Source organism: Pseudomonas marvdashtae (genome assembly GCF_014268655.2).
Classification (GTDB): domain Bacteria; phylum Pseudomonadota; class Gammaproteobacteria; order Pseudomonadales; family Pseudomonadaceae; genus Aquipseudomonas; species Aquipseudomonas marvdashtae.
On the sequence record NZ_JABWQX020000001.1, the window covers coordinates 4188955 to 4302675 of the forward strand.

The 113721-nt window shown below is 61.1% G+C and carries 108 protein-coding genes, 4 tRNA genes, 1 pseudogene and 1 riboswitch (2 of these 114 cut by a window edge); of the genes and pseudogenes, 58 read left to right on the forward strand and 55 right to left on the reverse strand.

Features of this window, described 5'->3' with window-relative positions; all coding sequences use genetic code 11:
- The 4 genes from HU742_RS18940 to HU742_RS18955 form a co-directional block, all read left to right on the forward strand.
- On the forward strand, positions 1 to 300 hold the 3' portion of the coding sequence (locus HU742_RS18940) for a hypothetical protein (RefSeq protein ID WP_186610364.1). The gene continues 21 nt to the left of window position 1, outside the view; only the last 300 of its 321 coding nucleotides appear in the window; its start codon lies off the left edge, out of view; its stop codon occupies positions 298 to 300.
- A gap of 74 nt (positions 301 to 374) precedes the next feature.
- The gene (locus HU742_RS18945) at positions 375 to 932 is read left to right on the forward strand and encodes a Smr/MutS family protein (RefSeq protein WP_122839286.1); all 558 of its coding nucleotides are present in this window, start codon (positions 375 to 377) and stop codon (positions 930 to 932) included.
- 78 nt (positions 933 to 1010) lie between these two features.
- Complete coding sequence (gene folE / locus HU742_RS18950; RefSeq protein ID WP_030142335.1) at positions 1011 to 1556, forward strand: GTP cyclohydrolase I FolE; 546 nt, start codon at positions 1011 to 1013, stop codon at positions 1554 to 1556.
- 98 nt (positions 1557 to 1654) lie between these two features.
- Positions 1655 to 2026: a glutathione S-transferase N-terminal domain-containing protein gene (locus tag HU742_RS18955; RefSeq protein ID WP_186637306.1), complete on the forward strand. Its 372-nt coding sequence runs from the start codon at positions 1655 to 1657 to the stop codon at positions 2024 to 2026.
- A gap of 63 nt (positions 2027 to 2089) precedes the next feature.
- Here HU742_RS18955 and HU742_RS18960 read toward each other — a convergent pair whose 3' ends face one another.
- Positions 2090 to 3256, reverse strand: a complete 1167-nt coding sequence (locus HU742_RS18960; RefSeq protein WP_186642981.1) for an aminotransferase-like domain-containing protein — start codon at positions 3254 to 3256, stop codon at positions 2090 to 2092.
- Between the two features lie 81 nt (positions 3257 to 3337).
- Here HU742_RS18960 and HU742_RS18965 point away from each other — a divergent pair, with 81 nt between their 5' ends.
- The 3 genes from HU742_RS18965 (at position 3338) to HU742_RS18975 (ending at position 6058) form a co-directional block, all read left to right on the forward strand.
- Complete coding sequence (locus tag HU742_RS18965) at positions 3338 to 3775, forward strand: MarR family winged helix-turn-helix transcriptional regulator (RefSeq protein WP_186637318.1); 438 nt, start codon at positions 3338 to 3340, stop codon at positions 3773 to 3775.
- Positions 3776 to 4018: 243 nt separating this feature from the next.
- A complete protein-coding gene (locus HU742_RS18970) occupies positions 4019 to 5368 on the forward strand; it encodes a solute carrier family 23 protein (protein WP_186637321.1) in 1350 nt (449 codons plus the stop codon).
- 63 nt (positions 5369 to 5431) lie between these two features.
- Positions 5432 to 6058 carry a LysE family translocator gene (locus tag HU742_RS18975; RefSeq protein WP_186642980.1) on the forward strand — a complete coding sequence of 209 codons (627 nt, stop codon included), beginning with the start codon at positions 5432 to 5434 and terminating at the stop codon, positions 6056 to 6058.
- Positions 6059 to 6205: 147 nt separating this feature from the next.
- On the opposite strand, the gene uraH is transcribed toward HU742_RS18975, so the two are convergent.
- On the reverse strand, positions 6206 to 6559 hold the full coding sequence (gene uraH, locus HU742_RS18980) for a hydroxyisourate hydrolase (RefSeq protein ID WP_186637332.1): 354 nt from the start codon (positions 6557 to 6559) through the stop codon (positions 6206 to 6208).
- A gap of 412 nt (positions 6560 to 6971) precedes the next feature.
- On the opposite strand from uraH, the gene puuE reads away from it, so the two are divergent.
- From puuE to HU742_RS19010, 6 genes are all read left to right on the forward strand, one after another.
- The gene (gene puuE, locus HU742_RS18985; protein ID WP_186642979.1) at positions 6972 to 7898 is read left to right on the forward strand and encodes an allantoinase PuuE; all 927 of its coding nucleotides are present in this window, start codon (positions 6972 to 6974) and stop codon (positions 7896 to 7898) included.
- Positions 7895 to 8410, forward strand: a complete 516-nt coding sequence (gene uraD, locus HU742_RS18990; protein WP_186637338.1) for a 2-oxo-4-hydroxy-4-carboxy-5-ureidoimidazoline decarboxylase — start codon at positions 7895 to 7897, stop codon at positions 8408 to 8410. The genes puuE and uraD overlap by 4 nt, the downstream gene beginning before the upstream one ends.
- 67 nt (positions 8411 to 8477) lie before the next feature.
- Entirely contained in the window at positions 8478 to 9473 is a 996-nt protein-coding gene (alc, locus tag HU742_RS18995; protein ID WP_186637341.1) for an allantoicase, read from the forward strand.
- A 139-nt stretch (positions 9474 to 9612) separates the two neighbouring features.
- Positions 9613 to 10116: an ureidoglycolate lyase gene (locus HU742_RS19000; RefSeq protein WP_186637417.1), complete on the forward strand. Its 504-nt coding sequence runs from the start codon at positions 9613 to 9615 to the stop codon at positions 10114 to 10116.
- 50 nt (positions 10117 to 10166) lie between these two features.
- Positions 10167 to 11468 carry a urate hydroxylase PuuD gene (locus tag HU742_RS19005; protein ID WP_186637344.1) on the forward strand — a complete coding sequence of 434 codons (1302 nt, stop codon included), beginning with the start codon at positions 10167 to 10169 and terminating at the stop codon, positions 11466 to 11468.
- 370 nt (positions 11469 to 11838) lie between these two features.
- Positions 11839 to 12624 (forward strand): outer membrane protein OmpK, encoded by a 786-nt coding sequence (locus HU742_RS19010; RefSeq protein ID WP_186610352.1) that lies wholly within the window; start codon positions 11839 to 11841, stop codon positions 12622 to 12624.
- A gap of 51 nt (positions 12625 to 12675) precedes the next feature.
- On the opposite strand, the gene HU742_RS19015 is transcribed toward HU742_RS19010, so the two are convergent.
- Together HU742_RS19015 and HU742_RS19020 are read right to left on the reverse strand one after the other, a co-directional pair.
- Positions 12676 to 13842, reverse strand: coding sequence for a patatin-like phospholipase family protein (locus HU742_RS19015; RefSeq protein WP_186642978.1), 1167 nt, complete (start codon positions 13840 to 13842; stop codon positions 12676 to 12678).
- 37 nt (positions 13843 to 13879) lie between these two features.
- The gene (locus HU742_RS19020; protein ID WP_186637348.1) at positions 13880 to 14812 is read right to left on the reverse strand and encodes a lipid A biosynthesis lauroyl acyltransferase; all 933 of its coding nucleotides are present in this window, start codon (positions 14810 to 14812) and stop codon (positions 13880 to 13882) included.
- Positions 14813 to 14930: 118 nt separating this feature from the next.
- Between HU742_RS19020 and minC the strand changes: the two genes are divergently transcribed.
- The 7 genes from minC (at position 14931) to HU742_RS19055 (ending at position 20406) form a co-directional block, all read left to right on the forward strand.
- Positions 14931 to 15665 carry a septum site-determining protein MinC gene (gene minC / locus HU742_RS19025; RefSeq protein ID WP_186642977.1) on the forward strand — a complete coding sequence of 245 codons (735 nt, stop codon included), beginning with the start codon at positions 14931 to 14933 and terminating at the stop codon, positions 15663 to 15665.
- Between the two features lie 200 nt (positions 15666 to 15865).
- Positions 15866 to 16678 carry a septum site-determining protein MinD gene (minD, locus tag HU742_RS19030; RefSeq protein WP_003179114.1) on the forward strand — a complete coding sequence of 271 codons (813 nt, stop codon included), beginning with the start codon at positions 15866 to 15868 and terminating at the stop codon, positions 16676 to 16678.
- On the forward strand, positions 16678 to 16932 hold the full coding sequence (gene minE, locus HU742_RS19035; RefSeq protein ID WP_039594520.1) for a cell division topological specificity factor MinE: 255 nt from the start codon (positions 16678 to 16680) through the stop codon (positions 16930 to 16932). Before minD ends, minE begins: the two co-directional genes overlap by 1 nt.
- Before the next feature lie 100 nt (positions 16933 to 17032).
- Positions 17033 to 17668, forward strand: a complete 636-nt coding sequence (locus HU742_RS19040) for an RluA family pseudouridine synthase (RefSeq protein WP_186610348.1) — start codon at positions 17033 to 17035, stop codon at positions 17666 to 17668.
- A gap of 134 nt (positions 17669 to 17802) precedes the next feature.
- Positions 17803 to 18645, forward strand: a complete 843-nt coding sequence (locus HU742_RS19045) for a hypothetical protein (protein ID WP_186637354.1) — start codon at positions 17803 to 17805, stop codon at positions 18643 to 18645.
- An 81-nt stretch (positions 18646 to 18726) separates the two neighbouring features.
- On the forward strand, positions 18727 to 20016 hold the full coding sequence (locus HU742_RS19050; protein WP_186642976.1) for a M18 family aminopeptidase: 1290 nt from the start codon (positions 18727 to 18729) through the stop codon (positions 20014 to 20016).
- A 207-nt stretch (positions 20017 to 20223) separates the two neighbouring features.
- Positions 20224 to 20406, forward strand: coding sequence for a hypothetical protein (locus HU742_RS19055; RefSeq protein ID WP_186610346.1), 183 nt, complete (start codon positions 20224 to 20226; stop codon positions 20404 to 20406).
- Positions 20407 to 20413: 7 nt separating this feature from the next.
- Here HU742_RS19055 and HU742_RS19060 read toward each other — a convergent pair whose 3' ends face one another.
- Positions 20414 to 21139 (reverse strand): UTRA domain-containing protein, encoded by a 726-nt coding sequence (locus HU742_RS19060; RefSeq protein ID WP_186610345.1) that lies wholly within the window; start codon positions 21137 to 21139, stop codon positions 20414 to 20416.
- Between the two features lie 349 nt (positions 21140 to 21488).
- On the opposite strand from HU742_RS19060, the gene HU742_RS19065 reads away from it, so the two are divergent.
- From HU742_RS19065 to HU742_RS19090, 6 genes are all read left to right on the forward strand, one after another.
- Positions 21489 to 22556 (forward strand): ABC transporter substrate-binding protein, encoded by a 1068-nt coding sequence (locus tag HU742_RS19065; protein ID WP_186637366.1) that lies wholly within the window; start codon positions 21489 to 21491, stop codon positions 22554 to 22556.
- A gap of 117 nt (positions 22557 to 22673) precedes the next feature.
- The gene (locus tag HU742_RS19070; RefSeq protein ID WP_186642975.1) at positions 22674 to 23480 is read left to right on the forward strand and encodes an alkaline phosphatase family protein; all 807 of its coding nucleotides are present in this window, start codon (positions 22674 to 22676) and stop codon (positions 23478 to 23480) included.
- Between the two features lie 5 nt (positions 23481 to 23485).
- A complete protein-coding gene (locus tag HU742_RS19075) occupies positions 23486 to 24322 on the forward strand; it encodes an ABC transporter permease (RefSeq protein WP_186637420.1) in 837 nt (278 codons plus the stop codon).
- Complete coding sequence (locus HU742_RS19080) at positions 24309 to 25109, forward strand: ABC transporter permease (RefSeq protein ID WP_186642974.1); 801 nt, start codon at positions 24309 to 24311, stop codon at positions 25107 to 25109. The genes HU742_RS19075 and HU742_RS19080 overlap by 14 nt, the downstream gene beginning before the upstream one ends.
- Positions 25106 to 26095: an ABC transporter ATP-binding protein gene (locus tag HU742_RS19085; protein WP_186642973.1), complete on the forward strand. Its 990-nt coding sequence runs from the start codon at positions 25106 to 25108 to the stop codon at positions 26093 to 26095. Before HU742_RS19080 ends, HU742_RS19085 begins: the two co-directional genes overlap by 4 nt.
- A gap of 46 nt (positions 26096 to 26141) precedes the next feature.
- Positions 26142 to 26795: an HAD family hydrolase gene (locus HU742_RS19090; protein ID WP_186642972.1), complete on the forward strand. Its 654-nt coding sequence runs from the start codon at positions 26142 to 26144 to the stop codon at positions 26793 to 26795.
- Positions 26796 to 26866: 71 nt separating this feature from the next.
- Here HU742_RS19090 and HU742_RS19095 read toward each other — a convergent pair whose 3' ends face one another.
- The gene (locus HU742_RS19095; RefSeq protein WP_186642971.1) at positions 26867 to 27829 is read right to left on the reverse strand and encodes a zinc-binding dehydrogenase; all 963 of its coding nucleotides are present in this window, start codon (positions 27827 to 27829) and stop codon (positions 26867 to 26869) included.
- Positions 27830 to 27971: 142 nt separating this feature from the next.
- Between HU742_RS19095 and HU742_RS19100 the strand changes: the two genes are divergently transcribed.
- Positions 27972 to 30050: a carboxy terminal-processing peptidase gene (locus HU742_RS19100; RefSeq protein ID WP_186637422.1), complete on the forward strand. Its 2079-nt coding sequence runs from the start codon at positions 27972 to 27974 to the stop codon at positions 30048 to 30050.
- 130 nt (positions 30051 to 30180) lie between these two features.
- Positions 30181 to 31968, forward strand: a complete 1788-nt coding sequence (locus HU742_RS19105; RefSeq protein ID WP_186642970.1) for a bifunctional diguanylate cyclase/phosphodiesterase — start codon at positions 30181 to 30183, stop codon at positions 31966 to 31968.
- Between the two features lie 143 nt (positions 31969 to 32111).
- Here HU742_RS19105 and HU742_RS19110 read toward each other — a convergent pair whose 3' ends face one another.
- From HU742_RS19110 to bamJ, 7 genes are all read right to left on the reverse strand, one after another.
- Positions 32112 to 32462, reverse strand: a complete 351-nt coding sequence (locus HU742_RS19110) for a hypothetical protein (RefSeq protein ID WP_186637387.1) — start codon at positions 32460 to 32462, stop codon at positions 32112 to 32114.
- Positions 32459 to 37252: an RHS repeat-associated core domain-containing protein gene (locus tag HU742_RS19115; protein WP_217828369.1), complete on the reverse strand. Its 4794-nt coding sequence runs from the start codon at positions 37250 to 37252 to the stop codon at positions 32459 to 32461. Before HU742_RS19115 ends, HU742_RS19110 begins: the two co-directional genes overlap by 4 nt.
- A gap of 208 nt (positions 37253 to 37460) precedes the next feature.
- Entirely contained in the window at positions 37461 to 37862 is a 402-nt protein-coding gene (locus HU742_RS19120) for an SEL1-like repeat protein (protein ID WP_186644753.1), read from the reverse strand.
- Complete coding sequence (locus tag HU742_RS19125) at positions 37863 to 38234, reverse strand: hypothetical protein (protein ID WP_003179080.1); 372 nt, start codon at positions 38232 to 38234, stop codon at positions 37863 to 37865. It abuts the gene before it with no gap.
- A complete protein-coding gene (locus HU742_RS19130; RefSeq protein WP_186644752.1) occupies positions 38231 to 38572 on the reverse strand; it encodes a helix-turn-helix domain-containing protein in 342 nt (113 codons plus the stop codon). The genes HU742_RS19125 and HU742_RS19130 overlap by 4 nt, the downstream gene beginning before the upstream one ends.
- A gap of 113 nt (positions 38573 to 38685) precedes the next feature.
- Positions 38686 to 39141 (reverse strand): YkvA family protein, encoded by a 456-nt coding sequence (locus HU742_RS19135; protein WP_186640662.1) that lies wholly within the window; start codon positions 39139 to 39141, stop codon positions 38686 to 38688.
- A gap of 293 nt (positions 39142 to 39434) precedes the next feature.
- A complete protein-coding gene (bamJ, locus tag HU742_RS19140) occupies positions 39435 to 40148 on the reverse strand; it encodes a BamJ family beta-barrel-assembly machinery protein (protein ID WP_186640660.1) in 714 nt (237 codons plus the stop codon).
- Between the two features lie 267 nt (positions 40149 to 40415).
- Between bamJ and HU742_RS19145 the strand changes: the two genes are divergently transcribed.
- Both HU742_RS19145 and HU742_RS19150 read left to right on the forward strand, forming a co-directional pair.
- Complete coding sequence (locus HU742_RS19145) at positions 40416 to 42221, forward strand: di-heme-cytochrome C peroxidase (RefSeq protein ID WP_186644750.1); 1806 nt, start codon at positions 40416 to 40418, stop codon at positions 42219 to 42221.
- Between the two features lie 31 nt (positions 42222 to 42252).
- Complete coding sequence (locus HU742_RS19150) at positions 42253 to 43389, forward strand: catalase family protein (protein ID WP_186644748.1); 1137 nt, start codon at positions 42253 to 42255, stop codon at positions 43387 to 43389.
- 91 nt (positions 43390 to 43480) lie between these two features.
- Here the strand turns inward: HU742_RS19150 and HU742_RS19155 are convergent.
- From HU742_RS19155 to HU742_RS19170, 4 genes are all read right to left on the reverse strand, one after another.
- A tRNA-Asp gene (locus HU742_RS19155) sits at positions 43481 to 43557 on the reverse strand.
- A gap of 17 nt (positions 43558 to 43574) precedes the next feature.
- Positions 43575 to 43650, reverse strand: a tRNA-Val gene (locus HU742_RS19160).
- A 176-nt stretch (positions 43651 to 43826) separates the two neighbouring features.
- A tRNA-Asp gene (locus HU742_RS19165) sits at positions 43827 to 43903 on the reverse strand.
- 19 nt (positions 43904 to 43922) lie between these two features.
- Positions 43923 to 43998: transfer RNA gene (locus HU742_RS19170), tRNA-Val, on the reverse strand.
- Positions 43999 to 44158: 160 nt separating this feature from the next.
- Between HU742_RS19170 and rdgC the strand changes: the two genes are divergently transcribed.
- From rdgC to sugE, 3 genes are all read left to right on the forward strand, one after another.
- Positions 44159 to 45079 (forward strand): recombination-associated protein RdgC, encoded by a 921-nt coding sequence (gene rdgC / locus HU742_RS19175; RefSeq protein ID WP_186640654.1) that lies wholly within the window; start codon positions 44159 to 44161, stop codon positions 45077 to 45079.
- A gap of 140 nt (positions 45080 to 45219) precedes the next feature.
- Positions 45220 to 46185: a bile acid:sodium symporter family protein gene (locus HU742_RS19180; RefSeq protein WP_186640652.1), complete on the forward strand. Its 966-nt coding sequence runs from the start codon at positions 45220 to 45222 to the stop codon at positions 46183 to 46185.
- A 115-nt stretch (positions 46186 to 46300) separates the two neighbouring features.
- Entirely contained in the window at positions 46301 to 46615 is a 315-nt protein-coding gene (gene sugE, locus HU742_RS19185) for a quaternary ammonium compound efflux SMR transporter SugE (protein ID WP_186614497.1), read from the forward strand.
- 45 nt (positions 46616 to 46660) lie between these two features.
- Here sugE and HU742_RS19190 read toward each other — a convergent pair whose 3' ends face one another.
- From HU742_RS19190 to HU742_RS26985, 3 genes and pseudogenes are all read right to left on the reverse strand, one after another.
- Entirely contained in the window at positions 46661 to 48535 is a 1875-nt protein-coding gene (locus HU742_RS19190) for an MFS transporter (RefSeq protein ID WP_186644745.1), read from the reverse strand.
- A gap of 81 nt (positions 48536 to 48616) precedes the next feature.
- Positions 48617 to 49765 (reverse strand): TDT family transporter, encoded by a 1149-nt coding sequence (locus tag HU742_RS19195; protein WP_186644744.1) that lies wholly within the window; start codon positions 49763 to 49765, stop codon positions 48617 to 48619.
- 104 nt (positions 49766 to 49869) lie between these two features.
- Positions 49870 to 49958, reverse strand: a pseudogene (locus tag HU742_RS26985) (cupin); the annotation flags it as partial.
- 159 nt (positions 49959 to 50117) lie between these two features.
- On the opposite strand from HU742_RS26985, the gene HU742_RS19200 reads away from it, so the two are divergent.
- Positions 50118 to 53588 carry a hybrid sensor histidine kinase/response regulator gene (locus HU742_RS19200; RefSeq protein ID WP_186644743.1) on the forward strand — a complete coding sequence of 1157 codons (3471 nt, stop codon included), beginning with the start codon at positions 50118 to 50120 and terminating at the stop codon, positions 53586 to 53588.
- A gap of 32 nt (positions 53589 to 53620) precedes the next feature.
- Here HU742_RS19200 and HU742_RS19205 read toward each other — a convergent pair whose 3' ends face one another.
- Together HU742_RS19205 and HU742_RS19210 are read right to left on the reverse strand one after the other, a co-directional pair.
- Positions 53621 to 55006 (reverse strand): DNA recombination protein RmuC, encoded by a 1386-nt coding sequence (locus HU742_RS19205; protein WP_186614509.1) that lies wholly within the window; start codon positions 55004 to 55006, stop codon positions 53621 to 53623.
- 175 nt (positions 55007 to 55181) lie between these two features.
- Positions 55182 to 55505: an SEL1-like repeat protein gene (locus HU742_RS19210; RefSeq protein WP_186640647.1), complete on the reverse strand. Its 324-nt coding sequence runs from the start codon at positions 55503 to 55505 to the stop codon at positions 55182 to 55184.
- Positions 55506 to 56408: 903 nt separating this feature from the next.
- Here HU742_RS19210 and HU742_RS19215 point away from each other — a divergent pair.
- From HU742_RS19215 to HU742_RS19225, 3 genes are all read left to right on the forward strand, one after another.
- Positions 56409 to 56633, forward strand: coding sequence for a hypothetical protein (locus tag HU742_RS19215; RefSeq protein ID WP_007898912.1), 225 nt, complete (start codon positions 56409 to 56411; stop codon positions 56631 to 56633).
- 275 nt (positions 56634 to 56908) lie between these two features.
- Positions 56909 to 57391: a hypothetical protein gene (locus HU742_RS19220; protein ID WP_186640646.1), complete on the forward strand. Its 483-nt coding sequence runs from the start codon at positions 56909 to 56911 to the stop codon at positions 57389 to 57391.
- Positions 57392 to 57535: 144 nt separating this feature from the next.
- Positions 57536 to 58810, forward strand: coding sequence for an OmpP1/FadL family transporter (locus HU742_RS19225; protein WP_186644740.1), 1275 nt, complete (start codon positions 57536 to 57538; stop codon positions 58808 to 58810).
- 103 nt (positions 58811 to 58913) lie between these two features.
- Here the strand turns inward: HU742_RS19225 and HU742_RS19230 are convergent, their stop codons facing one another.
- The 13 genes from HU742_RS19230 to cobO form a co-directional block, all read right to left on the reverse strand.
- Positions 58914 to 59465 carry a glutathione peroxidase gene (locus HU742_RS19230; RefSeq protein WP_186644739.1) on the reverse strand — a complete coding sequence of 184 codons (552 nt, stop codon included), beginning with the start codon at positions 59463 to 59465 and terminating at the stop codon, positions 58914 to 58916.
- Positions 59466 to 59648: 183 nt separating this feature from the next.
- A complete protein-coding gene (locus tag HU742_RS19235) occupies positions 59649 to 60857 on the reverse strand; it encodes an MFS transporter (RefSeq protein WP_186640643.1) in 1209 nt (402 codons plus the stop codon).
- A gap of 52 nt (positions 60858 to 60909) precedes the next feature.
- The gene (locus HU742_RS19240) at positions 60910 to 61314 is read right to left on the reverse strand and encodes a MarR family winged helix-turn-helix transcriptional regulator (protein WP_186614483.1); all 405 of its coding nucleotides are present in this window, start codon (positions 61312 to 61314) and stop codon (positions 60910 to 60912) included.
- Positions 61315 to 61386: 72 nt separating this feature from the next.
- A complete protein-coding gene (locus HU742_RS19245; RefSeq protein WP_186644738.1) occupies positions 61387 to 62118 on the reverse strand; it encodes an adenosylcobinamide-GDP ribazoletransferase in 732 nt (243 codons plus the stop codon).
- Between the two features lie 2 nt (positions 62119 to 62120).
- Positions 62121 to 62696 carry an alpha-ribazole phosphatase family protein gene (gene cobC, locus HU742_RS19250; RefSeq protein WP_186644737.1) on the reverse strand — a complete coding sequence of 192 codons (576 nt, stop codon included), beginning with the start codon at positions 62694 to 62696 and terminating at the stop codon, positions 62121 to 62123.
- Positions 62693 to 63748 carry a nicotinate-nucleotide--dimethylbenzimidazole phosphoribosyltransferase gene (cobT, locus tag HU742_RS19255; RefSeq protein WP_186644736.1) on the reverse strand — a complete coding sequence of 352 codons (1056 nt, stop codon included), beginning with the start codon at positions 63746 to 63748 and terminating at the stop codon, positions 62693 to 62695. The genes cobC and cobT overlap by 4 nt, the downstream gene beginning before the upstream one ends.
- Complete coding sequence (gene cobU / locus HU742_RS19260) at positions 63745 to 64266, reverse strand: bifunctional adenosylcobinamide kinase/adenosylcobinamide-phosphate guanylyltransferase (RefSeq protein ID WP_186644735.1); 522 nt, start codon at positions 64264 to 64266, stop codon at positions 63745 to 63747. Before cobU ends, cobT begins: the two co-directional genes overlap by 4 nt.
- Before the next feature lie 5 nt (positions 64267 to 64271).
- Positions 64272 to 65759: a cobyric acid synthase gene (locus HU742_RS19265; RefSeq protein ID WP_186644734.1), complete on the reverse strand. Its 1488-nt coding sequence runs from the start codon at positions 65757 to 65759 to the stop codon at positions 64272 to 64274.
- The gene (gene cobD, locus HU742_RS19270; protein WP_186644732.1) at positions 65756 to 66748 is read right to left on the reverse strand and encodes a threonine-phosphate decarboxylase CobD; all 993 of its coding nucleotides are present in this window, start codon (positions 66746 to 66748) and stop codon (positions 65756 to 65758) included. The genes HU742_RS19265 and cobD overlap by 4 nt, the downstream gene beginning before the upstream one ends.
- Positions 66741 to 67649, reverse strand: coding sequence for an adenosylcobinamide-phosphate synthase CbiB (gene cbiB, locus HU742_RS19275; protein ID WP_186644730.1), 909 nt, complete (start codon positions 67647 to 67649; stop codon positions 66741 to 66743). The genes cobD and cbiB overlap by 8 nt, the downstream gene beginning before the upstream one ends.
- The gene (gene bluB / locus HU742_RS19280) at positions 67646 to 68296 is read right to left on the reverse strand and encodes a 5,6-dimethylbenzimidazole synthase (protein WP_186644728.1); all 651 of its coding nucleotides are present in this window, start codon (positions 68294 to 68296) and stop codon (positions 67646 to 67648) included. The genes cbiB and bluB overlap by 4 nt, the downstream gene beginning before the upstream one ends.
- Positions 68293 to 69615 carry a cobyrinic acid a,c-diamide synthase CobB gene (locus HU742_RS19285; protein WP_186644720.1) on the reverse strand — a complete coding sequence of 441 codons (1323 nt, stop codon included), beginning with the start codon at positions 69613 to 69615 and terminating at the stop codon, positions 68293 to 68295. The genes bluB and HU742_RS19285 overlap by 4 nt, the downstream gene beginning before the upstream one ends.
- Before the next feature lie 11 nt (positions 69616 to 69626).
- Entirely contained in the window at positions 69627 to 70238 is a 612-nt protein-coding gene (cobO, locus tag HU742_RS19290; RefSeq protein WP_186640622.1) for a cob(I)yrinic acid a,c-diamide adenosyltransferase, read from the reverse strand.
- A gap of 79 nt (positions 70239 to 70317) precedes the next feature.
- Positions 70318 to 70528: riboswitch (cobalamin riboswitch) on the reverse strand.
- A gap of 159 nt (positions 70529 to 70687) precedes the next feature.
- Here cobO and HU742_RS19295 point away from each other — a divergent pair.
- Both HU742_RS19295 and HU742_RS19300 read left to right on the forward strand, forming a co-directional pair.
- Positions 70688 to 71272 carry a hypothetical protein gene (locus HU742_RS19295; protein WP_186640620.1) on the forward strand — a complete coding sequence of 195 codons (585 nt, stop codon included), beginning with the start codon at positions 70688 to 70690 and terminating at the stop codon, positions 71270 to 71272.
- 65 nt (positions 71273 to 71337) lie between these two features.
- Positions 71338 to 72648 (forward strand): PQQ-dependent sugar dehydrogenase, encoded by a 1311-nt coding sequence (locus HU742_RS19300; RefSeq protein WP_186644718.1) that lies wholly within the window; start codon positions 71338 to 71340, stop codon positions 72646 to 72648.
- A 142-nt stretch (positions 72649 to 72790) separates the two neighbouring features.
- Here HU742_RS19300 and HU742_RS19305 read toward each other — a convergent pair whose 3' ends face one another.
- From HU742_RS19305 to HU742_RS19325, 5 genes are all read right to left on the reverse strand, one after another.
- The gene (locus HU742_RS19305; RefSeq protein ID WP_186644716.1) at positions 72791 to 73324 is read right to left on the reverse strand and encodes a C40 family peptidase; all 534 of its coding nucleotides are present in this window, start codon (positions 73322 to 73324) and stop codon (positions 72791 to 72793) included.
- Between the two features lie 165 nt (positions 73325 to 73489).
- Positions 73490 to 74116, reverse strand: a complete 627-nt coding sequence (locus tag HU742_RS19310; RefSeq protein WP_186614459.1) for a C40 family peptidase — start codon at positions 74114 to 74116, stop codon at positions 73490 to 73492.
- A gap of 214 nt (positions 74117 to 74330) precedes the next feature.
- Positions 74331 to 75035: a DnaA regulatory inactivator Hda gene (gene hda, locus HU742_RS19315; protein WP_186640614.1), complete on the reverse strand. Its 705-nt coding sequence runs from the start codon at positions 75033 to 75035 to the stop codon at positions 74331 to 74333.
- A 169-nt stretch (positions 75036 to 75204) separates the two neighbouring features.
- The gene (locus HU742_RS19320; protein WP_186640612.1) at positions 75205 to 76278 is read right to left on the reverse strand and encodes an AI-2E family transporter; all 1074 of its coding nucleotides are present in this window, start codon (positions 76276 to 76278) and stop codon (positions 75205 to 75207) included.
- A gap of 33 nt (positions 76279 to 76311) precedes the next feature.
- Complete coding sequence (locus HU742_RS19325; protein ID WP_186644715.1) at positions 76312 to 77370, reverse strand: DUF2066 domain-containing protein; 1059 nt, start codon at positions 77368 to 77370, stop codon at positions 76312 to 76314.
- 366 nt (positions 77371 to 77736) lie between these two features.
- Here HU742_RS19325 and purM point away from each other — a divergent pair, with 366 nt between their 5' ends.
- From purM to HU742_RS19345, 4 genes are all read left to right on the forward strand, one after another.
- On the forward strand, positions 77737 to 78795 hold the full coding sequence (purM, locus tag HU742_RS19330; RefSeq protein ID WP_186614453.1) for a phosphoribosylformylglycinamidine cyclo-ligase: 1059 nt from the start codon (positions 77737 to 77739) through the stop codon (positions 78793 to 78795).
- On the forward strand, positions 78795 to 79457 hold the full coding sequence (gene purN, locus HU742_RS19335; RefSeq protein ID WP_186640608.1) for a phosphoribosylglycinamide formyltransferase: 663 nt from the start codon (positions 78795 to 78797) through the stop codon (positions 79455 to 79457). Before purM ends, purN begins: the two co-directional genes overlap by 1 nt.
- Positions 79458 to 79465: 8 nt before the next feature.
- Positions 79466 to 80179, forward strand: coding sequence for a DUF3108 domain-containing protein (locus HU742_RS19340; protein ID WP_186614449.1), 714 nt, complete (start codon positions 79466 to 79468; stop codon positions 80177 to 80179).
- 287 nt (positions 80180 to 80466) lie between these two features.
- Positions 80467 to 80661, forward strand: coding sequence for a hypothetical protein (locus HU742_RS19345; RefSeq protein WP_186640606.1), 195 nt, complete (start codon positions 80467 to 80469; stop codon positions 80659 to 80661).
- A 70-nt stretch (positions 80662 to 80731) separates the two neighbouring features.
- Here the strand turns inward: HU742_RS19345 and HU742_RS19350 are convergent, their stop codons facing one another.
- The 5 genes from HU742_RS19350 to cysM form a co-directional block, all read right to left on the reverse strand.
- Positions 80732 to 81271 carry a DUF2058 domain-containing protein gene (locus HU742_RS19350; protein ID WP_186640604.1) on the reverse strand — a complete coding sequence of 180 codons (540 nt, stop codon included), beginning with the start codon at positions 81269 to 81271 and terminating at the stop codon, positions 80732 to 80734.
- Positions 81272 to 81297: 26 nt separating this feature from the next.
- Positions 81298 to 82131, reverse strand: coding sequence for a nucleoside triphosphate pyrophosphohydrolase (gene mazG / locus HU742_RS19355; protein WP_186640602.1), 834 nt, complete (start codon positions 82129 to 82131; stop codon positions 81298 to 81300).
- Between the two features lie 66 nt (positions 82132 to 82197).
- Positions 82198 to 84444: a GTP diphosphokinase gene (gene relA, locus HU742_RS19360; protein WP_186644714.1), complete on the reverse strand. Its 2247-nt coding sequence runs from the start codon at positions 84442 to 84444 to the stop codon at positions 82198 to 82200.
- Between the two features lie 101 nt (positions 84445 to 84545).
- A complete protein-coding gene (rlmD, locus tag HU742_RS19365; RefSeq protein WP_186644713.1) occupies positions 84546 to 85916 on the reverse strand; it encodes a 23S rRNA (uracil(1939)-C(5))-methyltransferase RlmD in 1371 nt (456 codons plus the stop codon).
- Positions 85916 to 86818 (reverse strand): cysteine synthase CysM, encoded by a 903-nt coding sequence (gene cysM / locus HU742_RS19370; protein ID WP_186644708.1) that lies wholly within the window; start codon positions 86816 to 86818, stop codon positions 85916 to 85918. Before cysM ends, rlmD begins: the two co-directional genes overlap by 1 nt.
- 256 nt (positions 86819 to 87074) lie before the next feature.
- On the opposite strand from cysM, the gene HU742_RS19375 reads away from it, so the two are divergent.
- From HU742_RS19375 to HU742_RS19400, 6 genes are all read left to right on the forward strand, one after another.
- Positions 87075 to 87557 (forward strand): helix-turn-helix domain-containing protein, encoded by a 483-nt coding sequence (locus HU742_RS19375; RefSeq protein WP_186644706.1) that lies wholly within the window; start codon positions 87075 to 87077, stop codon positions 87555 to 87557.
- Positions 87558 to 87699: 142 nt separating this feature from the next.
- Positions 87700 to 88908 (forward strand): MFS transporter, encoded by a 1209-nt coding sequence (locus HU742_RS19380; protein ID WP_186644704.1) that lies wholly within the window; start codon positions 87700 to 87702, stop codon positions 88906 to 88908.
- 388 nt (positions 88909 to 89296) lie between these two features.
- Positions 89297 to 92047 carry a response regulator gene (locus HU742_RS19385; RefSeq protein WP_186640585.1) on the forward strand — a complete coding sequence of 917 codons (2751 nt, stop codon included), beginning with the start codon at positions 89297 to 89299 and terminating at the stop codon, positions 92045 to 92047.
- 66 nt (positions 92048 to 92113) lie between these two features.
- Positions 92114 to 93103, forward strand: coding sequence for a 2-hydroxyacid dehydrogenase (locus tag HU742_RS19390; RefSeq protein WP_186644702.1), 990 nt, complete (start codon positions 92114 to 92116; stop codon positions 93101 to 93103).
- A gap of 95 nt (positions 93104 to 93198) precedes the next feature.
- On the forward strand, positions 93199 to 93633 hold the full coding sequence (locus HU742_RS19395) for a hypothetical protein (protein WP_186614412.1): 435 nt from the start codon (positions 93199 to 93201) through the stop codon (positions 93631 to 93633).
- Complete coding sequence (locus HU742_RS19400; protein WP_186640581.1) at positions 93633 to 94037, forward strand: META domain-containing protein; 405 nt, start codon at positions 93633 to 93635, stop codon at positions 94035 to 94037. The genes HU742_RS19395 and HU742_RS19400 overlap by 1 nt, the downstream gene beginning before the upstream one ends.
- 124 nt (positions 94038 to 94161) lie before the next feature.
- Here HU742_RS19400 and HU742_RS19405 read toward each other — a convergent pair whose 3' ends face one another.
- Entirely contained in the window at positions 94162 to 94629 is a 468-nt protein-coding gene (locus tag HU742_RS19405; protein WP_186644700.1) for a TlpA disulfide reductase family protein, read from the reverse strand.
- A gap of 80 nt (positions 94630 to 94709) precedes the next feature.
- Between HU742_RS19405 and arsC the strand changes: the two genes are divergently transcribed.
- The 3 genes from arsC to HU742_RS19420 are packed head-to-tail and all read left to right on the forward strand — an operon-like array spanning position 94710 to position 96083.
- A complete protein-coding gene (arsC, locus tag HU742_RS19410; protein WP_186640577.1) occupies positions 94710 to 95063 on the forward strand; it encodes an arsenate reductase (glutaredoxin) in 354 nt (117 codons plus the stop codon).
- On the forward strand, positions 95060 to 95665 hold the full coding sequence (wrbA, locus tag HU742_RS19415) for an NAD(P)H:quinone oxidoreductase (protein WP_186614404.1): 606 nt from the start codon (positions 95060 to 95062) through the stop codon (positions 95663 to 95665). The genes arsC and wrbA overlap by 4 nt, the downstream gene beginning before the upstream one ends.
- Positions 95658 to 96083: a DUF2069 domain-containing protein gene (locus HU742_RS19420; protein ID WP_186644698.1), complete on the forward strand. Its 426-nt coding sequence runs from the start codon at positions 95658 to 95660 to the stop codon at positions 96081 to 96083. Before wrbA ends, HU742_RS19420 begins: the two co-directional genes overlap by 8 nt.
- Positions 96084 to 96105: 22 nt before the next feature.
- Here the strand turns inward: HU742_RS19420 and HU742_RS19425 are convergent, their stop codons facing one another.
- Together HU742_RS19425 and ttcA are read right to left on the reverse strand one after the other, a co-directional pair.
- Positions 96106 to 96780 carry a DNA-3-methyladenine glycosylase I gene (locus HU742_RS19425; protein ID WP_186644696.1) on the reverse strand — a complete coding sequence of 225 codons (675 nt, stop codon included), beginning with the start codon at positions 96778 to 96780 and terminating at the stop codon, positions 96106 to 96108.
- Between the two features lie 66 nt (positions 96781 to 96846).
- Complete coding sequence (gene ttcA / locus HU742_RS19430) at positions 96847 to 97671, reverse strand: tRNA 2-thiocytidine(32) synthetase TtcA (protein ID WP_186644695.1); 825 nt, start codon at positions 97669 to 97671, stop codon at positions 96847 to 96849.
- A 299-nt stretch (positions 97672 to 97970) separates the two neighbouring features.
- Between ttcA and HU742_RS19435 the strand changes: the two genes are divergently transcribed.
- Both HU742_RS19435 and HU742_RS19440 read left to right on the forward strand, forming a co-directional pair.
- Positions 97971 to 98573 (forward strand): Yip1 family protein, encoded by a 603-nt coding sequence (locus HU742_RS19435; protein ID WP_186614396.1) that lies wholly within the window; start codon positions 97971 to 97973, stop codon positions 98571 to 98573.
- A 157-nt stretch (positions 98574 to 98730) separates the two neighbouring features.
- The gene (locus tag HU742_RS19440) at positions 98731 to 99225 is read left to right on the forward strand and encodes a SprT family zinc-dependent metalloprotease (RefSeq protein ID WP_186644694.1); all 495 of its coding nucleotides are present in this window, start codon (positions 98731 to 98733) and stop codon (positions 99223 to 99225) included.
- Between the two features lie 32 nt (positions 99226 to 99257).
- Here HU742_RS19440 and HU742_RS19445 read toward each other — a convergent pair whose 3' ends face one another.
- The gene (locus HU742_RS19445; RefSeq protein ID WP_186644693.1) at positions 99258 to 100439 is read right to left on the reverse strand and encodes a CaiB/BaiF CoA transferase family protein; all 1182 of its coding nucleotides are present in this window, start codon (positions 100437 to 100439) and stop codon (positions 99258 to 99260) included.
- 208 nt (positions 100440 to 100647) lie between these two features.
- A complete protein-coding gene (locus HU742_RS19450) occupies positions 100648 to 102000 on the reverse strand; it encodes a dicarboxylate/amino acid:cation symporter (RefSeq protein WP_186640567.1) in 1353 nt (450 codons plus the stop codon).
- 335 nt (positions 102001 to 102335) lie between these two features.
- Here HU742_RS19450 and HU742_RS19455 point away from each other — a divergent pair, with 335 nt between their 5' ends.
- On the forward strand, positions 102336 to 103334 hold the full coding sequence (locus HU742_RS19455) for an AraC family transcriptional regulator (protein WP_186644692.1): 999 nt from the start codon (positions 102336 to 102338) through the stop codon (positions 103332 to 103334).
- A gap of 10 nt (positions 103335 to 103344) precedes the next feature.
- On the opposite strand, the gene HU742_RS19460 is transcribed toward HU742_RS19455, so the two are convergent.
- The 3 genes from HU742_RS19460 to HU742_RS19470 all read right to left on the reverse strand — a co-directional run bounded on the left by HU742_RS19460 (position 103345) and on the right by HU742_RS19470 (position 106061).
- A complete protein-coding gene (locus HU742_RS19460; protein WP_186640564.1) occupies positions 103345 to 104691 on the reverse strand; it encodes an ATP-binding protein in 1347 nt (448 codons plus the stop codon).
- A complete protein-coding gene (locus tag HU742_RS19465) occupies positions 104688 to 105365 on the reverse strand; it encodes a response regulator (RefSeq protein ID WP_025215075.1) in 678 nt (225 codons plus the stop codon). Before HU742_RS19465 ends, HU742_RS19460 begins: the two co-directional genes overlap by 4 nt.
- Before the next feature lie 96 nt (positions 105366 to 105461).
- Complete coding sequence (locus HU742_RS19470) at positions 105462 to 106061, reverse strand: hypothetical protein (protein WP_186640562.1); 600 nt, start codon at positions 106059 to 106061, stop codon at positions 105462 to 105464.
- Positions 106062 to 106203: 142 nt separating this feature from the next.
- Here HU742_RS19470 and HU742_RS19475 point away from each other — a divergent pair, with 142 nt between their 5' ends.
- Both HU742_RS19475 and HU742_RS19480 read left to right on the forward strand, forming a co-directional pair.
- Entirely contained in the window at positions 106204 to 106992 is a 789-nt protein-coding gene (locus HU742_RS19475) for a dienelactone hydrolase family protein (RefSeq protein WP_186644691.1), read from the forward strand.
- A 112-nt stretch (positions 106993 to 107104) separates the two neighbouring features.
- Positions 107105 to 107830 (forward strand): 4'-phosphopantetheinyl transferase family protein, encoded by a 726-nt coding sequence (locus tag HU742_RS19480; RefSeq protein ID WP_202883649.1) that lies wholly within the window; start codon positions 107105 to 107107, stop codon positions 107828 to 107830.
- 16 nt (positions 107831 to 107846) lie between these two features.
- Here HU742_RS19480 and HU742_RS19485 read toward each other — a convergent pair whose 3' ends face one another.
- Both HU742_RS19485 and HU742_RS19490 read right to left on the reverse strand, forming a co-directional pair.
- On the reverse strand, positions 107847 to 109457 hold the full coding sequence (locus HU742_RS19485) for an ATP-binding protein (protein ID WP_186640557.1): 1611 nt from the start codon (positions 109455 to 109457) through the stop codon (positions 107847 to 107849).
- Positions 109454 to 110176 carry a response regulator gene (locus HU742_RS19490; RefSeq protein WP_186640555.1) on the reverse strand — a complete coding sequence of 241 codons (723 nt, stop codon included), beginning with the start codon at positions 110174 to 110176 and terminating at the stop codon, positions 109454 to 109456. The genes HU742_RS19485 and HU742_RS19490 overlap by 4 nt, the downstream gene beginning before the upstream one ends.
- Before the next feature lie 861 nt (positions 110177 to 111037).
- Between HU742_RS19490 and HU742_RS19495 the strand changes: the two genes are divergently transcribed.
- Positions 111038 to 113721 carry the 5' portion of a ribonucleoside-diphosphate reductase subunit alpha gene (locus HU742_RS19495; RefSeq protein ID WP_186644690.1) on the forward strand. The gene runs 208 nt beyond the window's last position, so the window shows 2684 of its 2892 coding nt (coding positions 1-2684); it begins with the start codon at positions 111038 to 111040; its stop codon lies off the right edge, out of view.

The window sequence follows — 113721 nt, forward strand, 5'->3', positions numbered from 1 at the left end:
GACGCACGTCGCTTGCGGCCCAAGGGCCCGAGCAACTGGCGATTTCGTTTCGGCGCGGCGATTGCCGCACTGCTGGCAACGCTCGGTGTCCTGCTGGCCATGGCCGGTGCCGCCAGCCTGCTCGGCCGCCCACCCGCACTGGGTGAATTGAATGCCACCCCGCTCGGCTCGGCGATGATCCTGGCGATCGGCTTGCTGGTATTGCTGTTGGGCGTCTGGCTTTGGCGCCGTTGCCGCCGTCGCGCCCGCCAATCCCTGGAGCTGGCCATGTCTCCGCACCTGATGAAAAAGCACGACTGACCCGCCATCCGACGTTTTCTTGCGCCTGATCCCGTAGGAGTTCGGTAAACTGGCCGGCCTTCGCGGAGGCTGACATGCAAGACGACGACTTTTCCCTGTTCAAAAGTGCCATCCAAGGCGTAAAACCGATCAAGCACGATCGCGCTGAAACCGGCAAACCCAAAGCCGATCGCGCGCAGATCGCCAAGTTGCGCCAAGCCGCCACCGTGCGTACCGATGCCACCACCGTGGACGGTTTGTCCGATCAGTTTGTGATCGATGTCGGCCCTGAAGATGAGCTGATGTGGGCTCGCGACGGCGTGCAGGAAAGCCAGATGCGCAAGCTCAAGGTCGGCCAGATCCCCTTCGAAGGCAGCCTCGACCTGCACGGCATGACCGTCGAAAAAGCCCGGGAAACCCTCTGGGCCTTCCTGGCCGAGGCCACCAAATTCGAAATCCGCTGCGTGCGCGTCACCCACGGCAAAGCCGTGCGACTGGACGGCAAGCGGCCGATGATCAAGAGTCACGTCAACACTTGGCTGCGCCAGCATTCGCAAGTGCTGGGCTTCACTTCCTGCCAGGCCAGACACGGCGGCGCCGGGGCGGTGTACGTGATGCTCAAGCGCACCATGATGGAAGGTCGCGACGAGTAGCCCTCGATTGCCGAGCTTGCAGCGCCGTGCCCGCCACCGTACCCTTGCCCTTTGCGTAAAATCCCCACAGGTAGTTTCATGTCTCTGGAACAGAATTACACCGCGATTCTCGGCCAATTGGGCGAGGACGTTTCCCGCGAGGGCCTGCTCGACACGCCCAAGCGCGCTGCCAAGGCCATGCAGTACCTTTGCCGCGGTTATGAACAGACCCTGGAAGAAGTCACCAACGGTGCCTTGTTCAGCTCCGACAACAGCGAGATGGTGCTGGTCAAGGACATCGAGTTGTACTCGCTGTGCGAGCATCACCTGCTCCCGTTTATCGGCAAGGCTCATGTCGCCTATATCCCGAGCGGCAAGGTCTTGGGCCTGTCGAAGGTTGCACGCATCGTCGACATGTACGCGCGTCGTTTGCAGATCCAGGAAAACCTCAGCCGCCAGATCGCCGATGCGGTCCAGCAAGTGACCGGCGCACTCGGCGTGGCGGTCGTCATCGAGGCCAAGCACATGTGCATGATGATGCGCGGTGTGGAAAAGCAGAACTCCTCGATGATCACTTCGGTGATGCTTGGCGAATTCCGCGAAAATGCGGCGACGCGCATGGAATTCCTCAGCCTCATCAAGTAATCCGTCGCTTAAAAAAACCGGCATTGATCGCCGGTTTTTTTTCGCCCGCGAAAAATCAGGTAAGCTGCGCGCCCTGTTCTTCCCGCGAGGCTTGTACCGTGATCGTCAAAGCGCTTCGAGTTGGCCTGGGCCAGCTCATCATCTTCCTCGATTTCATCACCCGGCCCGCCAAGAAACAGCGCACGGCCGACGCCCAGGCGCAAGTTGACCAGGCGGCCAGCGGCCTGACGCTGTATCAATTCCACGCCTGTCCTTTTTGCGTGAAGACCCGCCGCGCCCTGCGTCGCCTCAACGTGCCGGTGGCCTTGCGCGACGCGAAGAACAACGAGCAGGATCGCCAAACGCTGCTGGAGCAAGGCGGCAGGATCAAAGTTCCGTGCCTGCGAATTGAAGAAAACGGCGAGACCACTTGGTTGTATGAGTCGAAAGCGATCATCGATTATCTGGATAAGCGCTTTTCGGCGGCCTGAGGATTTTCAAGGCAGTGGATGGCCTTATCGCGCGCAAGCGTCGAAGCCGCCCGCCTGAAGACTTCACGCCGCTTCTGCGGCCAGCGCCTCACGCACCACGCCTGCCAAGCGCTTGAGTCCTTCATCCAGCCGTGCCGGATCGATGTGGCTGAAATTCAAGCGCAGATGCCCTGGGTGTTTGTCCGGGTCCGGAAAGAATGGCTCCCCCGGCATGAACGCGACGTCCGCGGCCAGCGCCGCGGCCAGCAGGGTGCGGGTGTCCAGCGGTTGCTTGAGGGTCAGCCAGAAAAACAGCCCGCCCTGAGGCACGTTCCAGTCCGCCAGGTCGGAAAAATGCCGTTGCAGCGCGGCTTGGAACCCGTCGCGACGCTCCCGGTAGAAATCCCTCAACTCGCTCAGATGGCGGCGGTACTGCTCGGTGCCGATCCATTGCAACGCCTGCCACTGGCCGATGCGGTTGGTGTGCAGATCCGCCGATTGCTTGAGCCGCAGCAGGTGCGGGAACAGGTCCGGGCTGGCAATCAAATAACCCACCCGCAGCCCCGGTAACAGGGTCTTCGACACGGTGCCGGTGTATATCCAACTGGCTTTTTTCAAGCGACTGACGATTGGCGTGGCACTGGCGCCGTCGAACGTCAGCTCACGGTAGGGTTCGTCCTCTACCAGGGTCACGCCGAACTCATCCAGCAACGCCGCCACCGCATCGCGCTTGGCCTCGCTGTAGCGCACCGCCGAAGGATTCTGGAAGGTCGGGATCAGGTAGATGAACGCTGGCCGATGCCGCTCCAGCCGAACTCGCAGCTGCTCCAGGTCCGGGCCATCCGCCTCCAGCGGCACGGTGATGCAGTCGGCGCCGAACAACTGGAAAATCTGCAGTGCCGCCAAGTACGTCGGTGCTTCGAGCATGACCTCGGTGCCGACGTCGATGTGCAACTTCGCCGCCAGGTCGAGGGTTTGCTGGGAACCGCTGACCACCAGTACCTGGCTTGCCGCACATGGCAGACCCAAGGATCGCGCCTGCGCTGCCAACGCTTCACGCAGGGCCGGCTCACCTTCGCTCATGCCGTATTGGCCCATGGATCGCGGCATCTCCTGCCATTCCACCTTCGGCAGCATGGCTTCGGCGGGCAGGCCACCGGCGAACGACATCACCTCCGGGCGCTGCGCCGCGGCGAGGATTTCTCGAATCAAAGAACTCTTGAGACGCGAGACACGTTCGGAAAATGCCATGGGGTCACCTGTAGCGAGGGTATAGATAGATGAGTCAAACTGGTTGACTGAAATTACTCCGCCTTCTCCGGAAACGTCAATATGCTTGACCTTAAAAACCCAACCTCTCAACAAATGGCCATGGAAGCTTTTTTCTTCGGCTACCAGGCGTTCACCGCCAAGGCCGATGAAATGCTCGAGCGTCGCGGGCTGAGCCGCGTGCATCAACGCATCGTTTTTTTCATCGCTCGTTATCCGTCCCTGAGCGTGAAGGAATTGCTGGCGCTGCTCGGCGTAAGTAAACAGGCGCTGAACATGCCGTTACGCCAGCTGATGGAAATGCATTTGGTCAACAGCGTTGCGTCCGAGACCGACAAGCGCAAGCGGCTGCTGGAGCTGACCGCCGAAGGCGAGCGGTTTGAGCAAGCGCTGCGGCGCGAGCAAGTGAAATTGCTCGAACGGGTGTTTGCTGAGGCAGGCGAAGCAGCTGTCGATGGCTGGTTGGCGGTGAATCTCGGATTAGGCAAGGCTGGCGACTGACGGCTTGCGCGTCCGATCCCAAGGCATCCTCATGGCGATATATCCCTATCGCCATAAATTTCGTCGACAAAACAGAAAACATTATTTGCTTTATTTGTATACAAAAGCATAATTCGCTTCGTGCGAGTTCCTGACCAAGCGGTCAACAACATCGCCAGCCTTACCTGCCTCAATGCCTCGCAGCCTTCCTCAGGGAACACGCGGTGCTGGAAATAACAATAAAACTCTTGAGGAGTACTCGCTGTGGAAAGCCGCAAACCCGAAGCCCAGACGCTGGATCTCTCGCCGCCATTACGCAGTGGCTGGCTGGAACGCCTCTTCAAACTCAGCTTGCATGGCACCACGGTGAAGACCGAGCTTATCGCTGGTGTGACGACCTTTATCACCATGGCCTACATCATCTTCGTCAACCCCAACATCATGGCCGACGCCGGTATCGATCACGGCGCCGCGTTCGTCGCCACCTGCATCGCCGCAGCCCTCGGCTGCCTGTTGATGGGCCTGTACGCCAACTGGCCGGTAGGCCTGGCACCCGGCATGGGCCTGAACGCTTTTTTTACCTACACCGTAGTCGGCACGATGGGCTACAACTGGGAAACCGCGCTGGGCGCAGTGTTTGTTTCCGGCGTGTTGTTCATGTTCCTGACCCTGTCGCGGGTCCGTGAGTGGTTGCTCAACAGCATCCCGGTCAGCCTCCGCTATGCGATGGGCGCGGGCGTCGGGCTGTTCCTTGGGCTGATCGGCCTGAAAACCGCCGGCATCGTCGTCGACAGCCCCGCCACGCTGATCAAGCTGGGCTCCCTGCACGAGCCCGGACCGCTGCTGGCCGCGGTGTGCTTTCTGATGATCGCTGTGCTCAGCTACCACCGCGTGTTCGGCGCGATCCTGATCAGCATCATTGCCGTGACCCTGGCCGGATGGGGCCTTGGGCTGGTGCACTACAACGGTGTGATGTCCACGCCGCCAAGCCTCGCACCGACCTGGATGGCGATGGATGTGGCCGGCGTGTTCAATGTCAGCATGATCAGCGTGGTGTTGGCCTTCCTCTTCGTCCACATGTTCGACACCGCCGGCACCTTGATGGGCGTGGCCCAGCGCGCCGGCCTGGTGAAGCCCGATGGCAAGATCGAAAACCTGTCCAAGGCGCTGAAGGCTGACAGCGCTTCCAGCGTATTTGGCGCCATGGTCGGTGTGCCACCCGTCACCAGTTATGTGGAAAGCGCCGCCGGTGTCGCCGCCGGTGGCCGCACCGGGCTTACCGCCGTGACAGTCGGCGTGTTATTTATTGCCGCCATGTTCTTCGCACCGTTGGCGGGAATGATCCCCGCCTACGCCACGGCCGGTGCCCTGATCTATGTCGCCATGCTGATGATGGGCGGCATGGCCCACATCGAATGGGACGAAGCGACTGACAGCATCCCGGCAATCGTTACAGCCATCATGATGCCGCTGACCTTTTCGGTCGCCGATGGCATTGCGCTGGGTTTCATCACCTACGTAGTGCTAAAGGCTGGCACCGGTAAATACAAGGAAATATCCGTCAGCTTGTGGGCGCTCTGCGCGATCTTTATCGCCAAGTTCATCTTCTTGTAGACGGTACACATCTTCATCCGCCTCACCCCATTGGTGGGGCTTTTGTGCATCAGGAGCAAAGCAATGAATCTGGAACCCTGGTTATTGTTCAGCGGCGCCGCGTTAGTGGTGATCCTTATCCCCGGCCCGCTGTCGCTGCTGATGATCAGTAACAGCCTCAACTACGGCCTGCGCCGCTCTTATCCAGCGTTTCTCGGCGGGGTCATGGCCTCGATCTGCCTGTTGAGCGCTTCGGCGCTGGGGCTCGGGGCGCTGCTGCTGGCCTCGGAGCAATTGTTCAGCGCCCTGAAGATCGTCGGCGCGCTGTACCTGTTTTACCTCGCCTGGCAGAGCTGGCAGCAATCGCGCCAGCCTGCCCAGGCTGCCGAGGTGCCGCAGGCGGCCGCCGTTCCGCGCTTTCGCGCCTTGTTCGGTCGAGCGTTCGTACTGGGCGCGAGCAACCCCAAGGACATCCTCTTCTTCGCCGCCTTCCTGCCACAGTTCCTCAGCGCGCAACAACCGTTCCTCCCGCAGTTGCTGGTCATGATCGCCACCTGGACCGTGCTGGATCTTTTATGCAAGTTGGCCTATGGCCTTGGCGCCCACGGCGCGGCGCGGTACCTGCGCACAGGCAAGGGCCAGAGCTGGTTCAACCGGGTCAGTGCGGGATTGTTCAGCGGGGCGGGGGCGGCTTCATTGTTGAGCCGCTAGACAGCAGGAGCTTCGCGAGCTTGCTCGCGAAGGCGCGCTCCCAGATAGCACTTTTCCACAGGTCAAAAAAAGCCCGCAGTGTGAGCGGGCTAAAAACCAAAGAAGCCATGCGCAATCGCTTCCAGGGCAAGGCAGCTGCTTGGGGGCTCAGCTGCCTCGATACGTTGAATAGGCGTAAGGCGAAATCAACAAGGGCACATGGTAATGCTCTTGCTCCTGGGAAATACCAAAGCGCAGCACCACCACATCCAGGAACGCCGGTTCGGACAGCTGGACGCCACGGGCACGATAGTAATCGCCGGCATGGAATTGAATCTGATAGACGCCGCTGCGGTAGTCATCCCCTTGCAACAGCGGTGTATCGCAACGGCCGTCGCTATTGGTCAATGCACTGGCAACCCAGTGCAATTGCGAACCTTCTACGCGGTACAGCTCGACCTTGATCGAGCTGCCCGGGCAGCCGTGTGCGGCATCCAAAACGTGTGTAGTCAGACGTCCCATTGATTGTGCGTGCCTAGCTGCTGAGCAGCCCGGCACGGCGCCTCCTGAGTCAGTTGAAAAGACAGGCTGCACCGTTTCGAAGCATGAAACGATGCAGCAGTGAGCGAATTAAGACACTTCAATCTCAAATTGTACACAATTAAAAACAGAAATCTGCGTGATGTGGCTGATGATGCGCGCGGCACCTCGATCCGTGCCCGATCCAGCGCACCCGCCGGCTGCCAGGGTATAAATTGACCAAGTGGGCAGATTTCTTGCAGTGTAGACAAACCGTCGCCTGCGGTAAAAAATGCCAAAAACGGGCTTACAAGTCGCTCGATAAGTTGTATACAATCACTCCATCGTCGTGACGCCAGCCAGATATTCAAGCCTGGGCGCCACCCACATGGTTCGAACAAGAAGGAAGACTGCAGTGAGCGCTGACTACCTACGCGACCTGATCGGTTACGGCAGTAACCCTCCCCATCCTCATTGGCCGGGCAATGCCCGCATCGCCCTGTCCTTCGTGCTCAACTACGAAGAAGGCGGCGAGCGCAACATCCTGCATGGCGACCGTGAGTCCGAAGCGTTCCTCTCGGAAATGGTGTCGGCGCAACCGCTGTTGGGCGAGCGCAACATGAGCATGGAGTCGCTATATGAGTATGGCAGCCGTGCCGGCGTCTGGCGCATCCTCAAGCTGTTCAAGGAATTCGACATTCCGCTGACCATATTCGCCGTCGCCATGGCGGCGCAGCGCCACCCCGACGTGATCCGCGCCATGGTCGCCGCCGGTCATGAAATCTGCAGCCACGGATATCGCTGGATCGACTACCAGTACATGGATGAAGCCCAGGAGCGCGAGCACATGCTCGAAGCGATCCGCATCCTCACCGAAATCACCGGCGAGCGCCCGCTGGGTTGGTACACCGGCCGCACCGGTCCCAACACCCGCCGGCTGGTGATGGAAGAAGGCGGTTTCCTCTATGACAGCGACACCTATGACGACGACCTGCCCTACTGGGAACCGAACAACCCCACCGGCAAGCCGCACCTGGTGATCCCGTACACCCTGGACACCAACGACATGCGCTTTACCCAAGTGCAGGGTTTCAACAAGGGCGACGACTTCTTTCAATACCTCAAGGACGCCTTCGACGTGTTGTATGCCGAAGGGGCCGAGGCACCGAAGATGCTCTCCATCGGCCTGCATTGCCGGCTGATAGGCCGTCCTGCGCGCCTGGCCTCCCTCAAGCGGTTTCTCGAATACGTCAAAGGCCATGAACACGTCTGGTTCAGCCGCCGTGTCGACATCGCGCGCCACTGGCAGCAAACCCATCCGTATCAGGGAGCGTCCAAATGACCGCTTTCCAGACTTTCAAGCCTTCCACCTTGAGCCGCGAAGCCTTCGTCAAAGCCTTCGCTGATATCTACGAACATTCGCCATGGGTCGCCGAAAAGGCTTTCGATCTGGGCCAGGATCCGTCGATCGACCAGATCGAAACCCTGCACCAGCGCATGAGCGACATCCTGTTGAGCGCCGATCACGCCAGCCAACTGGCGCTGATCAACGCTCACCCGGACCTGGCCGGCAAAGCCGCCGTCCAGGGCCAACTGACCGAAGCCAGCACGAACGAACAGGCTGGTGCCGGTATTCACCAATGCACGGCCGAAGAGTTCCAGCGCTTCACCGAGCTGAACGAGGCCTACAAAGCCAAGTTCAAGTTTCCCTTCATCATGGCGGTAAAAGGCAGCAACCGGCACCAGATCCTCGCCGCGTTCGAAACGCGCATCCATAACTCGACAGACGTCGAATTCAAATGCGCGCTGGCCGAGATCAACAAGATCGCGTTGTTCCGATTACTGACCCTTTAGCGAGCAGCACCTCAAGACCAGGTCCTGCAAGCATCCCCAGCCAACTTATCAAAGGCAGACAAGAAGAATGAAAGCTTACGCCGTACCGTTCGAGAAGTTCGTCAACCTGGCCGACGCCCGCCTGGGCACCAAAATCATTTCGGTCACCGATGACTGGTTCGCCGACGCCAACCGGCTGTTCCAGCCGACCCCGGCCGTGTGGAAGGAGGGCGTGTTCGATGACAACGGCAAATGGATGGACGGCTGGGAGTCGCGCCGCAAGCGCTTCGAAGGCTACGACAGCGCGGTGATTCGCCTCGGTGTACCCGGCTCGATCAAGGGCGTGGACATCGACACCTCATTCTTCACCGGCAACTACCCACCGTCGGCCTCCCTGGAAGCCTGCTTCCTGGCGCAAGGCGAGCCGGACGAAAACACCCAGTGGACCGAAGTGCTGTCGGCCGTCGAGTTGAAAGGCGACAGCCACCACTACCACGAAATCGGCAACGACCAGGCGTTCAGCCACCTGCGCTTCAACATTTACCCGGATGGCGGCGTAGCCCGGTTGCGGGTTTACGGCATTCCGTACCGCGACTGGTCCGCCGTGGGCGACAACGAACAGATCGACCTGGCCGCTGCCCTCAACGGTGGCCGCGCCCTGGCCTGCTCCGATGAACACTTCGGCCGCATGAGCAACATCCTCAACCCGGGCCGTGGCATCAACATGGGCGACGGCTGGGAAACCGCCCGTCGTCGCACCCCGGGCAACGACTGGGTGATCGTCGCCCTGGGCCACGCCGGCATCGTTGAAAAAGTCGTCGTCGACACGCTGCACTTCAAGGGCAACTACCCCGACAGTTGCTCGATCCAGGGCGCGTTCGTCAAAGGCGGCACCGACAGCCAGATCGAAACGCAGTCGTTGTTCTGGCGCGAACTGCTGCCGAGCCAGAAACTGGAAATGCATGCCGAACACGCCTTTGCCGAACAGATCAAGGCGCTTGGACCGATCACCCACATTCGCCTGAACGTGTTCCCGGATGGTGGCGTGAGTCGCCTGCGGGTGTTGGGCAAGGTCGCAAAATAAGATTGCGATGATCGTTCCCAAGCTCTGCGTGGGAATGCATACCGTGACGCTGCGCGTCACAGTGGACGCGGAGCGTCCATGGCGGCGTTCCCACGCAGAGCGTGGGAACGATCAAACTCAAAAGATTAAGAAGACCAGCATGCGCACACTCAAGATCGAACCGCTGACCAAAGAAGCCTTCGCCCCGTTCGGTGACGTGATCGAAACCGACGGCAGCGATCACTTCATGATCAACAACGGTTCGACCATGCGCTTCCATCGCCTGGCGACGGTTGAAACCGCTACGCCGGACGATCAGGCGATCATCAGCATTTTCCGCGCCGACGCGCAGGACATGCCGCTGACCGTGCGCATGCTGGAGCGTCATCCGCTGGGCAGCCAGGCCTTCATCCCGCTGCTCGGCAACCCCTTTCTGATCGTGGTCGCGCCACTTGGCGATGCACCTGTATCAGGCTTGGTCCGCGCCTTCGTCACCAACGGCAGGCAGGGCATCAATTACCATCGCGGCGTCTGGCACCACCCGGTGCTGACGATCGAAAAGCGGGATGACTTCCTGGTGGTTGATCGCAGTGGCACAGGCAATAACTGCGATGAGCATTTTTTCAAAGAGGATGAGTTATTGATCCTCGCCCCCCACCAATAAGAGAAGGTCCGATCACCCGAAACAAGGGTGACGGGCGAGAGGTAAAGACTGTGGAAGCACATATGCTGGAATGGCTGAACCTGAGCGTTCGCTGGGTTCATATGATCACTGGCGTGGCCTGGATCGGCGCGTCGTTCTACTTCGTCTGGCTGGAAAACAACCTCAATCGCGTCAACCCCAGGAGCGGCTTGGCTGGCGACCTGTGGGCCATCCACGGTGGCGGTATCTATCACCTGGAAAAATACAAGCTCGCGCCACCGTCCATGCCGGACAACCTGCACTGGTTCAAATGGGAAGCCTATTTCACCTGGATGTCGGGCATCGCCCTGCTGTGCGTGGTGTTCTATTGGAACCCGACCGTTTACCTGCTGGCTCCCGGCAGCAGCTTGAGTGGCGCCGAGGGCGTGGCCCTGGGCATCGGTTCTTTGTTCGTCGGCTGGTTCGTCTACTCCTTTCTTTGCGATTCCGCCCTGGGCAAGCGCCCTGCCCTGCTCGGCCTGATCCTGTTCGTGCTGTTGATCGCCGCGGCATATGGGTTCAGCAAGGTGTTCAGCGGTCGTGGTGCTTACCTGCACGTGGGCGCCGTCATCGGCACGATCATGGTCGGTAACGTGTTCCGCATCATCATGCCGGCACAACGGGCCTTGGTCGCGGCCATTGCCGAGAACCGCACCCCCGATCCAGCGCTGCCAGCCAAGGGTTTGTTGCGTTCGCGCCACAACAACTACTTCACCCTGCCGGTGCTGTTCATCATGATCAGCAACCACTTCCCGAGCACCTACGGCAGCCAATACAACTGGCTGATCCTGGCCGGGATCGCCGTGGCGGCGGTGTTGGTGCGGCACTACTTCAACACGCGGCATGACAGCAACCGATTTGCCTGGACGCTGCCAGTCGGCGCCCTGGCGATGATTTGCCTGGCTTATGTCACCGGTCCCAAGCCCATGCCCACCGCGCCGGAAGTGGCCAAGGCACCCGGCGTGATCGAGTACCAACCGTTGCCGGAAACGGCGGTGGGCGGTGGCGCCAAACCGGCGACGGCGGCGACCGCCCCGGCAGCGGCGCCCGCCCAGGCTTCCAACGCCCAGGGCCCTTCGTTCGACAAAGTCCATAGCGTGATCCAGGAGCGCTGCTCGGTCTGCCATTCGGCCAAACCCACCAGCCCGCTGTTCAGCGCAGCGCCGGGCGGGGTGATGTTCGACACGCCGCAGCAGATCCAGCAAGAGGCCGCGCGCATCCAGGCCCAGGCGGTGACCACCCAGATCATGCCGCTGGGCAACATCACGCAGATGACCCAGCAGGAACGCGATCTGATCGGCGCCTGGATCACCCAAGGCGCGCGCACCCACTAGTCCCGTTACACACGCAATACCGCAGACAGGCAGACCGGCACCCGACCGGTCGCCCGTCAGCGGCTGCCTGCGCCTCAACAATAAGAACAAGAGGAAAGCACCCATGCAGACGCCCGACCGTTACTCACAACTCGTCGCAAATGCGCCGTTGCCGCGTACTTGAGCCTCTACGGGCAAGTCCGTATCCTGCGCGGCCGTTCGAACCCGGACACCTCATAACAACAATCAGAACCTGAGCGACTCACCGACTTTCAGCCCTTGCCACAAACAAAAAGCTGACCGAACGGATGTTTTGTCCGTGGAAAAAGGCGCCACACCAGAGCGCTGACGACAAGAAACGCGGTACCACCTACCTTTGGGAGCAAACCGAATGAAACGTACGAGCACCAACCTGATACTCGCGGGATCGTTGTTGGCCGGGGGCCAGGCGATGGCAGGCGATCTCCTCCAGTGGCAAAACAACAGCCTGAGCTACCTCTATGGCAAGGATTTCCAGATCAACCCGCGCATCCAGCAAACCGTGACGTTCGAGCACGCCGATGCCTGGAAATACGGCGACAACTTCTTCTTCCTCGACCGGATCTTCTACAACGGCCAGGACGATAGCAATTCCGGCCCGAACACTTATTACGGCGAATTCAGCCCACGCCTGTCGTTCGGCAAGATCTTCGACCAGAAGCTCGCACTGGGCCCGGTCAAGGACGTCCTGCTGGCCATGACCTACGAGTTCGGCGAAGGCGACAACGAGTCGTACCTGATCGGCCCGGGTTTTGACCTGGCGATTCCCGGTTTCGATTACTTCCAACTGAATTTCTACAATCGCCAGACCGAAGGCCCGCGTGCCGGCGACAACGTCTGGCAGATCACCCCGGTCTGGGCCATTACCGTGCCCGTGGGTTCATCCGACATCCTGTTCGACGGGTTCATAGATTGGGTGGTGGACAATGACACCAACTCCAAGGGCACGTACCACGCCAACCTGCACATCGTCCCGCAGATCAAATATGACTTGGGCAAAGCCCTGAAGTTGGGCGCAAAACAGTTGTATGTGGGGGTGGAATATGACTACTGGAAGAACAAATACGCGATTGAAGACAGCGACGGGTTCAAGACCAACCAGAGCAATACCAGCTTCTTGCTGAAGTACCATTTCTGATCGAGATGAGCGCGCGCAGCAGGACCATTGTGGGCGTGAGCCGGCTCACGATCACGGTGGACCTGCTTGCAACCCCAGAAACCGACTCAACGCCTCACGTTGCGCCAACGCGTCCTGGCGCCCCAGTTCGATCAACTCGCCGCAATACCCCGCCTCGAACAGCAGATAACTCAGCACCCCGGCACCACTGGTCTTGGTCGCACCCGGTCCGCGCAAGAACACCCGCAGTGCACGGGGCAGTTCCTGGCGATGACGGGCAGCGATCTCGTCGATTGGCTGGCTCGGCGAAATTACCAGCACCTCCACCGGAGCTGCGCCGAGGGCGTGGGCCGGTACGTCGTCGGGTAGCATGTGACTGAACTGGTTCAGGCGCTCGAGCAGCTCGATGTCGCTTTCCAGGCTGTCGATGAACGTGCTGTTGAGCATATGGCCGCCGATCTGCGCGAGGCTCGGTTGCTGCCCGGTGTAGGTGCGCTCCATCGGAGTTAGCCCACCCGCGCCACGGGGGTTGCCGCTCACACCGATGACCAGCACTCGATTCGCCCCCAGGTGCAGGGCCGGGCTGATCGGCGCCGATTGGCGCACCGCGCCGTCGCCGAAATACTGTGGGCCGATCTTGACCGGCGCAAACAGCAAGGGGATCGCCGAGCTGGCCAGCAGGTGCTCAACCGTCAGCTGCGTGGGCACACCGATGCGCCGATGCCGCAGCCAGGCGCCAATGGTGCCGCGACCTTGATAGAACGTCACCGCCTGTCCGGATTCGTAGCCGAACGCGGTCACCGCCACTGCGCGCAATTGATGCTCGGCGATCGCCTGTTCGATACCCGACGCGTGGAACTGTGCCTGGAGCAGTTCGCGCAAGGGCGAACTGTCGATCAGCGCCACCGGCAGCTTGGCGCCCAGGCCGAGCAGGCTATGAATGAAAAAACGCGTCGCCTGGCCCATCACGCCACGCCAGTCGCTGCGCATGACCTGATGGCTGCGCACCGCCTGCCAGAAGGCCGTCAGGCGCTCAATGGCGCTCTTGAAGTCCATCGCCCCGCTCGCCAGGCTGACCGCGTTGATCGCACCGGCCGACGTGCCGACGATCACTGGGAAAGGATTTCGCGCCCCGTCCGGCAACAACTCGGCGATGGCCGCCAGTACGCCTACCTGATACGCCGCTCGAGCCCCGCCGCCGGAAAGAATCAAACCTGTTACCGGTTCAGCTGGGGTCATCGCAATACTCCGTCGTCAGTCAATTAAGGCTACACGCTCAACCGCGCTTTTCGTACAGCTTCGGCTCGCCCGGTGGACGGGTCTTGAACCGCCGGTGGGCCCAGAGGTATTGCTCGGGGCACTGGCTTACCGAACGCTCTACCCATTGGTTGATCCGCAGGCAATCGGCCTCTTCGGTCTCGCCCGGAAAATCTTCCAGCGGCGCCTGGATCACCAGCCGATAGCCGCTGCCATCGGCCAGGCGTTCCTGGACGAACGGCACGACCAGCGCCTTGCCCAAGCGGGCGAACTTGCTGGTTGCGGTCACTGTCGCCGCCTGGATACCGAACAGCGGCACGAACACACTTTGCTTGGCGCCGTAGTCCTGGTCCGGCGCATACCAGATCGCCCGGCCGGCGCGCAGCAACTTGAGCATGCCGCGCACATCATCGCGCTCCACCGCCAGGGAATCGAGGTTGTGGCGTTCACGGCCCCGGCGCTGGATGTAGTCGAACAGCGGGTTCTTGTGCTCACGATACATGCCATCGATGGTGTGCTGCTGCCCCAGCAACGCCGCGCCGATTTCCAGCGTGGTGAAATGCAGCGCCATCAGGATCACGCCCTTGCCGTCGCGCTGGGCCTGCTTGAGATGCTCGAGCCCTTCGACATGGGCGAGCTTCGCCAGGCGCGAACGTGACCACCACCAGCTCATGGCCATTTCGAAGAAGGCGATACCGGTGGAGGCAAAGTTTTCCTTGAGCAAGCGCTTGCGTTCGGCAGCGGACTTCTCGGGGAAACACAGCTCCAGGTTGCGACTGGCGATGCGCCGCCGGTCGCCGGCCACCCGGAACATCAGCGCGCCCAACGCACGGCCGACCCGCAGTAACAGCGGATAAGGCAACTGGACAATCAGCCACAACAATCCCAGGCCACACCACAGCAGCCAGAAACGCGGATGAAAAAACGCAGCTCGAAAACGCGGGCGATCCATTACAGCTTCCATCAAGACCTGGGCCGCGCATTCTACATTGTTCGACTCGGCTTGCGGCTCGCGGGCGATCTCGTTATAAGTCTCGGCACTTTTAGTGACAAGTCGTTGTACGCCGACCATGAGCCAAACCGAACCGCTAGACCAAGATCCCGTGTTCCAGCTGAAGGGCAGCATGCTCGCCATTACGGTGCTGGAACTGGCCCGTAACGACCTGGAAGGTCTTGACCGGCAGTTGGCGGCGAAAGTCGCCCAGGCCCCGAATTTTTTCAGCAACGCCCCGCTGGTGCTGGCGTTGGACAAACTGCCGGCCGGCGAAGGCTCGGTGGATTTGCCAGGCCTGATGCGCGTTTGCCGCCAGCATGGCCTGCGCACCCTGGCGATCCGCGCCAGCCGCATCGAAGACATCGCCGCCGCCATCGCCGTGGACATTCCGGTGCTGCCGCCCTCCGGTGCCCGCGAACGCGTGCTGGAGCTGAGCCCGGCCGAACCGAAAAAGCCGGAAAAACCGCCAGAGCCCACCGTCAAGCCCACTCGAATCATCACCTCACCGGTGCGCGGCGGACAGCAGATCTACGCCCAGGGTGGCGATCTGGTCATCGTGTCCTCGGTCAGCCCGGGCGCGGAACTTCTGGCCGATGGCAACATCCATGTATACGGCCCGATGCGCGGCCGAGCGCTGGCCGGTGTCAAGGGCGACACCAAGGCGAGGATTTTTTGTCAGCAGTTGAGCGCGGAACTGGTCTCCATCGCTGGGCATTACAAGGTTTCCGAGGATTTGCGGCGCGACCCGTTGTGGGGGGCCGGCGTCCAGATCAGCCTTTCGGGCGACGTGTTGAACATCATTCGGCTTTAACGGATACTGCCGCATTTTCCAAGCATCTCTAGAACGTAGCGAAAACGGCTTAAACGACGCAGGAAAAAGATCAGGCAGTGTTTACCGGAGGTAGACCCCGCCGCACATCCGATTCCAGCCAAGCCTGTCCAATTGCAGCAGTTTTCCAGAGATGTTTTTCAGGGGCTGACAAAGTCCTTTTTCCTTAGGGGTGAAACACCTTGGCCAAGATTCTCGTGGTTACATCCGGCAAGGGTGGTGTGGGTAAGACCACCACCAGCGCCGCTATCGGTACCGGCCTCGCCTTGCGCGGCCACAAAACAGTCATCGTCGACTTCGACGTCGGCCTGCGTAACCTCGACCTGATCATGGGTTGCGAGCGTCGCGTGGTCTATGACTTCGTCAACGTGGTCAACGGTGAAGCGAACCTGCAGCAGGCCCTGATCAAGGACAAGCGCCTTGAAAACCTCTACGTGCTGGCCGCCAGCCAGACCCGCGACAAAGACGCGCTGACCCAGGAAGGCGTGGAAAAAGTCCTGATGCAACTCAAGGAAGACTTCGAGTTCGTGGTCTGCGACTCCCCGGCCGGTATCGAGAAGGGTGCCCACCTGGCCATGTACTTCGCGGACGAAGCGATTGTCGTGACCAACCCGGAAGTGTCGTCGGTACGTGACTCCGACCGCATGCTGGGCCTGTTGGCGAGCAAATCCCGTCGTGCCGAGAAAGGCGAAGAGCCGATCAAGGAACACTTGCTGCTGACCCGCTACAATCCGCAACGCGTCAGCGACGGCGAAATGCTCGGCGTCGAAGACGTCAAGGAAATCCTCGCGGTGACCCTGCTGGGCGTGATTCCAGAATCCCAAGCCGTACTCAAGGCCTCGAACTCCGGCGTGCCGGTCATTCTTGACGACCAGAGCGACGCCGGCCAGGCGTATAGCGATGCGGTCGATCGTCTGCTGGGCAAAACCGTCGAACATCGATTCCTCGACGTCACGAAGAAAGGTTTCTTCGAGCGCCTGTTTGGAGGTAGGTAATGAACCTTTTTGACTTCTTTCGTGCCAACAAAAAGCCAAGTACCGCCTCGGTAGCGAAAGAGCGTCTACAGATCATCGTGGCGCACGAACGCGGCCAACGCAGCACCCCGGACTACCTGCCTGCGTTGCAGAAGGAACTGGTGGAAGTGATCCGCAAGTACGTCAATATCGGCAACGATGACGTGCATGTCGCGCTGGAAAGCCAGGGCAGCTGCTCGATCCTGGAACTCAATATCACCCTGCCGGATCGCTGATCGCACCGGCGGGAGCCACGGCGGCTCGGGCTCTTCTGCTCTTCCTTCGGGAATTGAGAAAGGCCCGAGCCGCCGTTGGCGTTTGTAACGAGACTGTTTAATGCCCCTGTCCAACATCCGCATCATCCACCAGGACGCCGCCGTGCTCGTGGTCGACAAGCCGACCCTGCTGCTCTCCGTGCCTGGCCGGGCGGACGACAACAAAGACTGCCTGATCACCCGCCTGCAGGAAAACGGCTATCCGGAAGCACGAATCGTGCACCGGCTGGACTGGGAAACGTCCGGCATCATCCTGTTGGCCCGCGACCCGGATACGCATCGCGAACTGTCTCGGCAGTTTCATGACCGTGAAACCGAAAAAGCCTACACGGCATTGTGCTGGGGCCAACCGGAGCTGGACAGCGGCAGCATCGACCTGCCCTTGCGCTACGACCCGCCGACCAAACCTCGTCACGTGGTGGACCATGAGCAAGGCAAACACGCCCTGACGTTCTGGCGCGTGCTGGAACGCTGCGACGACTGGTGTCGGGTCGAGCTGACGCCGATCACCGGGCGCTCCCACCAGCTGCGGGTGCACATGCTTTCCATTGGCCATCCGTTGCTAGGTGACGGACTCTACGCCCACCCGCAGGCCTTGGCCGCCTGGCCACGCTTGTGTCTGCACGCCAGCATGCTCAGCTTCACCCACCCGCAAAGCGGCGAGCGCCTGCGCTTCGAGTGCCCGGCGCCTTTCTAGACGTTGGTGTTTACATAAGTCGGGCCATGTAGTCCCCGGCTTACAGGCTTCGGCGACCGTCCTGTTTGTAAAAAAATATTCACATTAAACGAAATGTGTCTAAGATAATCGCCTTTCGCCAAGGCAGGACGCCCGTGCCAGACACCTCGCCGCTCCATCGGGACTATCCCTACACCTTCCGTTTCTTGAACACCGATCTGCATTTGCGGGACGAACCTTGTCATCACACTGAGCACGCGCTGCGACAGTTGATCGTCAATCGCCGCAAGCGCACGGTGACGCGCGCGACAGCCATTATTCCCGGTAGCAAACAGTCACTGTTCGCCAAGGTCCAGCGTCTGGACAGCTTTCAAAGCAAAGTCCGCGTGACCTTCTGCACGCCCAGACGCAACGGGCGCTTCGATTGGCCATTGGAAGAACTGCAGAACACGCTGCAGGCCCAGCATCGAGGCGTTCAGATGCCGGCGCTCCAGGGGTTCGGCTACACCCGTGGCGGATTAGGCCTGGCCCAGGATTATTTCCTTATCACCCAGTTGCTGGAGGGTTACACCGACGGCGCGAAATGGTTGGCGGAGCATCCCGGGCAAATCGAAACATTCATCCGAAAAGCGTTCGATCTGTTGGATTCCCTCACCCGTAGAAACATCAGCCACATGGATTTCTGGGCGGGCAATCTCATGCAACCTGCTGATGTGCAATGCCCGCTCATGGCGATCGATTTCGAGAACTGTTTCTCCCGGCCAACGCTGTATCCCAGCGAAACACTCGGCTTTCAGCTCGGCTTCTTCTATCACCGGGAGATTTACCGGTTCATCACCGAAGCTCGGTACGACATGCTGGTGGAGGACTACCTCAAACAGAAACCGCCAGTATCGATGGCGGATTTCGACAAGGTTTACCAAGTCAGCAAGCACACCCACCTGGGTCGCAAGGAACGCCGCGAGGTGTTTTTGCAAGGCCGGGTGATGTTCGGCTGACCCGCCTGGGTCGCGGCATTGGCCCTGCAATGTCGCGACCCGATGGGGTAAACTCCCGCCCATTGCTGTCTGGAGTTATTTATGCGCGCAGAGTTGAACCAGGGCCTCATCGACTTCCTCAAGGCCTCCCCCACCCCGTTCCACGCCACCGCCAGCCTTGTCCAGCGCCTGGAGGCGGCGGGTTACCAGCGTCTTGACGAACGCGAAACCTGGGCCACCGAGGCCAACGGTCGTTATTACGTCACGCGCAACGACTCCTCGATCATCGCCTTCAAGCTCGGCCGCAACTCACCGCTGCACGACGGCATCCGCCTGGTCGGCGCCCATACCGACAGCCCTTGCCTGCGGGTCAAGCCGCAGCCGGAACTGCAACGCCACGGGTTCTGGCAGCTGGGCGTGGAAGTCTACGGCGGCGCGCTGCTGGCGCCATGGTTCGACCGTGACCTGTCCTTGGCCGGTCGCGTGACCTTCCGCCGCGATGGCAAGGTCGAAAGCCAGTTGATCGACTTCAAGGCGCCGATCGCCACGATCCCGAACCTGGCCATTCATCTCAATCGCGAAGCCAACCAGGGCTGGGCCATCAACCCACAGAACGAGCTGCCGCCGATCCTCGCCCAGTTCGCCGGCGACGAACGCGTTGATTTTCGCGCCGTGCTCACCGACCAACTCGCCCGCGAACACGGCCTGAACGCCGACGTGGTGCTCGATTACGAGTTGAGTTTCTACGACACCCAAAGCGCCGCGGTCATCGGCCTGCACGGCGATTTCATTGCCGGCGCGCGCCTGGACAACCTGCTGTCGTGCTACGCCGGCCTGCAAGCCTTGCTGAACGCGGACACCGAAGAAACCTGCGTGCTGGTGTGCAACGATCACGAGGAGGTCGGCTCATGCTCGGCCTGTGGCGCCGACGGGCCGATGCTGGAACAGACCTTGCGGCGCCTGCTGCCCGAAGGTGAAGAGTTCGTCCGGACCATTCAGAAATCCCTGCTGGTTTCGGCGGACAACGCCCACGGCGTGCACCCCAACTATGCCGACAAGCACGACGCCAACCACGGCCCCAAGCTCAACGCCGGCCCAGTGATCAAGGTCAACAGCAACCAGCGCTACGCCACCAACAGCGAAACCGCCGGGTTCTTCCGTCATTTGTGCATGGCCGAAGAAGTGCCGGTGCAGAGCTTCGTGGTGCGCAGCGACATGGGCTGCGGCTCGACCATCGGCCCAATCACCGCCAGCCAACTGGGCGTACGCACCGTGGACATCGGCCTGCCGACGTTCGCCATGCATTCGATCCGCGAGCTGTGTGGCAGCCATGACCTGGCGCATCTGGTGAAGGTGTTGAGCGCGTTCTACGCGAGTCGCGAATTGCCGTAAGCCTTTGTGGCGAGGGAGCTTGCTCCCGCTGGGTGGCGCAGCCGCCCCAAAATTTGCAACTGAATGCAGATAGGCCAGTGCTGCGCACTGGAGCGGGAGCAAGCTCCCTCGCCACAAGAGCGTCCGCTTCGAAATGTGCGGATGCTAATGATCTGCCCGCCAAACCGCGACTAGACTGACCTTATCCCTCCCGACAAGGCTGTCGCCATGATTTCCATGTCTTCGTTCAACGCCATGCTGGTGCCCATCATCGCCGGCATGATCCTGCTCGCCATCGGCTTCAATTTCCGCGACAAGAACGTCGGGGTGTTCGCCATGTGGATTGGCATGTTGCTTATCCTCTTGACCGTGCTTTTCAGGATCATGGCCAAGCTCAACGAGTCTTCCTGAGCCCGCTTCAAACTGGCTGTGCCGGGACGTCGACGCCGACATGAATCGCATCGTGCCGCCAGAACTCCAGGTCGCAATCGATCAAGCGCTGGTGCTGGTCATAATTGACCCGCGCAATCCGCAACCCAGGGCTACCGACCGAGACTTTCAGCGCCGCCGCCGCTTCGGGCTGTAGCGACGTCGGCACGATCTCGAACCTCACCCGGCCGTAGTGCAGGTCGTAATGGCTCGCGTACAACTCGGTCATCGACTGGTTGAGGTCGAACTCCAGGATGTCCGGAAAATACAGCGGGTTCAGGTAATGCTCGACGTATAGCACCAGGCGCTCATCTATTCGCCGGGTACGGCAGATCTGGATGACGCTGGACAGCGCCGGCAATTGGAGCCAGGCGCACACCGCCGCCGAGGCAGGTTGCAGGCGCGCCGAGATCACTTCGGTGGACGGCACTCGCCCCTGGGCAGCGACCATGGCGTGGAAATGACTGCGCTGCATCAAGTTGTAGGCCAGCCGTGGCGGCGAGACAAACCAGCCGCGGCGCTCCTCCCGGTAGATCTGTCCCTGGGCTTCGAGCTGCAACAGCGCCTCGCGAACCGTGATCCGGGTGGTGCCGAACAATTCGCTGAGCTTGCGCTCGGCCGGCAACTTGCAACCGGGCGCCAGCAAGCCGTGGTCGATCTGCTCTTGCAGGACCTGCCCGATGGTTGTCACCGCTTTGGTTGCCTCAACGCGCATCAACGTTACCTATCTGGACTAGACCAGCACTGTTTCGGGGCAGGATCGTCACCGTGTCGATCCGCAATTCACGCCTGCAAGCCTAGGCGTTAAGCATGACTGATAGATGACACAACCGCTGAACGGTCTACACATCGGCTTGCAATTAAGCGGCCAAGCCCTTGCAGATCAGTTGTTTACTCATGGTCTACGCTTATGACGCAGCGCCCCTCAATGAGCCTGACGATTGCTGGCGAACTTGCCATCGACATCAAAATGTCATGGGACGCGCCTACATTGGCTCAGGTATTGCTGACCTAGACCAACACAACCGCAATCGCAGCGTTGAAAACGCCCATAGGAGCTTCGGATGAAACGGCTTTTCCTGGCATCACTGTTAGGCTCGACCATTGCCATGTGCACCGCCGCCATGGCCGCTGATACCGATCTGAAAACACTGGAAGCCGCTGCGAAAGCGGAAGGCGCCGTCAACAGCGTCGGCATGCCCGACGACTGGGCGAACTGGAAAGGCACCTGGGACGACCTGGCCAAGCTCTACGGTTTGAAACACATCGACACCGACATGAGCTCGGCCCAGGAAATCGCCAAGTTCGCCGCCGAGAAAGACAACGCCAGCGCCGATATCGGTGACGTCGGCGCGGCCTTCGGCCCGATCGCAGTCAAGCAAGGCGTGGTGCAACCCTACAAGCCAAGCACCTGGGAACAGATCCCTGACTGGGCCAAGGACAAGGACGGCAACTGGGCACTCGCCTACACCGGCACCATCGCCTTTATCGTCAATAAGAAATTGCTGCACGGCTCCGATGTACCGACCAAATGGGCCGATCTGAAAACCGGTAAATACAAGGTCTCGATTGGCGACGTGAGCACCGCCGCCCAGGCCGCCAACGGCGTTCTGGCAGCGGCCCTGGCCAACGGCGGCAACGAGAAAAATGTTCAACCGGCTTTGTTGATGTTCGCCGAGATCGCCAAGCAGGGACGCCTTTCCATGGCCAACCCGACCATCGCCACGATGGAGAAAGGTGAAGTCGAAGTCGGTGTGGTCTGGGATTTCAACGGCCTGAGCTACAAAGCCAAGATGGCCAACCCGGATGACTACGTCGTGCTGATTCCGTCCGACGGCTCGGTCATCTCCGGCTACACCACCATCATCAACAAATACGCCAAGCACCCGAACGCCGCCAAGCTGACCCGCGAATACATCTTCAGCGACGCAGGGCAGATCAACCTGGCCAAAGGCAACGCCCGCCCCATCCGCGCCGAGCACTTGAAACTGCCGGAAGAGGTCCAGGCCAAGCTGCTGCCGAACGAGCAGTACAAAGGCGTGACCCCGATCAAGGATGCGGACGCGTGGGAGAAGACTTCCAAGGCACTGCCGCAGGCGTGGAATGAACAAGTCATCGTCGAGATGAAGTGAGGCGCTAGCCCCCCTCGGATATCCGCTGGGAATTCTCGTGGGAGCGGGCTTGCTCGCTTCCACCTGGACCCTTGGTCGTTCGAGTTTCCTGGTTCTTGTCCCGGAGTCGCGGTATCCATGAAGCACAACGTCATCCTGGTAGTGCTCGACGGCCTCAACTATGAAGTCGCCCGGCATGCCATGGGACATTTGCAGGCGTATGTTGGCGCAGGACGCGCGGCGCTCTACAAGTTGGAATGTGAACTACCCGCCCTGTCCCGCCCACTCTACGAATGCATCCTCACCGGCGTCGTGCCCATCGACAGCGGGATCGTGCACAACAATGTCTCGCGTCTGTCCAATCAGCGAAGCATTTTTCATTACGCCACCGACGCCGGCTTGAGCACCGCAGCCGCTGCGTATCATTGGGTCAGTGAGCTCTACAACGCGTCACCGTTCATAGCCGGCCGGGACCGTCATACGGAAAACCCCGACCTGCCGATTCAATACGGGCATTTCTACTGGAATGACCACTACCCCGATTCCCATCTGTTCGCCGACGCCGAACACTTGCGCCAACGCTACCTGCCGAACTTCTTGCTGGTGCACCCGATGAACATCGACGATGCCGGCCACAAGCACGGCCTCGACACCCCGCAATACCGCAACAGTGCCCGCTCGGCCGACATCAACCTGGCGGTCTACCTGCAAGCCTGGCTCGACGCCGATTACCAGGTGTTGGTGACCTCGGACCATGGCATGAACAACGATCGCTCCCACAACGGCCTGCTGGCTGAGGAACGGGAGGTGCCCTTGTTCGTGCTCGGCGACGGCTTCAGCCTTGACCCCGATGCAGCGCCCCGGCAGACCGAGCTGTGCGGCACCATTTGCCAGTTGCTCGGCGTCAATCACGACAAACCTTATTGCCAGGAGTTGCTCAAGTGAACGCCATGACGCGCGGCAAATGGCTGGCAGCGTTGTGCCTGGTGCCCTTCGCGATTTTCTTCATCGTGTTCCAGATCGCCCCGCTGCTTTGGGTGCTGGTCAACAGCCTGCAATCGGAAGAGTTCGGCTGGGGCCTGGCCAATTTCAGCAAGATCTTCAGCTCAAAGTTTTACCGGCAGGCGATCCAGCACAGCCTGGAGATCAGCTTCTGGTCCAGCGTCTTCGGCATCATCATCGCCGTTCTCGGCAGCTACTCCCTGCGCCGTGTCGATTCGCGGCTACGCAACTTCGTCAACGCGTTCGCCAACATGACCAGCAACTTCGCCGGCGTGCCCCTGGCCTTCGCCTTCATCATTTTGCTGGGGTTCAACGGCAGCATCACGATCATGCTCAAGCAGGCGGGGATCATCGAGGATTTCAACCTGTACTCGAAAACCGGGCTGATCATTCTCTACACGTACTTCCAGATTCCCCTCGGCGTGCTGCTGCTCTACCCAGCCTTTGATGCGTTGCGCGAAGACTGGCGTGAATCCGCCGCCTTGCTCGGCGCCAACGGCTGGCAATTCTGGCGGCACATCGGCTTGCCGGTCCTGACCCCGGCGCTGCTGGGCACTTTCGTGATCCTGCTGGCCAACGCCCTCGGCGCCTACGCGACGGTCTATGCGCTGACCACTGGCAATTTCAACGTCCTGCCGATTCGCATCGCAGCCATGGTTTCCGGCGATATTTCCCTCGACCCGAACATGGCCAGCGCCTTGGCCGTAGTGTTGGTGGCGTTGATGACCCTGGTAACCATCGTCCATCAATTGCTGCTCAAGAGGAGCTACCATGTCTCGCGCTGAATCGAGCTCCGTCGGGCTCTATCATCGGGTGGTGGTGTACCTGCTGTTCGCCATCCTGCTGCTGCCCTTGGTCGGCACGCTGGTCTACTCCATCGCCAGCAGTTGGTCGGCCACCGTGTTGCCCAGCGGCTTCACCTTCAAATGGTACGTGCAGCTGTGGAGCGATCCGCGCTTTCTCAACGCGTTCGGCCAATCGCTGATCGTCTGCGTCGGCGCGCTGGTGCTCTCGGTGGTGCTGATCCTGCCGCTGCTGTTCGTGGTGCATTACCACTTTCCCAAGCTCGACGCGCTGATGAACATCCTCATCCTGCTGCCCTTCGCGGTGCCACCGGTGGTGTCCTCGGTGGGGTTGCTGCAGCTCTATGGCTCCGGGCCACTGGCGATGGTCGGCACGCCGTGGATCCTGATCGGCTGCTACTTCACCGTTGCCCTGCCGTTCATGTACCGGGCAATCACCAACAACCTGCAAGCCATCAACCTGCGGGACTTGATGGACGCCGCCCAACTGCTCGGCGCCAGCACTTTCCAGGCGGCGTTGCTGGTGGTGCTGCCGAACCTGCGCAAGGGCTTGATGGTTGCGCTGTTGCTGTCCTTCTCGTTCCTGTTCGGCGAGTTCGTGTTCGCCAACATCCTCGTCGGCACCCGCTATGAAACCCTGCAGGTGTACCTGAACAACATGCGCAACAGCAGCGGCCACTTCACCAGTGCGCTGGTGATTTCCTACTTCTTCTTCGTACTGGTCCTGACCTGGGCGGCCAACATCTTGAACAAGGACAAAAGCCAATGAGCTACGTCAGCGTCCAACACCTGCAAAAAAGCTACGCGGGCACACCGGTGTTCAGCGACATCAATTGCGAAATCCACAAGGGCGAGTTCGTTACTCTCCTCGGCCCTTCGGGCTGCGGCAAATCCACGCTGCTGCGCTGCATCGCCGGCCTGACCGCAGTGGACGCGGGCCAGATCCTGCTGGACGGCCAGGACATCGTGCCGCTGAGTCCGCAGAAGCGCGGGATAGGCATGGTCTTCCAGAGCTACGCCTTGTTCCCCAACATGACCGTGGAGCAGAACGTCGCTTTCGGCCTGCGCATGCAAAAGGTCGCCGCCGACGACAGTCGCCAGCGCGTGCTTGAGATTCTGCGCCTGGTGGAGCTGCATGATTTTTCCGCGCGCTACCCTCATCAACTGTCAGGCGGCCAATGCCAGCGCGTGGCCCTGGCCCGCTCGCTGGTCACCCGGCCACGGCTGTTGCTGCTGGATGAGCCGCTGTCGGCACTGGATGCGCGGATTCGCAAGCATCTGCGCGAACAGATCCGCCAGATCCAGCGCGAGTTGGGCCTGACGACGATTTTCGTCACACACGATCAGGAGGAAGCCCTGACCATGTCTGACCGGATATTCCTGATGAACCAGGGAAAGATCGTCCAAAGCGGCGATGCCGAAACCCTTTACACTGCGCCCGTCGATGCCTTTGCCGCCGGCTTCATCGGCAACTACAACCTGCTCGACGCCGACACCGCCACCCGCCTGCTGCAACGCCCGGTGAACAGCCGCATCGCGATTCGCCCGGAAGCCATCGAGCTGAGTCGCAACGGCCAGGCCGATGCACTGATCCGCAGCCACAGCCTGCTGGGCAACGTGATCCGTTACCGGGTCGAGGCCCGTGGCGTGGAATTGGTGGTGGATGTGCTCAACCGCTCGGCGGCGGACCTGCATCCCGACGGTGCACGGCTGGCACTTACCATCGATCCCTCGGCGCTGTGTGAGGTAGCCTGACGGCTCTATTGATTTTGAAGATGATTCTGAAAAGGGAAACGCGCTGATGGCCCTGGCAATATTTGATCTGGACGAAACCCTGATCCACGGCGACTGCGCCACCCTCTGGAGCGAACAGATGGGGCGCCTGGGCTGGGTCGACCCTGAGTCGTTCATGCGCCGCAACAACGAGCTTATGGACGCCTACAGCCACGGCAAGCTGCGCATGGAAGAGTACATGGACTTCAGCCTGGAACCGATGATCGGCCGCACGCCGGAAGAAATCGAGCATCTGGTGGCGCCGTGGGTGGAAGACTTCATCGAGCCGATCATCTTCAGCGACGCCACCAAGGCCATCGCTGAACACCGCAAGGCCGGTGACCGAATCCTGGTGATCTCGGCCTCGGGCACGCACCTGGTCAAGCCGATTGCCGAACGCCTGGGCATCGACGAGATCCTGGCCATCGAGCTTGAAGTGGCCCACGGGGTGTACAGCGGAAAGACCGTAGGCACCCTGACCTACCGCGAAGGCAAGATCGCCCGACTGCTGGACTGGCTGGATGCCGAGGAAGAGAACCTGGAAGGCGCGAGCTTCTATTCCGATTCGCGCAATGACCTGCCGTTGTTGCTCAAGGTCGATTACCCGCACGTCGTGAACCCGGACCCGGTACTGAAGGCCCATGCCGAATCGGCTGGGTGGCCGATTCATACCTGGAAATAGACAGGCGGGAAGAACACCCTGGCTCTTGTGGCGAGGGCGATCTATACCGCTCCCACAGGTCTACGCAAAAATCAGCTCAGGCTCTCATCTATCACCAGCACCAATTTCCCAGACACCTGATTGGTCGCCAGCTCCGCGAACGCCGCTTCGGCATCCTTGATCGCAAACGTCTTGGCCAATTGCGGGCTCAGGCGTTTGTCGGCGAACAATGGCCATACGTTCTGGCCCAGGTCGCTGATCAGGTCGGCCTTGAATTGGTCGTTGCGACTGCGCAGGGTCGAGCCGAGCAATTGGATGCGCTTGCCCAGCACTTGGGCCAGGTCGAATTCGGTCGTGCGCCCGCCCATGAGCCCGATCAGCACCCAGCGCCCGTCAACTGACAAAAGTTTCACGTTGAGCGAGGCGTAGTTGGCGCCGACTGGATCAAGGATCACGTCGAACGGCCCGAAGTCGTTCAGGCTGTTGATGTCGTCGGTGCGCACCACGCCGCCCTGGGCGCCCAGCGCTTCGCAATAGGCCAGCCGATCCGCCGAACCGACGCTGACCCAGCATGGGTTGCCGAAGGCTTTGCACAGCTGGATCGCGGCCGAACCGACACCACTGGCCCCGGCGTGCAACAGCACTTTCTCGCCCGGCGTGAGGCCGGCGAGCTGGAACAGATTCAACCAAGCGGTGCTGTAAACCTCCGGCAGTGCGGCGGCTTCGGCCATCGACAAGCCTTCGGGCACCGGCAGGACATGGCGGCCATCGACCACCACTTCCTCGGCCATTGCACCGCCGGCGAGCAATGCGCAAACCCGGTCGCCGACCTGCCAGGAAGAGCCTGGCCCGACCTCGCTGATCACCCCGGAACATTCCAGCCCCAGCACCTGGCTCGCGCCGGGTGGCGGGGGATAATGCCCGGCCTTTTGCAACAAATCCGCCCGATTCAGGCCAGCGGCCGCCACGCGGATGCGAACTTGCCCCGCATCACAGGCCGGACTCGGCTCATCTGCCCATACCACTTGGCCTTCAACGCCTTGCAATGCTTTCACGGTGCCTCCATAGTGAGTCTCGACTGGGCCCGCTGCTGTAACAACGCCGGGCTTTCTTGCATTATGCGCCCGGGCCACATGGAACCGGCGACTTCAAAGACGGCCTAATATGCGTGATCAATTGTCCCTGCGTCGAATCAGCATGAAGCACTTTTTTCCCAGCACTGCACTTGCCCTCCTCATTGGCCTTGGCGCTTCAACGCTTTCGAACCCTGTGTTCGCGGCCAACAGCTGGGACAAGCTTCAGCCCGATCGCGACGAGGTGATTGCCAGCCTTAACGTGGTTGAATTGCTCAAGCGGCATCACTACAGCAAGCCGCCACTTGATGACGCACGCTCCGTCATCATCTACGACAGCTATTTGAAGCTGCTTGATCCGTCGCGCAGTTATTTCCTGGCCAGCGACATCGCCGAATTCGACAAATGGAAAACCCAGTTCGACGACTTCCTCAAGAGCGGCGACCTGAACGCCGGGTTCACCATCTACAAGCGCTACCTGGACCGCGTGAAGGCGCGTCTGGACTACGCCTTGGCCGAGTTGAACAAAGGCGTCGACAAGATCGATTTCAATGCCAAGGAAACCTTGCTGGTCGACCGCAAGGACGCCCCTTGGCTCAAAAGCACAGCCGAACTCGATGATCTGTGGCGCAAGCGCGTCAAAGACGAGGTGCTGCGCATGAAGATCGCCGGCAAGGATCCCAAGCAGATCCAGGAAACCCTGACCAAGCGCTACAAGAACCAATTGGCTCGCCTGGACCAGACCCGTGCCGAAGATATCTTCCAGGCCTACATCAACACCTTCGCCATGTCCTACGACCCGCACACCAATTATCTGTCGCCGGATAACGCGGAGAACTTCGATATCAACATGAGCTTGTCCCTTGAAGGCATCGGCGCGGTGCTGCAGAGCGACAACGACCAGGTCAAGATCGTGCGCCTGGTGCCGGCGGGACCTGCCGACAAGACCAAGCAAGTCAGCCCGGCGGACAAGATCATTGGCGTCGCCCAGGGCAACAAGGAAATGGTCGATGTGGTCGGCTGGCGCCTGGACGAAGTGGTCAAGCTGATCCGCGGTCCGAAAGGCTCGGTGGTGCGCCTGGAAGTCATTCCGGCCAGCAATGCGCCGAACGACCAGACCAGCAAAGTCGTGTCCATCACCCGCGAAGCGGTGAAGCTGGAAGAACAGGCAGCGAAGAAGTCAGTCCTCAAACTGAAACAGGATGGCAAGGACTACAAGCTCGGCATCATCGAGATTCCCGCGTTCTACCTGGACTTCAAGGCTTTCCGCGCCGGAGATCCGGACTACAAGAGCACCACGCGCGACGTGAAGAAACTGCTGACCGAATTGCAGAAGGAAAAGGTCGACGGCGTGGTCATCGACTTGCGCAACAACGGCGGCGGCTCGCTGCAGGAAGCCACCGAGCTGACCAGCCTGTTCATCGACAAGGGCCCGACCGTGCTCGTGCGTAATGCCGATGGCCGGGTCGATGTCCTCGAAGATGAAAATCCTGGCGCGTTCTACAAGGGCCCGATGGCGTTGCTGGTCAATCGCCTCTCGGCCTCGGCCTCGGAGATTTTCGCCGGCGCCATGCAGGACTATCACCGGGCGCTGATCATCGGCGGCCAGACCTTCGGCAAAGGCACCGTGCAGACTATCCAGCCGCTGAACCATGGCGAACTGAAACTGACCCTGGCGAAGTTCTACCGCGTCTCCGGCCAGAGCACCCAGCACCAGGGCGTACTGCCTGACATCGATTACCCGTCGATCATCGACACCAAGGAAATCGGTGAAAGCGCCCTGCCCGAAGCCATGCCGTGGGACACCATCCGCCCTGCGATCAAGCCGGCCGTGGACCCGTTCAAACCGTTCCTGGCCCAGCTCAAATCCGAGCATGACGCCCGTTCGGCCCAGGACGCAGAGTTTGTATTCATTCGCGACAAGCTGGCCTTGGCACAAAAGCTGATGACCGAGAAAACCGTCACCCTCAACGAAACCGACCGCCGCGCACAGCACGCCGATATCGAAGCCAAGCAATTGGCGATGGAGAACCTACGCCGCAAGGCCAAGGGCGAAGAGCCGCTCAAAGAGCTGAAGAAAGAAGACGAAGACTTGATCACCGAACCGGAGAAGACCAAGCCGGAAGACGACGCCTACCTGAGCGAAACCGGGCGGATCCTGCTGGACTACCTGAAACTCAATACGGCGGTCGCCAAGCATTGAGATGATGGCCATTTAATGGTGATGCTCGTCGGAGTGTCATCAAACTGACATCAGTCTGTCGTGAAATACAGGACCGGGCGCACCCCAGCAGGGGTTGCGCCCAGTCCTTTTTTTATCGCCAGAGATCGCCATGACCACGACAGAACAGCTGGGTGCCTTGAACTCAATCCTGAGTCAAAGCGGATTGCACAGCCTGTTCCAACCGATCATTTGCCTCTCCGAACGACGTATCCTGGGCTACGAAGCCTTGACTCGTGGCCCGTCCAACAGCCCGTTGCATTCCCCCATCGCGTTATTGTCCGTGGCCCGCCAGGCCGGACGGCTGAGCGAGCTGGAGCTGGCCTGCCGACGCAGCGCCTGCCAACGCTTCAACGAGCAAAAGCTGCCCGGCAAACTGTTCCTCAACGTTTCGCCCGAATCGCTGCTGGAATCGGCGCACCAGACCGGCCGCACGTTGCAGCTATTACAAGACTTCGGCATCCCGCCCAGCCAGGTCGTCATCGAATTGACCGAACAAACTCCCATCGATGATTTCCAGCTCTTGCAGACCGCCCTTCACCACTACCGCGCCATGGGCTTTTCCATCGCCCTGGATGACCTCGGCGCTGGGTATTCAAGCCTGCGTCTCTGGTCTGAACTGCGGCCGGATTATGTGAAGATCGACCGGCATTTCATCGACGGCATCCACCAGGACGCGCTCAAGCGCGAGTTCGTCGGCTCCATCCTTAAAATCGCCCAGGCGTCACGGGCCCAGGTAATTGCCGAGGGCATAGAACTGCCAGAAGAATTGGCGGTGTTGATTGAGATGGGGGTCGATCTGGTCCAAGGGTATCTGCTCGCCCGCCCCCAGGAACATCCCTCCCAGGACGCCAGGACACTGATGCCCCGACAGGACAGCGGCGTGGCGCCACTGACCGAGGAAGTGAACGACCTCGGCGCCCTGCTCAACGAACAACCGGCCGTGGCGCACCGCACGCCGACGGCCACCGTACTGGAAGCGTTCCGGCGCCAGGCCAACCTCAACTCCCTGGCGGTGCTGGACGATCAGGGCCAACCCTGCGGCATCGTGCATCGTCATTCGCTCTCGGACGCCCTGCTCAAGCCCTTCGCCACCGACCTGTTCGCGCGTAAACCGATCAGTCGGCTGATGAGCGACGATTTCCTCGCGGTGGAATTGAGCCAGTCGCTGCAACAAGTCAGCCGCCTCATCACCAGCCGCGCCCGGCAGCGCATCGAAGAAGACTTCATCATCACCCTCAACGGCAGCTACATGGGATTGGGCCGGATCATCGACGTGCTCAAGCTCATCACCGAACTGAAAATCCAACAGGCCCGCTACGCCAACCCGCTGACCTTGCTGCCGGGCAACGTACCAATCCAACAATGCCTCACGCGCCTGTTGCAGCAACGCCAGGAGTCGGTGATCTGCTACGTCGACATCGACAGCTTCAAACCTTTTAACGATATCTATGGCTATGGCCGCGGCGACGAGGTCCTGCTGTGCCTGGCCCAATGCCTGAACGAACGCATCGACCCCAGCCGCGACTTCGTTGGCCACATCGGCGGCGACGACTTCCTGCTGGTCCTCGGACCTGACGACTGGCGCAAACGCCTGAACCTGCTGCTGAGCGACTTCCAGACCCACTGCCGCCGCTTCTACCGGCCCGAGCATCTGGAGGCTGGGTGTTTTACCGCATTGAATCGGCAAGGGGTGCGGCAGGAGTTTGCGTTGCTGTCACTGTCGATTGGGGTGGTGCATTTGCGCGCCGAGGCCTGTGCTGGGTTGGATGCCAGTCAGCTGGCGGAACTGGCTTCGCAAGCCAAGCATCATGCGAAGGAGATTGTGGGGGGGAGTTTGTACTTGATTGATGGGGGGGTTGGGCGGGTGCCTGTCTTGGAACTGGGTTTGTCGGTGTGAAGGTGGATTAGCCGCCCGTTGATTCCCCGTGGCGAGGGAGCTTGCTCCCGCTGGGCTGCGTAGCGGCCCCTCTTTTGGACAACGTGGTGTGTCTGGTTAATTGCATAGGCTGTTTTTAGATTTAATAATCCACCCTAACTTAGTCAGCTTGCCTCGGCTCTATACTTCGTTAAAGAAGCCAGTAAAACCCGCATAAATCTGCGCTGATCTTCAACCTTCTGATCGAAGTATGTATCCAAGTTTAAAAAAACCCTATCAAAGCTGTCATCGCACCCTAAGAAATAAGCAAGAGTATCAATCAGCAAAATCTGCTCTTCTGAAGAGTGATACAAAAAATCCGGACGAATCAACAAGTCAAATAGCTGGCTCAATTCCTCGTCATCATTTACATTTTTTGAAGTTATTATTTCCTCACGCGCCAAATCATTAGTATTCTCAATACTAAAAACAAAAAGCAACCCCCAAATATAGTGCAAATTATACGGCTTTTTCATGTGCTCGGTCCTGTATAAGCTGTTTTAGGTAGGCCATTTGTATTAAGAATAACAATCGCCTTAGTTTGCTGGGTATACTCCAAACCGTCTCTTTTATAACCCTCGCCAATTACCCGCCCCATTTCAATTGGTTCTTTAGATTCGGCAATTCCTGCTCGCCTGAAAATCAATTGAGCTCGATAAATAGCATTGAGCTGATCACGATGACTAAGGAAACGAGTTGCGGCAGACGGAATAGCAGGTAGCCCTGCATTACTTCCGCTGTGATATACATCGATTTGCCCAGTGCCAGGATTTCGCCCTGTCGTAACGCGCTCCAACTGACCCTCCGTTGTAGTTTGGGCTCCATGTTTCTGTAGGAAATGCGCGCCTGGGATCGAGCGCTCCATCTCATCCAAACGCCGATAGGCATTCGCCTCCCCCAACTCATCAATCCGCGCCCGCCGCTGCTCCGCCGTCATCGGCAGCGCAGGCTCCCCCTCATCCACCCCAACCTTAGCCGCCGGATCCTGCTCTCCAACGGCAGGCTTTTTACACCCATCGCCCGGGCAAGTTTCCAACCCCAACGGATCCACCCACCCCGTCGGGTTCAGGGTGTACCGATACCCGTTGAGCCCTCCCCTGAGCTTGCTCGGATCCGCCGTCAGGTACCGCCCCGTCTCTGGATTGTAGTACCGGTGCCGGTTGTAATGCAGGCCGCTTTCCCGGTCGTGGTATTGCCCTTGGAAACGCAACGGTTGATGCAGTCGGGGGCCGTCGCCGTGGCGCAGTTCGGTGAGTTTGCCGTAGCCGCTGTAGCGCGCTGCCCAAACCACTTCGCCTTGATGACTGGTCAGTTCCTGCGGCGTGCCGAGGTGGTCGAGGTGGTAGTAGAACGGTGTGGCTTTTTCTGGGCCTTCGCCTTCGAGCAGGGCGAGGGGGCGGAAGGTGCCGGGTTCGTAGATGTAGCTTTGGTAGTGCTGGTCGCTGCTTTCGGCGATGACCTGGTCGCCTTGCCAGATAAATTCGCTGGTCTGGTCGTCCACGGTCTTGCTGATGCGTCGGCCGAAGGCGTCGTAGCGGTAGGACGTTTCGCTGCCGTCCGGGCCGGTGACGCCGATGAGGCGGTGTTGGCTGTCGTAGCGGTATTCGGTGACCAGGCATTGGGCCGTGCCGCGGCGTTCGCGGATCAGGTTGCCGTAGGCGTCGTAGTCGTAATGGCGGTCGCCCTCCATCAATAGGCGGTTGCCCTTGAGGGTGGTCGGGCCGGGGCGATCCTGCATCAGCAGGTTGCCGGCCGGGTCGTGGGCGAAGCGTTCCGGGGCTTGGTTGTGGGCGTAGTCGATGCGCAGCAGGCGATCTTGCTTGTCGTATTGGTAGCTGCGGCGGTTTCGTGTGTCGGACAGCGCGGCGAGGTTGCCGCCCGCGTCGTAGGAATAGTCGCGCCAAAACAATTGCTGTTGCTGGGTCTGCCACACGGTCTGGGCCTTGAGGCGACCTTGTTCGTCGTAGCGGTAGTCGCTGAGCAGCAGGCCTTGCTGGCGTTGGGTTTCGCGTCCGCCTTTGAAACGGTGCTCGGTCAGGCACGTGCCGTTGAGGTCGATGGCGATCAGCGCGCCACCCGGGAGGTGGCGGTAGTCGAGGGTGCTGCGATCGGGCAGGCGGCAATGGATCAAGCGGCCGGTGTTGTCGTATCGATAACGCAGGGTGGCCCAGCCCTGGTGTTCGGCGACGAGGCGGTCTTGCGCGTCGTATTCGTAGGCCAGCGGCCAATGGCCGTCGTCGACGCTGACCAGACGCCCTAGGGCGTCGTAGCGGTATTCGACGGTCGTGCCGTCGGGCAAGGTCTTGCGCAACAAACGGCCGGCGCTGTCGCGTTGGTATTGGGTGACCCGTTGGCTGCCGTCAGCACCGAATTCGGTCTTTTCCAGCAGGTGGCCGTTAAGGTCGTAGGCGTAGCCGGTGCGTTGGCCATCGAAGCCGGTTTCCTGTCGGATCAGTCCGTTGGGCGTGTAGTCCAGCTGATATTTTTCACCGGATTCGTTCTCGATTTCCGTCAGCAACAGCCGCGCCGAGTCGTAGCGGTATTTCAGTCCGCTGCCGTCGGGGTTGAGGCGGCGGCTGATCAGGTGCAGGTCGTCGGCGTATTCGTAGCGGGTGATGCGCCCCAGTTCGTCGCGTTCGGCGGTGACCTTGCCGTAGGCGTTGTAGCTCCAGGCGCGGGTCGCGCCGGTGGGCAGGGTGGTTTGCAGCAAGCGGCCGACGGCGTCCCATTGGTAATGGGTGATGGCGCCGTGTTCGTCCTGGCGGGTCAGCAAACGCCCGAGGGCGTCGTAGGAAAAGATCCGCTGGCTGTCGTCGGGCAGGATTTCTTCGGTCAACTGGCCCAGGCGATTACGGACGAAGGCGTGTTGGCTGCCATCGGGGTAGCGGATGGAGATCAGTTGGCCCTGGGTGTCGTAGCAGTACCAGGTGCTGTGGCGATCCGGGTCGATGGCCTCGATCACATCGCCCTGTTCATTGCGCCGGTAGGTCCAGACGGCGTTGCCGCGCTGCCGGGCGTGCAGGAAACCGTTGCGGTACTCGTAGGACGTGGGCTCGCCTTCGGGCGGAATCAGCGCCGCCAGCCGTCCGACTTCGTCGTAGCGGTATTCGGTCACCGCGCCGAGCGGGTCTTGTTCGGCGACCAGCCGACCCTGTTCGTCATAGGCCTTGAGGTGTTCGCCGCCATCAGGATCGACCTGGCGCACCAGTCGCGCCCGGTCGTCATGGACGTACACTTCCCGGCTGCCATCGAGGTTCTGGACCGTGACGCTGCCGTCCTCGCCCCAGCTGTAGCGGCTGTCCATCTGCGCGAACGAGGCCCAGTGCCGCACACAGCGGGCTGCCGGACCGAGGCCTTGCCATTCCCAATAAAAACTCGCGCCGCCGGCCAGTTGCCGTTGGAGGATGACGTGCTGGTCGTCGTAGTCGTAGCGTTCGCTTTCGCCGGCGGCGTTGGTCGCTTCGATCAACCGGAAACGGGCGTCGTAGCGGTAGGTCACCAGCGTCTGTTCGGTGCGCCAGGCTTCGTCCGGATGCAGTTCCGGGTGAAAACCCTGGTAGTCGATGGCGACCAGATGACGATGTTCGTAGCGCAGGCGCAGGCAGCGCCGAGCGCCGTTGTCCAGGCGGCTGATGTCGCCGTAGATGTTGCGCTGGATCGTCAGGCGGTTGTCGTACCGATCACTCAGGGCGATCAGACGTCCGTCGCGAAAGTGTAGGAAAGGCGCACCGTCGCCGGGTTGGGCGACGATCAGTTCGTCCGGCTCGCTGCTCAGGTAGATCGCCGCACGGGCCAGGCTGTTGTGGATCGCCGGGCGTTGCAGGCTCGGTCGGGGAAACGTGGTGCGGCGGTTTTCCTGGTCGATCCAGATGACCTGCTCGCCTTCAATCAACAGGCGATGGGCCAGGGCATGGCTCCAGCCACGGCCGAGCCCGACGTCCAGGTCGGCGGCGCTGGTGCGATAAAGGCGGGTGAAGACGAAGGGCATGCGCCCGTCGAGGGTGCCGTCTTCCAGGGTCAGCAGTTCTTCGCCGGTGACCATCGACACCGGGCAGCCGTGGGTGCGGGTCTGGTCGGCGCTGTCGGCGGGGTCGCCGTTGGGGTTTTTCGATTGGGTGGGGGCGTCGTCGTGGTGTTGGTCTTGTTTCAGCGTGGTATTGCGCTTCGCGTCCCAGCGCAGTTGCATCCGGCCCTTTTTCACAGCGGCGGTGATGCCTCGCGCCGCCACGGTTTTGTAGCGGTCCACGTAGGCCATGAAACCGTTCACCACCGCGAAGATGGCACGAATGAAACGCTTCGCGGCATCCAGCAGGCGAGCGCTGTGCCGAACCAGGCGCATCGACAGATAAGCAATGCCGGCTCCCGCCGCGGCGAACGTCAGGACCACGCCGATCAGCAGGTCGATCACCAACTGCACGAGCATTGTGGATAACGCTTGGGCCGTGCTGCCGGCGAGTTCACTGGGCGGCAGCATGTCCAGCCAGAGACTGGCGGTGCGCACCAGCAAGCACAGCGCCGCTTCGTCACTGGCCAGCAGCTGCAGCTTTGCCATGACCTGCGGTGCCGACTGTGCAAGCTTGGCTAGATCGGCCGCACCGCTGCCCAACTCCGCGCCGAACCGAACGGGGTCCTTGAGGATGTCCGAGATCAGGCCGATGCTGTCCCACACCCCTTCGATCGCTGCCCAACCGCCGGCGAGCAGGCCATTGCCCACCGCAGCCGCCGACGTTGCCAGGGATTGCTGCGCCCACTGCGGCTTGAAACCCTGCCACTCGCCGCGCAGCCAGTCCGTCAGATCGGAGGTCAGGCCATCGTAGGAAGAAAACAGTTCTTCGATTTGCTTGGGAGATACCTCGCCCTGGACGTGTACCTGATAGTAGCGACCCGCTTCGCCTTTGAAGGTCCCCACGCCTTGGGCATCCAGCGTGACCGGCGTGATCTTTCCACTGCCGACCTCCACCACATCTACAACGATGCCGCCCAGCGGAATGTCGTACACCGACTCGAGCTTGCTCTCGATCGTCAAGACGCCGCCCTTGGGGCACTGGGCGACGGTGGAGAGAAAATCCGTGTCCTGGATGCTGACCGCCGTGGTGCTGTCACCGAAACGGATCACCCGCTCCATGCCCATCAATGAAGGCAGGTCGGCTAACTGGCTGGCGCCGTCCGCCGCGCGGCTGTACCAGCTCTCGAGCTGCTCGCGGTAAAGGGGAAGGGTCTCTTTGAAACTGTCGAGTGCATCCTCGATGCGGCGCACCTGATCCATCAGGGCAGCGCTCGATCAGAGGCCAACAGGAAAAATCGATCGGGCATGGGCAGGCGTCTCGCGAGGAATCGGGAAGCGCGAGACTGTGCCGGGGAAGGCAGGGGAAATAAGTCAGATAAGGAGACGGATAGCGTAGGACGATTCTGAGATTTGCCCTAAAGGAGATGCCCCATTAGCGAAGAAAAAAGATACCGCCTATGGATAACAACTAAGGGGCCTGGCCTTCGAGCGCCTTGAGCTTGATCTCGGCCAACGGATGCCCGGCCTTTGCGGCGAGGGTCCACCAGCGTGCCGCTTCGGCCGGGTCCGGCGCTTTAGTGGCGGTGCCGGCGAGGCTGATGACGCCGACCTGATAGGCGGCCTTGCCATCACCGGCCAGTGCGGCCAATCGCAGCAGGCGAATGCCCTCCTCGCGCGCGCCCAGCCCCTGGCCGCGAAACGTCAGGATATGCCCGTAGAAACTCTGGGCACCGACATCACCCAGGTTCGCCATGCGTGCAAACTGACCTTCGAGCCAGGCCCAGCCACGCGGCTGTCGGACGAACCATGACCAATGAAACAACCGACGCGCCAGCCAATAGCCGGCCCGCGCCTTGATGCGCCAGAGCACTCAGGCCTCCGCCGATTCGGGGTACTCGTATTCGAATACCCGAACCACTTCCGAAGCATGCCAGGACGCAGCGGCGACGCCGTCGGACGGACCGGAAAAACGACCGAGGCGCTCGACACATTCGAAGAAACCGGTGCGCGGCAATCGGCTGGCACCCTGGCTGATGACCAGCGAACTGCGCAGCGGCTGTTCAGCCCGGGCGTCCAGCGCGGCCAGGTGTTCGAGCGCGGCGGTCAAGGTCTGCATCGCCGGGCTTGGAAGCTGCAAGCGTTCCAGCAAGGCGCGGTATGTCAGCAAATGGCGCTGGCGACGCGCCTGGTCCAACTCCCCCAACAACCCATCCCAATGTTGTCGACTGATGCGTACACTCACGATTCATCCCTCCAACCCGGCACCGTCAGTTCCCAGGCCAGGCTGCGCTTGATCGCGGCATCGGGCTGACGCTCGCCGCTTTCGATCATGGCCAGATAAGACGGGCTGATGCCTACCGTGCGGGCCAGCGCCTCGATGGCGATGCCCTTCCCTTCGCGCAAGCTGCGCAACTGATCCAGACCAGGAAGGACCTGATCGGGTGCCGCCGCATCCTGGGCTTTTGCCTCCCGCGGCGGAGCTTGATTGAGACCTGCTGCCTTCAATAACGACTGGTACTGATCCCACGGCAAAACCGCGTACTCGGGCTCTCCGTCGCGTGTGATTATTTGAATATCCATGTCTACCCCGTAGGACAACAACACTTAGCGAGTCAGCTTTTTTCCTCGGAAGTGTAATCCTAAATAGCAGCCGAGGTCGCGGGGCGATGATGTTCTGGGGCAAACAGGCGGGATCAGGTCTTTTTCGGACCTTGGAGCAGGAGTTGTTCTGGGGTATCGGGAAGTCTTTCGACCAGCGCGAGCTTCTCGGGTGACTGCTGGTCACGCCAGGCGCGGAAGGCACTGAGTTCGTCGTCGAGTGTTTTCATGATCCACGCCAGCACGGCAATGTCGTCGAACATGCCGAACATCGGCAGCAGGTCTGGAATCGCGTCCAGAGGGCTGAGGAAATACATGAGCCCCGCCACGACTGACAATAACGACTTGGCACTGACCGCCCGGTAGTCGCCACGCCAGTAGGCCAGGCACAACGCCTGCAACAAGCGCAGGTCTTCCTTGAGCTTGCCCAGCCGGCCGCCCTCACGCGCCCCTTTGCTGGCAACGGCGAACAGCAACGTCGGCAGTCTACCGCGGGCCAGCAGCCGTCCCGCCAGAGGTAGAAACCGGGTGAAATTCCACGGGGCCTTCATTTTTTCTCCCACTGAAATGTTATCCACACAAATTGTGGATAACCTTGTGAACAGAGCTGCATTTCACCGCTGAAGCCCCCGTTTAATAAGGGCCCGGCTTAGATCGGGCGTTTTTTACTCACATAAAAAAACCCAATATTTCATTGACTTGATCGGCCAACTGCGTCTAGCGCAGCGCCTGTATTGCCTATGACTGTAGCCCACCCCGAGCGTTCGGTTTTTTTGTCATTCACCGACCGCCAGATGCAACAACGCCCCGCATAAGCGAGGCGTTGTCGTTATAGCAGACGCGATTACTTGGCTGCGTCTTCTTTTGCCGGATCCTTGATTGCCAGCAGTTCCAGGTCAAACACCAGGACCGAATTGGCAGGGATGGCCGGGCTCGGGCTCTGGGCACCGTAGGCCAGCTCGCTCGGGATGTACAGCTTGTACTTCTCGCCGACGTGCATCAGTTGCAGGCCTTCGACCCAACCCGGGATCACGCCGCTGACCGGCAGGTCAATCGGGCTGCCACGCTCCACGGAGCTGTCGAACACAGTGCCGTTGGTCAACTTGCCGGTGTAGTGAACGGTCACCACGTCGGTCGGCTTGGGCTGTGCGCCGTCGGCTTTCTTGACCACTTCATACTGCAGGCCGGAAGCGGTGGTGGTAACACCCGCCTTCTTGCCATTTTCTTCGAGGAATTTCTTGCCGGCCGCTGCCGACTCTTCACTCATCTTGGCCATGCGTTCTTCGGCACGCTTTTGCAGGGCGGCGAAGGCTTCGACCAGTTCTTCGTCTTTCAGCTTCTGTTCTTTCTTGCCGACGGCATCTTCGATGCCCTGGGCGACTGCTTTGGAGTCCAGGTCATCCATACCTTCCTGAGCCAGGCTCTTGCCCATGTTCAGGCCAATGCCGTAGGAAGCTTTCTGCGCCGGGGTTTTCAGCTCTACGCTGGTCTGCGAGTCACAACCCGCGAGTACCAGGCCAACCAGGGCTACCGCCGCCGCCAACCGATGCTGTTTCATGCTATTTCCTTGTTCATGCGCCTAAAGGGCAATCGAGTAAAGCCGCGAGCTTATCAGGCGGCCACGACCAATGGCTACCGGCATGTGAGCCACAAAGCGATGATAAGTTCAGGCCGGCAAACGCTTTTTGATCCTGGGCAGATGAAGCATCTGTCATCTATTACGTACAGAGACACATTGCCGCCCCATACGGCCCAAGATAATGGCCACTTGCCGGCCAGCCGGCACTGAGGCATAAGGACATATCAAAAAAACAAGGACGTTACCGTGCGCCTCCTCTCTCGCATTCTCTTGCTGTTACTCGCCCTGCTCGTCATTGCCGTCGCCGTCGTGCTTTATTACGTCGCCAACCCGCGCTTGCCGGCCTATACACCCGTGGAGCAGGTGCATTACCTGGACCAATGGAGCGCGGCAGAGCGCCAGACTTACTATTTCACCCCCCAGGGCACCCAGGTCAAGGGCCTGCATTACGAGTGGTTCACGGCCCTCGAATTGCCGTTCTCGCAACAGCGTTTCTCTTCACCGCAATATCTGGCGCGCTTCGGGTTCCTGGTCGATCCGGCACAGAAAGCCACGCCGGAAAACCCCGGCAACTTGCCGGTAGGTTTCACTCGTCACCAAAATGCGGGCAGCAACGAACAATATCTGGATATTACGTGCGCCGCCTGCCACACCGGCGAGCTGCACTTCAAAGGCCAGGCAATACGGATCGACGGCGGCTCCGCCCAACACGTATTGCCGTCGACTGTTCCGACATTGCGCGGAGGCAGTTTCGGACAGGCATTGGTCGCAAGCCTCGCCTCGACCTACTACAACCCCTGGAAATTCGAGCGCTTCGCCCGCCAAGTGCTGGGCAAGGACTACGACGCCCGCCATGAAGAACTGCGCAAGGCCTTCAAGGTTTCCCTGGACACGTTCCTGCGCACGGCCTGGAACGACACCCATCGTGGCCTCTATCCCACCGAGGAAGGTCCGGGCCGTACCGACGCCTTTGGTCGCATCGCCAACGCCAGCTTCGGCGACGCCATCTCGGAGGAAAACTACCGGGTCGCCAACGCGCCGGTGGATTACCCTCAGCTGTGGGAAATGTGGACATTTGACTGGGTGCAGTGGAACGGCTCGGCCCAGCAACCGATGGCGCGCAATGTCGGCGAGGCCTTGGGAGTCGGCGCCACGCTGAATTTCTTCGACGCCCAGGGCAAGCCGCTGCAGGGCGATGCGCGCTACCCTTCCAGCGTGCGCGTGCGCGACCTGAACAAGATTGAAGAAACCTTGCAACTGCTCAAGCCTCCGGCATGGCCGGAGGCGCTGCTGGGCTCGATCGACAAGCCTTTGGCCGCCAAAGGCCGGGTGCTGTTCGCCGAGAACTGCGCCGGCTGCCATGTCCCAAAAGTGGTTCAGGGGCCCGACAGACCGGTCCAGCAATTGCACATGCTGCCGGTGAAAGTGATCGGCACCGACCCCGGCACCGCCAATAATATCGCCGACCATCGCTTCAACCTGACCAGTCTGCAATGGGACCCGGCCGAGCTGGCGAAGCTGGACGTGCAACTGCACCCGACGCCGACAGAGCCACTGGATCTCAGCCAGGTTTCGGTTGCCAAGGGCCTGGCCTATGTCACCGCATTTGTCGAAAACCGTGCTTATCGCGACGCCGGCGTGACGCCGGTCGAGCGCCCGGCCCTGGACGGTTTCGGACTGCCCATCGGGGTACGCGAATTGCGCGCCTACAAGGCGCGGCCGCTAGCAGGTGTCTGGGCCACTCCACCGTTCCTGCACAACGGCTCGGTGCCGACGATTTATCAACTGTTGTCCCCCCAGGCCGAGCGGGCAACGACCTTCTATAAAAGCAGCTTCGAATATGACCCGCGCCATTTGGGCTATCGCACCGAAGCCTTTGCCAACGGTTTTCTTTTCGATACCAAGATTACCGGCAACCACAACAGCGGCCACGAATTCCGCTCAGGCGAGCGAGGCAACGGCGTCATTGGCCGCTTGCTGCAACCGCAGGAACGCTGGGCCTTGCTGGAGTATTTGAAAGTATTGGGCGGGCCGCTGGAGTCGCAACTGTAATGATGAACCCCACAGGTAAAAGGATGTTTGCATGTTGATCACGCTCTGGCTGCGCCTCGGCGCCTTTTTGGGCAAGACGCTCTTGTGGCTGCTGGGCATCGGGCTGCTCGGCTGGGCCTTGTCCACCGCTTGGTTTGCCTGGCAACACAGCGGCTCGGTCTCGGACAAGGAGCAGATCCCCCCGGGCGAAAGCGCCATGACCCAGGACATCATCCAGACCGCCATCCGCATCGTCGATCAGCACCGCGAAGGCACCCGCTACCTGCGCGATGCCCACGCCAAGGCTCACGGTTGTGTCATGGCCGAAGTCCAAGTGCCGAACGATCTGCCAGCGCCTCTGCGCCAAGGGGTATTTGCCGAACCGGGCAAGACCTGGCAGGCAACAATCCGCCTATCCAACGGTAACGCCTATCCGCAATTCGACAGCTTGCGCGACGCCCGGGGGATGGCGATCAAGTTGCTGGACGTGCCCGGCAAGCAACTGCTCGCGGGTCGGCAATCACAAGGCGAGCAGGACTTCGTAATGTTCAATCATCCGAACTTCTTTGTCAGTGATGTCGCCGAGTATCGTCAGAATGTGGCCGCTCAGGCTGACGGAAAGAAGGCAATGGCGTTCTTCCCGAGCCTGGATCCGCGCACTTGGCAGATCCGTCATCTGTTCATCGCCCTGGCGACCCTTTCGCCGCCCCCGACCAGTCCGACCCAGACCACCTACTTTTCGGTATCGCCTTACAAATTCGGCGCGGCCAATGCCAAGTTTCGCGTCGCACCGGACCCGGACAGCTGCCCAAGCTATACCTTGCCTGCGCAGAACCAGGACCTGCCGAATTTCTTGCGCAGCGCATTGAACCAGCAGTTATCCACAGATCGCGTGCCGGCCTGTTTTGTCTTGCAGATCCAGCGTCAGGATCCGAGCAAGTACATGCCCATCGAAGACACCAGCATTGAATGGCAGGAAGACGATGCACCGTTCGAGACGGTGGCGCGGATCAAGGTGCCGGCTCAGGACTTCGACACGCCCAAGCTGAACCTGGCTTGTGATAATCAGTCCTTCAACCCTTGGTTCGGCATCGAGGCTCATCGGCCTATTGGCGGTATCAACCGTTTGCGCAAGGCCGTGTATGAGGCGGTCAGTGATTATCGTCATAGCCGTAATGCCGAGCAGTAGAGAGAGGCAAATGCCAGCCAACAAAAAGCCCGCTCAAATGAGCGGGCTTTTTGTTGGCAACCTGGCGTTCAGCATCCCAGGTGACCGAATATGGCGCAGCGGACGGGACTCGAACCCGCGACCCCCGGCGTGACAGGCCGGTATTCTAACCGACTGAACTACCGCTGCGCGTAACATTGAAAGTTTGGTGGGTGATGACGGGATCGAACCGCCGACATTCTGCTTGTAAGGCAGACGCTCTCCCAGCTGAGCTAATCACCCTTCACTTTCGATGCGGTGCGCATTCTCTCACAGTTTTTTATAACGTGCTGATTTAATTGAAAAAAACAGCAAAAAAATGATTCATGCGTACCGCGGGAAAACTGTAAACAGCAAAAAGCCCGCGTTAGCGGGCTTCTTGTGGTGACCTGGCGTTCAGTGTTCCAGGTTACCGAATATGGCGCAGCGGACGGGACTCGAACCCGCGACCCCCGGCGTGACAGGCCGGTATTCTAACCGACTGAACTACCGCTGCGCGTAACACTTGAAACGAATGGTGGGTGATGACGGGATCGAACCGCCGACATTCTGCTTGTAAGGCAGACGCTCTCCCAGCTGAGCTAATCACCCTTCGCTTTCGGTGTGGCGCGCATTCTACGGAGCACTCCCTAAGCTGGCAAGCACTTTTTAAATTAATTTTCTCAGGCCTTCCAAAGGCTTAGCTAAGGGTTGGCCTATGGCGCCGCGAAGAGAATAATGCCCCCCTTTGTATAAAGGAGAGACTCACCCCATGTGGTTCAAGAACCTGCTTATCTATCGCCTGACCCAAGATCTGCCTGTTGATGCCGAGGCGTTGGAAACTGCACTGGCGACCAAACTGGCACGCCCATGTGCAAGCCAGGAGTTGACCACTTACGGTTTCGTCGCGCCCTTCGGTAAAGGCGAAGACGCGCCCCTGGTGCATGTCAGCCAGGATTTCCTGCTGATCGCCGCACGCAAGGAAGAGCGCATCCTGCCCGGCAGCGTCGTGCGTGACGCCGTGAAGGAAAAAGTCGAAGAGATCGAAGCCGAGCAAATGCGCAAGGTCTATAAAAAGGAACGGGACCAGATCAAGGATGAAATCATCCAGGCGTTCCTGCCTCGTGCATTCATCCGTCGCTCGTCCACGTTCGCCGCTATCGCGCCGAAACAGGGCCTGATCCTGGTCAACTCCGCCAGCCCGAAACGCGCCGAAGACCTGCTTTCCACCCTGCGCGAAGTCATCGGCACGCTGCCGGTACGCCCGCTCACCGTGAAGACGGCGCCGACCGCGATCATGACCGACTGGGTCAAGACTCAGAAAGCCGCAGACGATTTCTTCGTGCTGGACGAATGTGAACTGCGCGACACCCATGAAGACGGCGGCATCGTTCGTTGCAAGCGCCAGGACCTCACCAGCGACGAAATCCAACTGCACCTGAGCACTGGCAAGGTCGTGACGCAGCTGTCGCTGGCCTGGCAGGACAAGTTGTCCTTCGTGCTCGACGACAAAATGGTAGTCAAGCGCCTGAAGTTCGAGGACTTGCTGCAGGACCAGGCGGAACAGGACGGCGGCGACGAAGCCTTGGGCCAGTTGGACGCCAGCTTCACCCTGATGATGCTGACATTCGGTGAGTTCCTGCCGGCGCTGGTTGAAGCGTTGGGCGGTGAAGAGATTCCGCAGGGAATCTAACGGCAGAAGTTGTCCTTTGGGAGCAAGCCCGCTCGCGATGACGGTCGATGATCCACAGAAATGTGGGCCGACAATCCGTTATCTTAAGCAGGCTCGCTTTCATGTCGGGTTGTGCTGCAACTAATAATAAGGATCAGGTCATGCGCGCACTGGTTGCATTGAGTCGTTTTGTCGGCAACACCTTCGCTTACTGGGTACTGTTGTTTGCGATAGTGGCGTTTCTATTTCCACAATGGTTTGTCGATCTGAAAGTAGCCATTGTGCCGTTGCTTGGCCTGGTGATGTTCGGCATGGGCCTGGCCCTGAAGACCGAGGATTTTGCCGAGGTGGCCCGCCATCCGGGACGCGTCGCCCTGGGAGTTGCAGCTCAGTTCGTGATCATGCCAGGCACCGCGTGGCTGCTTTGCCAGCTATTCAGCCTGCCGCCGGAAATTGCCGTGGGGGTGATCCTCGTAGGCTGCTGCCCGAGCGGCACATCCTCCAACGTCATGACCTGGCTGGGTCGCGGTGACCTGGCCTTGGCCGTGTCGATCTCGGCCATCACTACCCTGCTCGCCCCGGTGATTACCCCGGCGCTGATCTGGCTGTTGGCCTCGGCCTGGTTGCCGGTGTCGTTCTCGGCGCTGTTCTGGTCTATCTTGCAAATAGTCCTGTTGCCAATCTTCCTTGGCGTCGTCGCCCAACGTTTGCTGGGTGAACGGGTTCGTCTCGCCGTCGATGTGTTGCCGTTGGTGTCGGTGGTGAGCATCGTGATCATCGTCGCAGCAGTGGTAGCGGCCAGTCAGGCGAAGATCGCCGAATCCGGCCTGCTGATCATGGCGATCGTGATGCTGCACAACAGCTTTGGCTACTTGTTGGGGTATTTCACCGGGCGCCTGTTCGGATTGCCACTGGCCCAGCGCAAAACCTTGTCGCTGGAGGTGGGCATGCAGAACTCCGGCCTCGGCGCGGCCCTGGCCAGTGCGCATTTTTCGCCGCTGGCGGCGGTCCCAAGTGCACTGTTCAGCGTCTGGCACAATATTTCCGGCGCGTTACTGGCAACCTACTTCCGGCGCATGAGTGAAAAGCAGGACCGCGAGCTGCTTGCCCGCCAAGCGGCGGACTGACCGGGAGACTTGACCGAATAGTCAGCATTGGGCATTCTTCGCCCAATGCGGGGACGACCCCGCAACTGCACAGCGTTTTATCCGGGGACGACCCCATCCATCGATGAGGTGTGTGATGTCCTGGATCATTCTGTTTTTCGCTGGCTTGTTTGAAGTCGGTTGGGCTGTCGGCCTGAAATACACCGACGGCTTTTCCCGTCCCCTCCCCACTGCATTGACCGTTGCGGCCATGGTGATCAGCCTTGGCCTGCTGGGCCTTGCCATGAAAGAGCTGCCGCTGGGCACCGCCTATGCAATCTGGACCGGCGTCGGTGCCGTGGGCACGGTGATCGCCGGGATCATTCTGTTTGGCGAGTCGATGGCATTGATTCGGTTGGCCAGCGTGGCGTTGATCATTGCCGGGTTGATCGGCCTCAAGGTCAGCACCTGAACCGAATGCAGGAGCCGGACTTGCCGGTTCCTGCATCGTCTTGCGTTATCGGACCGCGCCGCGCAGTTCTCCCACCATCGCCTGCAACTTCGCAGGCTCAGCCGTCTCGACCGTAACCGCCGAACCCGCCACCAGGGTCACTCGCGACCAGAACCGGCGAAAAAGCCCCTTGTCCGGATCGCGGCTGAAGAAGCTGCCCCACAAGCCCTGCAACGCCAAGGGAATCACTGGCACCGGGGTTTCCTGGAGGATGCGTGTCAGTCCGCTCTTGAACTCATTGATCTCACCGTTGGCGGTCAATTTTCCTTCAGGAAAGATGCACACCAGCTCGCCGTCCTTCAGGTATTGGGCGATTCGGCTGAAGGCCTTTTCATAGATCTGGATATCTTCCTGGCGCCCGGCGATCGGAATTGTGCCCGCGGTGCGAAAGATAAAGTTCAGGACCGACAGGTTGTAGATCTTGTAATACATCACAAAACGAATCGGCCTACGCACCGCGCCGCCGATCAGTAAGGCATCGACAAAGGACACGTGATTGCACACCAACAGCGCCGCGCCCTCATCAGGAATCGCTTCGAGGTTGCGATGCTCCACGCGGTACATGGAATGGCTCAGCAGCCAGATCATGAAACGCATGCTGAACTCGGGAACGATCTTGAAGATGTAGGCATTGACGCCAATGTTCAGCAGCGACACCACCAGGAACAGCTGCGGGATCGACAGTTTGGCTAGGCTCAGCAAGACGATGGAAACGATCGCCGAGACCACCATGAACAGTGCGTTGAGAATGTTGTTGGCGGCAATCACCCGCGCCCGCTCGTTCTCCACGGTACGCGACTGAATGAGGGCGTAGAGCGGCACGATGTAGAAACCGCCAAAAATCCCTAGGCCAAGAATGTCGATCAGCACCAGCCAGGCATGCCCGAACCCCAGGATCTGCAGCCAGCCGTGGCCGTCCACACTGTCGGGGATTGCGCCGGAATGCCACCACAAGAGCAGCCCGAACACGGTCAACCCGAAGGAGCCGAACGGCACCAGGCCAATCTCCACTTTGCGCCCCGAGAGTTTTTCACAGAGCATCGAACCCAGGGCGATCCCCACCGAAAACACGGTAAGGATCAACGTCACCACGGTTTCGTCGCCGTGCATCCACTCCTTGGCATACGCGGGGATCTGCGTGAGGTAGATCGCCCCGACAAACCAGAACCACGAGTTGCCGACAATGGAGCGGGAAACCGCCGGGGTCTGTCCCAGGCCGAGCTTCAACGTGGCCCAGGACTGGCTGAAGATGTTCCAGTTCAAGCGCATCTGCGGCGAGGCCGCCGCCGCCCGCGGAATGCCGCGGCTGGCCAGGTAACCGGCCACGGCGATGCCGACGATGGCCACCGACACCACCGGCGCGTAGTGCGCCGACGACATCATGATCCCCGCGCCGATGGTGCCCGCAAGAATCGCCAGGAACGTGCCCATTTCCACCAGGCCATTGCCGCCGACCAGTTCATCCTCGCGCAACGCTTGCGGCAGGATCGAATATTTTACCGGTCCAAACAGCGCCGAATGCGTGCCCATGGCAAACAGCGCCGCCAGCATCAGCCACAAATGATCGAACAGGAAACCCAGCGCGCCGACCGCCATGATCGCGATTTCGCCGAGCTTGATCAGGCGAATCAGCGCGTCCTTGGCGAACTTTTCTCCGAATTGACCCGCCAGCGCGGAAAACAGGAAGAACGGCAGGATGAACAGCAGCGCGCAAAGGTTGACCCAGATTGAGCGGTCGCCCTCGATGGTCAGCTTGTAGAGGATGGCGAGGATCAGCGACTGCTTGAAAATATTGTCGTTGAACGCCCCGAGGGACTGCGTGATGAAAAACGGCAGGAAGCGCCGCGTGCGAAGCAAGGTGAACTGCGAAGGGTGACCCATCTTCCATGTTCCTGAGTGGCGTGGACGCTTATTGGAATGACGCTTTTTCAATCCAGGCCACACATTACCTGTCTTTAACGATTATTTCGCCAGCCCCGCAATGCAGGGCGACACAAACAACTCACCGTGCCAGGCGCCCAGTAACGTGCGCCAGCCAACGATCAGCCACATCACCGCCAGCAGCGCCACCAGCGCGCAACCGAACATATTGAAAAAACCCAGGCCCAGCAGGCTCGCCAGCTTCAGCGTCGTCAGGGCGAATACACCCAGCGGAAAGGTGAAGCCCCACCAGCCGAGATTGAACGGGATGCCCTCGCGCAAGTAGCGCGCGGTGATCAGCAGCGCCATCAACATCCACCAGAACCCGAAGCCCCACAGGGTGACGCCGGCAATCAATCCTAGCCCGGAGGCGACCTCGCCCACGCCGGACAGGCCATTGGCGGCAAAAATAGTCGGCGCATCGCCCCCCAGCAGCAACATGCCCAGGGCGCCGGTTCCGATGGGACCGAGGGCCAGCCAGCTCGAAGCGGCCATGTTCTCGTGGGGCAGTTTGTGCAAGGCCATGCGCAACAGCAGAATGGTCAGGATGCTGAACGCCACCGGCAGGGAAAAGGCCCAGAGCACGTAGCTGGTCACCAGCATGACCAGTTGTGAATGAACATCGGCAAGGTGCGGCGCCAACAGCCCGCCGCTGGCAGCAGCGACTTCGGCGGCGACTACGGGCAGCAGCCACACGGCAGTCATCTGGTCGATGCGGTGTTCCTGGCGGGTAAACATCAGGAACGGAATCAGCACGCCGCAGGCCAGCGACATCGCCACGTCGACCCACCACAACCCCTCGATCAACGGCAACACACCCTCGCCCCAGCGCGGCACGCCGAACACCAGGAAACCATTGATGATCGTCGCCAGCCCCATGGGGATGGTGCCGAAGAACATCGACACGGTTGAATGTCCGAAAATCCGCCGGGCCTCATCGAAGAAAAGCACCCAGCGAGCGGCATAAAGTCCCGTGAACAAAACGAAGAGGAGAATGTTGAACAACCACAGCCCTTCGGCCAGCGCGTGCAAACCGGGGTTGGGCCCTGGCAGTTGCGCCAGGGCCAGGGCCAGTACGCCGGTGCCCATGGTCGCGGCAAACCAGTTCGGGGTGAATTGTCGAATCACCTCCATTGGCCTGGGCAGGTGGCTAAGGGGTCGCAAGGGATATTTTTCGGCACGGCACGGCATGGTCATTTCCTTTCCTCGGATGAGGTGAGGCCATGCTAGAGCCGAAGAGAATATCTATATAACGGGTAATTTCTGTATGGGTTATCTATTCGCCAGATAACACCTCAAACGCTGCCCTCAGTCTCGATTACCAGAGTTCTCGCTTCACCCCTAGGACTGGCCACATGCTCGGTGCCACGGATGCGTAGAAAATGGACTTGCTGCGAATGATTTTCAAGAGGACGTCCGGGAAAAGGCTTGGGCACCAAGACCACCCTCCCGCCTCGACCTTGGTCGACACTGACGAACCCGAGCGGGCGTGCGAGACTGTCGTGCCGGGCTCAAGCCCGGGCGTATTTGTCTGGGAGTTTCCATGTCGCTGTCCAGCGGGCTGATCGCCATCGTTGCCCTGGCCTATATGGCCATCATGTTTGCCATCGCCTTCTACGGTGATCGGCGCAGCACGCCGTTGCCACCGCGCGTTCGGGCCTGGGTCTATAGCTTGTCGCTGGCGGTGTATTGCACCAGCTGGACGTTCTTTGGCGCCGTGGGCCAGGCCGCCGAACAGCTCTGGTCATTCCTGCCGATCTACCTCGGGCCAATCCTGCTGCTGGTGTTTGCGCCGTGGGTCCTGCAGAAAATGGTAATGATCAGCAAGCAGGAGAACATCACCTCCATCGCCGACTTCATCGCCGCCCGCTATGGCAAATCCCAGTCACTGGCAATTGTGGTCGCGCTGATCTGCCTGGTCGGCGTGTTGCCCTACATTGCCTTGCAACTCAAGGGCATCGTGCTGGGAGTGAACCTGCTGATCGGCGCCGGTGCCGATGCAATGGGCACCCGCGCCCAGGACACGGCACTGATCGTCTCGCTGATCCTGGCGCTGTTCACCATCGTGTTTGGCACACGCAACCTGGATGCCACCGAACACCACCGCGGCATGGTGCTGGCGATTGCCTTCGAATCGCTGGTCAAGCTGTTCGCTTTCCTGGCGGTTGGCGCGTTCGTCACGTACGGCCTCTACGACGGCTTCGACGATCTGTTCAACCAGGCGATGCTCGCGCCTCGCCTGGAGCAATACTGGAAAGAGACCATCAACTGGCCGTCCATGGTGGTGCAAACCGGGGTGGCGATGATGGCGATCATTTGCCTGCCCCGGCAATTCCACGTCACCGTGGTGGAAAACATCGACCCTCAGGACCTGCGCCTGGCCAAGTGGGTGTTTCCCGCCTACCTGGCCCTGGCCGCGCTATTCGTGGTGCCGATCGCACTTGCCGGACAAATGCTGCTGCCCAGCTCGGTGCTGCCGGATTCGTTCGTCATCAGCCTGCCACTGGCCCAGGCTCATCCTGCCCTGGCGGTGCTGGCATTCATTGGCGGCGCCTCGGCCGCCACCGGCATGGTCATCGTCGCGAGCGTCGCCCTGTCGACCATGGTTTCCAACGACATGCTGCTGCCCTGGCTGTTGCGCCGCAACAACGCCGAGCGGCCCTTCGAAGTGTTCCGCCAGTGGATGCTGTCGGTACGTCGGGTAAGCATTGTCGTGATCCTGCTGCTGGCCTACGTCAGCTATCGATTGCTCGGTTCGACGGCGAGCCTGGCGACCATCGGCCAGATCGCCTTCGCCGCCGTGACGCAACTGGCACCCGCCATGCTCGGCGCGCTGTACTGGAAGCAGGCGAACCGACGCGGTGTGTTCGCCGGCCTCGCCACCGGGATTTTCCTCTGGTTCTACACGCTGGTGCTGCCGATCGCCGCCCACAGCCTGGGCTGGTCGCTGGGCAGTTTCCCCGGCCTGGCCTGGCTGCACAGCAATCCACTGGACCTGCCGATCACCCCATTGACGCAAGGCGTGGTCTTGTCGTTGGCCGGCAACTTCATTCTGTTCGCCTGGGTCTCGGTGTTGTCGCGCACTCGCGTGTCGGAACATTGGCAGGCCGGACGGTTTATCGGCCAGGAGATCAACGCTCGCCCCAACCCGCGCTCGATGCTGGCGGTGCAAATCGATGACCTGTTGCAACTGGCCGCCCGCTTCGTCGGCGAAGAACGGGCGCGCCAGAGCTTTATCCGGTTCGCCTATCGCCAAGGCAAAGGCTTCAACCCGAGCCAGAACGCCGACAGCGAATGGATCGCCCACACCGAGCGCCTGCTGGCCGGTGTGCTGGGGGCTTCTTCGACGCGGGCTGTGGTGAAAGCGGCGATCGAAGGCCGCGAGATGCAACTGGAAGACGTCGTGCGGATCGCCGACGAAGCGTCCGAGGTGTTGCAATTCAACCGCGCGCTGCTGCAAGGCGCGATCGAAAACATCACGCAGGGCATCAGCGTGGTGGACCAGTCCCTCAGGCTGGTGGCGTGGAACCGTCGCTATCTGGAGCTGTTCAATTATCCCGACGGCCTTATCAGTGTCGGCCGGCCGATTGCCGACATCATCCGCTACAACGCCGAGCGCGGCCTTTGCGGCCCTGGCGAGGCTGAAGTCCATGTTGCCCGGCGCTTGCACTGGATGCGCCAGGGGCGCGCGCACACCTCGGAACGGTTGTTCCCCAACGGCCGGGTGATCGAGTTGATCGGCAACCCGATGCCCGGTGGCGGATTTGTCATGAGTTTTACCGACATCACCGCGTTCCGCGAAGCTGAAAAAGCCTTGACCGACGCCAACGAAGGGCTCGAGCAGCGGGTCGCCGAACGTACCCGCGAGCTGTCGCAACTGAACCTGGCGCTGACCGACGCCAAAGGCACGGCCGAAGCGGCCTATCAATCCAAGACCCGCTTCCTCGCCGCCGTCAGCCATGACCTGATGCAACCCCTCAACGCCGCGCGCCTGTTCTCCGCGGCGCTGTCCCATCAGCACGAAGGCTTGCCGAGCGAAGCCCAGCAATTAGTGCAGCATTTGGACAGTTCGTTGCGCTCAGCCGAAGATCTGATCACCGACCTGCTGGACATCTCCCGACTGGAAAACGGCAAGATCAACCCTGACCGCAAACCGTTCGCCCTCAACGACCTGTTCGACACCCTTGGCGCCGAGTTCACGGTGCTGGCGCGCGAGCAAGGCCTTAAATTCCGGGTTCGCGGTTCACGGCTGCGGGTAGACAGCGACATCAAGTTGCTACGGCGGGTCTTGCAGAACTTCCTCACCAACGCCTTCCGCTACGCCAAGGGACCGGTGCTGCTGGGCGTACGCCGCCGCGACGGCGAGCTGTGCCTGGAGGTCTGGGATCGCGGGCCGGGCATTGCCCAAGACAAACTGCAGGTCATCTTCGAAGAATTCAAACGCCTCGACAGCCATCAGACCCGCGCCGAGAAAGGGTTGGGCCTGGGCCTGGCGATTGCCGACGGGCTGTGCCGCGTCCTCAGCCACTCGTTACGGGTCCGCTCTTGGCCGGGGCGCGGCAGTGTGTTCAGCGTCAGCGTGCCGTTAGCCCGAACGCTAGCCGTCGAGCCCCACATCGCGCCCGAACCCAACGGCCAATTGCCCAGCGGCGCGCAGGTGCTGTGTGTCGATAACGAAGACAGCATCCTGATCGGCATGAACAGTCTGCTGACCCGCTGGGGCTGCCAGGTACGGACGGCGCGCAACCGTGAAGAATGCGAACGCTGGCTCGCCCAGGGGGTCCGCCCGCAATTGGCCCTGGTGGATTTTCATCTGGACGACGGCGAGACCGGTACCGAGCTGATGGCCTGGCTGCGCACGCGCATGGGCGAACCGGTGCCGGGGGTGGTGATCAGCGCCGACGGCCGGCCCGAGACAGTGGCGCAGGTGCATGCGGCGGGCCTGGATTACCTGGCCAAACCGGTCAAGCCGGCGGCGTTGCGGGCGTTGTTGAGTCGGCATTTGCCGCTTTAGAGAGCAACTGCGTTCTATCGTGGCGAGGGAGGTCAACCTTGAGAGGGCTCGGCTTCTTCCGGCAACTCAGGCAACCCATCCACATCCGCCATCGCTCTCTCAAGCAACTCGGGTGGTAAGCTCTTGCTGGCCCGGGCACCGAGCAATTTCAGCTGTTCGCTGCGGCTGATCAGGTTGCCGCGCCCTTCTGTCAGCTTGTTGCGTGCGGCGCTGTAGGCTTTGTCCAACTGCTGCAAGCGGCTGCCGATTTCGTCCAAGTCTTGAATGAACAGGACGAATTTGTCGTATAGCCATCCCGCCCGCTCGGCGATTTCCCGGGCGTTCTGACTCTGGCGCTCTTGCTTCCACAAGCTGTCGATCACCCGCAACGTCGCCAGCAAGGTGGTCGGGCTGACAATCACGATGTTGCGATCGAACGCCTCCTGGAACAGGTTCGGCTCGGCTTGCAGCGCGGCAGAAAATGCCGCTTCGATCGGCACGAACAGCAACACAAAATCCAGGCTGTGCAACCCGTCCAGGCGCTTGTAATCCTTGCCAGCCAAGCCTTTGACGTGAGCGCGCAACGATACGACATGTTGCTTGAGGGCAAGCTGGCCGATGGCATCGTCTTCGGCGGCGACGTATTGCTGATAGGCCGTCAGGCTGACCTTGGAGTCGACCACCACTTGTTTGTCGCCGGGCAGGTAAATCAGCACGTCGGGCTGGAAACGTTCGCCGTCCGGGCCTTTGAGACTGACCTGAGTCTGGTATTCGCGGCCCTTTTCCAAGCCGGCATGTTCGAGCACTCGCTCCAGAATCAGCTCGCCCCAGTTGCCTTGGGTCTTTTGTCCCTTGAGGGCACGGGTCAGGTTGGTGGCTTCATCGCTCAGGCGCAGGTTCAGCTGCTGCAGCCGCTCCAGCTCTTTGCCCAAGGAGAACCGTTCGCGCGCCTCGGCCTGATAACTTTCCTCGACACGTTTTTCGAAGGACTGGATGCGTTCCTTCAACGGATCGAGCAATTGCCCCAGGCGCTGCTGGCTGGTTTCGGCGAAACGCTGTTCACGCTCATCGAAGATCTTCCCGGCCAGTTCGGCGAACTGGGCCCGCAACGCATCTCGCGAACCTTGCAGGTCGTCCAGGCGCTGCTGATGGCTTTCCTGCTGCTCGCGCAATTCGGCCTGCAACGAAGCCGCGTGGGCATCGAGGCGTCGCAGTTCCGCTTCTTTATTGGCGCGCTCCAGGTTCCAGGCATGGGCCGCGTCCCTGGCGTTGTCGCGCTCGACCTGCAGCAATTCGACCTCGCGACAGGCGGCGGCAAGTTCGGCTTGCTTGGCGGCATTGGCCTGGCTCAGGTCACTGATTTCGTCACGGCAGGCGTCGAGTTGGGCGTTCAGCCCATCGTGTGCCATGTGGGCCGTGCTCAGGCGCTCTTCGAGCAATGCCAGCTCAGTCTGCGCGGCAGTGGCCCGACGTTGCAGGTGCCAGGCCAGCGCCAGCAACGGCATTGCTGCGCCCGCCAGGCCTAGCAACAGGCTGGTCAAATCCAAAGCCATGACAGTCCCTGCCGATCAAATAAAGCCCGAAGGTTAACCAAGCAGCCAGGCGTTGCCCAGCTCAGTCTTCGATTTCACCCAACGCCAAGCGGGCGCGGTGATCGCCGGCCCGGGCGGCCTGGCGTAACAAGTCGTGACCGATGCGCCGGTCCCGCGCATTACCGCACTCGCGACACATCAGTTGCCCGAGGCGACTTTGTGCGGCCACCACCCCTTCTCGGGCCGGTTGCTTGAGCAAACGGCCGGCCAGATGCTTGACGCTGGGGCGTTCTCCCAGGCGTGGGCTATCCAATAGCCACTCGGCGACTCGCATCGACATGCGCTTGGGTGGGGTAACACCCGAGGGTGCGGAGGTAACAGGATTTGATACTGAGCGAAACTTCATGACGCACTACGGGACAGATCGGAAGGCGCGCCACTCTACTCCTTTTTTCGTCCGGGTAAAGTCGAAAAAAACCAGCACGCCCGTGCTAGAGCAAGCGCTTGGGACAATCCACAGAAGCTGTGGATAACTCAGTGGACAACCTACCCTGAACTGTCCGCAAGCCCTGTGGAACGGGGCCTGCGCTCAAACTGACGATTTTTTCACCAGTCAAAAAAAGCGATGTTTTTCATTGACTTAAATTTTGGATACAGGCACCCACCCCCGATTGTCCCCACATGACAATACGGTGACAGCCCACACCGGGAGTGTGTACAAGTAACATCCGAAGTGGTTATATCGCCGCGCTTTATTGGCACATCGGGCGCAGAAAACCCTGTGGACATCCACAGATCTCTGGCATCGGGCCATTATTTTCGTCGCATCTGGACCGCACTGGATCTTTTTTGACCAGAGCCCTTCCCTTCCACGATTCGATCCGTTAGTATCCGCGGCGTTAGTACCAAGCTGAAAGTCAATTCTGGGTCGGAAACATCTCTGCGGTCAGCCATCCTCAAAAGGACGCCTTACCGAAAAAAGAGACCGCCCCCCTCGATGGTTTCCAGGTAATCCTTGCGCCAATACACTTCGAACGAATGCGAAGCGTGCTGCCAGGCTCACTACTCTGACCGAACCAACCTGCAAAATTGATCAGGATCTTCACCCTGGGCCCAGAACCTTTGCCCTTGATGTGCTGCCTGCCCTCCTAAGTACCTACCTGCCAGCCCAAGCGCGCACTCATATAGCGCTCAAACTGGCTGCTTTGTTCCAGTCGGGTTCTTCGTTCGACCAACGGTGGTCGACGTTACTGGAACGTTTTAACGTTGCACGGTTCTTAACCGTGTCATTTGTAGGAACACCCATAACATGTCTACTCAAATCCACACACAGGATGCGATCCGCACCCTAACCAACGCTTTTGCCCCAATGAACTGCCTGATCATGGCCGCTCGCAAAGGCTGCTTCAGCTTCACGCTGGTCAACGAACACGGCATCGCTCGTCATAGCGAACGCTTGTATCCCGACCAGTACTCCAGCGCGGAACCGCTGCAGGCCGTGATCGAGCGTACCCGTCAGGCACTGGTTGCCTGAGACGCCAGACAGCTGAAACTTCAAAGGCCCCGCCCAAAACGCGGGGCTTTTTATTGCCCAACGTTTCTCGATAAAGCGCAACGGCTTAAGCACAAACCGCTATAACAGTCATAACCGTTCGACGAACATGGTTTAAAAACAGGCCTTTACAGCGCAGATATGACACTACACTTCAACTCGAGCGGCATGATCCGCTTTCGGCGAAGCCTGATCCGATCCACTCGCTGCCAAGCCCTTACCGTCAGGCTTCGCCCATTTCCCATCTCGAGGGTTTTATGGGTATCGCCGCCAGCGAACTGTGTAGATACGTGATCCGCCCGACGCTGCTGTATCTTGGGCGTCACAGCACTACCGCGGAAACCTTGTTGCTGGGTATTGCCGCCAGCCAGTCCGGCCTGGGCGCTGCCCTACATGATCGCCGCGGACACGGTTTGTACCGCATTACCGAACCTCGCCACCAAGCGCTGTGGGACGATTATCTGGCGCTGGATCCGGAACGTGCCAGCCTGGTTCGCGGCCTGGCCAGCCAACATGCCTTCCTCAGCAGCCCCCATCTGGAATTGACCGTCAACCTGCGCTACGCCACCGCCATCGCCTGGTTGTTGGTCGAAGAACAAGCCGCCCCATTGCCCAGCGCCGACGACTTGCTGGGTATGGCCCGGATCTGGCGGCAGACTTTTCACCCTCAAGGTCGTCTGCGAGATTTCACCTGCGCCTGGCAAAACTGTGTTTCACCGCTGAATCAGGTCGCTTGCTGAATGGAAAAAAGGAAAGTTCCTACAAAAGCGCTGACTTTGGTCGGATTGTCCTACAAAACCCCTCTAAATCAAGCCATACAAGCTATAGCGCTTGACCAAAAATGTTGGTAATTTTCGCCCCGGTGATCACCTGGAGTTCTAACAATGAAAAAAATGATGCTCAAAACCACCCTTGGCCTTGCCGTTACCTTGGCATCCACCCAAATTTTCGCCAGTGGCTTTGCCTTGAACGAACAAAGCATCAGTGGCATGGGCACTGGCTTCGCGGGTCGTTCTTCTTCTGCCGATGATGCGAGCACTGTGTTCGGCAACCCTGCCGGCATGTCGCGCCTCAAGCGCCAACAAGTTACCGGTGGTTTCGCTGTCATCGACGCGTCCACCGATCTCAGCGACACCAGCGGCACCCAGTCCGGCACCAACGATGGCGACATGGTCCCGTTCACTGGCGTTCCGATGGGCTACTACGTCAAGCCTATCGATGATCAATGGGCGTTCGGCCTGGGCGTCTACGCCCCGTTTGGCCTGATCACCGACTATGAAAACAGCTTCCAGGGCCGCAATTTCGGCAGCAAGAGCGAAGTGAAGGTCGTGACCTTCCAGCCAACCATCAGCTACGCCTTCAACGACAAGGTGTCGATTGGTTTTGGCCCGACCATCAACCGGATTTCTGGTTCGTTGGAGTCGTCGCTGACTACGCCATTCTCGCCTAACGACGGTAATGTCCAGATCAAGGGCGACGACATTGGCTACGGCTATAACGTTGGCTTGCTGGTCCAGGCCACCGACACCACCCGTGTCGGCCTGACCTACCACTCCAAGGTCAAGTACAAGCTTGAAGGCCACACCGAAGTGAGCCCGGGCGCTGGTACGCCTGGCTTCCTGTTGAGCGGTGATCGTTATGACGCCTCGCTGGACATCACCACCCCTGAATCGTTGGATTTCTCGGTCACCCAGCAAATCAATGACGCCTGGACTGTCTACGCCGGCAGCACCTGGACCCGCTGGAGCCGCCTGAAAGAAATCACCGTAAATAATGACGTAACGAGCGGCGGCGCCCTGAACCCAACCCTCTTCGGCACCATCACCGAAGAACAGAACTGGCATGACACCTGGGCCTACGCCATCGGTACCTCCTACCAGTTGAACAAACAGTGGGTACTGCGCACCGGCCTGACCTTCGACCAGTCGCCTGCCAACAACACCGACCGCTCGCCACGCATTCCTACCGGCGACCGGACCATCTTCAGCCTGGGTGCCGGCTGGAGCCCAACCGAAGACCTGACCATCGACGTGGCTTATTCCTACCTCAAGGAAGAAAAAGTCAGCGTCAACAGCAGCAACGCTCTGGGCCAGGCCTACAACGCTGAATACGAAAACAGCGCCAACGGCTTCGGTGTCGGTGCAACCTACCGCTTCTGATAATTCACGGCGAGGCTGACTGTAACCAGGCAGCCGCTCGTCACTTGAAGCGAAAAAAAGCCCCGCTTCCTGCAAAGAGGCGGGGCTTTTTCGTGGCTGGCGGTCAGGGTTTGGAAGCGATGGCCGTTTCCACTGCCTTGATGAAATCAGGATCGTCTGGCTTGACCCGGCTGGAAAAACTGCCGACCACGTTGCCCTGGCGGTCCACGACGTACTTGTAGAAATTCCATTTCGGCGCGCTGGATTGTTTGGCCAAGTGCCTGAACAACGGAATCGCGTCCGAGCCCCGTACCGGTTGCGGCTCGGTCATGGTGAAGGTTACGCCATAGTTGACGTAGCAGACCTTGGCCGTCTCCGCGCCATCCTTGGACTCCTGTTTGAAATCATCGGACGGTACGCCCAGCACCTCCAGCCCTTCGCCCTTGTAGCGCTGGTTCAGCGCTTCCAGTCCCTTGAACTGTGGAGCGAACCCACAGAAGCTGGCGGTGTTGACCACCACCAAGGGCTTGCCGGCGAAACGCTGGCACAGATCGACGGTTTCCTTGGCCCTCAACTTCGGCAATGAGCCTTCCAGCAACGGCGGGCAATCAGCCGCCCATACGTGCCCGGACACAGCCAGCAGCAGGGCGGGAACAGCAAGCCAACGCATCAGCATGTCGGATTTTCCTTGTAAGCCTGTCAGACCAAGACGTTACTCCGCCGCGACAGGTGCCGTCCATCAATCAGCAACTACCCATGCCCAGTTGCATCAAGGCCAGCCCGCCCTGGTGCCAGCCCCACCAAGCGAACGCCAGCAGCAGAGCCGCACCGGCCGCGAGCAACCATGGGCCGACGCGACTCATGCCGCACCGGCCTGGACTTGCAGACGCGCCACCGGACGTTCACGCACCGGCCAGTTCAGCGCCGCCGCCAGCAGGCTTAGCAGGATCGACACTTGCCAGATCAAATCGTAACTGCCGGTGCGGTCATACACCACGCCGCCCAGCCAGCCGCCGAGGAATGATCCCAACTGGTGGAACAGGAACACGATCCCACCCAACATCGAGAGATTTCGTACACCAAACAGGGTCGCCACCGTGCCATTGGTCAACGGCACCGTCGACAACCACAAGAAGCCCATCGCCATTCCGAACACGTAGGCCGTGGTGGTCGTCACCGGCAGCCACAGGAACAGGCCGATCACCACCGCTCGCGCCAGGTAAAGCCCGGTCAGCAAGCGCGGCTTGGACATGCGCCCGCCGAGCCAACCGGCGGTGTAGGTACCAAAGATATTGAACAGCCCGACCAGGGCCAGCACGGTGGTGCCGACGCTGGCCGGCAGGTGTTGGTCCACCAGATAGGCTGGCAGGTGTATGCCGATGAACACCACCTGGAAGCCGCAGACAAAAAAGCCCACGGCCAACAGCCAGAACCCTGAGTGGCCGCACGCCTCGCGCAACGCTTCGGAGAGGGTTTGTTCGTTGCCGCTCAGTGGCGCCGGCGCATCCTTCAACATGCTCACCAACGGCACGATCAACGCCACCAGCAGCCCCAGCGCCAGCAGCGCGGCGGACCAGCCGAGCCAACCGATCAAACCCAGCGTGCCCGGCAACATGGCGAACTGGCCAAACGAGCCGGCGGCACTGGCGATGCCCATGCCCATGCTGCGTTTTTCCGGCGGCACCGCCCGCCCGACCACGCCGAGGATTACCGAGAACGACGTGCCGGACAGGCCGATGCCGATCAACAAGCCAGCGCTCAACGACAGCGACCATGGCGAATCGGCCATGCCCATCAACACCAACCCGAGTGCGTAGAGAACGCCACCGATCAACACCACTTTCGCCGCACCGAAGCGATCGGCCAGCGCGCCGGTGAACGGTTGCGCCAAGCCCCAAATCAGGTTCTGCAGGGCAATGGCGAAGGCGAACACCTCGCGGCCCCAGCCGAATTCGGCGCTCATGGGCGCGAGGAACAGGCCGAAGCCATGCCGCACACCCAACGACAACGCCAGGATCAGCGCACTGCCGACCAGGACCCAACCACAGGTACGCCACATCGATGTCATTGTTATTCTCCGGTCGCGGGTATATACCCACTTATCATCGGACGAAGCGGCGTCACGCCAGTTCATCCAGCAAGGCCAGCAAGGTCGCGCGTTTCTCGGCGCCAAGCTTGTCGATCAGTTTCTGTTGCGCCGCTTCCCAGGCCGGCAATGCCGCCGCCAACCGCGCATGCCCTGCCTCGGTGAGCACGACGATACGGTTGCGCAGGTCGTCGCCCTCGGCCAGGGTCACCAACCCCTCGCCTTCCAGCACCCGCAGGTTGCGCCCCAGGGTGCTGCGGTCCAGGCCCATGGCCTCGGCCAGCGAGGAAATGCTCGGCTGGTCCAGGCGCACCAGGTTATTGAGCAAAGAATACTGGGCGACGTTGATCCCGAAGCCGTCGAGAGCGCCGTCGTAATACCTGCTGACGCCACGAGCGGCACGACGCAGGTTGATGCACAGACATTGGGAAGGAAGCATGATGCGTGTATATACCCGCGACTGAATGAATGCAAATTTAAATCAACGGTTGCGCGCCAGCAATGACCGGATTCAGCCCAACGCCAGCGTTACCAGAACGACCATTTCCAACAGCTCCAGCATGGCGCCGGCGGTATCGCCGGTGCATCCCTGCAACCTGCGCAGCATCAGCTGTCGCAACCCGAAAAATGCCAGCGCGGCCACCGCCAGCGACCATAGCCCCGCCCAGCCCGCCACCCCCACACAACCCAGCGCACAGGCGGCCAACACCTGCCAGCCCAGGCGCCGCGGAAGATGATCGGCAAGCGCCTGGCCTAAACCACCGGCGCGCACATAGCGCGTCGTCAGGAACAACCCCAGCAATGCGCCACGCCCTACCACCGGCACGATAAGCAGCGCCAACGTCTGCCCCTGCTCGATCAGCGCCACCAGCGCGGCCCATTTGAGCAGCAGCACCAGCACCAGCGTCACGACCGCAATCGGCCCGCTGCGAGGATCTTTCATGATCAGCAACGTGCGCTCGCGATCGCCGAAACCGCCGACCCAGGCATCGGCGCTGTCGGCCAGGCCATCCAAATGCAGCCCGCCGCTGAGCAACACCCATGCCGCCAGCAACAGCGCGGCATGAAGCAGCAGGGGCGCGCCGAGCAACAGCGCATCAAGCAACCACAGCACGCCACCGAACAGCAGCCCTACCAAGGGGTAAAACAGCAGTGAACGGCCCAGTTGTTCAGGCTCGGGCATGCCGGGCAGGCGAACCGGCACGCTGCTCAGAAATTGCAAGGCGATCCAGAAGGGCAGCATCGTCAATCCGCCTCTTCGAGCACGGAGCCGGCCGACACTGAAAGGGAAAACAGCGCGCCGTGGCCGACTTCGACATTGAGCAACTGCTCGCGCGGCAGGCCACGTGCCCGAGCCAGCAGCAGGCGCATCACGCCGCCGTGGCTGACCAGCAAGACACGCTGCCCGGCGTAGGCCTGGTGCAAGCGTTCGATCGCCAGCAAGACACGCGTCGAAAATTCGAGCACCGGCTCGCCTTCGGGCGGCGTGAAGGCATAAGGATCGGCCCAGAAGCGGCCGAGGGCTTCGGCGTCGATCTCCATCAAAGCCGCCGCGCTGCGGCCTTCCCAGGCGCCGAAATGCAGCTCTTGCAGGTCTTTGTCCACTTGCACCGGCACGCCGAGCCGACTGCCGAGCTGCTCAGCGAAACGAGCGCAGCGCTGCAAAGGCGAACTCACCAACCGATCCCACGGCCCGCCTTGTGCGACCGCCGCTTGCATCTGCTCCCAGCCCCTGGCCGTCAACGCATCGTCGAGGCTGCCGCGCAAGCCGCCACCCAGCTCGGTTTCGCCGTGACGCAGCAGGTCCAGGCGCAAGGTCATGCCGGACGATCCGCCACGGCCGCTTCGGCAAACGTCGCCATTTGCCCGTGAAGGTCACAAGCCAGGCGTAACAGTGGCACCGCCAACGCCGCACCACTGCCCTCGCCCAGGCGCAAACCGAGGTCTAGCAGCGGTTCAGCGCCGAGGGTTTCCAGCACATGGCGATGACCTGGCTCGCCACCGCGATGAGCGAACAGCAACCACGGCCGGCATGCGGGATTGAGCCGCACCGCCACCAGGGCCGCGACGCTGCAGATGAACCCATCCACCAGCACGGCGATGCCCTGCTGGGCACAGGCCAGATACGCACCGACCAATGCTGCGATCTCAAAACCGCCGAGGTTGAGCAAGGTCTGCAACGGATCCTCGCTCTGGGCCTTGTGCAGCGCCAGCGCCCGTTCGATCACCTGAGTCTTGCGGCTGATACCCGCCGCATCCAACCCTGTGCCCGGCCCGACCAGATGTGCTACCGGGCATTCGAGCAAGGCACAGGCCAGGGCGCTGGCCGCCGTGGTGTTGCCGATGCCCATCTCGCCGCCGATGAACAATTGCGTCCCGGTCGCCAAGGCGCGCATTGCGCTGTCGCGCCCAGCTTGCAAGGCCTGTTCACCTTGGGCAAAGGTCATGGCCGGGCCCTGGGCGAAATTGGCGGTGCCAGGCCCCACGTTCAAATGGCGCACGCCGGGCAGGTCCAACGAGGGCGTGACGGTGCCCAAGTCGACCACTTCCAGCGAGGCGCCCAATTGCCGAGCCAGGACACTGATGGCCGCGCCGCCGCTGACGAAATTGAGCAGCATCTGCCCGGTCACTTCCTGGGGAAAGGCCGATACGCCCTCAGCCACCACACCGTGGTCACCGGCAAAAATCGCGATCCACAGCCGGTCCAGGCTCGGCTTGACCTGCCCTTGCAGGCCCGCCAGTTGCACCGCCACCGACTCCAGCCGTCCCAGGGAACCGGCCGGTTTGGTCAGTTGTTGCTGACGGGCTGCGGCCTGCTCCAGCGCTTGGGTATCAACAGGCTTGCACGGTTCCAGCCACCACCGGTGATTCATAACGCAGTACCTTTGAGAGTCAGGGGCAGGCCTGCAACGGTCAGCACGACGCGCTGACAACGTTCGGCCAGGGCTTGATGCAGCCAACCGGCTTCATCGACGTAACGGCGAGTCAATTCGCCCAGCGGCACGACACCCATTCCGGTTTCGTTGCTGACAAAAATGATTTCACCGGGCAGCGAGTCGAGGCCGTTCAACAGTGCTTCGCGCTCGGCGTTCAGTTGCTCGAGATTGTCGAGCATCAATAGATTGGTCAGCCAAAGGGTCAGGCAATCCACCAGCAGGCATCGATCGCTGGCGGCGTTATCGCGCAATACCCCCGCCAGCGCCAACGGCTCTTCCAGCAACGCCCATTCCACCGGACGCCGGGCGCGGTGCTGGGCGACACGCTCGTTCATCTCGCCGTCCAGCGGTTGGCTGGTGGCGATGTAAGTCACCGGCAATCCTGTGTCCGTGGCGAGTTTTTCAGCCAGGCGACTCTTGCCGGAGCGGGCACCGCCGAGGATCAGTTGCAGCATGTTTTTTACCCTTCAATAGGCGAAGTTGCTGCCGGCTCGCCATGGATCCCACACAGCTCACGCAACAGCCGGGTATCCAGATGCCGCTCTACCAGATCCGCCAACCGCTCAATGTCCCGCTCGCGCAATCCGTGGTAATCCACCGTTTGCACATCTTGCACACCGGCCCAACGCAACAAGGCGCTGCTGGCCGTCGGTGATTCGAACAGTCCGTGCAGATACGTACCAAAAACCTGTCCATCGAGGCTCTGGGCGCCATCGCAGCGGCCGTCTTCCAGATAGACAGCGGCGTATTCCAGCCCGGCGCCGGTGGTCACGCCGGCATGGATTTCGTACCCGCTGACCTCGGCATCTTCCAAGGCCAGTCGCCCACGTACATTGCGCAGTTGCTTCTCGCGCTCCAGCGTTGTTTCGAACTCCAGCAGCCCCAGCCCGGCGCTGGAACCCGGTGCGCCTTCCAGGCCGAGCGGATCGTGGACCTGCTGGCCAAGCATCTGCAAACCGCCACAAATGCCCAGCAATTTGCCGCCGTAGCGCAGATGCCGATGGATCGCCGTTTCCCAACCGTTGGCCCGCAGGTAGGCCAAGTCGCTGCGCACGCTTTTCGAACCGGGCAGGATGATCAGATCCGCCGGCGGGATGGCTTGGCCGGGGCCGATGAATTGCAAGTCGACCTGCGGATGCAGGCGCAGCGGATCGAAATCCGTGTGATTGCTGATGCGCGGCAAGACCGGCACCACCACCTTGAGCACGTGTTCGGCTTTGTCGGTTTGGCGCTGGTCGAGACCATCCTCCGCTTCCAGATGCAGGTCCATCACGTAGGGCAATACGCCGATCACCGGTTTGCCGGTGCGCGCTTGCAACCAATCCAGGCCAGGCTGCAGCAAGGCCAGATCACCGCGAAAGCGGTTAATGACAAAGCCTTTGACCCGCGCCTGTTCGCTGGGCGAAAGCAATTCCAGGGTGCCGACCAGATGAGCGAATACCCCGCCGCGATTGATGTCGGCAATGAGCAAAACCGGGCAGTCCACCGCCTCCGCGAAGCCCATATTGGCGATGTCGCCGGCCCGCAGATTGATCTCGGCCGGCGACCCGGCGCCCTCCACCATGACGACCGGATACGCGGCGCTCAAGCGTTCATGGGAAGCCAGCACCGCTTGCATCGCGATGGCCTTGTAATCGTGATAGGCCACGGCGTTCATGGTGGTCACGGCGCGGCCATGGATGATGACCTGGGCGCCAGTGTCGCTGTTGGGCTTGAGCAGGACCGGGTTCATGTCGGTATGCGGTTCGAGGCCGCAGGCCTGGGCCTGGACGGCCTGGGCCCGGCCGATTTCGCCACCATCGGCGGTCACCGCGCTGTTGAGGGCCATGTTCTGCGGCTTGAACGGCACCACACTCACCCCTTGGCGCCTGACCCAGCGGCACAGCGCCGTGACCAAGGTACTTTTGCCGGCATCGGAGGTGGTGCCCTGCACCATCAAGGTGGTCATCGAATGTCCTTGGCGTAGGCCTCGAACGCCTGTTCGAGGCGCGAGAATTCAGCGTCATCGGCGGGAAGCCCGAAGCGCAGGCTGCTGGTGTGGGTGAACAACCGCAGGAGAATGCCGCGATGGGCCATGAAGTCGTGAAGCGCCTGGGCATGCTCGGTGATCAGCCACTGGAACAACCCGCAGCCGCCCTGCGGCGTGAAGCCATGGCGCTCCAGCGTCAATGCCAAGCGTTGACTGGTCTGCTCGCAACGCAGTCGTTGTCGCGCGTGCGCCTCAGTGTCCAGCAGGCACGCCTGGCCCAGCACCCGGGTCGGTCCGCTGATGGCCCACGGCCCGACCTGTTCGGCGAGCAGCTTGAGCAAGCGCCGCTCGGCCAGGACAAACCCCAGGCGAACCCCGGCCAGGCCAAAAAACTTGCCGAACGATCGCAACACGATCAACCCGACCTGATGCGCATGGGCGGCAAGGCTCAGCTGCGGCGTGACGTCCATGAACGCTTCATCCACCACCAGCCAGCCGCCGCGCTGGGCCAGGCGGGCATGCCAGTCCAGCAGGCGTTCGGGGCTCAGGCTCAGGCCCGTGGGGTTGTTGGGGTTGACGACCACCAGCACGTCGAGGCTGTCGAGAAAGAAGTCCACTTCCGCCTCCAGCACTTCACGCACGATGTAGCCACTGCGACGCCAGGCTTCGGCGTGCTCGGCGTAACAGGGCGACAAGACGCCAACCTTGCCGATCCGGCGCAGTCGCGGCAGCAGTTGGATCGCCATTTGCGAGCCTGCCACCGGCAGCACATGCGCTGCCTCGTAGTAATCGCAAGCAGCCTGCTCCAAGCCATCATCGGTTTCGGGCAGGCGCGCCCAGACGCGCAGTGGAATAGTCGGAATATCGAACGGCCAGGGCGCCAGGCCGCTGGACAGGTCGAGCCAGTCGGCCTCGGCAATGCCGTATTGCCGGGCCGCGTTGCGCAGTCGTCCACCGTGTTCAAGCATAAAACTCGGCTCCGAGGCAGAGAATCAGCAGCCATAACCATACGCCGCGCTGGACCAATTGCCAGCCACGATCGATGGAATCGGCGCTCGCCGGCACGCCTTCGCCCAACGGTGGGCGTTGATGCAGTTCGCCGTGATACACCGCCGCGCCGCCCAGCTCGACGCCCAACGCCCCGGCACCGGCAGCCATCACCGGCCCGGCATTGGGGCTGTCCCAGGTCGGTCCCTGGGTACGCCAGCATTTGAGCGCCAAACGGGTCTGGCCGAGCACGGCGTAGGTCAACGCCACCAGGCGCGCGGGAATATAGTTCAGCACGTCATCGATCTTCGCCGCCGCCCAGCCGAAACGCTCGAAGCGCTCATTGCGATAGCCCCACATGGCGTCGAGGGTATTGCTCAACCGGTACAACACCACACCGGGCGCACCGGCCACGGCGAACCAGAACAGCGCGGCGAATACCGCGTCGCTGCCGTTTTCCAGTACCGACTCAGTCGCGGCGCGGGCCACGGCGGTTTCATCCAGCTCAGCGGTTTCGCGGCTAACCAGATAGCCGACACGCTGGCGCGCTTCATCCAGATCGCCCTTGCGCAGCGCCCGCGCCACCGGCTCGACGTGCTCGCCGAGGCTGCGCAGGCCGAGGGCGCAGTACAGCGCCAGAATATCCACCAACCAGCCAATCATGGGCGCCCAGGACAGGGCCGTTGCCAACAAGGTCAACGGCAATACCGCAATGATCCACGCCGTAACGCCATGGCTGCGCCAGCCGCGCCCGCCGGAATTGAAACGTTGTTCGATACGGTTGGCGAAACGGCCGAACGCGACCAGCGGATGCCCGCGCCGAGGCTCGCCCAACAGCGCATCCAGCGCGACCGCGGCGGCACTGAGCAACGCCACGCTCATGGCCGCACGCCCCAACGGTTTTCATACAGCAATTCGTTGAGCGGACGCGGTTGCGCCCAGCCTTCCAGGGCGAGCATGGGCGCCGGGTAAAAACCCTCTACCGGGCCCAGGCAAAGTATGGCCAACGGCTTGGCCCCGGCGGGCAGGCCCAGCAGGTCGGCCAGCGCCTGGGGCTCGAACAGCGACACCCAGCCCATTCCCAGCCCTTCGACGCGGGCCGCCAGCCACAGATTCTGGATGGCGCAGGACAGCGAGGCCAAGTCCATTTCCGGCAACGTCCGGCGGCCGAAAATGTGCCGCTCGCGATCGTCCATCAAGGCCGCCACCAGCACCTCGGCACTGTCGCTGATGCCTTCGACCTTGAGTTTCATGAATTCATCGCTGCGCTCGCCCAAGGCCTCGGCAGTGCGGATGCGTTCCTGCTCCACCAGATCGCGGATCTGCCCGCGCACGGCGCGGTCACTGATGCGGATAAACCGCCAAGGTTGCATCAGCCCGACGCTGGGCGCCTGATGCGCCGCTTCCAGCAGTCGGCGCAGTAACGCCGGTTCGACCGTGCCGCCGGTGAAGTGGCGCATGTCACGGCGTTCGGCGATAGCGCGGTAGACGGCTTCGCGTTCGGCCTCGGAGAAGGCGTTGTCGGTCATAGCCTGCTCGCGGCAACGGGCTCAAGATCCGGCGCAAACAGCGCGGCAACGGCCCTCGGATTGGACGGGAAATAAAAATGCACGTAGGAAGCCGTCATCCGTCCTTGCCGGAAAACCGCTTCAGCCCCACGCCCACCGTTAGGGCTGTGACCACGGGCAATGGGCGCCAGCTCGGTGCTGGTCAGGGAGTGATGATAGGTATGCCCGCGCAGGGTGCCTTCCGGCAGTTCAACCGATTGCAGCGCCAAGGCCGCCAGGCGCGTCTGCATCTGCGCATCACCGCGCAACAGGCCGAGCAGCTCGGCGCGGGCGCCTTCGACGTCGGTCAATGAATCGAGCAGATACAGCATGCCGCCGCATTCGGCGAGCAGCGGTTTGCCGGCTTCATGGTGCGCACGGATCGCCGCCAGCATCGGCGCGTTGCCGGCCAGGGCAACGTGATGCAGTTCCGGATAACCGCCGGGCAGATAAAGACTGTCCGTCTCAGGCAGCGAGGTGTCATGAATCGGCGAAAAGAAGCGCAGCTCGGCGCCCATGGCCCGCAGCAGATCCAGGCTTGCGCCGTAGGTGAAGGCAAACGCTTCATCCCGGGCCACGGCAATGCGCACGCCGTCGAGCCACGGCTCAACTGCGACCGGTTCGGGCGCCGCGAATTCGACCCCGGGCGGCAGCGCGACTTCACAACTGCTGGCCAACGCCTCGGCGGCGGCGTCGAGGCGAACATCCAGGTCGTTCAACTCGCTGGCCTGGACAAGGCCAAGGTGACGGCTGGGCAATTCGATGCCGGTTTCCCGCGAGAGCGCGCCGTACCAGCGCAGGCCTTCGGTGAGGCTGCCTTCGAGCAACTGCGCATGACGCAAGGTGCCGACCCGGTTGGCCAACACGCCGGCAAACGGCAAGTCCGGTTGATAGCGGGCCAGGCCCAAGGCCAGGGCGCCGAAGGTCTGGGCCATGGCGGTGCCATCGATCACTGCCAGCACCGGCACGCCGAAATGCCGCGCCAGGTCGGCGCTGGACGGGGTGCCGTCGAATAATCCCATGACGCCTTCGATCAGGATCAGGTCCGCTTCAGCGGCGGCTTCCCACAGCAGTCGCCGGCTCTCCTGCTCGCCGACCATCCACATATCCAGCTGATAGACCGGCGCGCCACTCGCACGCTCGAGAATCATCGGGTCGAGAAAATCCGGGCCGCATTTGAATACGCGCACCTTGCGTCCCTGGTTGCGATGCAAGCGGGCCAGGGCGGCGGTGACGGTGGTCTTGCCCTGGCCGGAAGCCGGGGCGGCGATCAACACCGCTGGGCAATGGCGGCTAGTCATCGAAGCATCACTCACAGTTCGACGCCCTTCTGCGCCTTGATGCCTGCCTGGAACGCGTGCTTGATCATGCCCATTTCGGTGACGGTGTCGGCCAGCTCGATCATCTCGGGCTTGGCGCCACGGCCGGTCACGACTACATGCTGCATTGGCGGGCGAGCCTGCAGGTCGCCAAGGACTTGATCGAGGTCGAGGTAGCCGTGCTTGAGCGCGATGTTCAGTTCATCGAGCACCACCAGGCCAATCGATGGGTCACCGAGCAGTTGCCGCGAGACGGCCCAGGCCGCTTCGGCTGCGGCGATGTCGCGCTGGCGATCCTGGGTTTCCCAGGTAAAGCCCTCGCCCATCACATGGAAGCGCACCTGCTCGGGGAAGCGGCGGAAAAACAGCTCTTCGCCAGTGCTGTTGCGCCCTTTGATGAACTGCACCACGCCGCACTGCATCCCATGTCCCATGGCCCGGGCCAACATACCGAACGCCGAGCTGCTCTTGCCCTTGCCGTTGCCGGTCAGCACCAACAGCAGACCGCACTCGTTCGGTGAATTGGCAATGCGCTCATCGATCACGGCTTTTTTGCGCAGCATGCGCGCCAGGTGGCGTTCGTCGCGATCAGGCATGTCGGTCATGGGGAGCTCTCCGTTGGGACTGGATAACGGCGGGCGGGCACAAAAAAGACGGCAAGGAGCCTGGCATCGCCCACCGTGATGCCGTTGGATGAATCAGGCCGGTCTCCGGGCTCATGAGCGGCGTAGTGCCGGGCTGCGCGCCTTCCCATGTCTTGCGACACAGTGGCCCTGTACACAGCGTTGACTCATTTACCGTTGCGGGGGCAGCGCCGGGCTTGCATTCGCTCACCGGCTTCCCTGTTTCACCCTATCGGCCACGGCCATAGAGCACCTGAAACAAGCCGCGAAGGTTAGAGGGTTGGGGGTGGAGCGTCAATTAAAGCCGCCAGCTGTTTCGGTTCGTTAATTGGCCCCGATCAATAAATTGACGCCAATCTTGTGTGAATCTGCGGCAAGTGATATCAAAGAGACACTACGACCCGATATCACAAGAACAAGAGGGCAAATACATGCAAGGCATGATCATCAGCAATCCGAAGCTGGAATTCCTGCGCCCGGTGCTGGAACGCTGGTTCGACTGCATCGACCGTTACAACGCCGTGCGCGGCGATAACGACACACCCTACTGGCACGATGAGAAAGCCAACCTCGGACTGCTGGCAGCAGCAGCCTGGATGGCTGAAATGGTCACGCTGCAAAACGCACCGACTCGCAAACAGAATGAAGAAGGCGAGCGTAACGCCAGCGCCGACCTGCTGATCGCCAGCAGCGAAGAACGCGTTTTCATCCAGGCTACTCAACGCTGGCCCAAGGTCAACAACCTGAACCTGACCCAACCGTTGCAGGAAGCCGCCAGCGACGCCAAACGTATCAGTTATGCCAGCGACTTGAAGGTGGGCTGCCTCTTCGTCGCCCCGCAAAAAGTCCAGCAAAGCGCCACGCCCGAAGAACTGCAGGACATGATCGATGACTTGCAGAAAGAAAACACCTGCGCTGTGGCTTGGTACTTCCCCTACGCCTACCGCAAGTTGCGCAACGAGGCCGGCCATTATCACCCTGGCATCGCCTTGCTGTTGAAACAGGCTCACGGCTGACGGTTGAACCATCCCACGGCTACGCTTCTCTATGAATAACCACATGCATTCATAGGGAAGCCCGCATGCTTAAGCCACCGCATCTTTTAATCGTCGCCCTTGCTACTGGGCTTGCTGCTTGTGGCGAGTCTTCCACTTTGCAGGTGTCCGACGGTTTCGGCCCGTCGCCGAAACTGCCCGAACCGAACAAGACCCTGATTCCCACGGTGAACATCGCCGAAGCCGTCGGCTGGCCGGATGGCGCCAAGCCAACCCCGGCCCAGGGCCTGCAAGTGGCCGCGTTCGCCGAGGGCCTGGACCATCCGCGCTGGCTGTTCGTCTTGCCCAATGGCGATGTGTTGGTGGCGGAAACCAACGCGCCACCCAAGCCCGACGACGCCAAGGGCATTCGGGGCTGGGTGATGAAAAAAGTCATGGGGCGTGCCGGCGCTGGCGTGCCCAGTCCCAACCGCATCACATTGCTGCGAGACGCCAATCACGACGGCATCGCCGAAACCCGGACGATCTTCCTGGAAAATCTCAATTCGCCGTTCGGCATGACCTTGGTAGGGAATGACCTGTACGTCGCCGACACCGACCGGTTGATCCGCTTCCCTTACAAAGAGGGTGATACGCAGATCAAGGCGCAGCCCACCACGGTCGTCGATTTGCCGGGCGGCACCCTCAACCACCACTGGACCAAAAACGTGATCGCCAGCCGGGACGGCAGCAAGCTGTATGTCACTACCGGCTCCAACAGCAACGTCGCGGAAAATGGCATGGGGGTTGAGGAAGGGCGCGCGGCGATATGGGAAGTGGACCGAGCCACGGGCAAGCACCGCATCTTCGCCTCGGGCCTGCGCAACCCCAACGGCCTGGCGTGGGAACCACGCAGCGGGGCGCTGTGGACGGCGGTCAACGAACGGGACGAGATCGGCAGCGACCTGGTACCGGACTACATCACTTCGGTGAAAGACGGCGGCTTTTATGGCTGGCCCTACAGTTATTACGGGCAGAACATCGACGTCCGGGTCGAGCCGCAGAACCCCGACCTGGTGGCCAAGGCTATCGCTCCGGATTATGCCGTCGGTCCTCACACCGCCTCTCTGGGCCTGACTTTCGCCGAGGGCAGCAAGTTGCCCGAACCCTTTACCCAAGGTGCATTCATTGGGCAGCACGGCTCCTGGAACCGCAAACCCCACAGTGGCTACAAAGTGATCTTCGTCCCGTTCAATGGCGGCAAGCCGATGGGACAGCCCGTAGACGTGCTGACTGGCTTCCTCAACGCAGACGAAAAGGCCCAGGGCCGGCCGGTGGGTGTGGTGATCGATAAGCAGGGAGGGTTGTTGGTGGCTGACGATGTGGGGAACAAGATTTGGCGGGTGTCGGCAAAATAAGCTGATGCACCCTTGTGGCGAGGGGGCGAAACGTCGCACCGCCCCGTTGGGCTGCGCAGCAGCCCCAAGCTTTTTAGCGGTTGCTGCGTAGCCCAGCGGGAGCAAGCTCCCTCGCCACAAGAGCCTTCAGTAGAAATCCTGGTCAGGGATTACGCGCCAGGTGTTCCGGCTGCAATACACGCTTGGCGCCCAGATAGGCTTTTTGCCAATACGCCTTGGAAAGACTGTCGAGCTTGACCGTCCCGCCGGTGGCCGGCGCATGGACGAAACGCCCTTCTCCTACGTAAATCCCGGCATGGCTGACCTGGGAGCCGCCATTGGTGGCAAAGAACACCAGGTCACCGCTCTGCAACGCGTCCTTGCCAACCTGTGGCGCGCGCATGCTGATCATTTCGCGAGTGGAACGCGGCAAGGAAATGCCGGCGGCGTCACGGTACACGTAGCCGATCAAGCCACTGCAATCAAAACCTGAATCGGGCGTGTTGCCGCCCCAGCGATAGGGTGTGCCCACCAGGCCCAGCGCTCGAAAAAGCACGTCTTCGGCGGCAGGGGAAAAAGTTTGGGAAGGGGCAAAAACCACCGGGGCCCGCACTGGCGCAGTCGGTGGGGTGCGGCTTGCGCAAGCGCTGAGCAGCGCGGCAACGAAAAGAACAGCGAGGCGGGCCGACGTCGACATAAGCAGAACAATCCTGATCTGGATGCGGCTTTTCTGCCGTGGAGATGGAAACAAAGCCGCCTGCGTAGAACGCAGGCGGATTGCCATCAATCAATGATCATGGATTCTAGCGACTATGAGGCAAACTTCAAGTAAGACTTTAAGTTTGCCTCACAAACTGTGTGCTTACTTGCGAGCGGTGACGACAGTCGGTGCCATGGCGAGGGCGCGCTTGGCTTCGATGAAGGTCTTGCTCCAGTAGCTGTCGCCCAGGCTGTCGATTCGCACTCCACCGCTGCGGCGGCTGCTGGAGTGGATGAACTGGTTGTCGCCCAGGTAGATACCGGCGTGGCTGACGCGACCGCGACGACCATTGGTGCTGAAGAACAACAGGTCACCGGGTTCAAGTTGATTGCGGGCTACCAGCGGGGCTTTTACGTTGATCATTTCGCGAGTGGAGCGCGGCAGGTTCATGCCCGCCTCTTCACGAAACAGATAACCGATGAAACCGCTGCAGTCGAAGCCCGCTTCGGAGGTGCCGCCAAAACGATAACGCGTGCCGATCAAGGACATGCCCCGTTCCAGGATGCTGTCTGCCAGCACCGGAAGCTGATAAGGCTTGCTGCCGGCAAAGTCCGCCAGCTCTTTATCGGAGGCCATTTCTTCCTGGAACGCAACGGAGGAAGACTGGGCGGTAACGGAATTCTTGACCTGTGGTTGTGGCGCTTGCTGGGTCACTGGAGAGTGGGCAGCGCAACCGAACAACAGGGTAACGAGTGCGAGAGGCACGAGGGGTGCGAAGCGACTTAGCATGGGCACGACCGTGGCTGAAGTAGTAAAGATGGCGAGACTATGCCTTCTATCATCCTCATTTGCAAATTCAATCGATGCAAATGTGACTTCTTGATTTCTCGTTTACATCTAAGCGCTTAAGCCCGTATTGAGCGGGTTTCAGGCCTCCAGCCCAGTAAAACCGCGGGCTTCGCCGGGTTAAGAAGAGGCTTTAAGCCATCATCTGGCGACAGTTTTACCAGCCTAAAGTTTCTTTCAAAAAAGGAATGGTCAGCTTGCGCTGGGCCTGGAGTGAGGCCTGATCGAGACGTTCGAGCAATTCGAACAAAGCGCTCATGCTGCGGGTGCCACGGGTGAGGATGAAATGCCCGACTTCGTCGGTCAGGTGCAGGCCACGGCGCGAGGCCCGCAGTTGCAATGCGCGCAGCTTGTCTTCATCGGAAAGCGGGCGCATCTGGAAAATCAGCGCCAGGGTGAGACGAGACTTGAGGTCCGCCAGTTTCACTGGCAGCTCTCGCGGCGATGTCGAGGCGGCAATCAGCAAGCGCCGACCACTGTCGCGAAGCCGATTGAACAAGTGGAACAACGCCTCTTCCCAATCGGCCTTGCCGGCCACGGCCTGGAGGTCATCCAGGCAGACCAGTTCGTACTGCTCGAGGTTGTCGAGGATATCAACGCCGCGATCCAGCAACTCGGCCAACGGTAGATACACCGCCGGCTCGCCCAATTGCTCGAACCGCAAGCAAGCAGCCTGCAACAGATGCGTGCGCCCTACCCCGTCCTTGCCCCACAGATAAATCAGGCTCTCGGTCCAGCCGGCGTCGGCTTCGCAAAGCCGCTCGACATAGCCGAGTGCAGCGGCATTGGCGCCTGGGTAGTAGTTGATAAAGGTGGCGTCATCACGCAGACGCACACCTAGGGGCAGCTGAATCGGTTTCATGCTGACTGAACAGTTCCACGGGAACCGTTAGTGGCCTCTGTGTAAAGTGCGCAAAGTTTATACCCGTGACGCGGACCGCACAATGCGCCGGACCACGAGCAAAATCAAAGGTTTGCAGCGGCAAGGGCGCGGAGCATCAGTTTCCCTGACACTCCACCGATCATTCGCCTTACAGATCAGGGTCTTCGACGCCACTGTAGATGTCCGAATCCTTGTACAGATCGTGCACATGGCGCACCAGCACCATGATCACCGCCGCCACCGGCAACGCCAGCAGGACCCCGGTGAAGCCGAACAACTCGCCGCCTGCCAGGATCGCGAAGATCACCGCAACCGGATGCAGGCCGATGCGATCGCCCACCAGCAGCGGCGTCAGCACCATGCCCTCCAGCGCCTGCCCAACCATGAACACCGCGACGATGCCAACCATGGGATACAAATCCCCACCGAACTGGAACAGCCCGGCGACCAACGCCGCGCCAATCCCAATGACAAACCCCATGTAAGGCACGATGGCCGCCAGCCCGGCGATCAGGCCGATCAACAACCCCAGTTCCAGCCCGACCAGCATCAGCCCTGCGGCATAAATGAAACCCAACGCGACCATCACCAGCAATTGGCCCCGGACGAATGCACCGAGTACTTCGTGGCATTCGCCGGTCAACGTCATGATGCGTTCTTCGCGATGACGCGGCAGCAGGCTGCGGATCTTGGCCATCATCAGATCCCAGTCACGCAGCAGATAGAAAGCCACCACCGGGATCAACACCAGGTTCGCCAGCCAGCCGATCAGCGCCAGGCTCGACGCCGTGGCCTGGCTCAAGACCACGCCGACGATATCGGTGGTCTGGCCCATATGTTCGCTGATGGCCGCCTTGACCTTGTCGAACTTCCAGAAACCGTCGGACAACCCCAGCTTCGACTGCACCCATGGCACCGCGCTGTGCTGCAACCAATCGAGCATCTGCGGCGCCAGTTCGTACAGGCGCACCAGTTGCTTGGCGAGCATTGGTATCAGCACCAGCAACAGAGCGCTCACGATCAGCGTGAACAGCGCAAACACCGCTACCACGCCCCAGGTTCTGGACAGCCCGAGTTTTTCCAGGCGATCCACGACCGGATCGAACAGGTAGGCCAGCAACAGCGCAACCAGGAAAGGCGTGAGGATCGGGTGCAACAACCAGATGAACACAATCAGCAGGGCGACCCCACCCAACCAGAACCAACGCCGCGTGTCGCCCATGAACCACTCCTGACTCTATATAAAGAAGAAAACCTACCAGCGGAACCGCAGATTGGCGACGGGCGCTGGCGCTGGCTGCACAGGCGAAATCGCGCCATCGGCGGCGGGCTGGACCGCAGGCGTCGGCGCGATGGCCTCCCCGGCGGGTATCTCCTGCAGCTTCGCCAGGGCCAACTGCGCCTTCAGCTGCTCTGCGCTTGCGCTGACCTTGTAGACGATCACATCGCCTTCGACCCGTTGCACTTGCCCACCGAACGGTTCAAGCAACCGCCCCAACGCCGCGTAACGCTCAAGGTTCACACCTTGCACTTCCAGCAATTGTTCGGTAGCGACACCCGGCTTGGCCACGAAACGCGGCGCCAGGCGTTGGCTTACCGCCAGCATCACGGCATCAGCCAATGCAGCAGGATCGGCGCCTTGGACGCTGCCCTGTTCGCGCTGGTCGCCCAGCCACAGGCGCCAGCTCGCTTGCCACTGGCCGCCCTCTTCCTTGGCATGGACCGCCAGTAACGCGTCGGAACCGTAGCGCTCCGACACCTCGCGCAATGGTGCCGGGTCGTTGCCTTGCAGGGTCGGCGCCGTGGCGACAATCTGCTCGCTCAAGTCCGCCAGGGGCAGATGCAGCGGCAAACCCCGGTGCTGGGCAGCCCGGCGCAACGGCGTGGCGCTGGCCTGGCCATCGCCGACCAGACTGGAACCCTCCGCCGAATCGTTCAGCCACCAGCCCAGGATCGACGGGCGATTCGCCCCCCAAAGCGACAGCCCCGCCGAACGCAACGCCCGGTCGGTGCTGGCTGGATCGAAGTCCACCTGCAGGCTTTCCGGAGGGCCGGCCTCGTAGCCATATTGGAGAATGATCTGTTGCGGGTCCTTGCGGATCGCCGCCAGGCCGGGGCTCTGGGCGGCCTTGGCGTCGCCGGTCAGACGCAGCACCAAGGTGTCCAGGGCACGCAACGTCGCCTGGTTACGCTCATCCGGCGCCTGGCTGCTGACCGGTTCACGCACCTGATAAAGGCTATTGAGGGTTTCGGCATGGCTCGCCAGGCTGATCAGCGACAAGCAGCCCACAGACAAGAATTTGAACAAACGCATGGAAAATTCCCGGACAAAACGGCTGGCAGCGGCCGTGTGGAGAAGATTGAGCATGGCTGTGACACGACACCGGGCAAAACATTCAGCCACCCGATGCAAGTTTCCCACGGTCATCGCCATAGTCGCTTACCGCTACACCTTATACAGACGTGCCGTGCAGTACCATCACAACAAATATCGGTTTTTTTTGGTGGATATGTCCCTGCCCGTCGGCACGAGGATGGCCGCTGCTGCACAAGCCTGATAAAATCGCGCGCCTTCGCAGACTGGCAATGGCTGGGCATCCGGAATAATTCGTACAACGGTTATTCCACGGCCCCGGCGATCGGTCGTTACCCAGAAATCCCCCCTTTAAAGGCCTGGATCATGAGCAAGCAACCCTCCCTGAGCTACAAGGACGCCGGTGTAGACATCGACGCCGGTGAAGCATTGGTCGAACGCATCAAGAGCGTCGCCAAGCGCACCGCGCGCCCGGAAGTCATGGGCGGCCTGGGCGGTTTCGGCGCCCTCTGCGAAATCCCGGCCGGCTACAAGCAACCGGTGCTGGTCTCCGGCACTGACGGCGTGGGCACCAAGCTGCGCCTGGCCCTGAACCTGAACAAACACGACACCATCGGCATCGACCTGGTGGCCATGTGCGTAAATGACCTGGTGGTCTGCGGCGCAGAGCCGCTGTTCTTCCTCGACTACTACGCCACCGGCAAACTGAACGTCGACACCGCCGCCCAGGTCGTGACCGGCATCGGCGCCGGCTGCGAACTGTCCGGCTGCTCCCTGGTTGGCGGCGAAACCGCTGAAATGCCAGGCATGTACGAAGGCGAAGACTACGACCTGGCGGGCTTCTGCGTCGGCGTCGTGGAAAAAGCCGAGATCATCGACGGCTCGAAAGTCGCTGCTGGCGATGCCCTGCTCGCGCTGCCGTCTTCCGGCCCGCACTCCAACGGCTACTCACTGATCCGCAAGATCATCGAAGTCTCGGGTGCCGACATCGAGAACACCCAGCTCGACGGCAAGCCGCTGGCCGACCTGCTGATGGCGCCGACGCGCATCTACGTCAAGCCACTGCTCAAGCTGATCAAGGACACCGGCGCCGTCAAGGCCATGGCCCACATCACTGGCGGCGGGCTGCTGGACAACATCCCGCGCGTGCTGCCAAAAGGTGCCCAGGCGGTGGTCGACGTGGCGAGCTGGACCCGCCCTGCGGTGTTCGACTGGCTGCAAGAGAAAGGCAACGTCGACGAATCCGAAATGCACCGCGTGCTGAACTGTGGCGTGGGCATGGTCATCTGCGTAGCCCAGGAGCACGTCGAGACCGCCCTGAACGTCCTGCGTGAAGCCGGCGAGCAGCCTTGGGTCATCGGCCAGATCGCCACCGCTGCCGAAGGCGCTGCGCAAGTCGAGCTGAAAAACCTTAAGGCACATTGATGCACGAGCAGCCGCCTGCCACCTGTAACGTCGTGGTGTTGTTGTCTGGCACCGGCAGTAACCTGCAGGCCCTGATCGACAGTACGCGGACCGGCAACAGCCCGGTCCGTATCCGCGCGGTGATATCCAACCGCGCCGATGCCTACGGCCTGCAACGTGCCGAGGACGCGGGGATCGATACCCGCGTCCTTGATCACAAGGCGTTCGACGGTCGCGAAGCCTTCGACGCCGCGCTGATCGAACAGATCGACGCGTTCGATCCACAGTTGGTGGTACTCGCTGGCTTCATGCGCATCCTCAGCGCCGGCTTCGTGCGTCACTACCAGGGCCGCCTGTTCAATATCCATCCGTCGCTGCTGCCCAAATACAAAGGGTTACACACTCACCAGCGCGCGCTGGAGGCCGGCGACACGGAGCACGGCTGCTCCGTGCACTTCGTCACCGAGGAACTCGATGGCGGACCACTGGTCGTACAGGCAGTAATACCGGTAGAGTTGCACGACACGCCGCAAAGCCTGGCGCAACGGGTCCACGCCCGTGAGCACCAGATCTACCCGATGGCCGTGCGCTGGTTTGCCGAAGGCCGGCTGACCCTCGACGATCGCGGGGCCTCACTGGACGGCCAGTTGCTCGCCGCCAGCGGCCATTTGATTCGATACTAGGAGATTTTATGCGTCGCGCCCTGCTCTTCGCTTGCGCTCTGCTCGCCTTGCCCCTTGCACAGGCCGCAGACCTTCAACCGTTCTCCGCCAGCTACACCGCCGATTGGAAACAGCTGCCCATGAGCGGCACCGCCGAGCGTAGCCTGACCAAAGAGGCCAACGGCACCTGGAAGCTGAGCTTCAAGGCGTCGATGATGATCGCCAGCCTGACCGAAGAAAGCACCCTGACCGTGGACAAGGACACCTTGTTGCCACAGTCCTACCATTTCGAACGCGGCGGCCTGGGCAAAGCCAAGAAGGCTGACCTGGACTTCGACTGGAACACCAAGATGGTCACCGGTACCGATCGCGGCGACCCGGTCAAGCTGACGCTGAACCGGGGCATGGTCGATAAGTCCACTTATCAACTGGCCCTGCAACACGACGTGGCGGCTGGCAAGAAAAGCATGAGCTACCAGGTGGTCGATGATGGTGAGATCGACACCTACGACTTCCGCGTGCTCGGTTCGGAAAAGGTCGCCACCAAGGCCGGCCAGATCGAAGCCATCAAAGTCGAGCGCGTGCGTGACCCGACGCAAAGCAAGCGCATCACCGTGCTCTGGTTTGCCAAGGATTGGGATTACTTGCTGGTGCGCCTGCAACAGGTCGAGACCGACGGCAAGGAGTACAACATCATGCTCCAGGACGGTACGGTCAACGGCAAGGCTGTGAAAGGCAGCTGATTAACCCGATACAAAAGAAGCCTCGCCAATGCGGGGCTTTTTGTTGCCCGCAATTGCTCACCCCATGTCCGCTATCGTCCGCATGCGTCATCGCTCCAACATGAAACCTTCTTCATGAAACGTACCCAACTGCGACCGAATGCCGCGCCCTGCCTGGCCTGCGCGATTGTGGCGATTTTTATGAAAGTTTCTTAACGCGCCGAAGCATTTACTTAGCTGGCTACCAAAATCTATAACAAAGTCCTGCACACGCCTTGCTGCAGATAACAGAGATTGGAGCTTGCAAGATGACTGTGAAAGTAACTGAACGCGACGACGCCCATATGTCCCATGAAGGCATTGCTGCCGGCATCCGGATCTGGGATGTGCATCAACAGGATCTACTGGTGGGAATGTTCCATTCCGAGACGGACGCTCAGAACTACCGGGCCGAGCTGGAGCGCGAAGAACGGTTGCGCTCGCGTGAAATGGCAGAATCCTGAAGACAGGAACACCTGTGGGGGCGGGCTTTCCCGCCCCCACATTGGGCCTGTGCTTAGCTTGCTGCCCTGCTTACCACATCAGATCGTCAGGAATCTGATACGCCGCGTACGGATCATCGGCGTCCACTTCTTCGGTCTGGGTATTGAGCTGGACGATGCGCTGGGGATCGCGCTCCTGGATCTTCAAGGCCGCTTCACGAGGAATCACTTCATAGCCACCGCCATGATGGACGATCGCCAGGGAACCGCTGCTCAGCTTGTTGCGCATCAGGGCGTTGACCGAGATACGCTTGACCTTCTTGTCGTCGACAAAGTTGTAATAGTCGTCGGTGGTCAGCTTCGGCAAGCGCGAGACTTCGATCAGTTGCTTGACCTGCGCGGCCCGAGCCTTCTGTTCGGCCTTTTCCTGCTGCTGTCGGTTGAGTTCCTGGTCGCGCTTGACCTTCTCGGCCATGGCTTCCTGGGCCGCGCGCTGCTGGGAATCATCCAGTTCGATCTGGCCTTTATGGGCCAGGCGCTGCTGCTTCTGTTTCTCTTTGCCGACCTGTTTGGCCTGCTTTTGGTTGACCAGCCCTGCTTTGAGCAACTGGTCGCGAAGGGAAAGGCTCATGGTGCTTACTCACTTAGGCAACGGCCTCAGCCACAGCTGGGCAAATTCTTTTCCTGACGTTTGGCTTCGCCCCACAAGGCGTCCAACTCTTCGAGGGTGCAATCTTCCATGGGACGGTGGGTGTCGCGCAATGCCTGTTCGATAAATCGGAAACGTCGCTCGAACTTTGCATTGGCGCCACGCAGGGCGGCTTCGGGGTCGACCTTGAGGTGCCGGGCCAGATTGACCACGCTGAACAGCAAGTCGCCGACCTCATCGCTGATGGCCGCAGGGTCGTTATCCGCCATCGCCTCAAGCACTTCATCCAGTTCCTCGCGGACCTTGTCGAGCACCGGCAACGGGCCAGGCCAGTCGAAACCGACCTGACCGGCACGCTTCTGCAATTTCGCCGAACGGGACAACGCCGGCAGGGCCGCCGGCACATCGTCGAGCAGCGACAATTGCTCGGGCACCGAAGCTTTCTCGGCCCGCTCCTCGGCCTTGATTTCCTCCCAGCGCTGCTTGACCTGCTCTTCGCTCAGGCGCGGGATATCCACGGGCGCATACAAGTCGCCGGTAGGAAACACATGGGGATGGCGGCGGATCAGCTTGCGGGTGATGCTGTCGACCACACCGGCGAATTCGAAGCGGTTTTCTTCCCGGGCCAACTGGCTGTAATACACCACCTGGAACAGCAGGTCGCCCAACTCGTCCTGCAGGTGATCGAAATCGCCACGCTCGATCGCATCGGCGACCTCGTAGGCTTCTTCAAGCGTATGCGGGACGATGGTGGCGTAGGTTTGCTTGATATCCCAGGGGCAACCGTACTGCGGGTCCCGCAGGCGGTTCATCAGGTGGAGCAGATCTTCGAGGCTATACATTAATCCGTCTCATCACACGAAACTCTGTGGGAGCGAGATTGCCCGCCCCCACAATTGGCTCACGGATCATCCCGGCGTACGGTTACGCCGGGTCTCGATGATGTTCGGCAGCTGGGAAATCCGTCCCAGCAGCCGCCCCAGCGCGTCCAGGCCCGGGATCTCGATGGTCAGGGACATCAGCGCCGTGTTGTCCTCCTTGTTCGAGCGGGTGTTGACCGCCAACACGTTGATGCGCTCGTTGAGCAACACCTGGGACACGTCACGCAGCAGACCGGAGCGGTCGTAGGCGCGAATGATGATGTCCACTGGATAAGTGAGCACCGGCACCGGGCCCCAACTGACCTGGATGATGCGCTCGGGCTCGCGACCGGCCAGTTGCAGCACCGAGGCGCAGTCCTGGCGGTGAATGCTCACGCCACGGCCTTGGGTGATGTAGCCGACGATTGCATCGCCCGGCAACGGCTGGCAGCAGCCGGCCATCTGTGTCATCAGGTTGCCCACGCCCTGGATCTGGATGTCGCCGCGCTTGCCGGGCTTGTAGCCGGTGGCCTTGCGCGGGATCAGCTCCAGTTGCTCGTTGCCGCGCTCCGGCTCCACCAGTTGCTGGGCCAGGTTGACCAGTTGCGCCAGGCGCAAGTCGCCGGCACCGAGGGCCGCGAACATGTCCTCGGCGGTTTTCATGTTGGCTTTTTCAGCCAGCTTGTCGAAATCCACCTGCGGCAGGCCGAGGCGACTCAGCTCGCGCTCGAGCAAGGTCTTGCCCGCCGCGACGTTCTGGTCGCGGGCCTGCAACTTGAACCAATGGACGATCTTCGCCCGCGCACGGGAAGTGGTGATGTAGCCCAGGTTCGGGTTCAGCCAGTCGCGGCTCGGCGTGCCGTGCTTGCTGGTAATGATTTCGACCTGCTCGCCGGTCTGCAGGCTGTAGTTGAGCGGCACGATCCGCCCGTTGATCTTCGCGCCACGGCAGTTGTGGCCGATCTCGGTATGCACCCGATAGGCGAAGTCCAGCGGCGTCGCGCCCTTGGGCAGGTCGATGGCATGGCCATCGGGGGTGAAGATATAGACCCGGTCCGGTTCGATGTCGACCCGCAGCTGTTCGGCCAGGCCGCCGATGTCACCCAGCTCCTCGTGCCATTCGAGCACTTGGCGCAACCAGGAGATTTTCTCTTCGTAGTGGTTGGACCCGGACTTGACGTCGGTGCCCTTGTATTTCCAGTGGGCGCAAACGCCCAGCTCGGCTTCCTCGTGCATGGCGTGGGTGCGAATCTGCACTTCCAGCACCTTGCCTTCGGGGCCGATGACCGCGGTGTGCAGTGAGCGGTAGCCGTTTTCCTTCGGGTTGGCGATGTAGTCGTCGAACTCCTTCGGAATGTGCCGCCACAGGGTATGGACGATGCCGAGCGCGGTGTAGCAGTCGCGCATTTCCGGGACCAGTACGCGAACGGCGCGAACGTCGTAGATCTGGCTGAATTCCAGGCCCTTGCGCTGCATTTTTCGCCAGATCGAATAGATGTGCTTGGCCCGGCCACTGATGTCGGCTTCGACGCCGGTGGCCTGCAACTCTTCGCGCAATTGGGTCATGACGTCGGTGATGAACCGTTCTCGATCCAGGCGGCGCTCGTGCAGCAGCTTGGCTATCTGCTTGTACTGGTCGGGCTCCAGGTAGCGGAAGGACAAATCCTCCAGCTCCCATTTGATGTGACCGATACCCAGGCGGTGGGCCAGCGGCGCATAGATGTCGAAGACTTCCCGGGCCACGCGATTGCGCTTCTCGTCGTCGGCGGATTTCACCGCACGGATTGCGCAGGTGCGCTCGGCCAGCTTGATCAGCGCGACGCGCACGTCGTCGACCATTGCCACCAGCATCTTGCGCAGGTTTTCCACCTGGCCCTGGGTTCCCAGCACCATCGACTGGCGCGGGCTGAGGCTGGCGCTGATAGCGGCCATGCGCAGCACGCCATCAATCAACTTGGCGACCACGGTGCCAAAGCGCTGGCTGACCATCGGAAGCTGGATCTGCCCTTCGCGCACGCCGCGGTACAGCACCGCCGCCACCAGCGAGTCCTGGTCGAGCTTGAGGTCGGCGAGGATTTCGGCGATTTCAAGGCCCGTCTGGAAACTCGAGGTGCCTTCGGACCAGAGGTTCTTCGCCGCGTTGTGTTGCTGTTCCGCCTCGCGAGCGAACTCGCAAGCGGCCTTCAAGGCTTCGCGATCCAGTGCCGTGTCGATACTGACCGCGTGATCGAGCCAAGCCTCGAGATTGATACTGCCGTCGGTGTTGATCGGCTGGTGTGCTCTCACCTGTACCATCTTTACTTACCTTCCCTACGACGCAGATTCAATGCGTCAACATCGCTGACCTTCGTTGCTCGTGTTTCCACCCAAGGCTGTGGTGGGTTGGCACGAACGGGTCAATCGGACAAGCCATCCTGGCTCGCTTCAAATAACGCCATGGCCTCGACATGCGCCGTTTGAGGAAACATATCGAGAATCCCGGCACGTTTTAACCGGTAGCCCTGCTTGATCAATTCGACCGTGTCCCGAGCCAAAGTTGCCGGGTTGCACGACACATAAACCAACCGTCTGGCACCGAGGGACGCCAGCTTGCGTACCACCTCGAAAGCACCGTCACGGGGTGGGTCCAAGAGTACCGCAGAAAAGCCTTCGCCGATCCATTCGGCATCCGCCAATGGCTGGGATAAATCGGCCTGAAAAAAGGCAGTGTTATTCAAATTGTTGCTGACGGCGTTAGCGGCCGCGCGGTCCACCATAGTCTGTACACCTTCCACGGCCACCACCTCGCGTACCTTCCTGGCCAGCGGCAAGGCAAAGTTGCCCAGGCCGCAGAACAGGTCCAGCACGCGCTCATCCGATTGAGGCGCCAGCCATTGCAGGGCCTGGGCGATCATCGCTTCGTTGACGGCGGCGTTGACCTGGATGAAATCCCCCGGCCGGTACGCCAGTTCCAGATCCCAGCTATCCAGGCGAAACCCCAAGGCTTGGCCGGGCTCGACCGGTTGCGGCTCGCCTTCACCGTGAAGCCACAACTGGGCCTCATGAAACCCGCAGAAATCCTTGAGAATCGTCAGGTCGGCCTCAGACAACGGCGCCATGTGGCGCAGCAATACCGCGAGGGACGAGCCGGCGAACAACTCCACATGACCCAACGCCTGGGGTTTGCTCAAGCGTCGCAGCATCTCCGGCAAGCGGCTCATGATCGGTTGCAAGGGCTGTACCAGCACCGGGCATTGATCGATGGCGACGATGTCCTGGCTGCCGACCGCACGGAAACCGACTTCAAGCTTTTTCGCCTTCTGGTCCCAACGCACGGCCACGCGGGCGCGGCGTCGATAACCGAACTCCGGCCCACTCAAAGGCTCGGCCCATTCGCCTGGCTCAACGCCTGCAACTCGGGACAGTTGCTCGGCGAGCATGCGCTGTTTCAGGGCAAGCTGTTCGGCATGGGGCAAATGCTGGACGCTGCAGCCACCGCAACGACCGGCATGGATGCACGGTGCCGGACGACGCAGTTCGCTGGGCGAAAACACCCGCTCGGTGCGCGCCTCGACCACTTTGCCATGGGCACCGAGCACGCGCGCCTCGACCTCTTCACCGGCCAGCGCGCCGATGACGAACCAGGTCCGACCCTCGACAAACGCAATTCCCCGGCCATCATTGGCCAGGCGTTCAATGGTCAAGCGCTGCTTTTTACCGGTGGGCACCTGCGGGGCCCGGCTTCCGCCGCTGGGCTGGAAGCGCAAGCCTCTTTCATGCTTGGCCATCAGTTGGGCGCGTCGAAAATGCCGGTCGACAGATAACGGTCGCCACGGTCACAGATGATCGCGACGATCACCGCGTTCTCGACTTCTTTCGACAGACGCAGCATCCCCGCCACGGCACCGCCCGACGACACGCCGCAGAAAATGCCTTCCTCACGCGCCAGGCGACGGGTCACGTCCTCGGCTTCGCTCTGGGCCATGTCGATGATCCGGTCCACGCGGTCGGCCTGGTAGATCTTTGGCAGATACTCTTCGGGCCAGCGTCGGATGCCGGGGATGGCCGAGCCTTCCATCGGTTGCAGGCCGATGATCTGCACGTTCGGATTTTGTTCTTTCAAGTAGCGCGAGGTGCCCATGATGGTGCCGGTGGTGCCCATCGAGCTGACGAAATGAGTGATCGTGCCGTCGGTCTGGCGCCAGATCTCAGGACCGGTGGTGGTGTAGTGGGCCTCGGGATTGTCACCGTTGGCGAACTGATCGAGCACCTTGCCCCGGCCTTCGGCCTGCATGCGCTCGGCCAGGTCCCGGGCACCTTCCATGCCCTCCTCCTGGGTGACCAGGATCAGCTCGGCGCCATAGGCAGTCATCGCCGCCTTGCGCTCGGCGCTGGAGTTGTCGGGCATGATCAGGATCATCTTGTAGCCCTTGATCGCCGCCGCCATCGCCAGAGCAATACCGGTGTTGCCGGACGTCGCCTCGATCAGCGTATCGCCGGGCCGGATCTGCCCGCGCAATTCGCCACGGGTGATCATCGACAACGCCGGCCGGTCCTTGACCGAACCCGCCGGGTTGTTCCCTTCGAGCTTGAGCAAAAGCGTATTAGTGGTCTCGCCGGGCAAGCGCTGCAAGCGGACCAGCGGAGTGTTGCCGACGCAATCGGCGATGGTTGGGTACTGCAGAGTCATGGCGTATTCGCAATCCGGACTGCGGGGGCGCCTATCATACCGGCAAACCCGGCGAGGCCATATCACGCAAAGTAAGGGGGTTATGGCTTATGGGAATAAGCGAGGCGAACGTTGCGTGCGCTTTTGGGTGGAGGTAGCCCTTCCCTACAGAGCCGAGCGCTCGGATCGCGCATGCATACCAGCTGTAAGCACTGTCCGTCATATCCTTCCTGCCTGCTTGTGGGTTCGTTCCTTTTATATAAATGAGCAAGCATTCATGGCTACCGGGCTTCGCACCGTGTTGTTTAAGGTAGTACCGCTACAACGTACGAGCAGGATGCAGAGCAAAACGATGGTCAACGCTTGGTGGAAACAAAAAGATTCGCAGCTCAGCGCCCGACAGGCTTCTGGGCAACGCTTGCGCAACCTATTGGAAGAATACGACATCGCCCCCTCGGCATTCGCCGAGGTGCTGCGTGTTAGCCCTCAATGCCTGACGAACTGGAGCGTACGGGGTGTGCCTCGGTTGTGGATGGCGCAGTTGGCACGTTTGCTGAGTGTCAGTGAAGTGTGGCTGGCGACGGGGGAAGGCGAGCGGGCACGAGACATACATCGGGAGCTAGAACAGAAGGGATTAGGCCTCGAACACATCCCTGATGAAAGCACCATCCCATTCCGACCTGAGGGACATACGCCTGTTACTGAGGAAGTGGCTGCCGCAAGGTGTCCGCGAAAAAACGCAAACAAACGGATGACCTGATGCCGCTTTTAACATCGGCGGGGCTGAAGCCAGACGCAAATGGATGTTTGCTTCAAACCATCCTCGTGAGTCCCCTCCTCTGCAAGTGGATTTGTTACTGCCCACTTGCATATTTGCTCAACCACCCACTTAGGCGCCGATCATGGCAAATCCCTACCGCGAACTTTTCACTACCCCGGGCGTCATGGGGTTAGTGATCGCGAGTTCCATTGCCCGGCTACCACAGGCAATGATCGGCATCGGCATCATCACCATGTTGGTGCAGCAGACGGGCCTTTATTGGCTGGCGGGCGCGGTCGCCGGTACTTTTACCTTGGCGAATGCACTTATCGGTCCGCAAGTATCGAAACTTGTTGATCAGCGGGGGCAACGTCGGGTTCTGCCCTTTGTGACGGCCTTCAGCATTGGTATGTTGCTCACGCTGATCATTGCCGTCTACCTGAGCGCTCCAGTCACACTGCTGTTTATTCTCGCGGCATTGGCGGGCACGATGCCGAGCATGCCCGCCATGATAAGAGCACGCTGGACGCAGCTTTTCCGTGGCAAGCCAGAGTTACACACGGCGTTCTCCTTGGACACGGTTCTAACCGAACTCGCCTTTATCATCGGCCCACCACTTGCCATTGGTTTGAGCGTCAGCTTTTTCGCGGAAGCCGGGCCGCTTGTAGCCGTTTTGTTGCTGGTTGTCGGCGTGACGGCTTTTCTTATGCAGCGGCAGACAGAACCGAAGGTGGTCGTGGGCATTAGAAGGAGCGCAAGCTCGACCCTACTTATCCCCGGCGTTCGTACTATCGTGCTAGCGCTCTTGGCAATGGGTGTGATTGGCGGATCAATCGACGTGGCGGTTGTGGCCTTCGCCAACGTACAAGGCTGGCCGGCGGCTGCCAGTTTCATCCTGGCAGCCTATGCGCTCGGTTCAATGATCGCGGGTCTGACGTTCGGCGCTTTAAGGATTTCCTTGCCAATTGAAAAGCAGTTCTTTATCGGGGTGCTGATAACGGCAGTCACTGCCGTGTTGCCCATTCTTTCACCGAACGTCTACATCCTTTCCGGGATGTTATTTGTTGCAGGTATGTCATTTGCGCCAACGATGGTCGTCGTCATGAATCTCGGCTCGATCATTGTTCCACCGTCAAGGATCACCGAAGGACTTACGTGGATGACTACAGGCATCAGCATCGGCGTAGCGCTCGGTGGCGTATTGGCAGGACTGGTCATCGACGTCTATGGCGCGCAGGCAGGGTTCGGCGTCGCGATTGTCGCGGGCCTGGCCATGGTGGTGATCGTGCTTTTGGGGCTGCGTACACTTCGTGCCACGTCTGCGGTTTGTACGGAGCTAAACTTCCAGTGATCAGCACTCTGGGCTTCGTCGGGGCATCGATCTGCTGGCAACGGGTGCGCCCCCCCCACGAACGACCTTGATCAGGGGCTGATTACTTACATCGGCACATGGTGATCCTGAAGCCAGGGGTAATTGCATCCGCTTAAAATACGCGGACACAGTCGCCCTTATCGGCCGGGCGAGGAAGATGTGTTCCCCCGGTCCCCTTTCGATAGTAGTGAATTAATCCTGCGTCGCTGCCTGCCTTAAGGAGATCTGAAGTACCCACTGATCTTTGTTGTCCTCGGTTGACACGAATTTTACAAAGATCCCCCACCCGCAAATCGCTACACTGCGCAGGTGTTGCGTGCCGGATGCGCGCAAAGCTCAATCAGACCGCTGGATGCAGGAGACAAGCGTGCTCAAGAAACTGGGAATCAAAGGCCGTGTGTTGTTGCTGACGCTGTTGCCGACCAGCCTGATGGCATTGGTCCTGGGTGGTTATTTCACCTGGATGCAGCAATCGGACCTGCACGCCCAGTTGCTGCAACGCGGTGAGATGATCGCCGAACAGCTGGCCCCGCTGGTCGCGCCGGCCATGAGCCGCCAGGACACCGAACTGCTGGAGCGCGTCGCCACCCAATCCCTTGAACAGACGGACGTACGCGCCGTGACCTTCCTGGCGCCCGACCGCACGCCCATGGCCCATGCCGGCCCGACCATGCTCAACCGCGCGCCGGAGGGCAACAGCAGCCAGTTGCTGCAACGCACCGGCAACGACGCCACCCGTTATTTGCTGCCGGTGTTCGGCAAGCACCGCAACCTGGCCGGTGAATTGGTTCCCGAAGAAGCCGACCGCCTGCTGGGCTGGGTCGAGTTGGAGTTGTCCCACAGCGGCATGTTGCTGCGCGGTTATCGCAGCCTGTTCGCCAGCCTGCTGCTGATCGCCGCTGGCCTGGGCTGCACCGCCCTGTTGGCCTTGCGCATGGGGCGCACGATCAATCGCCCGCTGAGCCAGATCAAGCAGGCCGTGGCGCAACTCAAGGACGGTCACCTGGAAACCCGCCTGCCGCCGCTGGGCAGCCAGGAGCTGGACGAATTGGCGTCGGGTATCAATCGCATGGCCGGCACTTTGCAGAATGCCCAGGAAGAGTTGCAGCACAGCATCGACCAAGCCACCGAAGACGTGCGCCAGAACCTCGAAACCATCGAGATCCAGAACATCGAGCTGGACCTGGCCCGCAAGGAAGCGCTGGAAGCGAGCCGGATCAAATCCGAATTCCTGGCGAACATGAGCCATGAAATCCGCACGCCGCTCAACGGCATCCTCGGCTTCACGCATTTATTGCAAAAAAGCGAACTGACCCCGCGCCAGCTCGACTACCTGGGCACCATTGAAAAATCCGCCGACAGCCTGCTGGGCATCATCAACGAAATCCTCGATTTTTCGAAGATCGAGGCCGGCAAGCTGGTGCTCGACAGCATTCCGTTCAACCTGCGGGACCTGTTGCAGGACACCCTGACCATCCTCGCCCCCGCCGCCCACGCCAAGCAATTGGAACTGGTGAGCCTGGTCTACCGGGACACACCGCTGTCGCTGGTGGGCGACCCGCTGCGCCTCAAGCAGATCCTCACCAACCTGGTGAGCAACGCCATCAAGTTCACCCGCGAAGGCACCATCGTTGCCCGGGCCATGCTCGAGGACGAACACGAAGACAGCGTTCAACTGCGCATCAGCATCCAGGACACCGGCATCGGCCTCTCCAGCCAGGACGTGCGAGCGCTGTTCCAGGCCTTCAGCCAGGCCGACAATTCCTTGTCCCGGCAACCCGGCGGTACCGGGCTGGGCCTGGTGATTTCCAAGCGGCTGGTGGAACAGATGGGCGGGGAAATCGGTGTCGACAGCACACCGGGCGAGGGTTCCGAATTCTGGATCAGCCTGCGCCTGCCCAAGGCTCGTGACGACGTCGAAGACTTGCCAGGTCCTCCGTTGCTCGGCCGGCGCGTGGCCGTTATGGAAAATCACGAGCTGGCCCGCCAGGCCTTGCAACATCAGCTCGAGGACTGCGGACTGCAAGTCACGCCATTCAATACGCTGGAGAACCTGACCAACGGCGTCACGGTCGCCCACCAGACCGATCAGGCGATCGACCTGGCCGTGCTCGGCATCACCAGCAATGACATGCCACCGGAACGTCTCAACCAGCATATCTGGGACTTGGAACACTTGGGCTGCAAGGTGCTCGTGCTATGCCCGACCACCGAACAGACGCTGTACCACCTCTCGGTACCCAATCCTCATAGCCAGCTGCAAGCCAAGCCGGCCTGCACCCGCAAGCTGCGCCGGGCGCTGTCCGACCTGGTCAACCCACGCCCGCCACGCAACGAACCCAACGAACCGGTGGCCAGCCGCGCGCCGAAAGTGTTGTGCGTAGACGACAACCCGGCCAACCTGCTGCTGGTGCAGACGCTGCTCGAAGACATGGGCGCCCGGGTGCTGGCGGTGGAAAGCGGATACGCGGCGGTCCAGGCTGTGCAAAAGGAAACCTTCGACCTCGTCTTGATGGACGTGCAGATGCCCGGCATGGACGGTCGACAGAGCACCGAGACGATCCGCCAGTGGGAAAGCGAACGCCATTGCACGCCGCTGCCCATCGTCGCCCTCACCGCCCATGCCATGGCCAACGAGAAGCGCGCGTTGCTGCAAAGTGGCATGGATGACTACCTGACCAAACCCATCAGCGAGCGCCAACTGGCCCAAGTGGTACTCAAATGGACCGGCCTGGCGTTGCGTAACCAGGCGCCGGATCGGGCGGTCGAGGCCCATGGCGGCAGTGAGCTACTGGTCCTCGATCATGAGGAAGGCCTGCGCCTGGCCGCTGGCAAGGCCGATCTGGCGGCAGACATGCTGGCGATGCTATTGGCATCCCTGGAGGCCGACCGTGAAGCGATTCGCCAGGCCAGCGAGGCCAACGATCACAACGCCCTGATTGAACGGGTCCATCGCCTGCACGGGGCCACACGCTACTGCGGCGTACCGCAACTGCGCGCGGCCTGCCAGCGCAGCGAAACCCTGCTCAAGCAGCAGGACCCAAAAGCCGCAGCCGCCTTGCAAGAACTGGAACACGCCATCAATCGCCTGGCCAACGAGGCACGCATCAGCGCCTGACCCAGCGCAAGGGTCATCGGCGCGATCGCTGCTAGGCTGGGCTCATCCCAATGCCAGGAGGCCGTCATGCGCGCCATTCTTTTCAGCAGCCAGACCTACGACCGCGACAGTTTCAGCAAGGCCCCACTACCGGCAGGCCTTGAGTTGCAGTTCCAGCCGGCGCGGCTGAACCTGGACACCGTGGCCCTGGCCGAACGGCATGAGGTGGTCTGCGCATTCATCAACGACGACCTGAGCGCCCCGGTGCTGGAACGGTTGGCCGAGGGCGGCACGCGGCTGATCGCCCTGCGCTCGGCGGGCTACAACCATGTCGACCTGCCCGCGGCCAAACGCCTGGGGTTGAGCATCGTCCGGGTGCCGGCCTATTCGCCCCACGCCGTCGCCGAACACGCCGTGGCGTTGATCATGGCGCTCAACCGATGCCTGCACCGCGCCTACAACCGCACCCGGGACGGCAATTTCAGCCTCCACGGGCTGACGGGCTTCGACTTGGTGGGCAAGACCGTCGGCGTGATCGGCACCGGCCAGATCGGCGCGACTTTCGCCCGGATCATGGCCGGCTTCGGCTGCCAATTGCTGGCATACGACCCTTACCCCAATCCACAGGTCGAGGCCTTGGGTGCCCGCTATTTGCCCTTGGCCGATTTGTTGGTACAAGCGCAGATCATCAGCCTGCACTGCCCACTCAATGAACAGAGCCGGCACCTTATCAACGCTGATTCCCTAAGCTCGATGCAGCGCGGCGCCATGCTGATCAACACCGGGCGCGGCGGTCTGGTGGACACGCCGGCACTGATCGACGCGTTGAAAAGCGGCCAACTGGGCTACTTGGGCCTCGACGTCTATGAGGAAGAGGCCCAACTGTTTTTCGAAGACCGCTCCGACCTGCCCTTGCAGGACGATGTATTGGCGCGGCTGCTGACCTTTCCCAACGTGGTGGTCACGGCGCACCAGGCGTTTTTGACTCGGGAAGCCTTGGCGGCGATCGCCGCTACCACACTGGACAATATCGCGGCCTGGGCCGAGGGTGCGCCACGCAATCTCGTGGAAGGCTGAACGCCTGCGCCCTCTCCCGGCAGTGGAAGTTCGTCGCCTGCGGACCATGGGCAGCCCTGCCCCGTGCTAGCATGTCGCGCCTATTTGGAGGACCCATGGCCGAACACGATTTCCGCTACACCCTGATGAACCCGCAGCACACCTTGACCGAGGTCCGCGCGCTGGCGCCGGGCCGTTACCAAGTCACCGGCAACGGCGGTTCGATCCAGGCCAACGACGTTCTGCTCGTGACCCTCAAGGGCAGCAAGGACTTGTCCATGCGACTGACCGTGGACACCGTTCGGCATCTGCTCAAGCCGATGGGGCAATGGACCGCCATGACCACCGGCCCGGTGTTCGGCGAGCTGGCGATCCACACCTGGCAGGTCAATTGCGACCGCTGCGCCAAGGCGCTGAGCTTCGAATTCGCCGTCGATGCCAAGCTCGGCACCAAGGCCCAGAAACCGGCCGCCACCGCGCGCATCGCCGAGTTGGGTTGGACGACTGTCGGTGAAAAGCACGTATGCCCTCAATGCCAGGAAGCCGCTTGATGAGACGCCTGGTCCTGTCCGCGCTGATCGGCGCCGGCCTGATGGGTTGCGCCGCCGAGCCGGTGCAACTGCAACAGAACCGCAGCTACATTCTCGAATGGATCGGTGAACGGCCGTTGATGGACTACAGCCACCTGACCATCACCCTCGGCGATGACGGTCGCGCCTATGGCAACGCAGGCTGCAACCATTGGTTCGCGCCGTACACGCTGGAAGGCGACCGGCTGAGTTTCGGCAAGATCGGCAGCACCCGCAAACTCTGCGGTCCGGCGGTGATGGAGCAGGAAACGCGCTTTTTGCAGGCGCTGGAGAAGGTCGAGCGCTGGGACATCTCGCCGATCGAACAGACGCGCTTCTGGCCAGCCCAGGGCAAGCCGCTGCGTTGGTGGTTAGAGGAAGGCTGAGCACTGTCCTGCTTGATCGTTCCCATGCTCCGCGTGGGAATGCCTCTTGGGACGCTCCGCGTTCCGCTTCTGGGACGCAGAGCGTCCCGGCCTGCATTGCCCACGCGGAGCGTGGGAACGATCATCACTTGAGCGCCTGCAACGCCTCAAGCTTCGCCATCACCCCCGCCGCCGTCTGCTCCCCCAGCAGTTGTTCGCGGACCTTGCCCTGGGTATCGATGATGTAAGTGACGGGCAGCCCTTCACTGCGCGGGATATCGAAGAACTCAGCCGGGTCCTGGGCCAGGACGGTGAAACGAATGCCCATTTTTTCGCTGGCGCTCTTGAGTTCCTCGCCCTGCACGTGGTCGAAATTGACCCCGAACACGCCGACGTTTCGCTCCTTGAGCTGGTCGGCCAAGGCATTGAACTCGGGAATTTCCGTGCGGCATGGCGCACACCATTCGGCCCAGTAATTGAGCACCACCCAGTGTTTGTCCAGCCGCTGCGACGCAATCGGCTGGCCGTTCTGGTCCACTCCGTAATCGTTGCCGCAGCCGGCGAGCATCAAAATACCGATGAAAGTCAGTGCCGCCGCCAATCGCCTTGCCATGTGTCGATCCTTGTCTGAGGTGCTAGGGACTTCGCAGCACAGTAGAATAGCCGCCACCTTACGCAAGATGCGACCCGCTCATGACTGATCTGACGCTTTATCACAACCCGCGTTGCTCAAAATCCCGCGGCGCGCTGGAACTGTTGGAGGCCCGTGGCCTGTCACCAACGGTGGTCCGCTACCTCGAAACCCCGCTGGATGCCGCGCAACTTGAGCGCCTGCTGGGCAAGCTCGGCATCGAGGCCCGGCAATTGCTGCGCACTGGCGAAGATGAGTACAAGACCTTGAACCTGGCAGACCAAAGCCTGAGCCAGGCGCAGTTGATCGCCGCGATCGCCGACCACCCGAAACTCATGGAGCGACCGATCCTTGAGGCCGGCGACAAGGCCGTGATCGGTCGCCCACCGGAAAAGATCCTGGAGATCCTGCCGTGAGTACGCCGTACATCCTGGTGTTGTATTACAGCCGCAGTGGTTCCACCAACGAAATGGCCCGGCAGATCGCCCGAGGCGTCGAGCAGGCCGGCCTGGAAGCCAGGCTGCGCACCGTGCCGGCGATTTCCACCGAGTGCGAGGCCGTGTCGCCGGACATCCCGGAACAAGGTCCGCTCTACGCCAGCCTCGATGACCTGAAGAACTGCGCCGGCCTGGCCTTGGGCAGCCCGACCCGTTTCGGCAACATGGCCGCACCGCTCAAATACTTCCTCGACGGCACGAGCAATCTCTGGCTGACGGGAGCGCTGGTGGGCAAGCCGGCCGGCGTGTTCACCTCCACCGCGAGCCTGCATGGCGGCCAGGAAACCACCCTGCTGTCGATGATGCTGCCCTTGCTGCATCACGGCATGTTGATTACCGGCCTGCCCTACAGCGAATCGGCCCTGATCGACACCCAAGGTGGCGGTACGCCCTACGGCCCGAGCCACCATGCTGGCGCCGACGGCAAGAGCGGCTTGAACGAACATGAAGTCGCCCTGTGCCGTGCCTTGGGCTTGCGCCTGGCGAAAACCGCTCTGCTGCTGGAGAACGGCCGTGGCTAAAAAGCCGAAGATCCTGCCGCCGACCCGGTGGCTGGAGCCGCGTGTACGCATCGCTCGCAACATGAGCCTGCTGTGCTTTTTCGGCCTGGTGGGGCTGCTCAGCGCGTATTACCTGCTGATCGCCGACCTGCACGGCGCGCGTCCCTGGGTGATCCTGTCGATCGAGCTGGTGCCGCTGTTGATTCTGGCGCCGGGCATGCTCAGCGGCAGCGCGCGCGGGCATTCGTGGATGTGCTTCGTGGTGAACCTGTATTTCATCAAGGGCGCGCTGGCGGCCTACGACCCGAACCGACAGCTGTTCGGCATGCTGGAAATGGCCGCGAGTGTGGCGCTGTTCTGCTCAGCCTTGCTGTATGTGCGATGGCGGTTCCAGTTGAACCGGCGGTTGGCTGGCGAGGGTGAGCCTTCGGCTGCCTGAAACACGCCTTCGCAATGCAGGGTCAATGGTTGACGGTGTAAGCCAGCATCATGGAGATCTGGCTCATCGGCCGCCCGCCACTTTCTTCATGCCACTGGTTGAACGCGTTCTGCACCGTCGCCAGGTCCCGCAGACTGGTCGGGATTTTATCGACGATTTCCTGGGCGTTGAGCGCCGCCACCACGTCATAGCTGGGCACGAAGGTGTCCTTGCCCATCATCCGCAGGAAACGCGGCGCCGACAGACCGCCGAGCTGATGGCCGTGTTTTTTCAGGTAGGTCCACAGGCCGACAATGTCGGTCACTGGCCAGTCGGCGATCAACGCGCCGAAACTGCCCTTTTCATGGGCCACATCCAATACGAGCTGCGCATTGCGCGGCACGCTCTTGAGCTTGCCCAAGTGGCGAATGATCCGCGCGTCCTGCATCAGCCGTTCCAGGTGCTCGGCGCTCATCAGCACGACTTTTTCCGGGTCGAACTTGAAAAACACCTCTTCGAATGCCGGCCATTTAGCGTCCACCAGGCTGTGCTTGAGCCCGGCGCGAAACACCCGCAGCGCCATGGTCGAGAGGTAGCGGTCGTCGCTGATCTTGCGCAGTTGCGCCGGGGTCTTGGGAATCGGCAGGTGGGCTTCCAGTTCAGCCGCTGAACCAAAGCGGTTCAGACAATACTCGTGCAGCCACTTGTAATCGCGCATGCCCTCTCCTGGTTTAAAAATGAAAACGGCGCTCGCGAGCGCCGTGAATAAAAGCCGTTGGGACCGTCAGAGGTTCACCACATTGACGAACCGCGGCGTGGCGCTTTCGTCGATACGCAGGTTGGTGAAGTCGAACAGGTTGCGGTCCGCCAGTTGCGACGGAATGACGTTCTGCAAACCGCGGAAGATGCTCTCGGTACGGCCTGGGGTCTTGCGTTCCCATTCCTGGAGCATCTCCTTGACCACTTGGCGCTGCAGGTTTTCCTGGGAGCCGCACAGGTTGCAGGGAATGATCGGGAATTGCTTGAAATCCGAATAGGCCTGGATGTCTTTCTCGTTGCAATAAGCCAGCGGGCGAATGACCACGTTGCGTCCGTCATCGGCGCGCAGCTTGGGCGGCATGGCCTTTAGCGAGCCGTTGTAGAACATGTTCAGGAAGAAGGTCTCGACGATGTCGTCGCGGTGATGCCCCAGGGCCATCTTGGTCGCGCCGATCTGGTCGGCAAAGGTGTAGAGCGTGCCACGGCGCAGGCGCGAACACAGCGAACAAGTGGTCTTGCCCTCGGGAATCAGCTCCTTGACCACCGAATAGGTGTCTTTCTCGACGATGTGGTATTCAATGCCGAGAGACTCGAGGTAGGCCGGCAGCACATGCTCGGGAAAACCGGGCTGCTTCTGGTCCATGTTCACGGCAACGATGTCGAACTTGATCGGGGCAACCTTCTGCAAATGCATCAGCACGTCGAGCAAGGTGTAGCTGTCCTTGCCGCCGGACAGGCAGACCATGACCTTGTCGCCATCCTCGATCATGTTGAAATCGGCGACCGCCTCACCGGCCAGGCGGCGCAGGCGCTTTTGCAGTTTGTTCTGATTGACCGTAAGAGTGCCCATGACGCGAAATCCGTGAGGTGTGACGAAAGGCCGGCATTTTACGCAAAAAAAACCGAATGTGGCACGGCCCTTTGTGGCGAGGGAATTCGCCACACCTACGATTTCTTCCACAGATCAAGCCGCGATTAACCCGCTTCGTTACAGCGCGATTTGCTCTAAGCCGCCCATCCCCCTCGCGGCGACTCCTTTCTATACTGCGACATAAGGTCGCACACACTTACAGACCTTCACTTACCCGGCCATTTGGCCCGTAGGCGCTCCGTTGGGGGGCGATGGCAATAACAAAGGAGTGACTGACTATGATCCATCATGTCGTGGGGCTCTTTACCCACCCTGGTCAAGAATGGAAGGAAATCCGTGGCGATCAGGAGGAAAGCATCAGCCACATGTACCTCACCCACACGCTGATCCTGGCGGCGATCCCCGCCGTATCGGCGTTCATCGGCACCACGCAGGTGGGATGGGTCATCGGCAATCGTCCACCGGTCATGCTCACCCAGGAAAGCGCGCTGTGGATGACCGTCATGTCGTACCTGGCCATGTTGGGCGGCGTGGCGGTGATGGGCGCCTTCATCCACTGGATGGCCCGCACCTACGACGCCAACCCGAGCCTGGCCCGTTGCGTCGCGTTCGCCACTTACACCGCGACGCCCCTGTTCATCGGCGGCCTGGCAGCACTCTATCCGCATATGTGGCTGGGGATGATCGTCGGCACTGCAGCGATCTGCTACACGGTCTACCTGTTGTACGTGGGCTTGCCGACGTTCATGAACATTCCCCAGGATGAAGGCTTTCTGTTTTCCAGTTCGGTGCTCGCCGTCGGCCTGGTCGTGCTGGTAGCCATCATGGCGTTCACGGTGATTGTCTGGGGGCTGGGCGTTGGTCCGGTCTATACCAACTGAAGATTTGAAGCTCTTCCATAAAAAAGAATCTGCCAACACAGGCCGCCGCAAGGCGGCCTTTCTGCGTCCGGAACTGCCGAAACGACCATTGGGCGCCTGGGCGATTCGCAACGGCGGACGCTTGCGGCATACTCGGCTTTCTGGAGACCCGTAAAGCATGCTCGAGCAACTCAATACCCGCGTCGAAGAGTGTTACCAACAAGCCGAATCCTTTTTCAAACGTCCTTTCAAGCGCCCGGTCGTCAGCCTCAAATTGCGCGGCCAGAAGGCCGGCGTCGCGCACCTGCATGAAAACCTGCTGCGCTTCAATCCACAGTTGTATCGGGAAAACGCCGAGGATTTCCTCAAACAGACGGTCGCCCATGAAGTCGCGCACCTGATCGCCCACCAATTGTTCGGCGACCGCATCCAGGCCCACGGCGAAGAATGGCAATTGATTATGCGCGGGGTCTACGAACTACCGCCCAACCGCTGCCACACCTATGAGATCAAGCGCCGCACCGCCACCCGCTACATCTACAAATGCCCTTGCGACGGCAGCGATTTCCCGTTCACGGCCCAGCGCCACAGCCTGGTACGCCAGGGGCGGCGGTATTTGTGCCGAAGCTGTCGCAATACCTTGGTGTTCAGTGGGGTGACCAGGGTGGAATAGCGGGCTTGCTCGCGAAGGGGCCCAAAAGGGCATTACAAAATCACCTTGGCACCCCGCAATTGAGCGATCCGCTCAACACTGAACCCCAACGCACCCAATACCTGATCCGTATGCGCCCCCAGTCTCGCCCCTATATGCCGAGACTCGGGCAACCCTGCGGAAAACTTCAACGGACAGGCCATCTGCGCTTGAGTCGCCCCCTCCCCACGGGGCACTTGTGTCACCAGTTCCCGAGCCTGTAACTGCGGATGCCGCACAGCTTCTTCCAGGCTCAGCACCGGTTCGACGCAAGCATCGACGCCTGCAAACAAGCTGCACAGCTCGGCAAAGTCATGTTTCTCGAACTCGGCTTGCAGCGCCTGTTTGAGCGCCTGTTGCTGTTCAGGCTTGGGCGACAGCCCCAAGGTCGCCAGCTCCGGCCGTCCCAAGGCGTCGCACAGTGCCTGCATGAAGGCCGGCTCCAGACTGCCCACCGACATCCAGCGACCATCGCGGGTGCGGTAATAGTCATAGAAGCTGCCGCCGTTGAGCATCTGCTCCTCCCATCCCGGTTCCACACCGCAGGCCAGGTAACCGGCACCGGCCATGGCGTTGAGGCTGAACACACAGTCGGTCATGCTCACGTCCACGTGCTGGCCCTGCCCGGTCTGCTGACGGGCAATGACCGCCGCCAACAGCCCGATCACCCCGTGCAACGAACCACCGGCAATGTCCGCCGCCTGGATGCCCAGCGGTAACGGCCCGCTGTCGGCCCGGCCGGTGTGGCTGGCCAGCCCCGCCAGGGCCAGGTAATTGATGTCATGGCCGGCGCGGTCCTTATAGGGCCCGGTCTGGCCGTAGCCGGTGATCGACACGTAGATCAGCCGTGGATTGATGGCTTTCAAGGCCTCGTAGCCCAGGCCCAGCCGCTCCATCACGCCGGGGCGGAACTGTTCCAGCAGGATGTCGTAGTCCCCCAGCAACCGCGTGACCACCTCCAACGCTTCCGGCTGCTTGAGGTCCAGGGCCAGGCTGCGCTTGTTGCGGTTGAGGTAGGCATGGCTGGCCGATACGCCTTGGTCATGGGGCGGCAGTATCCGCAGCAGGTCCTGACGGGTCGGCGATTCGATGCGCAACACCTCCGCCCCCATGTCCGCCAGCAACAGTGAGGCGAACGGGCCGGGCAGCAGGGTCGAGAAATCCAGAACCTTGAGCGATGCCAGTGGGCCTTGCATGGAAGAACTCCGCTTGAACGATGCGTTCAAGACTAGGCAGGGTCTGGCGCTGGGGCAATTACCGTGAGTGTCGTTCGGGCTGACAAATCTGCTCAGTAGGCTTTCGTGGCGAGGGAGCTTGCTTACTCGCCACAGAAGCGCGCCAGCTTCAAAATTGAGAACCAATAAAAAAACCCGCCGAAGCGGGTTTTTCATTGCAGCCTGAAGATTACCTTACAGTGCCGGGAGCAGAGGATTCAGCCGCTGCAATCTGCGCCGCCGCGATCTGCTCGTCATCTTCACGAACATCGGAAATACCGCGACCACCGGAAGCCAGCTCGGTCTGCAACTGGTCTTCGTCCAGTTCATTGACCCACTTGGCAACCACGATCGTGGCAACGGCGTTGCCCACCAGGTTGGTCAGGGCGCGGGCTTCGGACATGAAGCGGTCGATACCCAGGATCAGCGCCAGGCCAGCCACCGGCAAGGTGCCCACGGCCGACAGGGTGGCCGCCAGTACGATGAAGCCGCTACCGGTCACGCCAGCCGCACCTTTGGACGACAGCAACAGCACCAGCAGCAGGGTGATCTGGTGAGTCAGGTCCATTGGGGTGTCGGTGGCCTGGGCGATGAACACCGCCGCCATGGTCAGGTAGATCGAAGTACCGTCGAGGTTGAACGAGTAGCCAGTCGGGATGACCAGGCCTACGACAGACTTCTTGGCACCCAGGCGTTCCATCTTGATCAGCATGCGCGGCAGGGCCGATTCCGACGAGGAAGTACCCAGCACGATCAGCAGTTCTTCACGGATGTAGCGGATCAGCTTGACGACGCTGAAGCCGTGGGCGCGGCAGATGGCACCCAATACCACCAGCACGAACACCACGCAGGTGATGTAGAAGCAGATCATCAGCTGGCCCAGTTGCACCAGCGAACCGACACCGTAGGCGCCGATGGTGAAGGCCATGGCACCGAACGCACCGATAGGCGCCAGCTTCATGATCATGTTGATGATGATGAACATCACGTGGGCGAAGCGATCGATGAAGTCCAGCACCGGCTTGCCGTAGGCACCCAGGCGATGCAGGGCGAAACCGAAGAGCACCGAGAACATCAGCACTTGCAGGATATCGCCGTTGGCGAACGCACCAACGATGGTGTTCGGGATCACGTTGAGGATGAAGGCGATGATGCTCTGGTCTTTACTGGCATTGATGAAACCGGCGATCTTGCTGGTGTCCAGGGTCGATACGTCGATGTGCATGCCGGCGCCCGGTTGCACGACGTTGACCACGACCAGGCCGATCAGCAAGGCAAGGGTGGAAACGATTTCGAAGTACAGCAGCGCATAGCCGCCGGTCTTGCCCACCGATTTCATGTTCTGCATGCCGCCGATGCCGCTGACGACGGTACAGAAGATGATCGGGGCGATGACCATCTTGATCAGTTTGATGAACCCGTCACCGAAGGGCTTGAGGGCAACGCCGGTCTGCGGGTAGAAGTGGCCGAGCAAAATGCCGATGGCAATGGCTACGATCACCTGGAAATACAGGGATTTGTACAGTGGCTGACGAGTCGTCATGGCAAAACCTTCCTCAAGAGTCCCGTGTGACAACATCCGCCTGTTGTCCACGGCACCTCAATTGCGAACCCTCCTGCACTGGAGGGATTTGTTTTTGTCGGCTGCACGCTGCAGACCTGCGTACTGCATCGCAAGGCGCGTGCCATTTTTGCGAAACGCCCTACAAGCGCCATTACAGACGGTGTTTGTGTATTTCCGAAGGATTGAACACAAGCCTAAACGTGGCGGATATCCGCCAACCTGCCGCTTACCACTCCTGGATTTGGCGGATATCCGCCTTGTCGAGCCTGAAGTCCCTGCTAACATCGCCTCGCTTAACGGACGGATCAGTGCCCATGCGCCAACGCACCATCGCCAGTCACTTCGCCCGTGCAGCCCTCGGTGGCGCACGCCGGCAAGGTTTCGACTGCCTTCCCCTGCTGCAACAGCTGGGCATCAGCCCCGAGCTGCTGGACGAACCGCGGGCGCGCATCGCGCCAGAGCAATTCGCCCGCCTGTTGCAGGCGCTGTGGTTGGCGCTGGAGGATGAATATCTGGGATTCGGCCGGGTGACGAGTAAACCCGGGACGTTTGCCATGATGTGTCACACGTTGATCCACTGTCGGACGCTGGGCAAAGCCCTGCAACGCGGTTTGTTGTTCTACAGCCTGTTTGCCGACGCCCCGCGCCTGACGCTGGAAGCTGAAGGAGACCGGGTACGGTTGAGCCTGGATGAGTCGACGCTGCGTGACCCCGAGCATTTCCTGGCCGAAAGCCTGCTGGTCATCTGGCATCGCCTCGGCAGTTGGCTGATCGGCCAGCGGATCGGTCTGGAACAGGCGACGTTCAGCTATGCCAAGCCGCCCCACGGCGCCGAATACGACCTGCTGTTCCCCTGCCCGCTGGTGTTCGAGGCGCAACGCAGCAGCCTGTTGTTTCATGGCCGCTACCTGGAGATGCCGCTGCTGCAGGACGAGCGAACCCTCAAGCGTTTTCTCGAACGCTCCCCCGCTGACCTGCTGTCACGCCCGGACGATGGCCACAGCCTGACCAGCCAATTGCGCCGCCTGCTCAGCCGTGACACGGCGCGCTGGCCGGACCTGGACAGCGTCGCCGCGCATTTGCACATCAGCGCCCAGACGCTGCGCCGGCACCTTCGCGAGGAAGGCACCAGCTTCCAGGAGCTCAAGGATCAGCTGCGGCGGGATATCGCCATCTACCATTTGGGAAGGGCCGATCTGTCGTTGCAGCAGATTGCCGAACAGCTCGGGTTCTCCGAGCCATCGGCGTTTCACCGGGCGTTCAAGAAGTGGACGGGGGTGACGCCGGGGGCTTATCGGGAGCTGGAAAAGTGATTTTTTAGTTTCAAGCCATCGGAAAATGAATCCGAAACGCCGCCCCACCCAGCTCTGAATCACCCAAGGCCAATTTCGCGTCATAGCTCTCGATGATGTCCTTGACCACCGCCAGGCCAATCCCCTGTCCCGGATGCTGGCGATCCAGCCTTTCGCCACGTTCAAGGATCCGTGCACGCTGGTCCGGCGGCACGCCCGGACCATCGTCTTCAATACTCAACTCCGTACCGCCGAGGGTCTGGTGCACGCTGACCCGCACCACCCCCAGGCATAGCCGATAGGCGTTTTCCAACAGATTGCCGAGCATTTCCAGCAGCGCGCCCTGTTCGATGGGCACCTGGCAGTGCTCCGGCAGGTCGAATTCGACGTGCACGCGCTTGTCGCGGTACACCTTGTCGAGCGTGTCGCACAGGCTTTGCAGGACGGGGCGCAAGCGCACCTGGTGGCGCACCAGGCCGCTTTTGCGCAGGCTGGCACGCTGCAACTGATAGCCGATCTGTTGGCTCATGCGTTCGATCTGGGTCTGCAGCACCCAGGCCTGGCCACGGTCCTCGGGGCGCCGGGCCATGTCTTCGCTGACACCTTGCAACACCGCCAGCGGTGTTTTCAGGCTGTGGGCCAGATCATCGAGGGAATCGCGATAACGGCTGCGCTGCTCGCGCTCGCTGTGCAGCAGGCGATTTAGGGAGCCGGTCAAGCGCAACAGCTCCCGAGGGTGCGCAGTGCTGAGGCTTTCGCGGGTGCCGGCTTCGATTTCATCGAGTTCCTGGCTCAGGCGCCGCAGGGCTCGCAAGCCCCAGGTCAGGCCGATCCACAAAAGCGCCAGCAGCACCGCCAGTGCGGCGCCGAACCCCAGGTAGAGGTTTTCCCGCAGGCCTTGCAGGGTCAGCTCATAATCATGCACCGGCTGCAGGGTGACGATACTGAACGCGGCGCTCTGGCCGCCCAGCAACTTGACCTCGACGTCGTAGACGAAGAACTCCTGGCCGTTGTCCTCGCGGATACGCGCGAACTGGTTGCCCTGCCCGTCATAGCGCGGCGTGTAATTGATGTGTTCTTCCTGGGTCGCCTTCGAACGCCAGACCAAGCGCCCCTCGCGATCATAGATGTAGCCCAGCAGGCGAGCATCGGCGAGGTTGAATCGCTCGTCGGGCAACTGCGTGGGCATCTTCAATCGATTGTTATCCACCCGGGCGGCGGAAATCAGCGTGGTCACGTCCGAGGCCAGGCGTTGTTCGATCGACTCCTGCAAGGCCAGGCTGAACGCGCCTTGCATCGCCGGCAGCAACGCCAGCATGAACAGCGCTGACAGCGTCATCGCGGCCAGCATCAGCCGCAGCCGCAGCGAACGAATCACTGGCAGCGCTCGTTGAACAGATAACCCAGGCCACGCACGGTATCGATCGGTTTAAAGCCGGCCGGCGCTTCGAGTTTGCGACGCAGGCGTCCTACCAATACTTCGATGACATTCGGGTCGCGCTCATCGTCGTCCGGGTAGAGTTGTTCCATCAGGCGGTCCTTGGCGACAACTTGCTGGTGATGGCGCATCAGGTATTCAAGGATGCGGTATTCGTAGGCCGTCAAGGCCAACGGCTCGTCGCCCAGGGACGCCTGCTTGCGGTTGAGGTCCAGCAACAGCGGACCGGCGACGATGGTCGACTGGGTAAAGCCGCTGGAGCGACGCAGCAGGGCATTGAGCCGCGCTTCCAACTCTTCGAACTGAAACGGCTTGACCACGTAGTCGTCGGCCCCGGCGGCCAGGCCTTCGACTTTGTCCTGCCAGTTGCCGCGGGCAGTCAGGATCAGGATCGGAAAGGTCTTGTCCTGTGAACGCAGCCGACGAATCAGTTCCAGGCCGCTGATGCCCGGCAGGCCCAGGTCGATCACCGCCAGGTCATGATTGAACTCGCGCACCTGGTACAAGGCTTCTTCGGCATTGGCCACGGCCTGCACCACGTGGCCGCTGTCGGTGAGACGGGTCTGCAAGTGATGACGCAACAACGCTTCGTCTTCGACAACCAGTAGTTTCATGAACCGCTCCCAGGCCAATCAAAACAGCCAATTTCAAACAAAAGGCGCCGGATCGGCTCGGGCCGATCCGGCTGGACATGCTCATTCCCAGGCGGCCTAGAACGTGTAGTTGGCGGACAGGTAGGTCTGGGCGCTGCTGGTCAAGTCCAGCGAACCGACTTTGTTACCGCCGTGCGGGCTCATCTCGGTGCTCGCATTGCTGCGCAGGTAACGGTACCCGAGTTCCACCGAGGTGTTTTGCGAAATTTGTTGCAATACGCCCCCTTGCAGGCCGACGGCATAGCCGATGTCGGTGTCGCGGCTGAAGCCTGGGGAATCCTGGGTCAGCTTGGTCAGGCCCGCCGTGCCGCCACCAAACAGTTTAGTGCTGCTGGTGACCGGATAGAACAGGTCGTAGCTGCCCAGCAGGTTTTCCTGGCGCAACTTGATGCCGTTGTGGCTGCCCGAGACGTTATCGTAGGTGGCGTAGTAGCGACCCTGGTCGTTTTGCCGGCCCAGGCGCAGGCCATAGGTGCTGTCCTTGGCGATGATACCGTCGGCGTTGGGGTTGTTCAGCGCGCTGTTCAAGGCGTTGGATTTCTTGACCTTGTCGCTGGTCTGGCCGAGCGTCAGGCTGGCAAAGTTATCGTCGGCGTGAGCCAGGGCGCTGGCACTCAGAACGGTGAAGGCCAACAGCAGTTTTTTCATATGAGTCATGATCAGGTTCCTTTTGAAGCCGTGGTTGTGTGAAGTCGCAGCCACGTTATCCAATGGTCCCTGAACCCCTCTTGAACGTTCTCTGAACCTGGGCTGAATGAATCGGCTAGTCTGTCCCAACAACTTTTTAAGGAGATCCATCATGCGCAGGTTGCTTGCTGTTGTACTTCTGGCCTTGAGCGGCGCAAGCCACGCCGCCATCCAGACCCAGGAGATCCCCTACACCAGTGCCGACGGCACGAAGCTGATCGGTTACTACGCCTATGACGACGCGGTCAAAGGCCCGCGCCCCGGCGTGGTGGTGGTGCATGAGTGGTGGGGGCTGAACGATTACGCCAAGCGCCGCGCCCGTGACCTCGCTGGGCTTGGCTACAGCGCCCTGGCCATCGACATGTACGGCGACGGCAAGAACACCGAGCACCCCAAGGACGCCATGGCCTTCATGCAGGCGGCGCTCAAGGACGGCAAGGCGGCCAGTGCGCGCTTCCAGGCCGGGCTCGACCTGTTGAAGAAACAACCCCAGACCGACCCGGACAAAATCGCCGCCATCGGTTACTGCTTCGGCGGCAAGGTGGTGCTGGACGCAGCGCGCCAGGGCCTGCCGCTGGCCGGCGTGGTGAGTTTCCACGGTGCCCTGGTCACCAATACCCCGGCGACGCCTGGCAGCGTCAAGGCCAAGATCCTGGTGGAACACGGCGCGCTGGACAGCATGGTCACCGGCGACAACGTGACCGCGTTCAAGAGCGAGATGGACAAGGCCGGCGCCGACTATAAATTCGTCAGCCTCGACGGCGCCAAGCACGGCTTCAGCAACCCGGACGCCGACCGCCTGAGCCACGGCGAACATGGCGGGCCGGACATCGGCTACAACAAGGCGGCCGATGAGAAGTCGTGGGCGGATATGCAGAAGTTCTTCAAAAAAGTTTTCTAGCAGATACCCTCCTGTGGCGAGGGGATTTATCCCCTCGCCACAAAAGCCAGCCATACCCATACAAACGTCACGCCACTACCCAGCCTCAAGCCAACCCGGCAAAATGCCCGGCATGAACCGACTCCCCGCCCTGCCCGCCTGCTGTTCGCCTCTGGATGAACACTGGCTGCTGCCCGACGCCTTGCCCGATACGGTGCTGGTCAGCACTCGCTTCAATCCACTGTTGCTCGTCGCTGACGATTTTCCCAACAGCGCCATCGAGCCGCCGGCGAGCATCCAGCGCTCGGTGGCCAAGCGGCAGGCGGAGTTCCTCGCCGGGCGAGTCTGCGCCCGAGCGGCCTTGCTGCGCCTTGACGGCCAAGCCTGCGTGCCGCCCATCGGCGAAGATCGCGCGCCCGTGTGGCCGGCCCATGTCAGCGGCTCGATCACCCACAGCACAGGCCGGGCGGCGGCGATTGTCGCGCAAAAACAACATTGGCAAGGGCTGGGCATGGATCTGGAAAACCTGCTCGACCCTGAGCGCGCCGAGCGCCTGGCCGGTGAAATCCTAACGCCCCCCGAGCTGCTGCGCCTGGCCACTGCCTCGCGAGATGACCGGGCGCTGCTGGTGACCCTGACCTTTTCCATGAAGGAAAGCCTGTTCAAAGCGCTGTACCCGATCGTCAGGCAGCGTTTTTACTTCGAACACGCTGAGGTCCTGGAGTGGGCGCACGATGGGCACGTGCGATTGCGCTTGTTGATCGACCTGTCGCCCGAGTGGCGTCATGGCAGTGAGCTGCACGGACAATTTGCTGTGAAGAATGGGCAATTGCTGAGTCTGGTGGGGATCAAGGCCTGAGATTGGGCCCCATCCCTCAAGACCGGTCCTGGTGCCTCGGCCAACTCAAGCTGAAACAGGCTCCTGCGAGGCTTTTGCTCCTACTGATCAACGCCCGGCCGTCATGCCAGTGGATGATCCGCCGCACGATCGACAGCCCCAATCCGTGGCCGCCCGACGCCCGCGCACGGCTGTCGTCCAGGCGCAGGAACGGCTTGAACACCCGTTCCCATGCCGCCTCCGGCACACCCGGCCCATCATCTTCGACGTCGACGCGGCAGCGCAGCTGCCCCACCTGGTAACTCACTGTGACCCGCGATTTGGCATGGCGCATGGCATTGCCCACCAGATTCTGCAAGGCACGATGCAGGAACCGCGGCTCGGCCTCGACCCAGGCACCATCGCAATCAGCGGCGGACAGGCACAGGCCGCGCTCTACGGTAATCCCGACGCGCAAGGGGCCTAGTTCTTCGATGACCTGATTGACCAAAGCATCCAGGTCCACTCGCTGAAAATTCAACGCCGGCGATCCTTGTTCCAGTCGGGCGTAGGTCAACATTTCATCCACCAGCCGGTCCAGATCTTCGATGTCGTGGTCCATGCCCGCCAGGTACTTGTCCCGGGCCTCGGGCGTGCTGGCGCTGCCGAGCATTTCCAGGCCGAAACGCAGGCGTGCCACCGGCGTGCGCAACTCATGGGAGACCGCGCGCACCAGTTCTCGCTGGATCGCCAGCAATTGCTGCAAATGCTCGGCCATGCCGTTGAACGCAGCGGCCAGGCGCCCCACCGAGTCGGCGCCCCGGGCGGGGACGCGGGTCTCCAGGCTGCCCTGGGCGATTTGAGTGGCGGCCGACTCGAGGCCGCGCAGGCGTCGCTCCAACTGGCGCACCAATAGATAGACGATCAAACCGATCAGGCTCAGCCCCAACGCGGCGATCAGCACCAGCCATTCGGGCGGGTACGGATTCATTTGGTACAACGGGCCGATCTCCAGAACCCACGGCGTGCCGACCATCCCGGCAAAGACCCGGATCGAGTCACCGCCCTTGCCCAGCGCCATCACCGTATCGCCCTCCGACACTCGCCGACGCTGATCGTCGTCCATGTCCGCCTGCTCGACCTTCATCAGCCGCAGGTCGAAACCGAAACCTTTCTCCTGCTTCAGTTGCGCGAGCCGTCCGGGCTGCTCGGCCACCGGGTAACGCACCAGTTCATCGGCCAGCAGATAGATAGTCGCCCGGGCCAGTTGCTCGCTGATCTGGCGAACCTCGCCCACCAGCGTCAACTGTTCACCATCACTGACCAGCCGATAGACCTTCGCCGCGTGCGGGCCGGTCTGCTCCACCAGGGCTTGACCGCGCAGCACGCGGGTGCGCTGCCCCAGGTCGAGGTCGGTCTGATTGAAAGTCCTCAGCTCCAGCGGAATGCCCAACAGGCGTTCCCACACCGCCAGCGCCCGGCGACGCTCGGTGTCGTTCATCGGCCGCAGGTTATCGGCCATCAGGGAAAACGTGCCATGGGCCAGGCGCTCGCGGTATTGCTCGCCACGCGTCTGGTTGAGCAGATGCAGGGCCAGCACGCCAAGCACCGCCACCAGCACCAGTGCCGCGCACATGCCACCGTAGATGCGCAGGAAAATCGAGTTCACGAAGCCGCGTCTACGCAGGCTTCGGGGACGAACAGGTAGCCTTTGCTGCGAATGGTCTTGATCAGCCGTGGATGCTCGGGGTCGTCGCCGATCTTGGGGCGGATGCGCGAGATACGCACATCGATCGAGCGGTCCTGGCCGTCGTAGCCGATGCCGCGCAGGGCGGTGAAGATCTCTTCACGGGACAGGATGCGCCCGGCGTTGGACACCAGTAGCCAGAGCAGGTCGAATTCGGCGCTGGTCAGTTCGATACCGTTGCCCTGCAACCAGGCTTCGCGCAAGGCGTTGTCCACCACCAACGGACCGAACTCCAGGCGCCGCTGTTTCTGCGGCACGGACGGCTCCGGTTCGCTGCGGCGCAACAGCGCCTGGATGCGCGCCAATAGCAGACGCGGGCGCACCGGCTTGCAGACATAGTCGTCGGCGCCCAGGTCCAGGCCCTGGATCTGATCGGTGTCATCGGAACGGGCGGTGAGTATCAGGATGGGTCCGTCATACTGCTCGCGCACTTTGCGACAGATACTCAGGCCATCTTCGCCGGGCAACATGAGGTCGAGGATCACCAAGTCCGGCTGCTCGCTGATAATCCGCTGCGCCGCCACCGCGCCGTTGCCTTCGATGGCGACGCGCAGGCCGTTGCTTTCCAGGTATTCGCGGGTCAGTTCGGCCAGACGCTGGTCATCCTCGACGATCAATATCTGCCAGGCTTCTTGTTCCACGGAGGGACCTCGTCTTGTAGGTATAAAAAGAAGAACCTGCACTCAACCGTGGCGAGGGAGCTTGCTCCCGCTGGGGTGCGAAGCGGCCCTAAGATTTTGCGGTCGCTGCGCAACCGAGCGGGAGCAAGCTCCCTCGCCACAAATGAACTGCCCGCTCAAGGTATTCGAACACAGCGCCTCCCGTCTTTTTGTCATATCAAAGGAGGATAAACACGCCCATGCACCGGCCGATTGTATAAACGCCGGCTGTACAGAAAACAAGCGGACAAATGCGTTCGGTCGGGCTGATTTGTGTGATACCGTCCGCGCCCGAAAAAACCCAGGGCTGTTTTCAACTCGTCAAATCGACGAAAAAAGCCGCGCTCCAGCAAGGTCGCGGCCTACAGAGCAGTTCCACGTTTCGCACACAAATTACGCACAGGCTTATCCACAGGTAGCACGTTGATTCATCCCCCAAAACGCATTATCTTGTAGCCCGCCGCGCAAAAAACCCTACATGTAGGGTTTCAGGCCAAAAACCAAACACAAGTTGGATAGAGAATTCAAGCGCTTTTCTTGCCTCTGTCCTCCTGCAACACGAGAGTTTTTCCAAGTCCAGACCGCCCCTGCGGATGGCGACTGTTTCAGGGTCTGGAACGACCGAAACGGTACGGGTGTTGCAGTCCTTTGCTGCCACCCCTGCAAACCCGGTTTCGAGCCCAGGCTCGCGACCCAAGAACTTCGGATGGAAGCGGCGCCACAGGCCCGTTTCCTACTGTCCCGAAGTTGTTATACCCGGCGCCAGTCGGTTGTAGTGCTTCAGGACGGAACGGTGGGCACCGTGATGGTGCCCAAATAAACATAGAGAACGTGGAGACACCCATGCACACCGACACAACTCGCGAGAACCCGCAGGGCACCGCGCCGCTGGCCGCCGATTCGAACCCGGATCTGTCCGCCACCGCGCCTGGCCAGCTGCGCGTGATCAAGCGTAACGGGACTGTCGTTCCTTATACCGATGACAAGATCACCGTCGCCATCACCAAAGCGTTTCTCGCAGTTGAGGGCGGCACCGCTGCCGCTTCGTCGCGAATCCATGACACCGTGGCCCGCCTGACCGAGCAAGTCACCGCGACCTTCAAGCGTCGCATGCCTTCGGGCGGCACCATCCACATCGAAGAAATCCAGGACCAGGTCGAACTGGCCCTGATGCGTGCCGGCGAGCAGAAAGTCGCTCGCGACTACGTGATCTACCGTGACTCGCGCGCCAAGGAACGTGCTATCCGCACCCCGGCCGACGCACCGGTCCAGGCTCACCCTTCGATCCGCATCGCCCGCGCCGACGGCAGCCTGGCGCCGCTGGACATGGGTCGCCTGAACACTATCGTCACCGAAGCCTGCGAAGGCCTGGAAGAAGTCGACGGCGACCTGATCCAGCGCGAAACCCTGAAGAACCTCTATGACGGCGTCGCGCTCAAGGACGTCAACACCGCCCTGGTGATGACCGCGCGGACCCTGGTGGAACGCGAGCCGAACTACTCGTTCGTCACTGCCCGCCTGCTGATGGACACCTTGCGCGCCGAAGGCCTGAGCTTCCTGGAAGTCGCCGAGAGCGCGACCCACCACGAAATGGTCGACCTGTACGCCAAGGCCCTGCCGGCCTACGTCGCCAAAGGTATCGAGTTCGAATTGCTGAACCCTGTCCTGGCCGAGTTCGACCTGGAAAAACTCGGCAAGGCGATCAACCACGAGCGCGACCAGCAGTTCACCTACCTGGGCCTGCAAACCCTCTACGACCGTTACTTCATCCACAAGGATGGCATCCGTTTCGAACTGCCGCAGATCTTCTTCATGCGCGTGGCCATGGGCCTGGCGATCGAAGAGAAGCAGCGCGAAGACCGTGCGATCGAGTTCTACAACCTGTTGTCGTCGTTCGACTACATGGCCTCGACCCCGACCCTGTTCAACGCCGGCACCCTGCGTCCGCAGCTGTCGAGCTGCTACCTGACCACCGTGCCGGACGACTTGTCGGGCATCTACGGCGCGATCCACGACAACGCCATGTTGTCGAAATTCGCCGGCGGCCTGGGCAACGACTGGACTCCGGTTCGCGCATTGGGCTCGTACATCAAGGGCACCAACGGCAAATCCCAGGGCGTCGTGCCGTTCCTCAAAGTGGTCAACGACACCGCCGTAGCGGTCAACCAGGGCGGCAAGCGCAAGGGCGCGGTCTGTGCCTACCTGGAAACCTGGCACATGGACATCGAAGAGTTCATCGAGCTGCGCAAGAACACCGGTGATGATCGTCGTCGTACCCACGACATGAACACCGCCAACTGGATCCCGGACCTGTTCATGAAGCGCGTCTTCGATGACGGCAAGTGGACCCTGTTCTCGCCATCCGAAGTGCCGGACCTGCACGACCTGACCGGCAAGGCTTTCGAAGAGCGCTACGAGTACTACGAAGCCCTGACCGAGTACAACAAGATCAAGCTGTTCAAAGTCGTACAGGCCAAAGACCTGTGGCGCAAGATGCTGTCGATGCTGTTCGAAACCGGCCACCCATGGCTGACCTTCAAGGACCCGTGCAACCTGCGCAGCCCGCAGCAGCACGTGGGCGTGGTCCACAGCTCGAACCTGTGCACCGAGATCACCCTGAACACCAACAAGGACGAGATTGCGGTCTGCAACCTGGGCTCGATCAACCTGCCGAACCACATCAAGGACGGCAAGCTGGACACCGCCAAGCTGCAACGCACCGTGAACACCGCCGTGCGCATGCTCGACAACGTGATCGACATCAACTACTACTCGGTGCCGCAAGCGAAGAACTCCAACTTCAAGCACCGTCCGGTCGGCCTGGGCATCATGGGCTTCCAGGACGCGCTGTACCTGCAGCACATCCCGTACGGTTCGGACGCTGCCGTCGAGTTCGCCGACAAGTCCATGGAAGCGGTCAGCTACTACGCGATCCAGGCTTCCTGCGACCTGGCCGACGAGCGTGGCGCCTACGAGACGTTCCAGGGTTCGCTGTGGTCCCAGGGCATCCTGCCGCTGGACTCGCAACAGATCCTGATCGCCCAGCGCGGCCAGAAGTACATCGATGTCGACCTGAACGAATCCCTGGACTGGGCACCGGTTCGCGCCCGTGTACAGAAAGGTATCCGTAACTCCAACATCATGGCCATCGCACCGACCGCGACCATCGCCAACATCACCGGCGTGTCGCAATCGATCGAACCGACCTATCAGAACCTGTACGTGAAATCGAACCTGTCGGGCGAATTCACCGTGATCAACCCGTACCTGGTTCGCGACCTCAAGGCTCGCGGCCTGTGGGACTCGGTCATGATCAACGACCTGAAGTACTACGACGGTTCGGTGCAGCAGATCGAACGCATCCCGCAGGAGCTCAAGGAGCTCTACGCTACTGCGTTCGAAGTGGACACCAAGTGGATCGTCGACGCCGCCAGCCGTCGCCAGAAGTGGATCGACCAGGCCCAGTCACTGAACCTGTACATTGCCGGCGCCTCGGGCAAGAAGCTCGACGTGACCTACCGCATGGC

What these genes read in the sequence shown, in the direction of transcription:
- HU742_RS19055 (WP_186610346.1), top strand. Translation starts at nt 20,224, where the DNA reads ATGATTTCCATGTCTTCGTTCAACGCCATGCTGGTGCCCATCATCGCC.
- HU742_RS19050 (WP_186642976.1), top strand. Translation starts at nt 18,727, where the DNA reads ATGCGCGCAGAGTTGAACCAGGGCCTCATCGACTTCCTCAAGGCCTCC.
- rdgC (WP_186640654.1), top strand. Translation starts at nt 44,159, where the DNA reads ATGTGGTTCAAGAACCTGCTTATCTATCGCCTGACCCAAGATCTGCCT.
- minC (WP_186642977.1), top strand. Translation starts at nt 14,931, where the DNA reads ATGAGCCAAACCGAACCGCTAGACCAAGATCCCGTGTTCCAGCTGAAG.
- HU742_RS19475 (WP_186644691.1), top strand. Translation starts at nt 106,204, where the DNA reads ATGCGCAGGTTGCTTGCTGTTGTACTTCTGGCCTTGAGCGGCGCAAGC.
- HU742_RS19435 (WP_186614396.1), top strand. Translation starts at nt 97,971, where the DNA reads ATGATCCATCATGTCGTGGGGCTCTTTACCCACCCTGGTCAAGAATGG.
- HU742_RS19245 (WP_186644738.1), bottom strand. Translation starts at nt 62,118, where the DNA reads ATGCTGCCCTTCTGGATCGCCTTGCAATTTCTGAGCAGCGTGCCGGTT.
- HU742_RS19375 (WP_186644706.1), top strand. Translation starts at nt 87,075, where the DNA reads ATGGCTACCGGGCTTCGCACCGTGTTGTTTAAGGTAGTACCGCTACAA.
- HU742_RS19230 (WP_186644739.1), bottom strand. Translation starts at nt 59,465, where the DNA reads ATGCTGATGCGTTGGCTTGCTGTTCCCGCCCTGCTGCTGGCTGTGTCC.
- HU742_RS19040 (WP_186610348.1), top strand. Translation starts at nt 17,033, where the DNA reads ATGCCCCTGTCCAACATCCGCATCATCCACCAGGACGCCGCCGTGCTC.
- HU742_RS19150 (WP_186644748.1), top strand. Translation starts at nt 42,253, where the DNA reads ATGTTGATCACGCTCTGGCTGCGCCTCGGCGCCTTTTTGGGCAAGACG.
- HU742_RS19390 (WP_186644702.1), top strand. Translation starts at nt 92,114, where the DNA reads ATGCGCGCCATTCTTTTCAGCAGCCAGACCTACGACCGCGACAGTTTC.
- HU742_RS19090 (WP_186642972.1), top strand. Translation starts at nt 26,142, where the DNA reads ATGGCCCTGGCAATATTTGATCTGGACGAAACCCTGATCCACGGCGAC.
- HU742_RS19065 (WP_186637366.1), top strand. Translation starts at nt 21,489, where the DNA reads ATGAAACGGCTTTTCCTGGCATCACTGTTAGGCTCGACCATTGCCATG.
- HU742_RS19085 (WP_186642973.1), top strand. Translation starts at nt 25,106, where the DNA reads ATGAGCTACGTCAGCGTCCAACACCTGCAAAAAAGCTACGCGGGCACA.
- cysM (WP_186644708.1), bottom strand. Translation starts at nt 86,818, where the DNA reads ATGACTCTGCAGTACCCAACCATCGCCGATTGCGTCGGCAACACTCCG.
- uraD (WP_186637338.1), top strand. Translation starts at nt 7,895, where the DNA reads ATGACCGCTTTCCAGACTTTCAAGCCTTCCACCTTGAGCCGCGAAGCC.
- HU742_RS19115 (WP_217828369.1), bottom strand. Translation starts at nt 37,252, where the DNA reads ATGGATCAGGTGCGCCGCATCGAGGATGCACTCGACAGTTTCAAAGAG.
- HU742_RS19110 (WP_186637387.1), bottom strand. Translation starts at nt 32,462, where the DNA reads ATGAAAAAGCCGTATAATTTGCACTATATTTGGGGGTTGCTTTTTGTT.
- HU742_RS18965 (WP_186637318.1), top strand. Translation starts at nt 3,338, where the DNA reads ATGCTTGACCTTAAAAACCCAACCTCTCAACAAATGGCCATGGAAGCT.
- HU742_RS19440 (WP_186644694.1), top strand. Translation starts at nt 98,731, where the DNA reads ATGCTCGAGCAACTCAATACCCGCGTCGAAGAGTGTTACCAACAAGCC.
- HU742_RS19015 (WP_186642978.1), bottom strand. Translation starts at nt 13,842, where the DNA reads ATGACCCCAGCTGAACCGGTAACAGGTTTGATTCTTTCCGGCGGCGGG.
- HU742_RS19425 (WP_186644696.1), bottom strand. Translation starts at nt 96,780, where the DNA reads ATGCGCGATTACAAGTGGCTGCACGAGTATTGTCTGAACCGCTTTGGT.
- HU742_RS19060 (WP_186610345.1), bottom strand. Translation starts at nt 21,139, where the DNA reads ATGCGCGTTGAGGCAACCAAAGCGGTGACAACCATCGGGCAGGTCCTG.
- HU742_RS19380 (WP_186644704.1), top strand. Translation starts at nt 87,700, where the DNA reads ATGGCAAATCCCTACCGCGAACTTTTCACTACCCCGGGCGTCATGGGG.
- purM (WP_186614453.1), top strand. Translation starts at nt 77,737, where the DNA reads ATGAGCAAGCAACCCTCCCTGAGCTACAAGGACGCCGGTGTAGACATC.
- HU742_RS18945 (WP_122839286.1), top strand. Translation starts at nt 375, where the DNA reads ATGCAAGACGACGACTTTTCCCTGTTCAAAAGTGCCATCCAAGGCGTA.
- HU742_RS19470 (WP_186640562.1), bottom strand. Translation starts at nt 106,061, where the DNA reads ATGACTCATATGAAAAAACTGCTGTTGGCCTTCACCGTTCTGAGTGCC.
- cobC (WP_186644737.1), bottom strand. Translation starts at nt 62,696, where the DNA reads ATGACCTTGCGCCTGGACCTGCTGCGTCACGGCGAAACCGAGCTGGGT.
- HU742_RS19295 (WP_186640620.1), top strand. Translation starts at nt 70,688, where the DNA reads ATGCAAGGCATGATCATCAGCAATCCGAAGCTGGAATTCCTGCGCCCG.
- HU742_RS19400 (WP_186640581.1), top strand. Translation starts at nt 93,633, where the DNA reads ATGAGACGCCTGGTCCTGTCCGCGCTGATCGGCGCCGGCCTGATGGGT.
- HU742_RS19135 (WP_186640662.1), bottom strand. Translation starts at nt 39,141, where the DNA reads ATGAAGGCCCCGTGGAATTTCACCCGGTTTCTACCTCTGGCGGGACGG.
- HU742_RS19235 (WP_186640643.1), bottom strand. Translation starts at nt 60,857, where the DNA reads ATGACATCGATGTGGCGTACCTGTGGTTGGGTCCTGGTCGGCAGTGCG.
- HU742_RS19285 (WP_186644720.1), bottom strand. Translation starts at nt 69,615, where the DNA reads ATGACTAGCCGCCATTGCCCAGCGGTGTTGATCGCCGCCCCGGCTTCC.
- HU742_RS19265 (WP_186644734.1), bottom strand. Translation starts at nt 65,759, where the DNA reads ATGACCACCTTGATGGTGCAGGGCACCACCTCCGATGCCGGCAAAAGT.
- HU742_RS19105 (WP_186642970.1), top strand. Translation starts at nt 30,181, where the DNA reads ATGACCACGACAGAACAGCTGGGTGCCTTGAACTCAATCCTGAGTCAA.
- HU742_RS19455 (WP_186644692.1), top strand. Translation starts at nt 102,336, where the DNA reads ATGCGCCAACGCACCATCGCCAGTCACTTCGCCCGTGCAGCCCTCGGT.
- HU742_RS19450 (WP_186640567.1), bottom strand. Translation starts at nt 102,000, where the DNA reads ATGACGACTCGTCAGCCACTGTACAAATCCCTGTATTTCCAGGTGATC.
- mazG (WP_186640602.1), bottom strand. Translation starts at nt 82,131, where the DNA reads ATGTATAGCCTCGAAGATCTGCTCCACCTGATGAACCGCCTGCGGGAC.
- HU742_RS19310 (WP_186614459.1), bottom strand. Translation starts at nt 74,116, where the DNA reads ATGCTAAGTCGCTTCGCACCCCTCGTGCCTCTCGCACTCGTTACCCTG.
- HU742_RS19405 (WP_186644700.1), bottom strand. Translation starts at nt 94,629, where the DNA reads ATGGCAAGGCGATTGGCGGCGGCACTGACTTTCATCGGTATTTTGATG.
- HU742_RS19480 (WP_202883649.1), top strand. Translation starts at nt 107,105, where the DNA reads ATGAACCGACTCCCCGCCCTGCCCGCCTGCTGTTCGCCTCTGGATGAA.
- HU742_RS19305 (WP_186644716.1), bottom strand. Translation starts at nt 73,324, where the DNA reads ATGTCGACGTCGGCCCGCCTCGCTGTTCTTTTCGTTGCCGCGCTGCTC.
- HU742_RS19075 (WP_186637420.1), top strand. Translation starts at nt 23,486, where the DNA reads ATGACGCGCGGCAAATGGCTGGCAGCGTTGTGCCTGGTGCCCTTCGCG.
- HU742_RS19010 (WP_186610352.1), top strand. Translation starts at nt 11,839, where the DNA reads ATGAAACGTACGAGCACCAACCTGATACTCGCGGGATCGTTGTTGGCC.
- HU742_RS19395 (WP_186614412.1), top strand. Translation starts at nt 93,199, where the DNA reads ATGGCCGAACACGATTTCCGCTACACCCTGATGAACCCGCAGCACACC.
- HU742_RS19195 (WP_186644744.1), bottom strand. Translation starts at nt 49,765, where the DNA reads ATGCCGTGCCGTGCCGAAAAATATCCCTTGCGACCCCTTAGCCACCTG.
- cobO (WP_186640622.1), bottom strand. Translation starts at nt 70,238, where the DNA reads ATGACCGACATGCCTGATCGCGACGAACGCCACCTGGCGCGCATGCTG.
- HU742_RS19100 (WP_186637422.1), top strand. Translation starts at nt 27,972, where the DNA reads ATGAAGCACTTTTTTCCCAGCACTGCACTTGCCCTCCTCATTGGCCTT.
- cobU (WP_186644735.1), bottom strand. Translation starts at nt 64,266, where the DNA reads ATGCTGCAACTGATCCTCGGCGGTGCCCGCTCCGGCAAGAGTCGCCTG.
- HU742_RS19200 (WP_186644743.1), top strand. Translation starts at nt 50,118, where the DNA reads ATGTCGCTGTCCAGCGGGCTGATCGCCATCGTTGCCCTGGCCTATATG.
- HU742_RS19325 (WP_186644715.1), bottom strand. Translation starts at nt 77,370, where the DNA reads ATGCGTTTGTTCAAATTCTTGTCTGTGGGCTGCTTGTCGCTGATCAGC.
- HU742_RS19340 (WP_186614449.1), top strand. Translation starts at nt 79,466, where the DNA reads ATGCGTCGCGCCCTGCTCTTCGCTTGCGCTCTGCTCGCCTTGCCCCTT.
- HU742_RS19465 (WP_025215075.1), bottom strand. Translation starts at nt 105,365, where the DNA reads ATGAAACTACTGGTTGTCGAAGACGAAGCGTTGTTGCGTCATCACTTG.
- folE (WP_030142335.1), top strand. Translation starts at nt 1,011, where the DNA reads ATGTCTCTGGAACAGAATTACACCGCGATTCTCGGCCAATTGGGCGAG.
- sugE (WP_186614497.1), top strand. Translation starts at nt 46,301, where the DNA reads ATGTCCTGGATCATTCTGTTTTTCGCTGGCTTGTTTGAAGTCGGTTGG.
- HU742_RS19320 (WP_186640612.1), bottom strand. Translation starts at nt 76,278, where the DNA reads ATGGGCGACACGCGGCGTTGGTTCTGGTTGGGTGGGGTCGCCCTGCTG.
- HU742_RS19180 (WP_186640652.1), top strand. Translation starts at nt 45,220, where the DNA reads ATGCGCGCACTGGTTGCATTGAGTCGTTTTGTCGGCAACACCTTCGCT.
- cobT (WP_186644736.1), bottom strand. Translation starts at nt 63,748, where the DNA reads ATGAATCACCGGTGGTGGCTGGAACCGTGCAAGCCTGTTGATACCCAA.
- cobD (WP_186644732.1), bottom strand. Translation starts at nt 66,748, where the DNA reads ATGCTTGAACACGGTGGACGACTGCGCAACGCGGCCCGGCAATACGGC.
- minE (WP_039594520.1), top strand. Translation starts at nt 16,678, where the DNA reads ATGAACCTTTTTGACTTCTTTCGTGCCAACAAAAAGCCAAGTACCGCC.
- ttcA (WP_186644695.1), bottom strand. Translation starts at nt 97,671, where the DNA reads ATGGGCACTCTTACGGTCAATCAGAACAAACTGCAAAAGCGCCTGCGC.
- HU742_RS19445 (WP_186644693.1), bottom strand. Translation starts at nt 100,439, where the DNA reads ATGCAAGGCCCACTGGCATCGCTCAAGGTTCTGGATTTCTCGACCCTG.
- cbiB (WP_186644730.1), bottom strand. Translation starts at nt 67,649, where the DNA reads ATGAGCGTGGCGTTGCTCAGTGCCGCCGCGGTCGCGCTGGATGCGCTG.
- HU742_RS19300 (WP_186644718.1), top strand. Translation starts at nt 71,338, where the DNA reads ATGCTTAAGCCACCGCATCTTTTAATCGTCGCCCTTGCTACTGGGCTT.
- HU742_RS19130 (WP_186644752.1), bottom strand. Translation starts at nt 38,572, where the DNA reads ATGGATATTCAAATAATCACACGCGACGGAGAGCCCGAGTACGCGGTT.
- HU742_RS19215 (WP_007898912.1), top strand. Translation starts at nt 56,409, where the DNA reads ATGTCTACTCAAATCCACACACAGGATGCGATCCGCACCCTAACCAAC.
- HU742_RS19020 (WP_186637348.1), bottom strand. Translation starts at nt 14,812, where the DNA reads ATGGATCGCCCGCGTTTTCGAGCTGCGTTTTTTCATCCGCGTTTCTGG.
- alc (WP_186637341.1), top strand. Translation starts at nt 8,478, where the DNA reads ATGAAAGCTTACGCCGTACCGTTCGAGAAGTTCGTCAACCTGGCCGAC.
- arsC (WP_186640577.1), top strand. Translation starts at nt 94,710, where the DNA reads ATGACTGATCTGACGCTTTATCACAACCCGCGTTGCTCAAAATCCCGC.
- HU742_RS18975 (WP_186642980.1), top strand. Translation starts at nt 5,432, where the DNA reads ATGAATCTGGAACCCTGGTTATTGTTCAGCGGCGCCGCGTTAGTGGTG.
- bluB (WP_186644728.1), bottom strand. Translation starts at nt 68,296, where the DNA reads ATGACCGACAACGCCTTCTCCGAGGCCGAACGCGAAGCCGTCTACCGC.
- HU742_RS19080 (WP_186642974.1), top strand. Translation starts at nt 24,309, where the DNA reads ATGTCTCGCGCTGAATCGAGCTCCGTCGGGCTCTATCATCGGGTGGTG.
- HU742_RS19240 (WP_186614483.1), bottom strand. Translation starts at nt 61,314, where the DNA reads ATGCTTCCTTCCCAATGTCTGTGCATCAACCTGCGTCGTGCCGCTCGT.
- uraH (WP_186637332.1), bottom strand. Translation starts at nt 6,559, where the DNA reads ATGGGACGTCTGACTACACACGTTTTGGATGCCGCACACGGCTGCCCG.
- rlmD (WP_186644713.1), bottom strand. Translation starts at nt 85,916, where the DNA reads ATGGCCAAGCATGAAAGAGGCTTGCGCTTCCAGCCCAGCGGCGGAAGC.
- HU742_RS19345 (WP_186640606.1), top strand. Translation starts at nt 80,467, where the DNA reads ATGACTGTGAAAGTAACTGAACGCGACGACGCCCATATGTCCCATGAA.
- hda (WP_186640614.1), bottom strand. Translation starts at nt 75,035, where the DNA reads ATGAAACCGATTCAGCTGCCCCTAGGTGTGCGTCTGCGTGATGACGCC.
- bamJ (WP_186640660.1), bottom strand. Translation starts at nt 40,148, where the DNA reads ATGAAACAGCATCGGTTGGCGGCGGCGGTAGCCCTGGTTGGCCTGGTA.
- purN (WP_186640608.1), top strand. Translation starts at nt 78,795, where the DNA reads ATGCACGAGCAGCCGCCTGCCACCTGTAACGTCGTGGTGTTGTTGTCT.
- HU742_RS19190 (WP_186644745.1), bottom strand. Translation starts at nt 48,535, where the DNA reads ATGGGTCACCCTTCGCAGTTCACCTTGCTTCGCACGCGGCGCTTCCTG.
- HU742_RS19210 (WP_186640647.1), bottom strand. Translation starts at nt 55,505, where the DNA reads ATGAAGTTTCGCTCAGTATCAAATCCTGTTACCTCCGCACCCTCGGGT.
- HU742_RS19070 (WP_186642975.1), top strand. Translation starts at nt 22,674, where the DNA reads ATGAAGCACAACGTCATCCTGGTAGTGCTCGACGGCCTCAACTATGAA.
- HU742_RS19225 (WP_186644740.1), top strand. Translation starts at nt 57,536, where the DNA reads ATGAAAAAAATGATGCTCAAAACCACCCTTGGCCTTGCCGTTACCTTG.
- HU742_RS19000 (WP_186637417.1), top strand. Translation starts at nt 9,613, where the DNA reads ATGCGCACACTCAAGATCGAACCGCTGACCAAAGAAGCCTTCGCCCCG.
- HU742_RS18960 (WP_186642981.1), bottom strand. Translation starts at nt 3,256, where the DNA reads ATGGCATTTTCCGAACGTGTCTCGCGTCTCAAGAGTTCTTTGATTCGA.
- HU742_RS19350 (WP_186640604.1), bottom strand. Translation starts at nt 81,271, where the DNA reads ATGAGCCTTTCCCTTCGCGACCAGTTGCTCAAAGCAGGGCTGGTCAAC.
- HU742_RS19220 (WP_186640646.1), top strand. Translation starts at nt 56,909, where the DNA reads ATGGGTATCGCCGCCAGCGAACTGTGTAGATACGTGATCCGCCCGACG.
- relA (WP_186644714.1), bottom strand. Translation starts at nt 84,444, where the DNA reads ATGGTACAGGTGAGAGCACACCAGCCGATCAACACCGACGGCAGTATC.